The following is a 114,348-nucleotide window of genomic DNA, read 5'->3' on the forward strand; positions in this document are numbered from 1 at the left end:
CAGCCGGATTGACTGCGCACCAGGGCTGTTAATTTATGCACAGGTAAAAATCTAAGATTCCACCCGAATCCCCGCACACATACCGGGCACGGCAAGCACACCCAAACGACAGACAATAAAAAAGCCGGCAGAGCCGGCTTCTTCATTTCCATCATGGCTGCATCATCATGATACGGACATGGCAACGACTTACTGCTTCGTCGCCACCGTCACCGTATTCTCATGGATACCCCCGCCCAGTGCCTTGTACAGATCAATCGCATTGTTCAAGCGCAACTGCCGCGCCTGAATCAAGGCCTGCTGCGCCGAGAACAGATCACGCTGCGCATCCAGCTGATCCAGCGAAGACGCAATGCCGTTCTTGAAGCGCAGGTCGGTCAGTTTCAAGCGTTCCTGCTGGGCCGCCAGGAAAGCCTCCTGTGCCTTGACCTGATCCTCCAGCGAACCACGCGCCACCAGCGCATCAGCCACTTCGCGGAAGGCAGTCTGGATGGTTTTCTCGTAAGTCACCACGGCCTTGTTCTTGCGTACTTCGGCCAGATCCAGGTTGGCGCTGTTGCGTCCGAAGTCGAAAATTGGCAGAGACAGCGAGGGACCAAAGCTCCACGCGCCCGAACCTGACTCGAACAAGCCTCCCAGCGTGCTGCTGGCACTGCCGAAGCTGCCAGTGAGCGAAATGCGCGGGAAGAAGGCCGCGCGTGCCGCGCCGATGTTGGCGTTGGCTGCCAGCAGACTCTGCTCGGCCGAACGGATGTCCGGACGATTGATCAACAGGTCCGACGGCAGACCCGCCGGAATATCGGTGACGATCTTCTCATCCGACAGCAACTGCGCAGGCGGCAGATCCCCTACCTTCTTGCCCACCAGCAGTGTCAGCGCATTCTCGGCCTGCGCACGCTGGCGCTCCAGCTGAGCCTTGGCCACCCGGGCCGACTCGACCAGCGTCTGCGTCAGACGGAAGTCCAGCGCAGAACTGGCGCCCACGTCGAAGCGCCGCTTTGCCAGGTCGAGATCGGTCTCGCGCGACTTCAGGGTGTCATTGGCCAGCTGCAGCTGTTCTGCATAGGAGCGCTCGGACAGATACGCCTGTGCCACCTGTGCCACCAAACTGATCTGTGCCGACTTCTGGGCCTCCTCCGTGGAGAGATAAGTCGCCAGCGCCGCATCCTTCAGGTTGCGTACGCGGCCGAAGAAGTCCAGCTCGTAGGCTGGCACCGCCAGGCCGACCTGATAGCTGTTGCTGATGAACGGCTGCCCCGTCAGCGACTGACTGGCCGCAGTACGCGCGCGCGCAGCGCTGCCAGTGACGTTCAGGTTGGGCAGCAGATCAGCGCGGGCGATCTGATACTGCGCACGCGCTTCCTCGATGTTGAGCACGGCCGTGCGCAGGTCACGGTTGTTCTCCAGCGCAGCGGCGATCAGTTGCTGCAGACGCTGGTCCGGGAAGAACTGGCGCCAGCCCAGATTGACAGCCTGCAGCTCGGCACGGCCTGCTGCATCGGCCGGATAGGCCGCTTCCACCGGCGCTTGCGGACGGTCATAAGTGGGGGCCAGCGAGCAGCCCCCCAGTACGCCGGCCACCATCAGCGCTGCGCATAATTGCAGCAGGCGAGGCGAGCGCGGCAACGACAGATTGGTCATTGTCATTCTCCACTATCAATCTTGGGCGAGTGGTCGGCGTCAAACTTGCGCTGACGCTCGCTGCCCTTGAAAATCTTGCGCACGACCACGAAGAAGATCGGCACCAGGAACACTGCCAGCACGGTGGCGGTAATCATGCCGCCCATCACGCCGGTACCAATGGCGCGCTGGCTGGCAGAACCGGCACCGGAGGCGATGGCCAGCGGCAACACGCCAAGAATGAAGGCCAGCGAGGTCATGATGATGGGACGGAAGCGCAGGTGTACCGCTTCCAGCGTCGCTTCGATCAGGCCCTTGCCTTGCGCTTGCAGATCCTTGGCGAACTCGATGATCAGAATCGCGTTCTTGGCCGACAGACCCACCACTGCAATCATCCCCACCTTGAAGTAAACGTCGTTGGGCATGGCGCGCAGCGTCACCCCAAGCAGCGCACCCAGGATACCCAGCGGCACCACCAGCATCACCGCCAGCGGAATCGAGGTGCTTTCATACAAGGCGGCCAGCACCAGGAACACCGCGATCAGCGACAGCGCATACAGGGCAGGGGCCTGGTTGCCGGAGGTCTTTTCTTCCAGCGACTGGCCGGTCCATTCGAAACCGAAGCCCGGCGGCAGCTTGGTCACGAAGGATTCCATCTCGGCCATGGCTTCACCGGTACTGCGGCCAGGGGCTGCACCGCCGGCGATCTTCATGGCCGGATAGCCGTTGTAGCGGATCAGCTGCACCGGACCATTGATCCACTTCGCGGTCACGAAGGCCGAGAAGGGCACCATGCCGCCATTGGCGTTGCGGGCGTACAAGTTGGTCAGATCTTCAGGTTGCAGGCGGCGATTGGCATCGGCCTGCACGATCACGCGCTGCTGACGGCCCTGGTTGGGGAAATCGTTCACATAGGCCGAACCCAGCGCCGTGGAGAGCACGCTGTTGATCGTCGAGAACGGTACGCCCAGCGCATTGGCCTTGTCGCGGTCGATGTCCAGTTGCAGCTGCGGCGCATCTTCCAGACCTTCCGGACGCACCCCGGCCAGCACCTTGCTCTGGGCCGCCATGCCCAGGATCTGGTTGCGGGCCTGCACCAGTGCAGCGTGACCCAGACCGGCGCGGTCCTGCAGACGGAAGGTGAAGCCGGTCGCATTGCCCAGTTCCGGAATCGGCGGCGGGTTCAGCGGGAAGACGATCGCATCCTTGATCCGCGAGAAGGTGCCGAATGCCTTGTGAGCAATCGCATCAGCCGATTGCGACTTGTCGCGCTCGGACCAGTCCTTCAGCGGAGTAAACACCAGTGCCGCGTTCTGGCCATTACCGGAGAACGAGTAACCCAGCACCGCAATGGCATGCTCCACCGCCGGATCCTTGAGATAGTACTGCTCGATCTGCTTGACCACCTCGGTAGTACGCGCGGTACTCGCGCCCGGCGGCAGCTGCACGTTGGTGATGATGTAGCCCTGGTCTTCGTTGGGCAGGAAGGATGCCGGCAGGCGCACATACAGCAGGCCCACGCACGCCACGATGACCACGTAGACGATCATGTAGCGCCCGGCCTTGCCCAGCATGCGAGCGATCAAGCCCTGGTAGCCATTGGCGGTGGTGTTGAACTTGCGGTTGAACCAGCCGAAGAAGCCCTTCTTCTCGTGGTGATGCCCCTTTTCCACCGGCTTGAGGATGGTCGCGCACAGCGCCGGCGTGAGCGTGAAGGCCATCAGCACCGAGAACACCATCGAGGCCACCATCGACAGCGAGAACTGGCGATAGATCGCCCCCACCGCGCCACCGAAGAAGGCCATCGGGATGAACACTGCGATGAGCACCAGGGTGATACCGATCAGCGCGCCGCTGATCTGACCCATGGCCTTGCGGGTGGCGTCGGCAGGCGAGAGACCTTCCTCGCTCATGATGCGTTCGACGTTCTCCACCACCACGATGGCGTCATCGACCAGGATACCGATGGCCAGCACCATGCCGAACATGGTCAGCACGTTGATCGAGAAGCCGAACAGCAGCAGCGTGGCAAAGGTCCCCAACAGCGCCACCGGCACCACGATGGTCGGGATGATGGTGTAGCGGATGTTCTGCAAGAACAGGAACATCACCAGGAACACCAGCACGATGGCTTCGATCAGGGTCTTGACCACTTCCTCGATCGAGATCTTGACGAACTTGGAAGTGTCGTACGGGATGGTGTATTTCACGCCCGCCGGGAAGTACTTGGACAGCTCTTCCATCTTCTTGTGCACGGCCGTGGCAGTACCCAGCGCATTGGCAGTGGGCGAGAGCTGCACGCCGATGAAGGAGGACGGCTTGCCATCCAGGCGACCGGACGTGTCATAGCTCTGGCCACCGACTTCGATGCGGGCCACATCGCGCAGGCGTACGCTGGAGCCATCGGCATTGGCGCGCAGCACGATGTTGCCGAACTGCTCGGGCGAGGTCAGCTGACCGTTCACCACCACGGTGGCGGCGATCTGCTGGGTGCCCGGGCTGGGCAAGGCGCCCAGGGTACCGCCGGCCACCAGTGCGTTCTGTGCCTGGATGGCCGCCGTTACGTCGGCCGGAGTCAGGCTCAGGCCGATCAGCTTGTTCGGGTCGATCCAGATGCGCATGGCGCGTTCGGTACCGAACAGCTGCGCCTGACCGACACCGGGCACGCGCTTGATTTCGTTCAGGACATTGCGCGACAGATAGTCACCCAGCGCCACCGGATCAAGCTTGCCATCGGTGGAAGACAAACCGATGAAGAGCAGGAAGTTGGAACGCGACTTGGTCACCTGCACGCCCTGTTGCGTCACGGCCGCCGGCAGGCGGGCCTCGACGCGCTTCAAGCGGTTCTGCACATCCACCGCCGCCAGGTCCGGATTGGTTTCCGGCGAGAAGGTGATGGTGATCTGCACCTGGCCGTTGGCCTGGCTTTGCGACTCGATGTATTGCAGGCCGTCGGCGCCGTTCATTTCCTGTTCGATCAGGCTGGTCACCGAATCGTCCAGGGTCTGTGCGGTTGCACCCGGATAGGTGGCCGTGACCACAATGGTCGGCGGCGCAATGTTGGGGTACTGGGATACCGGCAAGCCGGTGATGGCCAGCGCACCGGCCAGCATGATGAAGATCGCTAGCACCCACGCAAATACGGGGCGATCAATAAAGAACTTTCCCATCTGCAGCCTCTTAGTTAGCTTTCGGTTGGGCACTCGCGTCCTGCTTGGCCGGCTGGCCGGCAGCAGCGGCGGGAGCGCCCGCGGGACTCCATTGGACCGGCTTGACGGTGGCGCCCGGGCGGACCTTCTGCAGACCCTCCACGATCACGCGATCACCTTCCTTCAAGCCATCGAGAATCTGCCAGTTGTTGCCGCGTGCGCCGCCGGTCTTGACCGGACGCGGTTCGACCTTGTTCTCGGCATTGACCACCATCACGATCGAACCGCCGGCGTCGCGCATCACAGCCTGTTGCGGCACCAGCAGAGCCTGCTCATCGACAGCCTGCTCGATCTTGGTCCGCACATAGGTCCCCGGCAGCAGCAGGCGCTTGGGATTGGGGAATTCGGCGCGCAGCGAGACCGAACCGGTGCTTTCATCCACACTCACATCGGAGAACAGCAGCTTGCCCGGCTGGTCGTAGGGCTGGCCGTTTTCCAGCACCAGGGTCACGCTGGCCTTGTTGTCGCCGACCTTCTTCAACTGGCCGGCCGCCATGGCCTGCTGCAGCCTCAACAGATCGGCGCTGGACTGGGTCACGTTGACATAGATCGGATCGAGCTGCTGCACCAGGGCCAGCTGGGTGGCATCCCCCTGGCCCACCAGGGCGCCCTCGGTCACCAGCGCGCGGCCGATACGGCCGGAGATGGGCGAGGTCACGGTGGCATAGCCCAGGTTCAGGCTGGCCGTCTGCACGGCCGCCTTGCCGGCGGCCACGTCGGCTTCGGCCTGCTTCTGGGCCGCCACGGCGTTGTCATATTCTTGCTTGGAGACGGCATTGACTTCCACCAGCGGCTTGTAGCGCTGCGCGGTCAGCGAAGTCTGGGTCAGGTTGGCCTGGGCGCGTGCCAGCGTGGCCTGTGCGCTTTCCAGGCTGGCCTTGTACTGGGCCGGATCGATCTTGAAGAGCACCTGGCCTGCCTTGACCTCGCTGCCTTCCTTGAAGACGCGCTTTTGCACGATGCCCGCCACCCGTGCGCGTACCTGCGCCACGCGGAAGGCTTCCACCCGGCCCGGCAGTTCATTGGTGATGGCCACGCGCTGCGGGGTGATGGTCACCACCGAGACTTCGGCCGGCGGCATCGGGCCGCCTTGCGCGGCGGGTTTCTGTCCGCAGGCAACCAGCGCGGCGGCAACGGCGACGGTCATGGTGAGGCGCGTGAAACGACTGACTGAGCTCATAGATATCTCGCACGAAAGTAAAGTTGAAGCCGCCAGGGCGGCGATGAAACGAATGCCGTAGAACCGGTCACGACGATGATGCTGACCCTGTCATCCACAGTCGGAGGGGATGGATGTTCCAGGGCGCAGGTTGTTGCAATGCAAAAGATCCCCACCGGCCTCGCGGCCAGGGTGATGAATTTTTTTGCACTTGATGAACGGCAGGGACTTGAAGCGGATGCTATTATACATACATCCATGAATGTATGTATTTCTTCTCAACATCACATTAATTTAACAAAATTGTTCGAGACGGCGTAGCAAAATATGAGCGATACCTTGCATTTCCGTGCGAAAGGGACTCAGATGCCGTCTTCGCTGCCGAGAACCTGAGCTCTTCCCTCTGCACAGCGGGTGTTGCCGCGCTGCCAGGAAGACGAAACAGAGGCCCTGATATTGTGCATGAATCTCACTTATTTCTTCATGACCATTGCTGCGCACATGAAGCCTTTGACGAATATGCGTCCGCGCCGGATGATGTGCATTTGCAACATGCGCATGGGATGGCGGGCCTGATGGGCGGCGTCATCGTTCTTTCTGCCGGAGCTTGCTGACATGGCCCGATCGACCAAGGAAGAAGCGCTGGAAACCCGTTCCCGCATCCTTGATGCGGCCGAGCAGGTGTTTCATGAGCGCGGCGTCTCCCAGACCTCGCTGGCCGACGTGGCCAAGGCGGCCGAGGTCACGCGCGGGGCCATCTACTGGCATTTCAAGAACAAGAGCGATCTGTTCGACGCCATGTGCGAGCGCGTGCGCCTGCCCATGGAAGCGGTACTGGAGGAGAACGCCAGCCCGCAGGTCGCAGATCCGCTGGGCCAGTTCCTGCGCAGCGGTGTCTATGTGCTGACCATGGCTGCGACGGACGAGCGCTGCCGGCGCGTGTTCGACATCATCTTCAACAAGTGCGAATTCGCCGACGCCCACGACCCCATCCTCATCCGCCAGCGCGAATGCCATGTGGATGGGCTGTTGCGACTGGAGCAGATCCTGCTCAACGCGGTTGCGCGCGGTCAGCTTCCGGTCACGCTGGATATCCGCCTGGCCTGCCTGGCGGCGCATGCCACCTTCAGTGGCTTGCTCACCGACTGGTTCTTTTCGCCGGACAGCTTCGACCTGGTCAAGGACGGCGAACGCATCCTGGCGGCCTCGCTCCATACCCTCAAGACCGCGCCGTCCCTGCAGAAGGTGCAGCCGGACTGAATCCCTCAAGACCCGGGCGGTTCTCAGGCGATATGAAGTAAAAAGCAAAAAAACAGGGAAAATCAGGCAGGCCGGAGAACCCGGCCCCCGTCTGGTCGGCCTGCGCCATGTGCATGACGCCCGCCGGCCAGAGTGCGATATGAAGCGATAGACCGGATCAGTAGGTCGGCATCGCGGGGTCGACCTCATTGGCCCAGGCATGTACGCCGCCGCTCAGGTTGATCACCCTGGTAAAGCCCTGGCGCTCCAGGAAGGCCGCCACCTGCATGCTGCGTCCGCCGTGATGGCAGATGCAGACCACCGGCTGCTCTTCATCGAGCTCCGAGAAGCGGCCGGGAATGGTGTTCATCGGGACCAGCTGCGAACCGGTGATGTGGCAGGTCTGGTGTTCCCAGGGCTCGCGCACATCCAGCAGCAGGGGCGTGGGGCGATCCGGATCGTTGATCCAGGCCGCCAGTTCCGGGGCAGAGATATGCTCCATGATGCTTTCCTGTCTCGGCCTGCCGGCTCAGAACGTGAAGTGGGACGGCGTAATCGCTGCATGCAGCGGCTTGGCCAGGGTTTCCACGATATTGACGGTCTCGAAGGCGTGTTCCGAGGTGCGGGTAATCAGTTGCAGTTCCATCACCGGGGCCGAGCCGACGATGGCCAGCAGGCGGCCACCGATCTTGAGCTGCTTGCCGAAGGCTTCCGGCAGCACCGGCAGCGAGCCGGAGATGACGATGACGTCGTATTCAGCTGCCTTGCCGTCGGCACCGGTCCAGCCCTGCGCGCCATTGCCCAGTTGCACGTCCACATTGGCCAGGCCGTAGTCGGCCAGGTTCTGCTCGGCCAGGGCCTTCAGTTCGGGGGAAATTTCCACGGTCGTCACGTGACGGGCCTTGTGGGCCAGCAGGGCCGCCATGTAGCCCGAGCCTGCGCCGATTTCCAGCACGTATTCGTGCTTCTTCACATTGGCTTCCTGCAGGATGCGCGCTTCGATCTTGGGAGCCAGCATGTTTTCACCACCCGGCAGCGGGATCTCGGTGTCGAAGAAAGCCAGGCTGCGATAGGCGGCCGGGACGAATTCTTCTCGCTTGACGACCATCAGCAGGTCCAGCACATCCTGCGCCAGCACGTTCCAGGGGCGGATTTGCTGCTCGATCATGTTGAAGCGGGCTTGTTCGATATTCATGGCGGTGGCTCGATTAATCAATTGCGACGGAAAGGCAGCATTTTAGCAAACACCGCCGCCCTAATCAGCCCATCTGTGGGGGAATAAGCCCAGCGGCCGGCTTGTGTTGCGGGTTTTCCTCAATGCAATGCGAGCGTGTCAGGCTGGCATCAGGTGTTCAGTCCATTCAGGCAGAGGTCGATCATGCTCTGCAGGTAGGCTTGCGGATCGATGGGATCGGCCGCGCAGGGTGCGAGTGAGCGTTCCCATAGCATCAGCATGATGAGGGGGGCGATGATGACCTTCTTCATCGCCTGGGCATCGATGCGGCGAAATTCCCCGCGCGCCATGCCGCGTTCGAGCACGCGTACCACCGTGGCGTCGCCGCGGGCGGTGATCTCGTCATGGTAGAAGCGCGCCAGCTCGGGGAAGTTGCCGGATTCGGCCACCATCAGCTTGGCAATACCCATCACGCCGGAGTGCGAGGCGGCCTGCCACCAGTGCATGATGAGCTCGCGCAGCAGTTCGCCGCTGCTGCCGGCATGGCCCTCGATGCGCGCCTCGGCCTGGTCCAGCAGGGGCAGCATGTTGGTACGCACCACCGACTTGAAGAGGCTTTCCTTGCCGTCGAAGTAGAGATAGAGCGTGCCCTTGGAGACGCCCGCGCGGGCCGCCACGTCTTCCAGGCGGGTGGCGGCATAGCCGCGTTCGACGAACAACTCCAGAGCCGCCGCCAGCAACTCCTGGGGGCGGTCCTGCTTGCGTCGTTCCCAACGCGGTTCTTTGGCCGATGCTGACATGAGAAACAAGATTACCGGGACGGGGCACTGTAAGTGGCAAATCGCGCCGGCGTCAAGCGAGCAGCGCAAGCCCTCCACGCATGCCGCAGAGAGCACGATGCACTACAATGCAGTCCCCGCGTACCACCGGCCACCAGGAAAGCCCATGAACTGCCGAGACGCATGCGGCGCCTGCTGCATCGCCCCCTCCATCACCAGCCCGATTCCCGGCATGCCGCATGGCAAGCCGGCCAATGTGCCCTGTGTGCAACTGGGGGAGGACATGCGCTGCAAGATCTTCGGCCAGCCGGAGCGTCCGGCCTTCTGCGCCGGCTTGCAGCCTTCGCCGGAGATGTGTGGGCAGAACCGCAGCCAGGCCATTACCTGGCTCAGTGAACTGGAGACGCTGACCTCGCCGGGCAGCAAGGCTGGCCGGCGACCGGAAGAGGACGCCCGAGGCGGCAGGACGCCGCTCTAGAAGGCTTCCTCGCGCCGCCGTCGCGCTTCTTCGCGAATATCCTCGATGAGCCGCCGGGTATCCACCTTTTCCTTGAGGTGGGCGGCATGGGCTTCACGGCTGATGGGAGCGATGGTGGTCAGCTCCTTCAGATCGGCAGTACTTTCTTCGTGTCGATGATGCACCGCTGCTCCTGAATCGATAAAAGGGAGGGAGGAACCCTGCCTTTGTACCACGGATCGGCATCATCTGGCGAGTTTGGCATCAAATGAGCGCTGATACGGGGCCGATGTGTCCTGATCCGGGTCCCGGCGAAAGATCCCGCTCCTGCCCCGCAGGGGACGGGATGAATGAAAAGTCAGCTTCGTGCGAATGGCTGACAGGAAAACGCGAGTTTTGTCACCCTGCTAAGGTAAAATCCGCTTTTGTTGCAGCGCACCGAGTGCACTTTCTGCATACAGGTGAGGTCCAAAGGCCGCTTGATGGCAACGCAAACCGTCCTGCCCGGGTTTGGGCGGCCCCGTGACCGTGCTTGACGGTTGCCGGCCACCCAAAAACGGGAGATTGCTTCACCCGTTTGCGTATCCAGGCGCCCGGAGGGCCGAATTGGCGGGCTTTCGGGCCCGGTAGCAGCAATTTCCTTCATTTCCCTTCAACCCCACCACCACAGCCACTCACAGCACCCGTATGGACACTCTCCTCGCGCTCAAGGCGCTCATCATGGGCATCGTCGAAGGCCTGACCGAATTCCTGCCCATTTCCTCCACCGGCCACCTGATCCTGACCAACAGCCTGTTGCAGTTCACGGGTCCCGAATTTTCCAAGGACAAGGCCGACGTCTTCGAGATCGTCATCCAGGCCGGCGCCATCCTGGCGGTGTGCTGGGAGTACCGTGCGCGCATCGCTGCCGTGTTGACCGGCTTGTTCACCGACCGCAAGGCGCAGCGCCTGGTGATCAACCTGATCATCGCCTTTCTGCCGGCGGCCATCCTGGGCCTGCTGTTCAGTCGCCGCATCAAGGAAATGCTGTTCAACCCGGTCTCGGTGGCGATCGCCTTCATCGTCGGCGGCCTCATCATCCTGTGGGTGGAGCGTCGCAACAAGGACCGCATGAGCATGGCCTCGGCCCGCGTCGAAACGGTAGACGACATGACCGCCCTGGACGCCCTCAAGGTCGGCATCGCCCAGGCCTTCGCCCTGATCCCCGGTACCAGCCGCTCGGGCGCCACCATCATCGGCGGCATGATGTTCGGCCTGTCGCGCAAGGCGGCCACCGAGTTTTCGTTCTTCCTGGCCATCCCCACGCTCTTCGCCGCCACCCTCTATTCGCTCTACAAGGAACGCGCCCTGCTGTCGGCCGCCGACGTGCCGCTGTTCACCGTGGGCACCGTGGCCGCCTTCGTCTCGGCCTTCCTGTGCGTGCGCTGGTTGTTGCGCTACATCAGCTCGCACGATTTCACCATCTTCGCCTGGTATCGCATCGTCTTCGGCATCATCGTCCTGGTGACTGCCTATACCGGCGTGGTCGCCTGGGTGGAGTGATCCACCGGCGCCTGACATCGCACAGCGCATGCCTGTGCGGGCGTCAGGCGCCTGTCAGCCAGCGCCCCGGCGGGCGCGGTACACTGCAGCACCCGTGGCCGGCCTTGCTGCCGGCACCGGTTCACAACATTCTTTTCGCCAACTCCCTTCAGAGCACACCCCATGGCCAACGTCTGCAGCGCCGGGCTTGATATCGGCTTTGCCTCCCTCAGTTACGCGCAGATCGGTTTTCTCGGCATCGTCCAGGGCATCACCGAACTGCTCCCCATTTCCTCGACCGCCCACATGCGCGTGGTACCGGCCTTCCTGGGCTGGCATGATCCGGGCTCGGCCTTTTCCGCCGCCATGCAGCTGGCGGCGCTGGCCGCCGTGATCAGCTACTTCCGGCGCGATGTGACGGCGGTGACCGGTGGCAGCCTGGCTGCCTGGCGTCGCCGCGATTTCACCGATCCCATGTTCAGGCTGGCCGTGGCCATTCTCCTGGCCACCATTCCCATCGGCATTGCCGGACTGGCCTTGTCGCACGTGCTCAACGCCTGCGGCTCGCCGCTGCGCAGCCTCTCCGTGATCGGCTGGTCCTGCATCGTCATGGCGGTGCTGCTGGCGATCTCGGAACTGGTCTGCCGCCATCGCCGCAGTGTCGACCAGATGCGCCTGCGCGATGCCATGATCGTCGGGCTGGCACAGGTCGGTGCGCTCATCCCGGGGGTCTCGCGTTCCGGCTCCACGCTCACCGCCGCGCTGTTCCTGAATTTCCGTCGCGAGGAAGCCGCGCGCTTTTCCTTCCTGCTGGGTTTGCCTGCCATCGCGCTGGCTGGCTTGAAAGAGCTGGCCGTGCTGCTGCATGCGCATATCCCGCTGCAAGCCTGGGGCGTGCTGCTGTTCGGCCTGGTCGTGGCAAGTGTCTCGGCTTTTGTCGCCATCTGGGGCTTGATGAAATTCCTGGAGCGTTTCTCGACATGGCCCTTCATCGTCTATCGAGCTGCGCTGGGTGTTTTCCTGTTGTTGGCGGTGTCACGGGGCTGGCTGCAATAAAATAGCGCCTTTGCTACGCAGCAGCTTCAGGTTTCTCCATGGTCGATTTCGATTCCCTGCCTCCCGGCGCCACCCAGCAGGAACGTGCACTGCACGTGCTGGAAACGGTGTTCGGCTACTCGTCCTTTCGCGGTCATCAGGGCGAGATCGTCCAGCACGTCGCCGGTGGCGGGGATGCCTTGGTGCTCATGCCCACCGGCGGCGGCAAATCGCTCTGCTACCAGGTCCCGGCGTTGCTGCGCGCGGGCACGGGCGTGGTGGTCTCGCCGCTGATCGCGCTGATGCAGGACCAGGTCGATGCCTTGGCCGAAGTCGGGGTGCGCGCCGCCTTCCTCAATTCCACCCAGAGTTTCGACGAAGCCCTGCAAATCGAGCGGCGCCTGCGTCAGGGGGATCTGGATCTGCTCTATGTCGCCCCAGAACGCCTCATGACGCCGCGCTGTCTGGAGTTGCTGGAGTCGGCCCGCATCTCGCTGTTCGCCATCGATGAAGCGCACTGCGTCTCGCAATGGGGCCATGATTTCCGTCCGGAATACATCAAGCTCTCCATCCTGCACGAGCGCTTCCCGCAGGTGCCGCGCATCGCGCTGACGGCCACCGCCGACCAGCAGACCCGCGAAGAAATCATCCACCGCCTGCAACTGGAAGATGCGCGCCAGTTCGTTTCCTCCTTCGACCGTCCCAACATCCGTTACCAGATCGTCGAGAAGGCCAACGGCCGCAAGCAGTTGCTGGACTTCATCAAGAGCGAACATCCGGACGATGCCGGCATCGTCTACTGTCTCTCGCGCAAGAAGGTCGAGGAGACTGCCGAGTTCCTGCGCGGCGAGGGCCTCAATGCGCTGGCCTATCACGCCGGCATGGACTATGCGCTGCGCACCAGGAACCAGGCGCGCTTTCTGCGCGAAGACAAGATCGTGATGGTGGCCACCATCGCCTTCGGCATGGGCATCGACAAGCCCGACGTGCGCTTCGTCTGCCACCTCGACCTGCCCAAGAGCGTGGAAGGCTATTACCAGGAAACCGGACGCGCCGGCCGCGACGGCCTGCCTGCCGACGCCTGGATGGCCTATGGCCTGCAGGATGTGGTGCAGCAGCGCCGCATGATCGACGAATCCGAAGCCGACGAAACCTTCAAGCGCGTGCTCGGCACCAAGCTCGACGCCATGCTGTCTCTGTGCGAGACCTTGCACTGCCGGCGCGTGCACCTGCTGGATTATTTTGGCGAGCAATCCAGCCCCTGCGGCAATTGCGATACCTGCCTCACGCCACCGGTTTCCTTCGATGCCACGGTCGAGGTGCAGAAGCTGCTCTCTACCGTCTACCGCGTCGAGCAGCGCTTTGCGCCCGGCCATGTGATCGAGGTGCTGCGCGGCATCGATGGCGAACGCGTCAAGCAGTGGCGTCACGACCAGCTTTCCGTCTTTGGTGTCGGCAGTGATCGCGGCGAGGCTGAATGGCGTGCCATCCTGCGCCAGGTGATCGCCCTGGGTCTGCTGACCGTGGACGCCGAGAACTACAGCGCCCTGAAGCTCACCGAAGCCGCCCGCCCGGTACTGCGCGGCGAGCAGCAGGTGCAGTTGCGCCGCTACCGCAAGCCGGAGAAGGCCAAGCGCAGCTCGCAGCGCTCCGGCTTCGTCGAGACCAACCTCAGCAGCGAAGAACAGGCGCTCTTCGAGAAGCTGCGCTGGTGGCGCGTGGAGACGGCGCGCGAACACAACGTGCCGGCCTACGTCATCTTCCACGATGCCACCATGCGCGAGATCGCCAAGGCGCGGCCGCAGTCGCTGGATGCGCTGCGCCACGTCACCGGCGTGGGTGAGAAGAAACTGGAGACCTATGGCGCCCAGATCATCGCCCTGATTGCCGACATGGAGTCGGCCGGCACCTGATCGGACGCCGTTCGATCATCGTCAATTCTCTTCATTTCCTTGCCTGACTGCATTATCGCCGTGGCGTCCTGACGGGCGTTTGCGGCCTGCGTTGCAGGTGCAACACAGCTTTCCTTCATAAAGCACTTTTACCGGCCATTTCGTGAGCTTGCAGCGGCTGCCTGGCGATATCATCGACGACGGGGAATCGAGTTCAACACCAACGAAGGTGAGCCGGGGGGGCCGCATGAAACTCAATGATCTGAAGATAGGCGTACGTCTGGGCATGCTGTCGGCGCTGTTGCTGGCGGCCATCGCCTTTGTCGGTGTACGCGGCGTGATGGTGCTCGGCGAAGTCTACGGGCAGGGCGCACAGGCCATGGAAACCGGCGCGCTCATCGAGCAGGCGGTGGACGCCGCCCGCAGTGCGCAGGTGCAATTCAAGATTCAGGTGCAGGAGTGGAAAAATACCTTGCTGCGCGGCAAGGACCCTGCGGCCTTCACCAAGTATCGTCAGGCTTTCATCGATGAAAGCGCCGCCACCCAGAAGCAGCTCAGTTCCCTCGAAGCGCTGATGCCGCGCATCGGCATGGATGCAGGGACAGTCCGCAAGGCCAGGCAAGCCCACGCCGAGCTGCTTGATCGCTACCTGGAGGCCCTCAAGCTCTACGCCTCCGACGATCCGGCCGCGGTCGGGCGGGTGGATGCGCAGGTCAAGGGGGTTGACCGGCTACCGACCAAGATGATCGACGACATCGTCACGGCGGTCCTCGAACAGAGCCGCAAGAAGCGCGACGCTGTCAATGCCGACAGTCTCTCCGACTTTCAGCAGGCGCGTGTGCTGTTGCTGCTTTCGATCAGCCTGTCGCTGCTGCTGGGCCTGGCCATCACCTGGACACTGGTGCGCAGCATCGTGCGTCCGCTTGGCGAAGCGGTGCAGATTGCGCAGACGGTAGCCGCGGGCGATCTGCGTTCACAGGTCGTCATTCGCGGCAAGGACGAGACCGCGCAGCTGTTGCGCTCGCTCAAGGAGATGAACGACAACCTGGCCGGCATTGTCTCCGAAGTACGCGGCGGCACCGGTGCCATCACGGTGGCGGCTACCCAGATTGCCAGCGGCAACCGTGACCTCTCCGAGCGCACCGAAGAGCAGGCGGGCTCGCTCGAAGAGACCGCGGCCTCGATGGAAGAGATCACCTCTACCGTGCAGAAGAATGCCGAGAACACCCATGAGGCTCATCAACTGGCGGACCAGGCCTCGGGGGTGGCGCGCAAGGGGGGCGAGATGGTGGGGGCGGTGGTCCAGACCATGCAGGCCATCGAGGAGAGTTCTCATCGCATCGTCGAGATCATCAGCGTCATTGATGGCATTGCCTTCCAGACCAACATTCTGGCGCTCAATGCGGCGGTGGAGGCCGCGCGTGCAGGGGAGCAGGGCCGCGGGTTTGCCGTGGTGGCCTCGGAAGTGCGCAGCCTGGCCCAGCGCAGTGCCACGGCGGCGGGTGAGATCAAGGCACTGATCGATGATTCGGTCGACAAGATCAATGCCGGGTCGGCGCTGGTCAATGGCGCGGGCGGCACCATGGACGAGATCATCAGCGCCATCCACAAGGTGGCTGCCATCATGGATGACATCAATGTCGCCAACCGCGAGCAGAGCGCCGGCATCGATGAAGTCAACAAGGCCGTGGTGCAGATGGACGGTGTCACGCAGCAGAATGCGGCGCTGGTGGAAGAAGCGGCGGCAGCAGCAGAAAGCCTGCAGTTCCAGGCGGAGTCGCTGTCGCGCGCGGTGGCGGTCTTCAAGCTCCAGTGAAGCCATCGCAAACAATGGCAATGGCAATGGCCATGGAAACAAAAACAGAAATAAAAATGGCATGCCTTGGTGGCATGCCATTGAAGCGCATTTTTGCGGGTCTTCTGCTGGTCCTCTGCTGAACTTCGGGTGATCACTCCAGGTGATCGCTTTTGATCATCCCCGGAGGGATTCCTGTCGGTGATCACTTTTGCTCATCATCTGCTGCATGCACGTTCGAGAGTTTCAATCGTGCATGCGGCGCAGGTATTCAGGCGCGCTTTTCGAACACCAGATCCCACACGCCATGACCCAGGCGCAGGCCGCGGTTTTCGAACTTGGTGGTATCGCGGTAATGCGGACGCGGGACGTAGCCGGACGGATCGGTCGCGGTATTTTTCAGGGTCGGTTCGGCCGACAGGACTTCGAGCATCTGGATGGCATATTCTTCCCAGTCGGTGGCGCAGTGGAGATAGCCACCGGGGGCCAGGCGGGTGCTGATCAGTTGCACCAGGGGCGACTGGATCAGGCGGCGCTTGTTGTGGCGCGCCTTGTGCCAGGGATCGGGGAAGAACACATGCACGCCGGCCAGGGACTCGGGGGCGATCATGTTGGTGAGCACTTCGACGGCATCGTGCTGGATGATGCGGACGTTTTCCAGCTGGCCTTCGCCGATCAGCTTGAGGTAGCTGCCCACGCCGGGGGTATGGACTTCGACGCCGATGAAGTTTTTCTCGGGCATCAGGGCCGAGATCTTGGCGCTGGTTTCGCCCATGCCGAAGCCGATTTCGAGGATGGTCGGTGCCTGGCGTGCGAAGGTGGCATCCAGGTCCAGCGGGGCCTTGTCGTAGGGGACGAGGAAGCGCGGTCCGAGTTCTTCCAGTGCGCGTCCTTGCGCGACCGACACGCGCCCGGCGCGGGTGACGAAACTGCGGATGCGGCGCTCGCTGGGATCGTAGAACAGCGGCTTGCCGGATTTGTTTTCAGACATGGATGACTCGAAGCAATTGAGGCGCGGCCCGCACAGTCGCGCCGGTCAGGGACGGGCGAAGAGGGCCGCAGGGAAGCGATCTGGAGCGGGTGAAGGGGATCGAACCCTCGTCTTAAGCTTGGGAAGCTTCTGCTCTACCATTGAGCTACACCCGCGAGAGCCGGTATTTTACGCGGGATTCTATTGCGCGGGCAAACCTTGGTGCGGTCAGATTGGCTTGTTGATCCTGAGCCAATTCCGTTGCGCAATTTATTTATCCTGCTCCTTGGTCTCACGCGCCTTCCTGGCTTTGGCATATTGCTCGGACATTTTGCGCCATTGATTCAATTGCCGGAAATAAGTCCTCTTGATACCCACCTCGGAGAGTGGACGGATACCACGGACCGGACCGACGGGAGGGACGCGACGTTCGCTCATGATGTGTGGCTCCTGCCAGGGTTTGTTGGCCCTGATGATGATCTTGTTTTCGAAACGGCCTGGTATTTCCTTCTTCACGCCTGCCCAAGCTCATCCAACAGAATCTCGATGCGCTCCTTGCCGCGCCCGGTATTCTTGCGCTTGAGCCGTATCGTTCCCACTTCGGCAGTGGTGCGTGGGTGCGTACCGCCGCAGGCCATGCGCGCAAATCCTTCCACTTCCCAGTAACGCCGCCCGGCCGCTTCGTCGCTGAAGGCCGTGACGATGGGCCGGTCCGCCGCCACCAGTTGCCGCGCCGCCGCCTCGATGGCCGGGAACAGCGGGGCCAGGCTGGTTTCGCTGGCGAAGTCCACGCGCGCCTTGTCCACGGCAATATGCGCGCCGATGCGTTCGATGCCGGGACGCATCTGGTAGACCAGCTGCAACACCATCTCGGCCGCGAAGTGCAGGCGCATCAGGCGATAGCGCCGCGCCCAGTCGATCTGCAGGCGAACCGCATCGCCGACCTGAAGTCCATGGCCCGATGGCAGCGTGTAGACGATGTCTTGCTCGCGCTTCTCCGCCTGCAGCACGGGATGGCCGCCCAGCGTACCGACGTCACTCTCCTGCCCACCGGAAAAAGCGAAAAAGATCGTCTGCGCCACTTGGACCCGGTCCCCATCAACGGCGCTGATCATCGTATCGAGTTCGGTCTGGTAGGGAGCGGACCAGAAAATTTTGCAAGTCATGATCGGGAGCACATGGCAACAGTTGATCGGTACGGCACATCGGCGCAAGTGTGTCACGCGCGAGACGCCAAACACAGGTGCACAAATTCTACGCTGAAAGCGGACTCACGCTTCGCATCACGGGATTCAGGCAGGCTGCGGGTCAAGCAGGTCTTCAATGGCCGCAATATCCACCGCATCCCGCTGCTCCGCCCTCAGCAGTTCATCGGCATAACTGCGCCACAAGCCACTGTGCAGGAAGTAGCGGAACAGTTCCGTATCCAGATGCTGCTCCCGGCACATCCTGGCCATGATGCGCAGCGATTCCGACAAGGTCTTGGCCGGCTTGTAAGGACGGTCCGCTGCGGTCAGCGCTTCGAAGACGTCGGCCAGCGCCATCACCCTGTCCTGCAAGGGCAGTTCGGCTGCGCGCAGGCGGCGCGGATAACCGCTGCCATCCATCTTCTCGTGATGATTGGCAGCGGTATCGGGCACGCTCTTGAGCGAGTCCGGCCACGGCAGGCGCTTCAACATCACCAGCGTCTGCACGATGTGGTTGTTGATGGCGAAGCGGTCTTCCTCGGTCAGCGTGCCGCGCCGTACCGTCAGGTTGTGCAGCTCGCCCATGTTCTGCCGGACCTGCGGCAAGCGCATGTCGAAGCCCAGAGTATTGCGCGGATCGCCCCGTTCAACCGGCGGGCGGTGCCCCTCTTCCCAGGCCACCTCGTGCTCGGGACGATCGGCCAGCAACTGCTCGGTGCAGGGAAGCACCTGCTGCACCTGAGCGCCACGCGCGGCGGCGAGCCGCCGGCTCTCTTCGTCAGCCAGACCCAGGCTGTCATCGAAATGACGCTGCCAGGTCTGCGTGGCGATCTGGCGCAGGCGTGCGATGGCCTCGTCCGACATGGCCTCGCCGCCAACATTGCACTGCGCGACAAAGGCAAAATCCTCGCGCAACTGCTGTCGGCGCTGTTGCAGCTGCACGCGCCAGGCTTCGGCCTGGGCCGGGGGCAGGGTGGTGTAGAGCTCGCGCAGCAGATCCAGTTCGGCATCACGCCACAGAACCTCGAAGCGCATGCGCACTTCATGGATGCGGTTGTGGATCACTTCCAGCTTGGTGGCCTTGTCCACGATGTGCTCGGGACTGGTGACCTTGCCGCAGTCGTGCAGCAGCGCGGCCAGCTGGAAGGCATAGCGCTGGTCTTCGTCGAGCCGGAAGTCGGCATAGCGGCCCTGGTCTTCCTGCGCCAGCCGGTCCACCAACTGGATGGCCAGGTGCGGTACCCGCTCGCAGTGGCCACCGGTGTAGGGACTCTTCGCATCGATGGCATCGGCCATGAGACGGATCAGGGACTCCAGCAGCGCCTTTTGTGCGGCGATCAGCTGACGTGTCTCGATGGCCACGGCCAGCATGCCCGAAAGACGCCGCGCAAAGGCCAGGAAGCGCGGATCCTCGTGGGCGCTGTCATGGGCGTGCATGAGCACCAGCAGACCTTCAAGCGAGCCATCGCGGCCACGCAGATCCAGCTCCACCCGCAGGCGGCCATCCTCGGTCTCGCGTGCTTCAAGTGCACAAGCGGCCCCGGCAGCCTCTGCGCCCTGCTCGTCATAAGCCATGCTGTCGGCCAGGCCGCATTGCTGGCCATAGGCCGCAGCCCGCTGCATCTGGCTGCCCTCGCGCTGCCACAGATAGACCGCGCCACCGTCGCAGCGCGTGGCCTGCACGAACTTCTCCAGCACCTGCTGCAGCATTTCTTCGACATGCGTCTCGGTACTGAGGATGGCGCTGATGTCGAGGAAGGCTTCTACCGTCAGACTCACGTGGTCCACCATGTCGGTGAGCATGTTGATCTCGCGCAGGGTGCTGCGACGCCGGTTCTGGATGCGGAAGTCGAAGCGCGACATGCGTCCGGCCCGCAGGGCGAGTCGCTCCATGCTGCGGCCGATGGCGCGTCCGGCCCACCACCCCAATGGCAGGAAGGCCAGCACCACCAGAAAGGCCACCAGTACCAGGGTCTTGCGATTGCGGTCGAGCTGGCCCAGCAGCTCGTCGCCGGGGGCCGCAATGAGCAGCTTGAGGGCATGGCCGTCGATGACATTGAAGGGCAATGACAGACCCAGCCACTCCCGTCCGCCCACGCTGTAGAGCGTGCTGGTCTGGCCATCCCGTGCGCGCTCGGCCAGGTGCGACAGGCTCGGTACATCCAGCTCCGGCAGGCCCCGGAAACGGAAGTGCTCGCCGTCCTGCTCCAGTACGCGCGCCATGTCGCTGTAGGCGATCACGCGCTGGTTCTCGTCCACCAGCGCCAGCTCACTGTGGGGCGTCAGGCGCAGGTTGCCCAGACTGGCGGCGAGGTCATCGAGTGTCATGTCGATGGCCACCACGGCATCGGTGTTGCGGGCACGCTGCGACAGGCTGATACCGATCTGGCGCGTGGTGAAAAATACGTAAGGGGCGGAGATGGAGGGGATCAGCGAACGGTCCGCCGTGGCGTACCAGGGGCGCGTGCGCGGGTCGAAGCGATAGCCGGCCTCGTCGCGCAGGCTCAGCAGTTTCAGTTCGGCGTCGTAGAAGCGGTATTGCCCGTGCTGCGCACCGTGGGCATCGTGCACGATGGTCTGCACGAGGAAAGCCGATGCAGTCGGCGCGGAGAAGAAAGCGCGCTGCTCCGCACCCCGCAGCGAGCGCACCAGCAGGAAGTCGCCATTGGGATAGCCCACGTAGACCGCCGACACCAGCGGATTGGCAACCAGGTCGATGGAGAAGGCCGCGATGCGCGTGAGGCGCTCATCAAGCCGGGTGGATTCGGTGATCGGATCGAAGGCCAGCTGGCGCAGCGTGGCCACGGCAGGGTCGATGATGCGTCGCGAGCGCTCGGTCATGATGCGCCCGGCATCCTCGGCGGAACGCTCGGCCATGTCCAGCAGCACCTGGCGTGCCCCCCACCAGCCTACTGAGACCAGCACCACCGCCAGCAGGACCATGCCCGCCATCACCAGTGCGGAAATGCCGAAGCGCACCGGCAGACCAGGCACGGTGGCGTCGTCATCAGAGGGATCAAACAAGGGGCGTTCGGGAAGGGGCATCGAGCACGCAGTGACTGGGTGACATGCAGCGGAACCCGCGATGCCATCGGCGCCGCCCACCCACCGGCGCACAACGGGACACGGCCTCTTTTATCTCCGCGTCAATATACCGGAATTACGTTGGGCCAGCAAAAAGCGGTCACGCGGCGTCTGCGGGCGTGGCCCGGTGGCGGCGACACGCCGGACATGCCGACAGAAAAACCACACATTTATCAACAGATCACGGCACGTTGTAGCAATTGGTGTACAATACGACTTGTACTTGCATCAAGTTGTATTCTTGTTGGTTCCAATTCCGCCTGACTGTCGTTCCCTCCTCGGTCGTTCTGTTTTCTTTCCTTCGGTTTCAGTTCTTGGTTTCAAGTGCCTTCCAGGCAGATGCCTTCATTCGTCCCAAACTTTCCAGAGGAAACAAACATGAGCACTCAAACCGGCGTAGTCAAATGGTTCAACGATGCCAAGGGCTTCGGCTTCATCACTCCTGATGCCGGCGGTGCCGACGTCTTCGCGCACTTCCAGGACATCCAGTCCAACGGCTTCCGCAGCCTGTCGGAAAACCAGCGCGTGTCCTTCGACCGCGGTGTCGGCCCCAAGGGTGAAAAGGCTACCAACATCAAGGTCATCTAAGACCGCGATTTTCGCGCAAGCGAAGCAGGATATCCCCGCTGTCCGCGCCTGAACGTCCCCGGAATTCCATACGCTCCAGGGACCAGGCCGGCAGACTCCGCAGCCCTTTCATGTCGGCGCGAATTCTTTCGCAGACGCTCACTTGGCAGATAGCCAGGGAGGGTCGGTTCCGAAGGAGAGGGCAGCGCAGGGCGTCGCCCTTGCCAGAGACTCCCCTGTGGCCGTGCAGATAGTGCGGGCAGGTGAACTTTGACGGCAGGGGCGCGTCGATCACGGCGCAAGCCGTGTAGCAAATAGTTAATTAATCGCTCGTAGAAGCGTGACACCGGACCGCACCAACGGCGGCTTCCGGTCCACAACACATGGGCCTGCTCGCACTCACAGATTGAGTGGGAGCAGGCCCACTACCTGGATTGCGACCGCACCGGCCAGATAGACCGGGCAGGGCACTCTCGCAGCACCTGGCAGATCGCCAGGGTCATGAGGGAATCCAGCGTTAATCAATGAACGGCCCATCTGGTTTCAGATGGGCTTTTTGCGTTCTGGAACCGGATAAACGATATAAATGATTTAATCCGCCTGCACCTGCGCGCCATCCAGCAGCTGCAAAGCCTGCGCCACCACCGCCTCCGGCGTGATCCCGAAATGCCGGTACAGCACATCGGCCGGTCCCGGTGCGCCGAATCCCGTCATGCCGACGAAACCACCGCGCTCCCCCAGGTAGCGATCCCAGCCAAAGCGCAGCGCCGCCTCTATCCCCACGCGCACCGTATCACTGCCCAGCACGGCGTGACGATAGTGGCTGTCCTGCTGGTCGAACAATTCCCAGCATGGCAGTGAGACCACCGCCGTAGCCACGCCACGGGCTTCGAGCAGATCGCGCGCAGCGCAGGCGATGGCGACCTCCGAGCCAGTGGCCAGCAAGGTGACCTGGCGCGCCCCGCATTGCGCCTCTGCCAGCACATAGCCGCCGCGCGCACTCAGATTGCTCACCTCGAAACGCTTGCGTACCGGCGGCAAGCTTTGTCGAGCCAACACCATGCTCACCGGCCCGCTCCGGTGCTGCATGGCGACTTCCCAGCATTCCACCACCTCGCTGGCATCGGCCGGACGCATCACCAGCATGTTGGGCATGGCGCGCAGCGCGGCGAGGATTTCCACCGGCTGATGTGTCGGCCCGTTCTTGCCGATGCCAATGGAGTCATGGCTGAACACGAACTTGACCGGCAAGCCCATCAACGCGGCCATGCGCATGGCCGGGCGTTCGTAATCCGAGAAGGCCAGATAGGTCACGGCCAGCGGGATCACGCCGCCATGCGCGGCCATGCCATTGGCCATCGCGCCCATCACATGTTCACGCACCCCGCAATGCACGTAGGCACCGCTGCGGTCGGCGGCAGTAAAGGCGTTGAGCGAACCCTTGTGCGCGGTCGGTGCTTCGAGATCGGCGCAGCCGACCATGCGTTCCGGGATCACTTCGGCCAGCAACTGGTTGAGGGCGGCCGAGATCAGGATGCCGCCTTGCGCCTGCGCGGGCTCATGCGCGGTGCGTTTGAATTGCAGCAACACGTCCTGCCATCGGTCGGGCAAGTCACCGCGCAGGAGGCGTTCGAATTCGGCGCGTTGTGTCGCCGGTAGGGCCTGCAGACGCCGCTGCCAGGCCGCATGTTCATCGCGATGGCGCTGACCGAATCCGCGCCACGGCGAGAGGATCTCCGGTGGAATCTCGAAGGGCGCATGCGGCCATTGCAGCAGCGCGCGTGCGGCCTGGGCATCCTCCGGATACAGGCGGGCACTGTGACCGCCGCGCTGGCCCTGCACGCGCGGGATACCACGTCCGATGACGGTACGGCAGGCGATCATCGAAGGCCGGTCCGAGGCGTGTGCGGCATCCAGTGCGCGCGAGACGGCATCGATATCGTGCCCGTCCACTTCCACCACATGCCAGCCCGCCACGCGGAAGCGCTCGGCCACGTTCTCGCTGATGGAGAGCTCGGTGGCGCCATCGTCGGTGATCTGGTTGTCGTCCCACAGCAGGGTGAGCTTGGACAGACGCAGGTGACCGGCCAGCGAAATCATTTCCTGGCCGATGCCTTCCTGCAGGCAGCCGTCGCCGACGAAGGCATAGGTGCGATGGTTGACGATGTCGTCGCCGAAACGCGCATTCAGATAAGCCTCGGCCACGGCCATGCCCAAGGCATTGGCGATGCCCTGGCCGAGCGGACCGGTGGTGACTTCGATGCCCAGATGCGGCGCGTATTCCGGATGGCCGGCGCAGTGCGAGCCGAACTCGCGGAAGTTGCGCAGTTCCTCCAGCGTGATGTGTTCGTAACCGGTGAGGTAGAGCAGGCTGTAGAGCAGCATCGAGCCGTGACCATTGGAGAGCACCACGCGGTCGCGGTCAGGCCAGGTCGGGTCGTCCGCATGAAAGCGCAGATGGCGCGCATACAGGGCCGTGGCGATCTCGGCCATGCCCAGCGGAACGCCCTGGTGGCCCTCGGTGGCACGCACGATGGCATCGATGGACAGGAAGCGGATGGCATGCGCCAGCGGCTGCAGGGGATGTGGGGTCATGACAGCAAGGCGCGCCGACCCGGTGGCGGGGCGGTGCGTCAGTCTCCGTTGTAATGGTGGAGGCTTATTCTTGGCGCGCAGTGCACATGCAGGCAAGCGATGAAAATTCAGGCTTGGCTGAATTGGCTTCAACTAGACGAAATCGTTCCGCTCTCTTCGCGCAACCACTGCAGGAACAGCACCACCTCAGGCCGCGACTTGTTGCGCGCCGGACAGACCGCGAAGTGTTGCGTGATCTCCAGTGTCATGCCCTCGGCAAACACCGGCTGCAGGCGAGTGCTGGCCAGATGGCCGGCACCGAAGGCGTTGCTCTCGAAGACCACGCCCAATCCCTGTACCGCCGCTTCGATGCTCATCATGGCGCGGTCGAAGCGCAGTGCGATGCGTTCCGGGCGCAGGTCCGGTGCGTGGCGGGCAAACCATTCCGGCCATTGCAGCAGACTGCCGCGCGACTGGATCAGCGGTGCCCGCACCAGGTCTTCCGGTGTCTCGATGCGGTGACGTGCGAGGAAGTCCGGGCTGGCCATCGGAATCACCTGCTCCGACAGCACCGGTTCGATTTCCAGATCCGGCCAGTGCGGCACGCCACAGCGGATATCCAGGTCCACCTGTCCGATCTCGAAATCGGATATTTCCGGCGAGGCCGACAAGCCGAAGGCAATCTCCGGATGGCGCTGCGTGAAGCGGCCGATGCGCGGCATCAGCCAGAGGCTGGCAAAGCTGGGACTGGAGTGGATCTGTAGCGAATTCTCCACGCCATGCCGCAGATCGTCGGTGGCCGAATTGATCGCACCGAGCGCACCGGCCACCCGGTTGAGATAGCTCTGCCCTGCCGGCGTGAGTTCCACCCCCTTGGTGGAGCGCTCGAACAGACGCAGCCCCAGCAGCTTTTCCAGTCGCGCGACCTGGTGGCTGATGGCCGAGGGCGTCAGGTGCAGTTCGGCAGCGGCAAGGTTGAAACTCTTCCTGCGCGCGATCGCCTCGAAGGCCATCAGGGAGGTCAATGGAGGAATCATGGTGTCTCGGTTTTTTGCTCTTGTGAAGGATTCTGCTGCGCTACAGCATGCACCGGCGTGGGCGTGCGGCCGATTTTAGCGCATCGATGCGGCAGATGAAGCTTCGTCACATTTCCATGACAAAGCATCACTTGTCGGCGTCGGATGAAAGTTCGAAGATCGCCGCCAGAACAACAGGCAGACACCCATCCACGGGCGCCATGGCAGCGCAAGCCGCCGGTCGGCGAGGTGGCGCAGGTCTTCGCTGTTGCTCGTTCGCATGCCACTTTCAGGAGACCACACCATGCTGCTCAAGAACAAAGTCGCCGTCATCACCGGCGGCGCCGGCCTCAACGGCCTGGGATTTTCCACCGCGCGCCTGATGGCCGCACAAGGCGCACGCGTCGTCATCCTCGATCTGGAACGCGCCGAGCCCTCGACGGCAGCGGCTCGCCTGGGCGAGGGTCATCTGGGCCTGGTGGCCGACGTCACCGACAAGGCGTCCTGCGAGGCGGCGGCGCAGGTCGTGCTGCAGCAGTTCGGTCGCATCGATATCCTGGTCAACAATGCCGGCATCACCCAGCCGGCCAGGTTTCTCGACATCAGCGGCAAGGACTACGACCGTATCCTCGACGTCAGCCTGCGCGGCACGCTCTACATGTCACAGGCCGTATTGCCGGCCATGCGCGCGCAGCAGAGCGGTTCCATCGTGTGCATCTCCTCGGTGTCGGCCCAGCGCGGTGGCGGTATTCTGGGCGGTCCGCACTATTCGGCGGCCAAGGCCGGGGTACTGGGGCTGGCGCGCGCCATGGCGCGCGAGTTCGGACCGGAAGGCATCCGCGTCAATTGCGTCACGCCAGGTCTCATCTCGACCGACATCAACAAGGACATCCTGAGCGCGGAGAAAAAGGCCGAGATCGCCCAGACCATTCCCCTGGGCCGCCTGGGCGGGCCGGAGGATGTGGGCGGCGTATGCGTGTTCCTGGCCAGCGACCTGTCGCAGTACTGCACCGGCATCACGCTGGACGTCAACGGCGGCATGCTGATCCATTGAGTTGTTCTGGCGCCGGCGTAGCGGCCGGCGCGGCTTCATCGATTCCCACCATGAGTTCTAAAAAAACGACAGGAGACAGAAGATGAAAGACGAGATCGCATCCAAGAAATTCCACCGCCGCCAGGTATTGAAGGCGAGCGCCGTGGCCGCTGCATTGCCGCTGTTTTCCATTCTCACGCGGCCGGCCAGTGCGGCCGAGTTTACTTATAAATTCGCCACCGGCCAGGACCCGTCCCACCCGGTCAACAAACGCGCCCAGGAAGCCATCGACCGCATCCGCAATGCCACCAACGGACGCATGGAGATCAAGCTGTTTCCGGCCAACCAGCTGGGGTCGGATACCGACCTGATGTCGCAGATCCGCAATGGCGGCGTGGAGTTCTTCAATCAGGCCAACACGGTGCTCTCCACCCTGGTGCCGGCAGCCGGCATCGTCAATACCGGCTTTGCCTTCCAGGATTACGCCGCCGTCTGGAAAGCCATGGATGGCGCCCTGGGGGCCCATGTGCGCGCACAGATCGAGAAGGTCGGCCTGTTGGCCATGTCCAAGCCCTGGGATAATGGTTTTCGCGAGATCACCACCTCGACCAGGCCGATCAGGAGTGCTGCCGACGTCAAGGGCCTGAAGCTGCGCGTGCCGGCGGCACCGATGCTGACCTCGCTGTTTTCGGCGCTGGGCGCGAGCCCCACACCGATCAACTTCAACGAGGTCTATTCCTCGCTGCAAACCAAGCTGGTGGAAGGGCAGGAAAATCCCCTGGCCATCATCAGCACTGCGCGCCTGTACGAAGTACAGAAATTCTGCACGCTGTCCAATCACGTATGGGATGCCTACTGGATCCTGGGTAATCGTCGCGCCTTTGAAAGGCTGCCCAAGGACATCCAGGAAATCGTGCGCCGTGAACTCGACCAGGCCGCTACCGATGAGCGTGCCGACATCGCCACCTTCTCCGGCATGGCGCGCAATGACCTGGCGGGCAAGGGTTTGCAGATCATCGAGGCCGACAAGGATTCGTTCAAGCAGGCGCTGGCGCAGGCCAACTTCTACAAGGACATGCGTGCCAAGTTCGGCGAGGACGCCTGGAAACTGCTGGAAGGCAGCGTAGGGGCGCTGGGCTGAAATGAAAAAGGCCGGACGATGGTCCGGCCGCTCGTATCGCGCTCAGCGCGGCCCGCCACCGTGGCCGCCATCGCCCCAGCCGCCGCGTGGCCCACCTCCGCCGCCCGGTCCCGGCCCGCAGAACCAGGGGGCGCAGACGCAGCCACCCAGTGTGGTCAGCAGCAGTGCTGCTGCCAGCAGTGTCGTCAATCGTTTCATGGTCAACCTCATGCAAAGAAAAGGAAAGAGATGCAGTGAGGCAGCATTGAACACCGACAGTTTGCTAAGCGCAGTCAGGCAATTGCAACAAAGGATGTCGACACCTTTCGCACAGGCTCAGTCAACACCGTGCACGTGTTCCTTGTTCATGTGCGCAGCTCCCGGTGAAAACGGATGGCCAGCAGAGAGGCTTCGGGCTGCGGTCAGTCGCAAAGCGGGGATGATTGCATGGCGCCATTGCTGCGCCATGCTGCTGTACTCAGGATCAGGCCGAGGTATCGATGATGTTGCCAATGGCCTTGATGCCCGAACTCACGCTGTCGGCCACCGAGTGGGCGGCCGAGGAAACGGCATCGACCGTGGTGTCGTAGGCGCTCTCGATGTCATCACCGACTTCGGAGGCGACATTCTTGATCGGCTGGATGATGGTGTTGTAGAAGCTGCTGTTGCTGGAGGAGACCGAAGATACGCTCATGTGAAACTCCCTTGTAGTAGGTAGGCAGCCGGCATCCCCCTCTGGTGAGGGAGATGCGGACAGGAGTTCATCATAGGCAAGCGCGCCGCCCCTGCAAAGGTGCGGACGGCCCTGCAACGGGTAAAGAAATGCAATGCCTTGTAAAGCGGTGTTGGCATGTCGTTGCAGCGACATGCCCTGCCCACTTACTGCGCCAGCGCCAGGGTCGATTCCTTCTGGCGTGTCGCGGTGGCGGCTGACGCAGCAGCCGGCGAGCGCGGGCTGCCGTAGCTGATCTTGAATACCGAGACCGCCTGGCTCAGCTTGATGGACTGGTCGCGCAGGTTTTCGGCGGCTGCGGCCGCCTGCTCCACCAGGGCGGCATTCTGCTGCGTGGTTTCATCGATGGCATTGACGGCCTGGTTGAGCTGCTCGATGCCGCCGCTCTGTTCGTTGCTGGCCACCGTGATCTCGGCCATGGTCACCGCCATGTTTTCCACCGCGCCCCCGAGGTCGCCCATGGCTTGCGCGGTTTCGCGCACCAGCTGGTTGCCGCTTTCGACCTTGGCGCGCGAGTCGTCGATGAGACCCTTGATGTCCTTGGCCGCGGCGGCCGAACGTTGCGCCAGGGTCCGTACTTCGGATGCCACCACCGCAAAGCCGCGCCCTTGCTCGCCGGCGCGGGCGGCTTCGACGGCGGCGTTGAGCGCCAGGATGTTGGTCTGGAAGGAGATGCCGTCGATGAGTCCGATGATGTCCACGATCTTGTGCGAAGCGGCGTCGATCTCCTGCATGGTCTTGCCCATGCGTTGCACCGACTGGCTGCCGCGCTGGGCGATGGCCGAGGCCGATTGCGCCTGGCGGTCGGCGTTGGCGGCCGAGTCGGCATTCTGGCGCACGGTGGCGGCGAACTGCTCGACACTGGAGGCCGTCTCCTCCAGCGCCGAGGCCTGCGATTCGGTGCGGCCCGAGAGGTCCATGTTGCCGCTGGCGATCTCGCCGGTGGAGATGGTCATGGATTCGACGTTGCGGCGTACGTCACCGATGATGGCGCGCAGGTTCACGTTGAGCTGTTGCAGGGCTTGCAGCAGCAGTCCCATATCGCCGCGTGCATCGGTATCGATATGCAGATCGAGGTCGCCACCGGCCAGGCCATGGACAGCCTTGATGGCGCGTTGCAAGGGCGCCACGACGCTCGCATGCAGCACCGCCCACGATCCCAGCAGCAGGACGGTGCCAGCCAGCGTGCCCAGCCAGACCGCATACGGGCTGCCCCCGGCTGATTGCAAGGCACTGCCGGCCACGGCACCACCGAGAATGAACATGAGCGTCAGTACGCTCATGAGCCAACCCAGTCGCCTGGCCAGCGACAGATCACGCAGCCCCTGCAGCCAGCCGATCAAGCCGGTGCGCGCCACTGCGCCGCGACGGATGCGCAGGCCGCGCGCCTGGCCGGCGACGAAGCGGCGATAGGCGCTCTCGGCAGCCTGCACCTGTTCCCGTGTGGGGCGCGTACGCACCGACATGTAGCCGACCGCGCGGCCGTTCTCGCGCACCGGGGTGACGTTGGCCTGGACCCAGTAGTAGTCGCCGTTCTTGCAGCGGTTCTTGACCAGTCCGTTCCAGGGCAGTCCTTCCTTGAGGGTGGCCCACATGTCGGCGAAGGCTTCGCGCGGCATCTCGGGATGGCGCACGATGTTCTGCGGTGCCCCGATGAGCTCCTCTTCGTCGAAACCGCTGATGTCCACGAAGTAGGGATTGACGTAGGTGATGTTGCCCTGCAGGTCGGTCTTGGAGACGATGGACTTGCCATCCTCCAACAAGCGTTCATTGGTGGTGATCGGTAGATTTGTGCGCATGCTTGCCCCCCATTGCCCTGACCGGTCCTGACGTTGCGGGATCACGGTCCTGCCGCTGTTATAGAAAGCCGTCGCACTTCTTCCCCAAGCGCGACGACCCTGGTGTAAAGGCGTTCTGTGGCCTTTCCGCTTCTCATGCAGGCTGCCAGCCTGTGTCCGGCCTGGTCGGCGCAACGCGGAAACCACGATCATCAGAATCTAAACCCAGGTCCGCGCTTTCAATCCTTTAAACAGGCAGACCTTTCCATGGGTGCATCAGAAACAGGGGCAGCAGAGGCTTTGATGGGTGGAAACTGTTTCCACCCGTCATCGTCATCGTCACCGGCAGGCCGGGGCGCAGATCATTGGCGCGGCTGTACCTGAAACAGCACGCCCTGCGGGACCACTTCTACCGAGAGCAACTGGTCGGCCACCACTTCAGTCATGCGCTGGCCGGGATTGTCCAGGGCGACCGTGGTGAGTCGGGTAATCAGGGGCAGCAGCTTGTCTTGTCCACCGGAGATGAAGCTGCGCGCGGCACTGGTCGCACAGATCAGGAATTCGTCACGGGCGCCGGGGACCTTGTTGGTCATCATCACGCCGACGTTGCGCAGCTCGCCCTTCTTGTTGAGCGTACCGATGAGCGTGGTCTGGGCCGGCCCCACGTGGGTATCGAGCACATATTCGTACTGGCCCGGATGCAGGCGCGCCGCATCGAGCATGTAGAGACGGGCCATGTGCTCGGGCTCTTCCACGTTCATGTCCTTGAGTACGTCGGCCAGGCGCTTGTTGAAGCGATCGGAGAATTGCCTGGGGGTGACGCCCAGCGTGGTCTGCGCCGCTTCATGGGCGGCCAGTTCGTCGTCGATATGACGATCACAGCCCGTGGCCAGGATCACGGTGGTCAGCAGGGCGCAGGACAGAAGACGCAGCGGGGAACGGAGAAGTGTCAGCATGTTCGTCAGAATGTGGCGTGTTTCCTCGAACCCATTTCATCAACAGGCGTGAGATGGATTGAGGCATTGTGCATCATTGCCGCTACCTCCAACCTGTCGCAGATCAAGCGTGCAGGCCGGTTTGTGTGGGTTGGTGATAAAGTACCTGGCCGACAACAAGGCAATACTACAACATCCGATCCGACGCCAAGCCCATGACAGACTCTCCCTCCGGCCCGCTTCCTCCTGCGGGCGCCCCGTCCGATCTGCACGAACTGCGCGAGCTCATCCGCCGTTTTTCCGGCGAACGTGACTGGCTGCGCTTCCACACGCCCAAGAACCTGGCCATGGCCCTGTCGGTGGAGGTGGCCGAGCTGATGGAACATTTCCAGTGGCTGCCCACCGGCGCCGACCATGAACTGGACGATGCCGCGCGCACGGGCATCCGTCATGAAATGGCCGATGTGCTGGTCTATCTCATCCAGCTGGCCGACCACACCGGGGTGGATCTGCGCAGCGCAGTGCTGGAGAAGATGGAACTGAATCGCCGCAAGTACCCGGTCGAGCTGGCTCGTGGCAATGCGCGCAAATACAGTGCCCTGGCCAGCCCGGCCGATGATGCCGATGAAGGCGCGCCCGATGCCCCGACTCGCACCTGAGGCTGGCCTCTTCCTTGCTTGCCCACTTCCCACGTTCGCTGCCCGGAGCCTGCCTTGACCAACTGGAATGACGGTTACGTCGTCGACATCGCCTATACCTACGGCTACTACCCCGGCATGAATCCGGCACGCCTGCCCTTGGCCTTCGCCTTCCACGGCCTGCAGGCGCCGGCCATCCAGACTGCCTGCGAACTGGGCTTCGGCCAGGGGCTGTCGACCAACTTCCACGCTGCGGCGTCCACCACGCGCTGGTGGGGCAATGATTTCAATCCCTTGCAGGCCGCCTTCGCCCGGGAGCTGGCGGCCGCCAGCGGCAGCGGCGCGCAGCTGGAGGACTCCAGCTTCTCGCACTTCTGTCGTCGCGACGATCTGCCGGATTTCGATTTCATCGCCCTGCACGGTATCTGGAGCTGGGTGTCCGAAGACAACCGCTCCATCATTCTGGATTTCATCGACCGCAAGCTCAAACCGGGCGGGGTGCTCTACCTGAGCTACAACACCCAGCCGGGCTGGTCGGCTTTCATGCCGCTGCGCGACCTGCTGGTGCAGCACACGCAACTGGCCGGCAACGAGGAACGCGGCCTGCCTACCGCGGACCGCATCGAGGCTGCGCTGGCCTTCGCGACGCGTCTGTTCGAGACCGACCCGGTCTACGCCCAGGCCAACCCCTTCATGCGGGACCGGCTCAAGCTGCTGTTGCAGCAGCCGCGCAGTTACCTGGCGCACGAGTACTTCAACCGTGACTGGCATGCCGAAGCGTTTGCCGAGATCCATCGTCGCTTCTCGCCGGCGGGTTTGCAGTTTGCCTGTCCGGCGCACTACATCGACCATCTCGACATGGCCAACCTGACGCCCGCGCAGCGCCAGTGCCTGGCCGGGATCGACGACCCGGTGCTGTACCAGAGCACGCGCGATTTCATGGTCAACCAGACTTTCCGCCGCGATTACTGGGTCCGTGGCGCCCAGGTGCAGGACGAGCGCCAGCGTGTGCAGGCCCTGGCGCTGCAAAGCGTGGTACTGCTGACCGAACCGGACAAGGTGCCGCTGACGATCCAGAACGTGGCCTCCGAGATCACGCTCAACCGCCTGATCTACGAGCCCATCCTGCAGGCGCTCTCGGACTACCGGCCGCATACTCTGGTGGACCTGGCGGCCTCGCTGGCGCATCGCAATCTGAATCTGGCGCAGGTGATCGACTCGGCCCTCATGCTCATCGGTACCGGCCACGCCGCACCGCTGCCTCCCGAGCCCGACGCCGCCACCCAGGCCCAGATCGCGCGCCGCACGGCCGACCTCAATGCCTATCTGCTGCAACGCGCGGCGCTGGTGCTGCCGGACAGCCAGGAGGGCGACATCAGCCACCTGGTCAGCCCGCTGACCGGAGGCGGCGTGAAGGTGGACCGGGTCGAGCAGTTGTTCCTGCTGGCGCGTGAAGTCTGCGGCGATGACGTCGAAGCCTGGCCCGCGCAGGCCTGGCGGCATATCGCCGCGCAGGGCAAGCGGCTGGTACGCGATGGCGTGCGGCTGGAAGCCGAGGATGAGAACCTGGCCGAACTGGCCACCCAGGCGCGACTGTTTGCACGGACCCGGCTCCCCCTGCTGCGGGCCTTGCAGGTGGCCTGATCCGGCGCGCAATGCGCGTTGCATCGCAGCGCACTAGCCTGTAGCATTCCGCGTGGCCGTATTGTCGGCCTGCACGGCCGCATCTGCCGCATCTGCCTTGTCTGCCATCGAGGCGCCGAAGCTCTCTTTAAGGAAAGTCGGTTTCCAGCTTATGTCCCTGTCCCGCAAACTCCAAACACGCCTGACCCTGGCCGGCACCGCTGCCGCGCTGCTGACAGCCATCGTGCTCACCGCCATGGCCCTCAATGGCAGTACCCAGGGCCTGGCCGTCGCCGCCGTGCTGCTGGTGCTCGTATCGGCGCTGCTGTCCTGGGGGCTGGCGCGGCAGTTGCTGCAACCGTTGTCCGAGCTGGAAGCTGGCATGCAGCAGCTGCAGGATGAGCACAAGCAATTGGTGGAGCAACGTGACGATGCCCGCACCCACCTGGAAGAAATGGAAAAGACTCTGGCCCGCGTGGGTCTGGAGGATGCGCTCACGGGCCTGGCCAACCGACGCCAGTTCGAGCGCGGACTGCTGGAAGAATTCAACCGTGCGGCCCGTACCAGTCTGTCGCTGGCCATCATCATGATCGACATCGATCTCTTCGACGAGTACAACGCCAGCTATGGCCGCATGGCCGGTGACAAGGTACTGCGCCGCGTCGGCAGCGCCATCCGTGATACCAACGTGCGCCCGGAGGATCTGCTGGCGCGCTTCGGTACCCAGGAGATCGCCGTGCTGCTGCCCGGCTCGCGCCTGGAAGGCGCGCTGATCGTGGCCGAGCGCATCCGCACGTCGATCGAGCAACTCAACATCGAGCACAGCGCCAGTCCTACCGGCCGCGTGACCATCAGCATCGGCATTGCTGCCGTGGCACCGCAGCGCCAGGTGGACGAACCCGATACCGTGCTGCGCGAATCGGAACAGGCGCTGGCGCTGGCCAAGGCGTCGGGCCGCGACTGCATTCGTACCAGCGAAGATCTCGTGAAGGCGTCGATAGCGTAGCCACCCCCAGGACCCAATGACAATGCCGCGCGATGGTTGCCCACCGCGCGGCATTTTTCATGGGGCTGGCCCAGCTCGGAGTCAGGGTTGCTCGGGCCCTGGGACCAGGAATTTGGATTTGGCGCAATACATCTTGGCGTTGGTGTCGTTGTAGACGATCTTGCTGCCGGCCTGCGACTGTCGCACCGGATAGGCCGAGTCATCCTCGGGCGTGAAGCGGATGCCCAGCGCCGCCTTGATGGCATCGCTCAGCTTGACCGGCGTGGTCTTGAAGTAGGCGCCGATGAAATCAGCCTGGCTGTTGCTGTCATTGACCAGGAAATCGGTGGGCTGCATGCCCCACAGCGAGACATTGGAGGCCTTGAACCAGTAGGCACCGCCCTCGGTCTTGTAGGGCGGGCCGAAGGCGGCGACCAGGTAATCGAAGAAATACTTGCTGTTGAGCTGGTTCAGGCACAGCAGGGCATTGCCGACTTCGATGCCGAAGCTGGGCTGCGGCGCGGCCTGAGCCGCCGGTGCTGCAGCCATGGCACCGGCCAGCGTGAGCACCAGCGCAGACACGCGCGGACGCAGGCAGGTGCACAGGCGAGATACGATCTTCAAGCGAACTCCCGGAAATTGCCGTCTTGGCATGTTGTCGGTACGGCGCGCAGGGCGGGCCGGGGAGTCGATTGTAGGGGGCTTTCGTGATTTTTTCCAAGCGGCACCGTATTTTTGCGGTGTCAAGGCGGCAGGTGGAGTCAGGCGGGTGGGGTGGACGGTGTGTCCGTGCCTGTCGAGGCCGCAGAGGAGGCGCGCGCCTGGCGCCGCATGGCGCGCACGAAGTCTGGCAGGCGGCGACCATTGCGGTCCGGATAGTGGCCGTGTTCGCTCATCTGTTGCACCCGGTCCAGGCGGAAGGAGCGGAAGTCCTCGCGCCGCTCGCACCAGGCCGCCAGCAGCCAGGTACCGCCAAAGAAGGCCAGCGCCAGTGGCCATACCACGCGTTGACTGCTGCGCTGCTGGGCATCGGTGTAATGCAGCAGCAGCTTGTGGCGGCTGTTGATGGCCTGGCGGATGGCTTCCAGCCGCTCACCCTGGCTGCCATCATCCTGCATGGCCGGAGCAAAGAGCGGCGTGGCCTCGACGAAATCGCGCTTTTCCCTGGGCAGGGCCAGCACCACCTTGGCCAGCGCCGATGCGGCCGCAGCCCCCAGTTGCGGGCCGCCCCAGGCCTGCACCATGCGCATGCCGATCACCAGTGCATCGATTTCATCGCTGTTGAACATCAGCGGCGGCAGGTCATAGCCCGGCTTGATGCGATAGCCGACCCCGGCTTCGCCATCCACCGGCACACCTGAGAGCGACAGGTCGCGGATGTCGCGATAGACCGTGCGTTCCGACACCGACAGCCACTGCGCCAGCTGACGCGCCGTGGTGAGACGGCGTCCGCGCAGGTATTGGGTGATCTGGAACAGGCGATCGGCTCGACGCATGACTGGCAGAGAAAAAAAGATGCGCGCCATTCTGGCACGCATGCTCCTGGCCCGCCACGAACTTCGATGCTGCTGTGCAAGATGCGGGCGTGAGGTTCAGCGGGCGCGCCACAGCATTCAGTGCATGGCGTGCAGGGCCAGGCGATTGCCTTCGCTGTCGATGAACTGGGCGATATAGCCGATATCGTTGGGCAGTTGGAAACGCTGCATGGTGACTTCGCCACCGGCGGCCTCGACGCGATCCAGGACGGCCTGGATGGAAGGGCCTGCATCGAGATAGATCAGCGTGCCCTGACGGGTCGGCTCCAGCCAGCCGGGTGAGGTCAGGCAGCCGACGGACTGGCCATCGTCACGCACGAAGATGGCCATCGGTCCTTCTTCCGACAGTTGTTCCTGGCGCAGCGTGGTGGCAAAGACGGCTTCGTAGAAGCGGGTGGCGCGCTGCAGGTCCTTGGTGGCGATCTCGAACCAGTTGACTTGGGTTTGCATGATGTTCTTCCTTTTCTTGTCAGGGGAGCGTTGTGCATGCCGGTTGGCATGTAGCGCATCATGCGTGAGGGCTACTGACACCGTTCTGTCAGTAGCCCTCGCGCCCTGAGGAAGAAACCTTCACGCATCAGCGCGTCGCCGTGGCCGGGACGCCCTCCGGCTGCGCGGTCTGACCGATTTGTTCACTATCGTGCCGGGCCGCATAGCGCCGCGCCAGCACTGCGCACAGCATCAGCTGCATCTGGTGGAACAGCATGATCGGCAGCAGCACCACGGCCGCACCGCTGCCGGCAAACAGCACCGAAGCGATGGGAATGCCCGAGGCCAGCGACTTCTTGGAGCCGCAGAAGACCAGCACGATTTCATCACCACGCGGCATCTTCAGGGCGCGGGCGCCATAGGTGGTTGCCAGCAGCACGGTCCCCAGCAGCACGGCATTGACCAGCACCAGCAAGGCCAGCTGCGCGGGCGGAAACAGGTGCCACACGCCCTGCGCCACGGCCACGCTGAAGGCGGCATAGACCGACAGCAGAATGCCGCCACGATCAACCACGTTGACGATGACCTTGTGGCGATTGATCCAGGCGCCGATCCAGGGCCGCATCAGGTTGCCCAGCACGAAGGGCAGCAGCAGCTGCAGCAGGATGCTCAGCACCTGCGTCATGCCATTGGCCTGGTGGTGACGATGCAGCAGCAGCGTCACCAGCAACGGCGTGATGACGATGCCCAGCAGGTTGGAGGCGGTGGCGCCGCAGATCGCCGCCGGCACGTTGCCGCGAGCGATCGAGGTAAAACCGATGGAAGATTGCACCGTGGAGGAGAGCGTACAGACAAACAGCACACCCATCCACAGCTGCGGCGTCAGCAGGTCGGGCACGGCGCTCCTGAGGGCCAGGCCCAGCAGGGGAAACAGCAGGAAGGTGGAGGCCAGCGTGAGCAGATGCAGGCGTGGCTGCTTCAGCCCCGACAGCGCCGCCTCCCGCGAGAGCTTGGCGCCGTGCAGGAAGAACAGCAGCGAGATGGCCGCATTGCTGGCGATGTGCATGAAATGCTCGAAGCCGCCGGCGGCCGGGAACAAGGTGGCCAGCAGCACGGTGCCGATGAGCAACTGGGTGAAGCGGTCAGGGAGGAAGCGGTTCATGGCGCGCTCGCGAAGAAAATGGAAGGAAATTGCCCGGGTTTGCCCTCATCATAGGAAAGTGCACGGCTATCGGGAACCCCTCTGATCACGTTGACTGTCATCGGAAAATCCGATGATAATGGCCGCATGCTCAATCCGCTCTGGCTCCAGACCTTTGCCACGGCTGCCACGGCTTCCAGCTTCACCGAGGCCGGGCGCCAGCTTGGCCTGACGCAATCCACCGTGAGCGACCATATCCGTCGCCTGGAAGAAAGTCTGGGGCGACGCCTGTTCGTGCGCGACACGCATTCCTTGGCGCTGACCGCCGATGGCGAGAGCCTGCTGGTGCATGCGCGCCTGATCCTGCAGGCCCATGCGCGGGCCGAAGCGCAGTTCAGTGCCCCGCGCCTGCGCGGCCGGGTCCGCTTCGGCACCTCCGACGACCTTGCCATGGGCCCGCTGCCGGACATGCTGGCGGCCTTTCGCAGCCAGCATCCGGAAGTCGAACTGGAAATCACCATCGGCCTCACCAGCGATCTGTATGCCGCGCTGGAGCAAGGCAAGCTGGACCTGCTGGTCGGCAAGCGCCGCGCGGGCGAGTCACGCGGACACAGCATGTTTTCCACCCCCATGCAGTGGCTTACGCGCCCCGATACGCTGGTCGATCTGAGCGAACCCTTGCCGCTGATCCTGCTGCCCGAGCCCAGCATCACCCGCGCGGCCACCTTGCAGGCGCTGGGCAAGTCGGGTCATCACTGGCGCATTGTCTGCACCAGTGGCAGTCATGCCGGCTGCATGGCGGCTGCGCGCGGCGGGCTGGGTCTGGCAGCCCTGCCGCAGCACCTGGGCTCACGCGACCTGGTGGAACCCTTGAATCACGCGGCCCTGCCGCGCCTGCCGGATGTGGAATATGTGGCCCTGACCGCGCGGCGCCTGTCGCGCCCGGCCGATACGCTCTACCAGATCCTCATGGCCAGCCGCCTGAGTCGTGGCTGAACAGCTTGTCCGGGGCGGGTTTCAGGTCGTCTCGACAATCAGGGCGGGGTCCGCCAGTGAACGGATGCGCCGGTCCACGAAGTAGCCACCGGCTTCCACGTAGCGCAGATAATGGCGCCCGCATTGCGTGCAGCGGGCGACGTTGCAGCGGTTGCAGGGATACCAGGCCGGTGCGATGGGCGCCTCAGGCGAGGCATAGCGCGTGCCGTGCGGATGGTATTCGGTGAAGGTCGGTTCGTCGTAGGGGTCGGTGATGAGCGTGGCCACGTCCACCAGCTGGGTTTCCGGCAAGGACAGCGGCAGGCTGATCCAGCCGCGGCTGTCGGCTGTGCGGCAATTGCAGGGCGTGGTGATGGCCGCACTCTCGGTAGCCAGGGCGCGCAATTGCGCCAGGTCTGGATGGGGAAGCAGGTCTTGCATGGGAGCAATGGATCAGTGGTAAAGCCTGATGTCCTGTGGATAAACGCAGTGCCAATGCGAGAAACGATTTATCCACAGGCTGGCGAAAACAAGAAAACCGGGCAAACCTACTTTTTCGGGTTGTAGCGGATATCGCCTTCAAACAGCTGTGCCGTACCGCCTCCCAGGTCGGATTGCACCGGCCACACCTCATGTCCGATGCGCAACTCGGTTCCTTCGTAGACTGCCTTGGCCACGATGATGCGAGCGTCTTCCGCGGCCACCATGCCTTCCTTCATCTGGCTCACTTCTTCCAGCAGCACCTTGACCTCGTAGGCCAGCGCCTTGCGCTTGTCGCTGGTCTCATGGAGGATTTCCGGCGTGGCCTTCTCGGGGTTGAGCTTGTAGTAGCTCTGTTGCTTGATGGTACGGTCCAGCTCGGCCACCTTGCGCGTGTATTCCTGTTCCTTGATGGCGATCTTCTCTTCCAGATACGGATCGAGACCGACCTGGATGCGCGTATGCGTGGTGGTCGAGGCGCCGATCACGTTGGCACGAATGAGGTTGGTGGCTTCCACGCGCCCGCCGATGATGTGGCCGGTGCGCGGATTGCCCTTGCCCACCGTGATCTCGTTGCCGGCCAGCAGTTCGCAATGGCGGGCATTGCCCAGCACCAGAATATCTTCGGCAGCTTCGATGTGGGCGCTCTCGGCGAACATCACCTGCACCGATTTTTGTGAACTGATGCGCGAGGCAATGGCGGTGGTCCCGGCCTGCGCGGTCACGCCTTCGCTGTGGCCGATCACGCCGCCCTTGACGGTGACGCTGCCGCCGGCCACGATCTCGGCCGCTTCCACGGTACCGTTGATCACCACGTCGCCACCCACGTGCATCTTCATGCCCGTGAGCACGTCGCCCGAGACCTTGACCGTGCCTTCAAAGCTCAGGTTGCCGGTGGAGAGGTCGACGTTTTCCACATCCAGCACCGGATTGACCTTCACGCCATTCTTGATGACCGTGGGCTGGCCCGGCACGATGGCCACCAGCAGATTGGGGTCGTCCTCGCTGGGCTCGGCACCGATACATTCCTTGGAGAAGGGGGCGTCGGCAATCGGCCGCGCCGGTACCTTGCCGCCGCGGATGTCGATGCCGTCCTGGCCCGGTACGGGCGGAATGCGGCGCATCAGCGCATCGCCCACCTTGACCAGCAGGATATGGCCCATGTCGGCGTAGGAGACCACGGCATCTTCGTCAATGTCGGCCAGCTCCTCTTCCTTTTCTTCCAGCAGGCTCTCGAAACGAGCCGGCTCGGCCGGCGTGGGCATGAGACCCTGGGCCACTACCAGCTTGTTGCAGAAACCGGCCGACAGCGCGCCGCGCAATTGCTCGTGCAGGATGCCGTAGGTGATCCCGGCCGCGCGGATGGCGTTGACCACTTCCACGCTCTTGGCGCGGCCACCATAGGGCGGCACCAGGGTCAGCGAGGCCGTCATCAGGTCATCGGCCACCTCCAGCGAGAACTCGCCATCGCGCCGTTCGGCGATGACCTGCGTGACTGCCTCCTTGGCATCTTCTGCCTTGCGCACGAAGGCGTTGAGGATCGAATCCTGGAAAAACAGCTTGGTCAGACCATGATCGGTCATGGACTGTTTCAGGAAGGCCAGCGTGAGCGGCGGGAAGCCCGGCGTGGGCTGCCACGTTGCGCTCAGTTCGCCGCTGGCCCGGTCGAACGCAAACGACAGCGGTTGCGGAGTTGCTTGGTTCATGCTGTTCCTCGATGTGATGCTGCACCGGGTCTGCTGCGGATCCCCTGCGGGTGATGGCGGCCGCGATATCGTCTTGTGCAATGGAGGCGTGCGCCCTCAAGGCGCCATCCATACGTGCCGGGTCGGCATCCTGCCGGCGGCAGTCCCCCTGACGCAATACAGTTGACATTGTAATGTGGCAAGATGATCCAGTAATTTGTTCGATAGCACAAGTTTTGCCAATTTTGGCTCTAGATTAGGCTCTTATCGTTGGTTTTATGTTAAGTACCCAAATAGAAGACTTCAAGGGGGAAGATCCTCGCGACGACGCCTTGAGTGCGGCACGTTATCGTGCCGGGCGTGCCAGTACGCTGGTGAGCATCGTGGTCAACATCGCGCTGGTGATGCTGCAGGTCACGGCGGGCGTGTTTTCCGGTTCGCAGGCGCTCATTGCGGACGGCATCCATTCGCTGTCCGATCTTATTTCCGACTTCGTGGTGCTGCTGGCCGGGCACCACAGCCGCAAGCAGGCCGACGACGATCATCAATATGGTCACCAGCGTTACGAAACGGCGGCCTCGCTGGCACTCGGTGCGCTGCTGCTGGCCGTGGGTCTGGGCATGCTGGTATCGGCGGCGCAGAAGATCCAGCATTACGGCCACACCCCGCCGGTACATGTGGCCGCCTTGTGGGTGGCACTGGCGGCCTTGCTGGCCAAGGAACTGCTGTTTCGCTACATGCTGCGCATCGCCGAGCGCGTGCGTTCGAGCATGCTGGTGGCCAATGCCTGGCATGCGCGTTCGGATGCGGCCTCGTCGCTGGTGGTGGCCTTGGGCATCGTCGGCAGCCTGGCCGGTTTCACCTTGCTTGATCCGGTGGCGGCGGCGGTCGTGGGTTTGATGGTGGTGCGCACCGGCTGGGGATTTTTCTGGAGCGCGCTGCATGACCTGATGGACCGTGCCGTCTCGGCCGAGGAAGCCGAGGCCATCCGCGCCACCATCCTCGCCACGCCCGGCGTGCAGGGGCTGCATGATCTGCGTACGCGGCGCATGGGTGATCTGACACTGGTGGACGTGCATCTGGAAATCGATGGCGCCCTCACCGTCACCGAGGGCCATGCCATTGCCATCGATGCGCGCCGGCGGGTGCTGGCGGCGCATCATGTGCTGGATGTGATGACGCATGTGGATCCGGTGGAGCAGGGGGCAGCGCACTGATCGTCACAATGACTGCGTGGCAATACACTGTGTAGCGTGGAGCACTACATTGTGACGAACTCTGCACGACGACTTGTCGGGCACGGCCGTCTTCGTTTAGAATCCGGGCTTCTCTTTGGGGAGTAGCCAGCTTCCGGGTCATCCGGAAGAGCCCGTGTCAACATTCTCGGCAGCATCGATGCCGTGGCGCGGGTAGCCATCCAGGTAGGCGAGACCATAGACGTATCCTGCGGCCAGGCTGGGCGCGCAGGCACGTCCATGGACTTCGCCCGGCCAAGGAACCCCGTTCATGAATTTCCCCGCTCTCGTCCTTCTCGCGCTCGCGATGTCCACTGACGCCTTTGCGGCAGCCATCGGCAAGGGTGCCGCCATGCAGAAACCACGCTTGCTGCAGGCGCTGCGTATCGGTCTGCTGTTCGGCGTGATCGAAGCCATCACTCCGCTCATCGGCTGGTTTGCCGGTTCCGTGGCCACCAAGTGGGTTGCCGAATGGGACCACTGGATCGCCTTCGTACTGCTGCTGGTGCTGGGCGCGCGCATGATCCGCGAAGGTCTGAGCGAGGATGATGAGCAAGACGAGGCCGATGTCACCCCGCAGAAGCAATCCGTGGTCATGCTGGCGCTCACCGCTGTGGCGACCAGCATCGACGCCATGGCCGTGGGCGTGGGCCTGGCCTTCATCGACGTCAACATCCTGGAAGCCTCATTGCTGATCGGCCTGGCCACCACCACCATGGTCACCATCGGCGTGATGGTCGGCCGCGTGCTGGGCCATCTGATCGGCAAGCGTGCCGAGATTGTCGGGGGTGTGGTTCTCATCGGCGTGGGCGCAGCGATTCTCTACGAGCACATGAGCCGCGCGGGCGCCTGAGTTCAGGCCCGGCGCAGTCGTGCTGCGCGCTCGGCACAGTATCCGGTGGCCATCAGGCGAAAGGCCGTCACCGCCGGATTGTCCTGGTCCGCGCGCCACGCCATGCTCATCTCGGCACGCGGCACCTCCCCGGCCAGTGGCCGGAACTCCACCCGATCGTAATGGAAACGCTGTGCCGAGGCAGGCAGGATGCCAACGCCCAGGCCGGCGCGTACCAGTGAGAGGATGGTATGGCTCTGGTCGATGTACTGGGTGAAATCCGGTTTGACGTCCGCCGCGCCCAGCATGGCCATGATGCGTTCGTAAAAGTACTTGCCATGCGTGGGGGAGTGCATGATGAAGGGCTGACCATCGAGCTGGGTGGTGGCGATGCGTTCATGCAGCGCCAGCGCATGCCCCTGGGGCATGGCCAGCACCAGCGGTTCCTCATCGACCAGCTGCAACTCCAGCGGCTGGCGCGACGATACCGGGCGCAGGAAGCCGATATCGATGGTGTTGGCGCTAAAGGCTTCCAGCTGCGCCACCGAAATCAGTTCGAACAGCACCACATCGATCTCGGGCAGGCTCTTGCGCGCCTGCATGAGCAACTCCGGGATCAGCTCGTAGCCGGCCGCGCCCGTGAAGCCTACGCGCACGCGCCCGGTCTTGCCCTGGCTGGCGCGGCGTACCGTGCTCTCGGCCTGTTCCGACAATTGCAGCAGGCGCGACGCGTCGGCCAGGAACACCCGGCCTTCGGTGGTGAGCCGCACCGTGCGCCCCACCCGTTCGAACAACTGCACACCCAGCCGGTGTTCCAGCAGGTGGATCTGGCGTGACAGAGGCGGCTGGGTCATGTTCAGCAACGCCGCCGCACGACGGAAATTGAGTTCGGTCGCAGCGACCACGAAACAACGGACTTGAGCCAGATCGAGCATGAGGATGTGCCGGTAAGGGGAGCGCCTGCATTATAGGCATGGCCGCTCCCCGCTGCGGCCGTGGTCGGATTCAGGTGGTCAGGCTACCTTCGGGACGCTGTCCTGCCAGCCCTTGGGCCAGACTGGCCAGCACCATCTCGCCCATGGCCGTGCGCGATTCCACGGTGGCGCTGGCGCGATGCGCCTGCAACACCACCTGGTCCATCTGCAGCAGGGCCGGCGGCACGTTGGGTTCGTCCACGAACACATCCAGCCCCGCACCGGCAATGACGCCACGTTGCAGGGCATCCACCAGATCCTCTTCCACCACCAGCTTGCCGCGCGCGATATTGATGAGAATGCCTTCGCGTCCCAGCGCATCCAGGACGGCGGCGTTGATGATGCCCTGCGCCTTGTCGGCGGCAGCGGCCAGCACCAGTACATCGCTCTGGCGCGCCAGCTGCAGCAATGCCGGTTGGAACGTGTAGGGCAGGTCGTCCATGGCGCGCAGGTCGGTGTAGGCGATGGGGCAGCCAAAGGCCGCTGCGCGCTGGGCGATGGCACGGCCGACCTTGCCCATTCCGACGATGCCCACGCGCTTGCCGCTGAGGCGACGCGAGAGGGGAATCGCCGTCGGCGAAGGATGGCGCACCCAGTCACCGCGCTGCACGAAGGCGTGACCCGGACAGATCTGCCGACTCACCGCCAGCATCAGGCCCAGCGCCAGATCGGCCACGTCCTCGGTCAGTGCACCGAAGGTGCCGGTGACCGGCAAGCCCTTGCTGCGCGCATGGTTCAGATCCACTGCATCGGTCCCTACGCCATTGACGGCCACGACCTTCAAGGCCGGCAGGCGATCCATGAGGGCGTTGCTGATACCGGTATGGCCGCCGGTGATGACCCCTTCGATGACGGCCCCGTGGCGTGCGATGTAGGCTTCCTTGTCCTCCTGCTCGAACAGGCGGTGCATGTGATAGAGATTCTCCAGCTTGTCATTGATGGCCGGAACCAGGATGGGATTGAGCTGCAGTACGTGGCGTTTCATGGGAGAACTCCTTCTCGTTCGATGGCAATGCGGGGCGATGATGCGGGCATTCCACCAGCACGTCCAATCCGAAAAGGCTATCAATTGATTCAGGAAATGGCACCTGATCGGGTATCAATATCGATTCAATCTGCACATCACCTGATAGCCAGAAAAGATTGGACGCCACGCAGGGGCACGGCCATGATTCCCGGCGTCGGCCTGCAAGACACGCAAGGTCGCCATCAACGTCGGGCGCCAACAGATCCCTTTGCGGGACGCACAACAAAGCCCGCCACCTGCACTGGAGACAAGCATGAACCTGGGATCACACCGGAGGCAGCGCGCGCTGCCCTCCTGACACGGGCGCATCGCCACGCCGTTGCCGCCAACCATAACGATAACCACGAGACACGCCACCAAGGGAGTTCGACGATGAATCCTGTCGACGCCGCCGACCCCGTCGGCCGCCATAGTTCCACCGCCTCCTCTGCAATTGCTGCCCCTGCGGCCAGCCGTTTGTCAGAGCAGAAACCCACCCGCTACCGTTGGGTGGTGATGGGCCTGATCTTCCTGATCTGGGCCATTGCCTGCGCCGATCGCGCCAATTTCGGCATCGCCCTGCCGTACATGAAAAAGGAGTACGGCATCTCCAACACCGAGGCCGGACTGATCGTGAGTCTGTTTTCGTTTGCCTATGGTCTGGTGCAGATTCCGGTCGGGTTGATGTACAAGCGCCTGAGTGCCAAGACCACCGGCATGCTGTTTTCCGTCTTCATGTTGCTGACCTCGTTGTTTACCGGGCTCATGGGCACGACTTCCTCGGTGCTGCTGTTGCAGCTCTACCGTGTCGGTCTCGGTTTGTCGGAAGGGCCACTGGGCATTGGCTGTACCAACGTCATCAATCGCTGGTTCCCGCCGGAGGAAAAGGGGACCGCCACCGGACTGTGGATTGCGGCCTCCAAGCTGGGTCCGCTGATCGTGCCGACGGTGTGCATCATCGTCATCCAGCTCTGGGGCTGGCGCGAAATCTTTTACGTGTTTGCGGTGCCGGGCATCTTCCTGGCCATTCTGTGGTTCTTCCTGGTGACCAATTCGCCCGCCGAAAACCGTTTCTGCAATGAGGCCGAGCGCCGTTACATCACCCAGGAGCTGTCGGCCGGTGCGGGCAGCGCCGGCACTGTTGCGGGGCAGGGTGCGCAGGTGGCACCGATGCCATGGCTGGACGGCATCAACCGTACCCGTCGTGTGCCGCGCCTGGAGACCTTGCGCCAGGTCTTCACGTCCTGGAACGTGATCGGCGTGGCTCTCGGCTATGGCTGCATGATCGGCATCAGCAATATCTTCATGTCGTGGATCCCGACCTATCTGGTCACGGTCAAGGGATTTGCTTCGGTGAAGATGGGTTTCCTTGCCTCGGCACCGTTCATCGGTGCGGTCGCGGGCAACATGCTGGGGGGCGTGATCTCGGACCGCCTGCTGGGTGGCCGCCGCAAGCCCATGATGCTGCTGGGCGCGCTGGGTACCGCCGTGATGACGCTCATGCTGGTGGATGCGCCCGACAGCGTGCTCTATCTCGGCGCCATGCTGATGTTGTCGGGCCTGATGCTGGGGATCGGCTTTGCCGGTTATTCGGCCTATCCCATGGGCCTGGCCACCAAGTCCACCTACCCGACCGCGTTCGGCATCGTCAATTCGCTGGGCCAGATCGGTGGCGCCTGTGCACCCCTGGCCGTGGGAATGCTGCTGGACCGCTATGACTGGAGCAGTGTCTTCCTTTACATGGTCGGCACTTCGCTGCTGTGCCTGGTGCTGCTGTTGAGCGTAGTGGAGCCGATCACGGTACGCAAGGCGGGGGACGAAGCCTGAGCGCGCAGTGCATGGAGAAAGCGACTGGCCCGCGTTGTTGCGGGCCTTTCTGTTGCTGACGAGGAATATTTGTGCCGATGCCTATTAATATCTGTTGGATATTAATACGCATCGAATTATATATTGGACAAACACTCTCCTCGGAGGCACTCTTGTGCTCCCTTTTTCCCTAAGCAGCCCTGAGGAGACACCCATCATGCCGACCTATCGTTCCTATACCACTACCCAAGGCCGCAACATGGCCGGCGCGCGTGCGCTGTGGCGTGCCACCGGCATGAAGGATGGCGATTTCACCAAGCCCATCATCGCGGTCGTGAACTCCTTCACCCAGTTCGTGCCGGGTCACGTGCACCTGAAGGACCTGGGCCAGCTGGTGGCGCGCGAGATCGAGGCGGCTGGCGGCGTGGCCAAGGAATTCAACACCATCGCCGTGGATGACGGCATCGCCATGGGCCACGACGGCATGCTGTACTCGCTGCCCTCGCGCGACCTGATTGCCGATTCGGTCGAATACATGGTCAACGCCCACTGCGCCGACGCCATGGTCTGCATCTCCAATTGCGACAAGATCACCCCGGGCATGCTCATGGCCGCCATGCGCCTGAACATCCCCGTGGTCTTCGTCTCCGGTGGTCCGATGGAGGCCGGCAAGGTCATCAAGACCGTCAACACCGACAAGAAGGTCATCAAGCTGGACCTGGTCGACGCCATGATCCAGGCCGGCGACAAGAACATCTCGGATGCCGACGTGGCCGAAGTGGAGCGCTCGGCCTGTCCGACCTGCGGTTCCTGCTCGGGCATGTTCACCGCCAACTCGATGAACTGCCTGACCGAAGTGCTGGGCCTGTCGCTGCCGGGCAATGGCACCATCGTCGCCACCCACGCCGACCGCAAGGAACTGTTCCTGCGCGCCGGCCGCCTGATCGTCGAACTGGCCAAGCGCCACTATGAACAGGATGACTACAGCATCCTTCCGCGCAACATCTGCACCAAGGAAACCTGGGAAAACGCCATGACCCTGGACGTCTCCATGGGCGGCTCCACCAACACCGTGCTGCACCTCCTGGCCGCAGCCCACGAAGCCAAGGTGGAATTCACCATGGCCGACATCGACCGCATTTCGCGCCGTGTTCCCTGCCTGTGCAAGGTCGCGCCGATGACCAACAAGTACCACATCGAAGACGTGCACCGCGCCGGTGGCATCATCTCCATCCTCGGTGAGTTGGCCCGTGCCGGCCTGCTGGACACTTCGCGTCCGACCGTGCACAGCAAGACCCTGGGTGAAGCCATCGAGAAATTCGACATCCGCGTCACCAGCGATCCGGCCGTGCACAAGCTGTTCCGCGCCGCCCCCGGTGGTGTGCCGACGCAAGTGGCCTTCTCGCAGGAAGAGCGTTTTGAAGACAGCGACCTGGATCGTGCCAACGGCTGCATCCGTGATCGCGAACACGCCTATTCTCAAGATGGCGGCCTGGCGGTCCTGTACGGCAACATCGCCGAGAAGGGCTGCATCGTCAAGACCGCAGGCGTGGATGAAAGCATCCTGAAGTTCTCCGGCACCGCACGTGTCTTCGAGAGCCAGGACGCCGCCGTCGAAGGCATCCTGGGCGACAAGGTCAAGGCCGGCGACGTGGTCATCGTGCGCTACGAAGGTCCCAAGGGCGGCCCCGGCATGCAGGAAATGCTGTACCCGACTTCGTACATCAAGTCCAAGGGTCTCGGCAAGGCTTGCGCGCTGTTCACCGATGGTCGTTTCTCCGGTGGTTCCTCCGGCCTGGTGATTGGCCATGCTTCGCCGGAAGCGGCTGAAGGCGGCGCCATCGGTCTGGTGGAAGAGGGCGACATGATCGACATCGACATCCCCAACCGCAGCATCAACCTGCGTATTTCCGGTGAAGAACTGGCCAAGCGTCGCGCCGACATGGAAGCCCGTGGCGATGCCGCGTGGCAGCCGGGCAACCGCCAGCGCGTGGTTTCGCAGGCACTGCAGGCTTATGCCGCGCTGACCACCTCGGCCGATCGTGGTGCCGTGCGTGATCTGTCGCAGTTGAAGCGCTGATCGTACGTGGCCGTCGCCGGTCACCGCTGCCAAAAAAATCGCCCGGTGCAAGCCGGGCGATTTTTTTTTGCTGCGTCTGGCCAGGCTCAGACCTTGATTGCCGGCCGCATGTGCGTAGACGCAAATGCCAGCCCTTCCTCGAAGGACGACAGCACCATGTCCACCTGTTCCTTCACGGTCGCGGCCTCGACTTCCTCGTTGAAGAAGGACGGACGAATCGTTACCAGCAGCGCATGCGGCAGGTTCTCGCGCAGGTCGCGTACTACCCCCATCCAGGCGTCCAGTTTCTCTCGCACCGGATAGACAAGGAACACGATGGACACCAGTTCGGCCTTGCTGGTATCGGGCGGTCCTTCCTCGGGCTGGTCCAGCGTGATGCTGCGGGCATCAATGCCGGTCACGCGCAACGCATGCACCAGCAGTTCGGAGAGCAGGTCATCGCGCTCATGGCGCAAGCCACCGCACAGCACCACCGACCCTTGCGGCACATCCAGCGAACCCTGCCAGCGTCCCAGCCGCGCCTGGCGCAGTTCACGCAGATGCGCACCGACGCTGCTGTTGAGCAGAGGTACCTCGCGGCGCCGACGCAGGCTGCGCGGCGCGCCGGGACTTTGCGTGAGCACTTCGGTCAACTGCGAGACCGCATGCAGCAGACGCTCCTGCTGCGCTCCTTCGATGCGACCATGGCGCAAATCCAGCGCCGCCAGGGCCAGGCCGGGCAGCAGGATCTGGTCGCAGTACTTGGCAAAGCTCTGCTTCTGCAGATGCGTGCGGGCATCGCGGATGATGGCGTCCGATTCACCGGCCAGGGCACGCTGGTAGAAACGCTCGGCGTGTGTCATGTCGGGCGCCTCGCCCAGCAGGATGGTGATCGGTTCCAGGGCCGACACATGGCGCCCGGCCACCACCAGGCACAGCGTCAGCGGAGTGGAGAGCAGCAGGCCGATGGGCCCCCACAGCGTGCCCCAGAACAGCGCCGAGACGATCACCGCCAGCGGCGAGAGGCCCGAGCTGTGACCATACACGCGCGGTTCGATGAAATTGGCCACGATCACTTCCAGCCCCACATAGAACGCCAGGAAAGACAGCGCCAGCCACCAGCCCGGATCGATGGCGGCGATGAAGATCGAGATCATCAGGCCCGAGGCCAGTGCACCCAGGTAGGGGACGAAGCGCAGCACCCCGGCCAGCGCGCCCCAGAGCACCGCATGCGGTACGCCCCCGGCGGCCAGCACCGCACCCATGATGAGGCCGAACACCAGGTTGACCAGGAACTGTGAAAAGAAGAAACGCGATACGCCCTCTGCCGCATCGCCCAGTGCCTGCATGGTGCGGCTCATCTCGGTCAGCCCGGCCAGGCGGATCAGGCGTTCGCGCAGGGATTCCTGTTCCAGCAGGATGAACACCAGCAAGACCAGCACGATGCCGGCCTGGCCGATCGGTCCCCAGGCCAGCGCAAAGAGGCGCCGCAAGGCCCCGCGCACCGACATGCGGGTATCGGTTTCGGGCGCGGCGGCGGCTGCTGCTGCAGCGGCGGCACGACTGTTCTTCTTGCCGCTGCGCGCGCTCTCCGGCAGCGGCTGCGGGATCACCGCGCTCAGTTCGGCCTCCAGCCGGGCGAAGGGACGCTCGGTCATGGCACGCACGCTTTCTACCTTGTCCTGGATGGCTTCGCGGTATTGCGGCAGATCGCTGGTTACGCTCACCAGCTGGAAGGTCAGCACCACCGCCAGTGCCACCAGGCAGCCGCCCACCAGCAGCACCGATACCATGGCGGCGGCAGCCCGGTTCAGGCCCAGGGCGGCGAGCTTCCTCACCAGCGGCAGGATGATCAGGCTGGCAATGCCGGCCACTGCCAGCGGGGCCAGGATGTCGCGGCCGAAGTAGAGCATGCCCAGTACCACGGCCGCCCCCAGGAGGGTGGTGGAATTCAGGCGCGAGAAGGCGGAAGTCTTGAGGTTTTGCATGGAGAGGATGAGGGCAGGAAGGCGGGCCGGTCAGCGATGCAGCGCGAGTATAGCCCTTGCCCTTGCAGTGCGCGCATCGCGCCTTGACGTTTTCTGCACCATGCCCCGCAACATCAGGTGCAGCGAGGCTTGCAGAGGGGGTGGTTCAGCGCGACACTTCATACAATTCCAGCGGCAGGCCATCCGGGTCGGCGAAGAAGGTGAAGCGCCGGCCCGTGTATTCATCCACGCGGATCTCTTCCACGACCACGCCACGGGCTTCCAATTCGGCCTTGCTGGCGGCGACGTCGGCGACCGCAAAGGACAGATGGCGCAGACCGCAGGCCTCGGGACGCGAAGGACGCGACGGTGGGGCGGGGAAGGAGAACAGTTCTATCTGCGTACCGTCGGGCAGGCCCAGGTCCAGTTTCCACGAGTCGCGTGCGTCGCGGTAATGTTCGGCAATCACGCGCAGGCCCAGCAGATCGACGTAGAACGCGCGGGAGGCCGCATAGTCGGAACAGATGAGGGCCACATGATGGATGCCTTGCAGCTGCATGGGATGCTTTCAGAAAGAGGGTTCAGCCGGGACGGCCCTTGGGGCCACGCTGCGCCAGCCCGGCGCAGACCGCGCGCACCTTGTCGCGCAGCCAGCGATGGGCCGGGTCCAGCTCCACGCGGGGATGCCACATCAGCGAGACGATGATGGGGTCGGTGGCCACCGGCAGTTCGAACAGATGGATGCCGGAGGCACTGCCATCCTTGCGCGGTGCCCCCGCCTGGGTCAGGAAGGAGTAGGGCACCATGGTCACCAGGTCGGAGCAACGCACCACCGCCAGCGCGCCCGGAAAGCTGGGCACGACTGCCACCACCTTGCGCACCAGGCCGCGCCCGGCCAGCGCGGCATCGATGGGGCCGTTGCGCTCGCCTCGTGGCGAGGCGCTCACATGCTCGTGGGCGCAATAGCGCTCGGCACTGACGCGGCGCAAGGCGGCCAATGGATGTCCGATGCGTACCGCACCCACGAAGCGATCACGAAACAGGGTTTGCAGACGCACCTCCGGTCCCATCTCGCTGGCCACGCCGATCTCGATGTCGGCACTGCCTTCGCGCAGTGGCAGCGGACTGCGCTCCACCTTGGGCGCGAAGCGCAGCCGCACCAGCGGGGCCTCTGCCGCCACGGCACTGATGAGTGCGGCACCGCAGGCTTCGATGAAGCCTTCATTGGCGCGCAGGGTGAAATCCCGCTCCAGCCGGGCCAGGTCCAGTTCCGGTACCGAGGGACGCAAGACCGATCGGGCTTCGTGCACCACATTGCGCACCCGTTCGCGCAGGGCTTCTGCGCAGGGAGTCAGCACCATCTGTCGTCCGGCCCGTACCAGCAACTGGTCGCCGGTGGCCTGGCGCAGGCGGGTCAGGGTGCGGCTCATGGCCGAGGCACTCAGGCCCAGGCGGCGCGCAGCCCCGGCCACGCTGGCTTCGGCGATGAGGGCATCGAGGGCGATCAGCAGGTTGAGGTCGGTATCGGGCATGACGGCATCCTAGCATGCGGTGGCAGACATGATTGGAGACATGGCGTTGCATGCAATGATCCAATGCAGGCCGTGCGTCTTCCGCCTTGTCTCGCGGCTGGCTATAGTGAAGACCTGATTCGATCTTCCCAAGCGATCTCCATGTCACTCTTTTCCGATCTGCCCGGCGACGAAGGCCTGCCGGGCGTACAGCGCCGCCGCGCCATGCTGGCCGTGATGACGGCCACCACCATGGCCGTCTTCGACGGCACCATCATCAACGTGGCCCTCCCGCAGATCAGCCAGGCCCTGCAGACCTCGGCCGCCGCCTCGGTATGGGTCGCCAATGCCTACCTGCTGGCTACGGCCATGACGCTGGCCGCCTTCGCCGCCTTGTCGTCGCGACTGGGCTTCCGCTCCCAGTTCACCGCGGGGCTGGCTGTCTTCACGCTGGCCTCGCTGGGCTGTGCATTGTCGCACTCGGTGGACCTGCTCATTGCCATGCGCGTGTTGCAGGGCCTGGGCGGTGCAGCCATGCTGAGCATTGCGCCGGCCATTCATCGCACCGTCTTTCCCAACCGCCTGCTGGGGCGCATCCTCGGCCTCAATGCCGTGCTGGTGGCGGCCAGTACCGCCATCGGTCCGGTACTGGGCGGCACCTTGCTGGCTGCGCTGGGCTGGGAATGGATCTTCCTCATCAACGTGCCGCTGGGCATCCTCGCCGTGCTGCTGTCGTGGAGCGCCATTCCGGAAACACGCAAGCCGGCGCAGGCGCCCTTCGACGTGGCCGGTGCGCTGTGGTCGGCGCTGGCCATGGGCGCCATCATCATGGCGGCCGATACCTGTGCGCGCTTTGCCGAACCGGGCCAGGGTACCCACGCCATGCTGGAGGCGGCAGCCTACGCCCTGGTGGCGCTGCTGGCCGGTACCGCCTTCGTGCGCGGCCAGCGCCGTGTACCGGAACCGCTGTTGCCGCTGGACATCTTTGCCAATGCACGTTTCTCGCTGGCCGCACTGACCTCGCTGGCGTCCTTCGTGGGGCAGGGCATCGCTTTCGTGGCCTTGCCCTTCCTGTTCCAGAACGGCTATGGATACACCGCCTTTGAATCGGCAGCACTGTTCACCCCGTGGCCGCTGGGTATCGTGCTGGTGGCGCCGCATGCAGGCAAGCTGGCCGACCGTCATTCTCCGGCGTTGCTGTCGAGCCTGGGCCTGGCGCTCTTTACGGTCGGGCTGGGCTTGCTGGCCTTGCTGCCCGATCACGCCCAGGCCTGGGACATCGGCTGGCGTGCACTGGTGTGCGGCATGGGCTTCGGTTTCTTCCAGAGCCCCAACAATCGCGAGATGCTCTCCAATGTCACCCGCGAGCGCAGTGGCAATGCCTCGGGCGTGCTGGCCATCATGCGTACCTTCGGCCAGTGCCTGGGCGCGGCCATGCTGGGCACGATCCTGGCGATCTACACCGCCGGTGCGGTGGCCCAAGGTGAGCTCAAGATGAGTGCGACGCAGGATGGCGAGGCGATCCGTCTTGCCCTGTGGGTCGCGGTCCTGGCCACCGCGCTGGCTACGGCAGTGAGCGCCAGCCGCCTGCGTCGCAAGGCGCAATCGCCCGCCTGATCTGCATTTGCGAGCCATGGTGCAGAAAACGTCAAGCTCCCTGGAACTCATCCTTGACTGAAATGTACCCAAATTGGTAACTTTTTAGTGAGCCCTTAAATCCTCGCTGATTCTCGCTTTGTCCCGGCAGGCGGGAGCATAGACTGCTTTTGCTTGCCGGCGTGCCGACTGCCACCCAGGGCGAATTACAAGCACAACAGCGTCCCGTTTCATCCTCCTCGCCCCACTCAAGCGTTCAGGTTTCGCAGTCCACCCTTGCAAGCTCCGTCCAACTCTCTCCGGCCTCATCCTGCATCGGCCGGGGGATACCACAAAAGGGGGCAATACCATGGGCAAGTTGAAAGTCGTGACCAGGCTGGCATTGGGCTTCGGCCTGATTCTCGTGTTTCTGTTGGGCATTTCCTTGCTGGGCATGGCGGGCATGTCGCGCATCAATGATGCCCTCAGCGACATCACCTCCGTCAACAATGCCGAAACCAGGCTGGTTGCCACCATGCGCAACGCACTGAGCCAGCGCGCCATCGCCATTCGCAACATTGCCCTGCTCGATGACCAGGAAGGCATGCGCGTAGAAGCGCAGACGCTGGCGCGCCAGGAAAAGATCTATGGCGATGCCTTGCTCGCGCTGGACAAGATGTTCAACACCGAAGCGGCCACCAGCGAGCGCGAGAAACAGTTGCTGGCCCAGATCAGGTCCGACGAGGCGGCCGCCGTGCCGTTGATGGCCAAGGCGCTGCAATTGGGGCTGGACAACCAGCCGGCCGATGCCGTCAAGGTGCTCATCACCGAAGTGCGGCCCAAGCAGCAGGCCTGGATCAAGTCGCTGACCGAACTGGCCGAATTCGAAGACCAGCTCAACGACGACGCTGCCGCCAGTGCCCGCAGCACCTATGCCTGGCTTCGTTCCATCATGCTCAGCGCGGTGGCGCTGGCCTTGCTCGCGGGCGTGGTCGCCTCGGCGATGATCGCGCGCAGCATCCTGCGCCAGCTCGGGGCCGAACCATCGGAAGCGCAGGCCGTCGCGCGCGAGATTGCCTCGGGCGATCTCACGGCCACGGTGCGTCTGCGCGAGGGCGACGGCGCCAGCCTCATGGCGTCGATCGAGCAGATGCGTTATCAGTTGAACGTAATTGCACACGGCATCAAGTCGGCGGCCGAGACGATTTCGGTGGCCAGTGGCCAGATTGCCCAGGGCAATTTCGACCTCTCGCAACGTACGGAAGAACAAGCGGCCTCGCTGGAGGAAACCGCCGCCAGCATGGAAGAGCTGACCACCACCGTGCGCCAGAACACCAGCCATGCCAGCGAAGCCTTGCGCCTCTCGGGCGGTGCGGCGCAGACGGCCGCCAGCGGCAGCGAAGCCTTTGATCGCGTGGTCTCGACCATGGACAAGATTTCGGCCAGTTCCGGCAAGATGGCCGACATCATCGGCGTGATCGAAGGCATCGCCTTCCAGACCAATATCCTCGCCTTGAATGCGGCTGTGGAAGCGGCCCGCGCCGGCGAGCAGGGGCGCGGCTTTGCGGTGGTGGCCTCGGAGGTGCGCTCGCTGGCACAACGCAGCGCCGTGGCGTCCAAGGAGATCAAGGATCTGATCGGTGAATCGATGGCACACGTGGGGGCGGGCTCGCAACTGGTGGCCAGCGCCGGTCAGCAGATGAGCGGCATCGTGGCTTCGGTGCAGCGCTTCGGCGAGATCATGAACGAGATTTCCACTGCCACCCAGGAGCAGGGCAGCGGTATCGAGCAGATCAATACCGCCATCGTGCAGATGGATCAGGTGACCCAGCAGAATGCAGCGCTGGTGGAACAGGCCAGTGCGGCGGCGCAGTCGCTGTCGCAGCAGGCCTCGGGTTTGCTGAAGGTGGTGTCGGTCTTCAAGATTCGCCAGGATGCCTCGACCATGACCGACAACGCACCCGCAAGCCCGACGGCACCGGCCTTGCAGAGCGCGCCGCTGGCGGCCCTGCACTGAGACCGATACCGAGAGAGCGAAGCGGCAGGGGGGCGGCACTCAGCCTTGGGGGCCGTCGTCCTCGTCCTCGTCCTTGGGCACGAACACCATGCCGCTCTTGGCGTTGTAATCCATGAGACCGGCATAGCGGCCCCAGGCGATCATGGTCTCGAAGGTCTTTTCAGGATTGTCATAGGGCAGGGCGCTGCCGATGTCCTTCAATACGCGCTCGGCCTCGATCTCCTCGGCCTCGCCCAGCACCGCCAGGATGATGTGGAAGATGCGCAGCTTGTAGACCTGCTCGGCAAAGATGGCGCGCTGTCCCTGGCGGTCGGCCGCCACGAAGCGGCGGCCGAGATCGGTCAGGTAGACCTCCTGCTTGGGGGTGTCCACCAGTTCCAGGATCTCTGCGGCCTTCACGGTCGCGATGGTCTCGCCGAATTCCTTGCCGATCTCGTCGGAGATGTCGTAGATGTTGTTCAACTCCGGTTCGTCGTTCAACAGGCTCATCAGGCCCAGGATCTGCCCCACCGGGATCAGCGGGATGGATTCCATGCGCTTGCGTCCGCGCGAGATCGGCTCACCCGGCACGTGCACTTCCGGCGGCAGGTCGGGCAGCGTCAGGGTGGTGATGGCTTCGTGGATGATGTTGACCAGACGTTGGAATTCCGGGCTCTTGGAGTCGCGCGGATAGGGTAGCGGGTTCTCCAGCACCAGACCCAGGCGACCCGGACGCGGGAACACCACGACGATGCGGGTGGCCATTTCCACCGCTTCCTCGATGTTGTGGGTAACCATGAAGATGGAGGTCAGGCCGCTGTCCGGTGCGCGCCACAGGCTGATGAGTTCCTGGCGCAGGTTTTCGGCGGTCAGCACGTCCAGGGCGCTGAAGGCTTCGTCCAGGCACAAGAGCTTGGGCTTGGAGACCAGCGCCCGTGCAATGCCCACGCGCTGGCGCATGCCGCCCGAGAGTTCGCGCGGATAGGCGCTATGGTAGTTGCCCAGGCCGATCAGTTCGATGGCGCGGTCGACCGCCGCGTCGCGTTCCTCGCGGGTCGGATTGTGCGACATCAGGCCTACGGCCACGTTCTGTTCCACGGTCAGCCAGGGATAGAGGGCGAAGGTCTGGAACACCACCGACGCATCACGATTGACACCATTGAGCTGTTTGCCGGCGGCCATGGTGTGGCCCGAGCTGGGTTCCACCAGGCCGGTCAGGCAGCGCAGGATGGTCGACTTGCCCGAGCCGGACTGGCCCAGCAGCGCCAGCAGTTCGCCTTCGTGGACGGCCAGGTCGATGTTGTCGAGCACCTTGAGCTCGTGGCCGCCGGCGGTATTGTAGGATTTGCTGACCGCGCACAGTTCGGCGACGGCAGGGCGTTGTTGCGAGGGTGTCATGGGTTGGCTCACGATCAATCGAGGCGGAAACGGCGTTCGGCGAAGGCATACAGGCGACGCCAGACAAACTTGTTCATCAGCACGACGAACATCGACATCACGCCGATGCTGGCGATGATGAGAGGCGTGTCACCGGACTTGGTGACTGCCGAAATATAGGCGCCCAGGCCATCGGCCTTGAGCGAGACATCCCCCCAACTGGCCAGCTCGGCCACGATGGAGGCGTTCCAGGCCCCCCCGGCGGCGGTACATGCACCGGTCACCCAGAACGGGAAGATGGCCGGCAGGATCAGCGTCTTCCACAGGTTCCAGCGTGACAGTCCGTACATGCGTGCGGCTTCCTTCAAGTCATTGGGAATGGCCATGGCGCCTGCGATCACGTTGAAGAGGATGTACCACTGCGTGCCCATGGCGATCAACAGGATGCTGCCCCAGTTCATGCTGACGTTGGCCGCGACGAACCAGCCCACCACCAGCGGGAAGGTCATGTTGACGGGGAAGGATGCGCCGATCTGCGCCAGCGGTTGCGCGAAGCGGGCGATGTGCGGCTTGGAGCCTATCCATACTCCCACCGGGGTCCAGATCAGGGTGGCGATGACGGTCATGGCCAGCACCCGCAGCATGGTCAGGAAGCCCAGCCAGACGATGTGACCGAACAGGCTCCAGCTCATCGCGCCGTGCAGCGCATCGATGGCCGCGACCAGTCCGCGCAGGGCTTCGAAGATCAGCAGGCCGCAGATCGCGCCGGTCAACACGCGTTTGGTCCAGCGTTGGCGGGTGATGCGCGCCGGCGTGAGCGCTGCCGAGGTGGCGGGACGATGACGCGCCAGCCAGTCACCCAGCGGCTGCCAGCATTTCTCATCGAGCCAGGTAAAGACGTAGGAACCGCGCAGCAGGTCATACACCCAAGAGGTCGGCGGCGAGCTCGATTCGGTCAGTTCGATCTTGAACTTGTCGGCCCAGGCCAGCAGTGGCCGCCACACCAGCTGGTCGCTCACCAGGATCAGCGCCAGCATGGCGATGACCGCCCACAGGGCTGCCGTATGGTCGCCCTGGGCGATGGACTGCGCCATGTAGGAACCCAGGCCGGGCAGCTTCAGGTCCTTGTTCATGACGCTGATGGCTTCGCTCTGCGCCACGAAGAACCAGCCGCCGCCGAAGGACATCATCGAGTTCCAGATCAGGCTGTGTGCCGATGCCGGCAGCTCCACGGTGCGAAAGCGCTGCCAGGCGGTCAGGCGATAGGTGGTAGCGGCTTCCTGCATGTCGGTCGGGATGGTGACCATGGAGTGATAGAAGCCGAAGGCCATGTTCCACACCTGGCCGGTGAAGATGGCGAAGATGGCCGCGCATTCCACGCCCATCAGGCTACCCGGGAACAGCGCCATGAAACCGGCCACGGTGGCCGAGAGGAAACCCAGCACCGGCACCGATTGCAGGATGTCCAGCGCAGGCAGGATGAGGGCGCGCGCACGGCGGCTCTTGGCGGCCAGGTAGCCGGTGCCGATGGCGAAGAAGAGCGAGAAAGCAAAGGCGATCCACATGCGCAGCAGGGTGCGGCCGGCGTAATAGGGGATCATGGCGGGCGAGCTGTCGACCTCCAGCTGGTCGGACGGGTCGAAGTGCACCAGCATGCCACGGCCGAAGTGCAGCGCGCTCCACAGCAGGCCGAACAGCACCGCCAGCACCAGCGCATCGATCCAGCCGAAGCCAGGCTTGACTTCTTCATAGGCCGTCAGTTGCGGCGAGGTGGTCTTCATTGTCATGGCGGCGAGGCTGGATGGCGGTGTTGGTGTTGGTCGCGGTGGTAGCGTTCGTGGCTGGGCAAGACGTGGTCAACGGCTTCAATCCGGTCGTGCGCGATCCCTGCCTGATGGATCAGTCGCCCCCCGGGACCGGCGGCGCCACTGTAGCAAGGAATTCTGACAGTTTCTTGACCACCTTCCCGGATGCCGACATTTGCTTGACTGCCTGACGCGACCGGGTGGACGCTTAACGCACGGACTGTCATCCCGGCTGACGCGAACCGTACGCGATCCGATGCGTCTCGCATGTCGATAGTAAAAAAAGCCGCCCTGCTCTCGCAGGACGGCTTTTCTCCCCGGACCGCCGGATCGTTTCAGGCGCGATGCTGCGGCCCTTCCTGCGTCGCTCTGCGTGGAATCATCGTCCACATCGTCAAGCCACTGAGCAACAGCAATCCCGCCAGGATATACAGCGCGATATCGATATTGCCGGTGCGCGTCTTGACCAGACCGATCAGCCAGGGGCTGACGATGCCGCTGGTGATGCCCACGCTGGAGATGAAGGCGATGCCCGGTGCGATGGTCTGGCTCGGGAGCAGTCCGGGCGGCAGCGACCAGAAGATCGGCAGGGCCGCAAAGATCAGCACCGCCGCCATCGACAGCAGTCCCAGCGAGACCGCAAAGCTGGAAGGATGCAGGGTCAGCGCGGCCAGCGCCAGCGCACCGCCGGTGGTGCACACCAGGAAGTGGCCGTGACGCTCGTTGCGGCGGTCCGAGCGGCGCGCGATCAGGATCAGGCCGATGGCGCCGATGGCGTTGGGGATGACCGTATAGAGCGAGACCTCGACCACATCCTTGATGCCGAAGTCGCGAATCATCAGTGGCATCCAGAAGTTCAGCGTGAGTGAGCCGCAGGTCAGCGCAAAGTAGATGAAGGCGAACAGGTAGGTCTGAGGATGCGACAGCGCCTGCCTGAGCGCCATCAGCGAATGCGGTCTCACATGATGGGTACGCAGCGCTTCCTGGTTTTGGCGGGTCTGCAGAAAACCGGCTTCTTGCGGGGTCAGCCACCTGGCCTGTGCCGGTCCGTCGGGCAGCAGGAAAATCACCAGCAGGCCCAGCACCACCGCTGGTGCACCTTCGATGGCAAACATCCACTGCCAGCCATACAGACCCATCACGCCAGCCATGTCACGCATGATCCAGCCCGAGACCAGTCCGCCCAATACCCCCGCCACCGCCACCCCGGCAAAGAAGATCGCCATCACCGCCGCGCGGCGCTGCGCCGGAAACCAGTAGCTGAGATAGAGCACGATGCCGGGGAAGAAACCGGCTTCGAATACGCCCAGCAGGAAGCGCAGGATGTAGAAGTGCGTGGCATCGTTGACTGCCATCATGCCCACCGATGCCAGCCCCCACAGCACCATGATGCGGGAAAAGGTGCGGCGTGCGCCAAAACGTGCCAGCAGCATGTTGCTGGGCACTTCGCACAGGACGTAGCCGACATAGAACACGGCCGCGCCCAGACCATACATGGCGTCGCTGAAGCCGAGATCCTGCTTCATCTGCAACTGGGCGAAGCCGATGTTGATACGGTCCAGGAAGGACACTACGTAACAGATGAAGAGAAAGGGAATGATGCGCAGCCAGACCTTGCGATAAATCGCGTCTTCGGCCGCCACGCCCAGATCGAGCGCGGAAGGGGCGGCCAGCGTGCCGGCGCCCTGGGATGGGGTCATCATGAATGTCTCCGTTGGATAGGCGCCTGTGGCGGCGCTCTTGTGGATGTCGAGGAAGGATGGATATGGCTCAGGCCGCTTCGGCCAGCGTCGCCGAGGCTGCCGGGGCCAGGCCGGCGCGGGCGCGCTGCATGGCCTCGATCAGCACGTCGTGGCCGCCGATGTGGTTGGCCAGCAGCAGGATCAGGCGGGCATTGAGGTCCTGGCTGGCGGCATCGTCCAGGCCGCGATGGATTTCGATGAGGGCTTCGTAGAAGTCATCGGGGTGCGTCAGATTGGGCGCGGTGTTGAGGCTCATGGTGTCTCCTTGTTGAAGGGGCGGGTGGTTTTGCGATGGGTTCAGGCGGCATCCAGTTCGGCCGTGGACAGGGTGTCGTGGCTGTGGCCGGTGGCGCGCTGCAGGGCGTGTTCCAGCGCCGACGCGTCTATCCCGCGCCAGCGGGCGCAGACGTGCTGGTCCGGACGGATCAGATAGCAGGTGTGCGGCTGGCCGTCATAGCGTTGTGCCACCAGGCCCTCGATGTCCTCCACCTGGACGGCGTCGGGGCCCAGGGTTGCCAGCACGGCACGGTCGGCGGCGGTGGTCGCGACGCCGCTGACAAACAGCAGGCGTAGCGGCACCCCGTTGTCGGTCAGTCGGGCCAGTGCCGGCAGCAGGACGGCGGGCAGGGCGGCAGCCGGGGCGAAGATCATGGCCACGAACTGGTCGCCCAGATGGGGTAGCAGCCAGCCCGGCATGGTGTCCATCGAGACAGGGGCATCGGTACAGGGGGCCCCGGCCTGCATGGCCCCCTGGAAAGGGGCACTGTCGCGGGTGCTCAAGGGGGAGTCGTGCAGGGTGGCGGGCAGTGACAGGCGGCCACTGTTGACCAGTCTGCGCGCGAACACATGCTCACGCGCCAGCCCCAGCACGGCATCGCGGAAGCGGCGGCTGACGGCGCTCTTGGGCGTGATGAAGTCGGTGGAGCGGGTGGAGTTGAGCAGGTTCTCGTCAGCGGCGTATTGGCGCTCGCTGGCGTAGCTGTCCAGCAGGCTTTCGGGCGCCTTGCCCTGCAGGACGAAGGCCAGCTTCCAGGCCAGGTTCTCGGCATCCTGCACGCCGCTGTTGGCACCGCGCGCACCGAAGGGCGAGACGCAGTGCGCGGCGTCGCCCACGAACAGGACGCGGCCATGACGGAAGCTGTCCATGCGCACACAGGAAAAGGTATAGACGCTCACCCATTCCAGGGTGAATTGCGCCTGCTTGCCCAGCAGCGCCTGCACGCGCGGGATCACGCGTTCGGGCGTTCTCTCCAGGACCGGATCGGCGTCCCAGCCGAGCTGGAAATCGATGCGCCAGACATCATCGGGCTGGCGATGCAGCAGCACCGACTGGTTGGGATGGAAGGGCGGATCGAACCAGAACCAGCGTTCGGCCGGGAAGGGCGCTTCCATCTTGACGTCGGCGATGAGGAAGCGGTCGCGGAAGGTGTGGCCCACACTTTCCAGTCCCATCATCCGACGCAGGGGGCTGCGCGAGCCATCGGCTGCCACCACGTAGCGCGCCTTGAGCTGGTAGCTGTCCTCCGGGGTTTCTACCGTCAGCACTTCGTGGTCGGCGTGATGCGCGATGGCGCTGACCCGGCTCTTCCAGCGCAGCTCGATGAGGTCATGGCTGCGCGCCTGTTCCAGCAGGTAGCCTTCCACGTAGTACTGCTGCAGGTTGATGAAGGCCGGCCGCGCGTGGCCACTTTCGGGCTGCAGGTCGAATTCGTAGATGGCCTCCTCGCGCAGGAACACCTTGCCGCGATGCCAGCCCACGCCCTTGTCCATCATGCGCTGGCCGCAACCGATGCGGTCGAAGATGTCCAGCGTGCGCTTGGCAAAGCAGATCGCCCGCGAGCCGGTGGAGAGCGTATCGTCGTCATCGACCAGCACGACGCGAATGCCCTGCCGGGCGAGGTCGATGGCGGTCACCAGCCCGACCGGGCCGGCGCCGACGACGACCACCGGATGCACGGCGGCGCCGGCGGGTCTGGTTTGCTCCGGGCAGGGCTGATAGCTGAAACGTTGCTGCTGATAATCAATGGCTGGGCTGGGGTTCATGGCCGGTCTCCTCGCTGTTCTTTTCTCTTCTGACTGCGGGCGCTTGCGGTGCGCTCAGGCTTGCAGTGCGGCCCACATTTCCTTGTCGCGTTCTGCCGTCCAGATGCGCGGATGGGTGATGCCGGAGGCCTCGTCATAGGCCCGCGTGACATCGAAGGGCAGGCAGTGTTCATAGATGAAGACCTGGCCGAACCTGGGATCCATCAACTTGCGGGTGTGCGCCATGGCCTCCTTGAGCCCCATCTTGCCGGCCACGGCTTCGCGCCCCGCGCGCAGCAGGGTGGAGACGAAATCCCTGGTATAGGCGATGGCCTGCGTGACCTGCTCGCGCCCTTGCAGCGCCGGCCCGCGGCCGGGGACCAGGGCTTCCGGTTGCAGGGCCGCCAGGGCATCGAGCGTGGCCGGCCAGGGTTCCAGCTGGGCATCGCCGCAGTAGCAGGCGGCGTCGTATTCCACCAGATCGCCCGAGAACAGCACCTTCTGACCGGGGATCCACACCACCGTATCGCCCTTGGTGTGACCGGGGCCGAGATGGGCGATCTTCACTTCCAGCTGACCCATGAAGATCGTCATTTCCTTCTCGAAGACCATGGTCGGCCAGGTCAGGCCGGGCACCGTTTCCACCCCGGCGAACAGGCGCGGGAAGCGCTCGATCTCGGACTTCATGTCGGCCTCGCCACGCTCGACGATCATCTCGTAGGTGCCGCGACTGGCGATGACCTGCTCGCCGCCTTCCTTGAAATAGGCCGAGGCGCCCAGCACGCGCACGGCGTGGTAGTGCGTCAGCACCACGTACTTGATGGGCAGGTCGGTCACGCTGCGGATGCGCGCGATCAGGTCCTGCGCCATGGCCGGGGTGGCGGTGGTGTCGATGACCATCACGCTGTCGTCGCCGATGATGACGCCGGAGTTGGGATCGCCCTCGGCGGTGTACGCGTAGGCGTTTTCCGAGATGCGTTCAAAGGTGATCTTCTTGGCGTCGAGATCCGCCTGGGATGCAAAAGCCTTGGCCATGTCTGCCTCGTTCTGGTTCGTTGGGTGGGGACGCGGCTGGACATGGCGTGTGCCATCGGGGGAGTCTCCGTCCAACCCGTCTTGGATCAATGCGGGTCAAATCTTGTTGTTGTTGCCTGCGGCAAGCAGGTTGATCGCATCTTAGTCAGCGCGTTTTGATTAGTCAATAGCAAATACGCTTGTCAGAAGTTAATTGACGTTTTCTGCACCATGACGTGGAGGATGTCTTGCCGGACGGGAGTTGGATTAGAATCCAGGGTCTCGTATCGCAGGGCAGCCGGACGCGCAGCAATGCTTGTCGCTGCCATTGCCCGTCATCAGAAACCTTGGAATCATCGGATGAGCGCATCCCCCGTCAAGACACAACGCGGCATCCAGAGCGTGGAAGTGGCCGGGCGCCTGTTGCAGGCGCTGGCCCAGGCGCGCCAGCCGTTGCCGCTGGTGGCGCTGGCGGCTGCGGCCGAATTGTCCTCGGCGCAAGCCCATACCTACCTGGTGAGTCTGCTCAGGCTGGGCCTGATCAAACGCACCCCCGGCGAGGGCTACTATGAATCCGGCCCGCTGGCCCTGCGTTTGGGCATGGCGCGGCTTGCCCGGGAACCGGCCTATCGCCAGGCCTTGCCGCAGGTCCGTCAACTGAGCCAGGAGACCGGCCTGAGCGTGGCGGTCACCCTGCCCACGCCGGCCGGCCCGACCATCGTGCATTACGCCCATGCCGGCAAGCCACTGCACGTGAACCTGCATGTGGGCACCGTCATGGCCCTCTCGGAAACCGCCACCGGACGCACCTACTGCGCCTTTACCCCACATGCCGACTGGCAGGCTCTGTGGGAGGTGCAGCATCCCGCCCAGCCGAAGGGCCGGCTCAAGCATGTCCAGCAAGAACTCGATGCCATCCGCAAGCGCGGTATGGAGCGCGCGGTCGACCTGCCCAGTCCGGGCGTGAGCAGTCTGTGCATGCCCTTGCTGGATGCACGGCAGCAGTTGCTGCTGCTGGTGACCGTGATCGGGCCCAGTGGTGTCATCGATACCGGCTGGCGCGGCGTGGTGGCGCGCCAGTTGCGCAGCTGCATCGAGGCCATCGCGGCCACGCTGGCGGCTGCAGAACAGACCGACGAGGAAGGGGAGTTTGTCCCATGAAGAGTACGCCGCACGCCTTGACCACGGTGGAGAGCGATCAGGAAGGTGAGCGCAGTCAGCGCGGTATCCAGTCGCTCGACAGCACCGGCGCCCTGCTCGATGCCTTGCTGGAAGCCGGACGGCCGCTCCCGCTGGGCGACCTGGCCAGACTGGCCGGGATGCCGGCAGCCAAGGCCTTTCCGCACCTGGTGAGTCTGCAGAAGATCGGCTTGCTGGCGCGCGATGCCCAGGGCAGTTTCTTCCCCGGTACGCTTTCGCTGGAACTGGGGCTGGCGGCCCTGCAGCGACTCTCACCCCTGCGTGAGGCTGAGGCCGAGGTGGCTCCGCTGGCCCAGGCCACGGGCCTTTCGGTGGCGCTGGCCGTGGTCGGGCCGCTGGGCCCGACGGTAGTGCGGCTGGAGGAATCTTCGCGACCGCAGCACGTAAGCCTGCGCATCGGTACGGTGCTGTCGATGGTACATACCGCCATTGGACGTGTGTGTGCCGCACACCTGCCATCAGACATGCTGGCCGGTGCGCTGGCCATGGATGCGATCCGCATGGAAGGCGCCCATCCCGACAGCGTCTGCCATGCCGATGGCAACCTGCGCCACGACTACGCCGAACGGCTGCGCCAGATCCGCCTGCAGGCCATGGACCAGGCGCTGGGGCGACCGGTGCCGGGGATCCATACCCTGGCTGCGCCAGTATTCAATCACGCCGGACAACTGGCGCTGGTGATGGCCGTCATGGGCAGCAGCGGCAGCTTTGATACGGCCATCGAGGGTGAGGTGGCACAGCTGCTGCGGGCGGCAGCCCATACCGTGTCATGGCGCCTGGGCGCCTTCGAACAGGCTGCGCCGATGGCGCCCGAATAGGCGTTAGGATCGTATATATCGTTTATATAATTTATATTGTTGATTTTTTTTCATTCTGACATGGTGCGGCTATCCAGGATCTCCTGGACGCGCCGCGCCAGCGTGTCCATCTTGAACGGCTTGGTCAGCAGCTGCATGCCGCAGGGGAGATGCCCGTTGCCGAAGGCGGCGTTTTCGGCATAGCCGGTAATGAAGAGCACTTGCAGCTGTGGCCGCGTCGCCCGGGCTGCATCGGCCACCTGGCGACCGTTGAGCCCGCCAGGCAGTCCTACATCGGTAATGAGCAGGTCGATACGGGCAGCCGAATGCAGGATGCGCAGCGCCGCAGGGCCATCGTCGGCCTGCAGGGTGGTATAGCCGGCCTCGTTGAGCACCTCCGCCGCCAGCAGGCGGATCGGGGCTTCATCGTCAACCACCAGGACCACTTCACCACTGCCGGACGCTGCGGGGGCGTCGGTGAGTTCGGCTTCCTCGGTGGGGATCTCATCCTGATGGCGCGGCAGGTAGATGGAGACCGTACTGCCCTGGCCGACTTCCGAATACAACCGCACCTGCCCGCCTGATTGGCGCGCGAAGCCGTACACCATGGACAGGCCCAAGCCGGTGCCTTCACCGAGGGGCTTGGTGGTGAAGAAGGGATCGAAGGCCCGCGCCAGCACGTCTGGCGGCATGCCCGTGCCGTTGTCGGTGACCGAGACGCAGACATACTGACCCGGTGCCAGGTCGCGCTCCTGCGCCCATGTACCCTCGAGCCACTTGTTGGCGGTCTCGATGGTCAGACGTCCGCCCTCGGGCATGGCATCGCGAGCATTGATGCACAGGTTCAGCAGGGCGCTTTCCAGTTGCGGTCCGTCCACGAAGGTCGGCCACAGGGCAACTGCCGTGACCACTTCCAGCGAGATGGACGGACCGATGGTGCGGCGGATCAGTTCTTCCATGCCGCCAATGAGGGCGTTGACGCTGGTGGCGCGCGGTGCCAGGGTCTGCCGTCGCGCAAAGGCCAGTAGCCGCTGCGTGAGCGAAGCCGCGCGTTGCGCGCTGCGCGCGGCCAGGTCGATGTAGCGGAACAACTCGTCGCCGCGTCCCTGCACCAGCCGCACCCGCATCAGGTCCAGGCTGCCGGTGATGCCTCCCAGCAGGTTGTTGAAGTCATGTGCCAGGCCGCCTGTCAACTGGCCGATGGCCTCGATCTTCTGTGAATGGCGCAAGGCTTCCTCGGTGGCCATCAGTTCTCTGGTGCGGGCGCTGACTTCCGCTTCCAGCGATTCATTGATCTCGCGTAGTCGTGCTTCGCTGGCGGCCAGCGCCTGCTGGTTGCGGATACGCTCGAAGGCGGCACGGGTCTGCTGGCTGACTTCACGCACCAGGTTCAGTTCGTTGTCGGTCCAGGTGCGCGGCACATTGCTGCTCACGTGCACAATGCCCACCAGTTCGCCCCCTTCAATGAGTGGCACATCCATGTAGGACGCCATGCCGCAGGCCAGGTGCTCCTCTTTCAGAGCGGCCGCGCGCGCATCGCTGGCGACATCGCCGACCAATACCACGCTACGGCTACGCCAGGCCTGCGCCAGTCGCCGTTCATCATGCAGGGCCAGGGCAGCGACGGTGCCGTCTTCCGGATGGAACGTCCACTGGCCCAGCTCGTCGACCTGCTGCGCAGGTCCCAGCGACTTGTAGCTGACCCAGCGTGCCGTCAGGGCCTCGCCGATGACGTGGGCCGCTGCGCTGGCGATGGCGCCCAGCGATTCGGCTGCGCGGATCGCCTCGGCCAGGCGGAACAGGGCGTGCTGGCGCGCCTCACTGTTCTTGCGCTCGGTGACGTCGCGGGTAGACCCGGCCACCGCCTCGACTTCGCCATCCGGACCCAGCACCGGGAAGAGGATGTAGTCATAGATGCGCCGACCGAAGGTCCCGTTGAAGGGTACATCGCCGCGCACGGGGCGCTTGGTGGCGCGCACCTGTTCGATCTCGCGGCTGTGCATCTCGGCGTGCCAGGGCTCGTAGCCAAGTTCCAGGCAGTTCTTGCCGATGGCCTCATCCCAGGTCTTGCCCCACATCTGCAGCAAGACGCGGTTGGCGTAGGTGAACCGGTGATGGAGATCCCAGGCGTAGGCCAGGTCGGGAGTCGTGGAAAGGAATGTTTCGTAGAAGCGCCGACGTTGTTCGGATTCGCGTGTCAGGCGCGCCAGTTCGGCGATGGCTTGCTTCTGTACATGGATGTCGGTGGAGGTGCCATACCAGTGCAGGACTTGTCGCCCCCCTGCATCCAGTTGCGGTTTGGCGCGTGTGAGGAACCAGCGGTATTGCCCGTGAGCATCGCCGATGCGGTGCTCAATGGCCAACTCCTGGCAGGCGCTACGTGCTTCCTGCCAGGCCTGCAGGGTGTGCGACTGGTCCTCGGGGTGGATGTGGCGCGCGATCATGGCCTCCAGGTTGCCTAGCCCTTCGGGAGTGATCTCGCCGGTATGTTGGCGCCATTGGTCATTGATGAATTCGAGGCTGCCGTCGGCATCGGCTATCCAGACGATCTGGGCAATGGCGCTGGTCATCAGGCGAAAGCGCGTCTGGCTTTCGTGCAACATGTGGTCGATCCGCTGCTGCCGCTCTGGCAAGGGTGGGTGCAGGTCGGCCCGCAGGCTGACCGCAAGGCCGTGCGCCTGCCGACAGCAGATGACCTCATAGGGTCGCGCCTGTCCGGCCGGCGTATGTAAGCAGTGGCGGCTGTGGCCATCTTCGAGCGTGGCACGCAGGCAGGTTTCAAGATCACCGCCCGTCAGCGTCGGCCAGGCTTGCCAGAGGATGGCACCGAGTAGCCCGGCAGCGCCGCGCGAGGAGTCCGTCGGGGGTGGTGATGCCTCCAGCAGCGTGCGCGCTGCATCATCGATATAAACCAGGCGCCACTGTGCATCCACCGCAAAGTAGGCGGCGGGGAGGACGGCAGGGACGATGGCAACGGCGGATCCGGCGGCAGGCCACAAGGGATCGGCACGAGGGAAAAGCTCGGACATGGCGTACCTTGATTTCTGGTTACGCCCGATTGTAGATGAGCGTCTGTGAGGATGCTGTAGGACAAGCGCCCGTTTTGCGGCAGCCAACGGAAAAAGACCTGCGCAAGTTCCTCCCCGGCAATTGCTCGCCAGGGCCGGCTGAACGATGCGTTCCGGCTGTCTCCCTGGCGTCGCGCCATTACCCGGAAAGCGGGTTTACATCGGGCTTTTCCTGACTTTGCAGCAGCCCCGGCGCCCCTATAATCAATGCCCGGATGACAAATGGTTGCTTGGCTGATGCCCAGCCCTCATGACGCCCTGGTCGCGGCGTACAAGTTGAAAAGGCATAGAGCAAAGGATGTCTGCTTCCTCATTGATGAACATGGTGCGCGCCTACTGGCGTGTCCATTACGATCAGCCCGAGCTGCTGATTGCGCAGTACCGCGCGTTCTCCGGCAAGATGCCGATGATGTATCTGATCCTGCTGATCAACAGCTGGGCACTGGCGCATACCTACTACCCGCTGGCCCCGCACTGGCTGACGCTGTATTTCCCGGCCGCGCTGACGGTCCTGTGCGTGACGCGCTTGAGTTTCTGGTGGCGCGGGCGCCACGTGGACCCGACCCCCGGCATGGCCGCCAGGGCGCTCAAGCGTACCAATTTCCTGGCAGCACCCATTGCGCTCAGTTTCTCGCTGTGGTCGGTGCTGATGTTTCCTTATGGCGACAGTTATGCCCAGGCCCATGTGGCGTTCTACATGGGCATCACCGTCATCTGCTGCATCTTCTGCCTGATGTACCTGCGCTCGGCGGCACTGTCGGTTGCGTTGATCGTCAATGGCATCTTCACGGTCTTCTTCCTCGGCACGCATATTCCGACCTTCGTGGCCGCTGCCATGAACGTGGTACTGGTGACCATCGGCATGCTGGCCATCGTCAACAGCCATTACAACGATTTCACCCGGCTCATTGATGCGCAGGTCAGGACGGCGCTCCTGGGCAATGAGAACCTGCGTCTGGCCAACCTCGATTCGCTCACGCAGATTCCCAATCGCCGCAAGTTCTTCGCCCAGCTCAACGAGATATGTACACGTGCCACCGCCAACGGGCAGCGCTTTGCCGTCGCCATTCTTGACCTCGATGGTTTCAAGGCCGTCAATGATCTGTATGGTCATACCCACGGTGACCAGCTGCTGGTGGAAGTGGGCCAGCGTCTGACAGCAGTGTGCCTGGACGAGCGCTTCCATCTGGCGCGCCTGGGTGGCGACGAGTTTGCCATCATCATCGATGCCGGCCTCAGCGATGAGGCCCTGACCGGTTTCGGGGATCGCATCTGCGCTGCGCTGCGCCGCCCCTTCGTGCTCTACAAGGCGACGGTGCAAATCGCTGCCTCGGTGGGCGTGGCCACCTTCCCCGACATGGCGGTTGATGCGAGTTCGCTTTATGAACATGCCGACTATGCGCTGTATCAGGGCAAGCGCGAACGGCGCGGTACCGTCACGCTCTTTTCGGAGCAGGACAAGGCGCAGATCCAGCGCAACGCCAACATCGAGCAGGCCTTGCGGCTGGCCGACTTTGATCGCGAACTGTCGGTATTCTTCCAGCCCATCGTAAGTCTGGAGGATGGCCGACCGATCGCCTTCGAAGCCCTGGCGCGCTGGCACAGCGCGGTCAAGGGCGTGGTGGCGCCGGTCGAATTCATTCCCGCTGCCGAGCGCATGGGCATCATCAACCCGTTGAGCGTGATCCTGCTGAAGAAAGCCCTGCAGGCCGCAGTCACCTGGCCGTCCGCGATCCGCCTGTCGTTCAATCTCTCGGCCAACGACATCAACACCAGCGAAGGCATGGAACAGATCGTGCAGGTGATCGCCAGCTCGGGGTTTTGTCCTGCGCGGCTGGATCTGGAAATCACCGAGACGGCCGTGTTGCAGGATCTGGAGAAATCACGCCAGCTGCTCAGTGCCGTGCGCAAGCTCGGCTGCGGTATCACGCTCGATGACTTCGGAACCGGTTATGCCAGCCTGAGCCACCTGCATGCCTTGCCGCTGACGCGCATCAAGATCGACAAGAGTTTCGTCGCCGACATCGAACACAACGAGGTCAGCCACAAGATCGTGAAGTCATTGCTGGCGCTCACGCATGACATGCAGCTGACCTGCGTGGTGGAGGGCGTGGAAACATCCGCGCATCTGCAGAGCCTGCGCGAGCTCGGAGCGCTCTATGGCCAGGGCTACCTGTTCTCGGTACCGCTGGCGGCCGGCCAGGTCCAGCCCTGGATCGAGAACCGGTCGGCTACCACACCTCAGCGCGGCTGACGCGCTGCGTTGGGGCGATCACGGCATGATGGTCCGTGCCGGATTCGCCCGCCATCATGGCGTCGGCAGGGTGCCGACAAGGCGTCTGAGGATCAGGGCTGTTTGGCCTTGCGGTTCATCTCCGGATCGGCCGAGCCGATTTCCGCCCCCGTCAACGGTTCGCCATCCTGGGCCGAAGCGGTACGCGCGGCCATCTGGTCCAGCATGGCCTGTTCCTCCGCGCTCAGCTCGACGCTTGCCTGACCGTCGCCCCCGTCGACCGGTGTCAGGGCATCGGCGCCATCCAGACGCTCCCACTGCTTGCCGTCATTCCACGGGCCGCTCTGTTCGCCGACGCCCTGCGAGAGATTGACGTAGACCTTGGAGAGGCGCGGATCGCCAGGCAGCTTTCCCGGGGGGAAGTTGGGATGGATGGCATAGAGCGCTTTTTCGAACGATTTCTGGTGTGCGATCTCGCGCGTCATCAGGAAGCCCAGCGCTTCTTTCACGCCCGGATCATCGGTCAGATTGATGAGCCGCTCATAGACGATCTTGGCGCGTGCTTCTGCGGCGATGTTGGAGCGCAGGTCGGCGGTCGGTTCGCCGATGGTATCGATGTAGGCGGCGCTCCATGGGACCCCCGCCGAATTGACCAGTGGCGCGCCGGCCCCATAGAGCACTTGCGTGATGTGGCTGTCGTTGCCGGCGCCGGTGATCTCCTTGTAGAGCATCCCTTCTTCTTCCACGCCTTCGGCCAGCTTTCCCTTGGCGCCCTTGTTGAGCATGACCACGATGTGGCCGATCACTTCGAGATGGCTTAGTTCTTCGGTGGCGATATCGAAGAGCATGTCCTTGCGGCCGGGATCATCCTCGGCAATGGCCTGGGTGAAGTAGCGGCAGGCAGCGGCCAGTTCGCCTTGCGGGCCGCCGAATTGTTCCAGCATCAGGTTGGCCAGCCCGGGATTGGGGCCGGCGACGCGTACCGTGTATTGCAGGCGCTTGTTGTGAGCGAACATGTCGGTCTCCTTGTCGAGGTCGGGGAATTGATGGGCAGGGCTGCCGAACGTAATCGCCTTCACCGCCTGGCAAAGAGCGGACACGTACAACAGAAACTTCATCCTAGGCGGCCGGTGCTCAGCCATACCATCGGCATGTGCGGAAGACATGCGGTGATCGGTGACGACGAAACGTGTCGGAGATCCTTAGCGCGGCAGCAGGCCGGCGTCGGACGACCACGGGTTCGAGATTCAGTGTTAGTCCGATGCAGCACCGGCAGGCGCGTCGCTAGACTTGTCGACTTGCATCGCCCTGCTGTTTGTCGGCGTCCGTCGCTGGCCTATGCTGATCCTCCCCTTCAGGCAAGGACACCATGCTCAAGAAAGTCGAGCCCGCATTGAATACCGCATCGAACTCTCCTGCCAGACCCGGGCAGTCCCCCGCCGACGTGCCCGCTGCGATTCGGCTGAGCTGGCCGATGGTTGCCGGTGGCGTGATGCTGCTGGCCGTGCTGATCGGCTGGTGGAGCGCCCAGGATGAGCGTATCTGGCGCGCCTATTGCGGCGGCATGGCTGCTGCGGCGGCAACGGCGGTGGGCACCTTGCCGCTGTTCTTTTCGCGCCGCTTCTCGCCGCGCATGGCGGATTGCTGCACCGGTTTCGGCGCGGGCGTGATGCTGGCGGCCTCGGTGTTCTCGCTCATCTTGCCCGCCCTGCACAGTCTGGAGCAGGCCGGGGCCGGCAAGCAGATGGCCAGCCTCATCGCCGGTGCCAGCGTGCTATCCGGTGCGTTGCTGGTGCTGGCCCTGCAGCGCGCGGGACGAGGGCATGACGATCTTGCGCGCCAGGCAGCGTTGCGCCGCGTGTGGCTGTTCGTGCTCACCGTCGGGCTGCACAACCTGCCGGAAGGGCTGGCGGTGGGCGTAGCGTACGGGGGTATCGCGCCGGAGCAGGCCACCGTGCTGACCTTGGGTATCGCCTTGCAGGACATTCCCGAAGGGATGATCGTGGCCACCGCCTTGCGGGGCATCGGCTATTCGCGCGCCGATGCGATCGGCTGCGGCATTCTCTCGGGGCTGGTGGAACCGCTGGCGGCAGTGGCGGGTGCAACGCTGGTATCGCTGTCGGCGACGATGCTGCCATGGGCGCTGGGCGGCGCGGCCGGCGCCATGCTGTTCGTGCTGGCCCATGAAGTGATTCCGGATCCGCATCGCCGCTGCGACGCGCTGGCGGCGAGTTGCTGTCTCATCATCGGCTTTGTGCTGATGATGGTGATGGATACGGCCCTTTCATGAGGAGCAGAGCATGAAACGGCCCGTCTTTGCCGACGATTCGACCTTCTCACCGTCAACGCTGACCTATGTCGAATTATGGCGTGGTGCTGATCTGCTCATCAGGAAAGCAGGGGAGGAGCAGTCCGGTTCACGCTGGGTCTACCTGTCGGTACTGATGATGCTGTCGTTCTGTCTGGAGGCCTATCTCAACTACGCCGGCCCGCTGCTGTTCGGCGCCAACTGGAACGAGGGGAGCCAGGCGCATGGCGCACAGGATGCCAGGGCCAAGCTGCGGCTGGTGTGTGCCGCCTGCGGCGTGGAACCCGATGTGCCTCACAAGTACCGTACCGTGGCCCTTACGCTGCTGGAACTGCGTTGCAGCCTGGGGCGAGCTACCCAAGTGCGGTTGCAGCCGCCGGGCGAGCCGACGGCACGACGCGCGCAGGCTTCCACCAGTGCGAACGATCCCGATGACCTTGCCCTCGATCCGGCCTGGAGCCCGTATTGCGAGCGCAGTGTGGTGCTCGATTACCGGATGCAGTTGCGCAGTCTGCTGGCCCGGCTGCATGCCCGCTTGCCACAGCAGGGACGCAGTGCGCTGTCGATCTGAGCGCATGCGGGCAAGGTCGCGTCTCTGCCGTTGCGACACGCAACTTTTTCATCTCTAAAGGAGACCTCCATGTTCAAGCAAATTTTCCGACGCACCCTGCAAGCCGCCGCCTCCGGCAGCTTGCTGATGCTGGTCATGCACGCTGTACCGGCCCAGGCCGATGAGCCTACCCTGAGCATTCTCGAGCCCAAGTCCGGGCAGACCGTAACCAGTCCCTTCCGTGTGCGCCTGGCTGCGCATTCCATGACCACCCGCCCGGCTGGCAAGCTGGTCGAGGGTACCGGGCATCATCATGTGCTCATCAATCACGGTGCCGTGGGCAAGGGAGATGTCATACCGCACGACGATACGCACATCCACCTGGACAATGGCCAGACCGAAACCATGCTCTCGCTGCCCCCCGGAAAATACAAGCTCACGGCGCAGTTTGCCGATGGCGAGCACCGCTCTTACGGGCACATGATGGCGCACGGCATCAACATCACCGTGAAATAGACGAGGAAAGCGAGCCAGGGAAGGTGACGGGCCGTCAATGACGAGCTCCGCGATCGATCCAGGCTCATCCTGAACTGCTCACGTTGATGTAGCCGAGGGAGCACAGGGCAACAAAAAAGGGCCCCGCAGGGCCCTCTGACTTCAGCGTTGCACTACCGGTTAACGGCTGTTGCTCTGGTTGCCGCCGTTGTGGCTGTTCTGACCGCCCTTGCGGCCGGCTTCACGCGCTTCGTCGGAGCTGAACTCGTGCGCAGTACCCTTCTCGTGAGCGGCCTTGCCGCCCTGGCTGGCGATCTCGCGCTGCTTGTTTTCATCCATCGAAGCGAAGCCGCGGTTGCTGGTCGAGCCTTGGTTCTGGTTTGCCATGATGTATCTCCTTGGTTCATGAGGGGTGGAAAAATTCCGCAGGGCTTTATCTTCCCTACGAGTCCTCATCTTAGACAGACCGCACGGTGGCGACCATCAGCGTCTTTCTCTTCAAGGGGGCGGTGCCTGCTGTCAGTCATGCCAGCGTCCCTGAAGAAGAGTCTGTCGATGAAGGTGCATCGATTCATCTGGCGCGCTGTCGCTCCATCATGAGCGTGATGGCAGAGGATCGCGGACGCGAGGAACCTGCAGCAGGCAAAGTACTCCATGGCTTGTTCAACACTACGCATGCGCATTGCCGCGCTTGGCCGCCACTCTGACGGGCAGCCGGCGAGACAGGCATCACCGGGACATGACAATGAAGAAGAAACAAGCGCTGATCGAGGGAGTGAACCGGCTCAAGGCCTCGCATGAACAGGCGGCCGCGATCCTGCAGGGGATCGTGCATGACGCGGTGCGGGTGAGCAAGGGCGGTGAAGGACTGCCCGAGCGGCGCGACTTGCGTCGTTACCGTCGGGCCATCAAGGAGTTGAAACTGCAGTGCCTGCAGGTGGAGATGGTGTTGGCCGAATTCGATCGTGAACAATGATCGCTACCGTTGGTCCTGGCGGCCCGGTGGGCCGGCCAGGGCGATCTATACTTGCGCCCCTGGCTGCAAGCGGGCTTGCGTGTCATAGCTGCGGGCTGTTCTCGCGCATGTCCTGCTCGGAATAATTGTCGCCTTCCGGCTTGTTGCGTGAGGCCGGCTTGTCGCTGTCGCCGGGTGCGTATTGCCGGCCATGGGCCAACATGTCACGCTCGCTGGTGCCATTGCGCTGGTTGCCTTTCGTCTGGAGGTCTTGCGGGCCGGAGGTGTCGGCGGGGTGAGTATGTCGGTTCAGTGCGTCGGTCATGGTGTTCTCCTGATCGTGGTCAATGAAATGAGCGTGAAATGAGCGGGCTGCGGCAACACACGGCCGTGGCGCCGTCCATATCGGATGCTAATGCTGCCGCCATGGCGTGTATGTCGGCCAGTGCCGCGCATGCAGGTGGCCAACACTGACAGTATGACGCGAGCGGCGGTCGCGGCCAGCCTGCTGGCAGTCGATTGCGCGCACGCTCATCAAGCGGCGCTGACGCCTCCGACAGTCGCCGCCCACAGGGCCAGGCGAGACACGCTGATGTTCGCGGCGCGGCGGGACGGTGAGTGTGCCGGGCGTGTATGCCGTGTTCATCCACGGCTTCCTGTTCGGCGACATCTTCGAGAAGGGGCTGACCATCAAGACAGGCCAGACCCATGTGCAGCATTACATGCCGGAGCTGCTGACCAGTATCGAGGATGGCTGGCTGCGCCCGGAAGCCATCATCACGCATCGCCTGCCCCTGGACCAAGCGGCCGAAGGCTATCGGATCTTCAACGAGAAGCGCGAGAATTGTCGCAAGGTGGTGCTCACTACGTGACGCGCTGACATTCTTCTCCCCATGTAAGCGATCACTTGGCCGAGCGCCAGCGATCTGCCAACTACTCGCATTGGCGTCATCAGCATGTCATAACGTGATGGAAACGAGACACGTCCGCAAGTTTCATTTGCTGGTAAGACCTTTGTGTGAGTAAATACTGCAAAAATTATGAAATATGCGAATAAAACATCGCGATGTTTCGTGATTATTTGCATATTTTTCATATTTTTATCGCAAACGTGATCCGGGAAAGTGAATGAAGGCTTTGTCAAACATGAAGATCGGCGTGAAGCTGAGCTTGGGGTTCGCCAGTCTGCTGGTGATGATGCTCGTACTGGTCGGGGTGGCCATGGTGGGGATCAATGCCTTGCGCGCCTCGATCACGCGTGCCAACGAAGAACAGAACGAAAGCCTGAAACCGCTCTACGAGGCGCGCGAAGCGCTGGATCAGACCGGTCTGGCCGCACGCAATGCGTACGTCTTCCTGAGCGACGCCGATGCGCAATCCGAACTGAAGATCCTCGACCAGAAGAAGGCGCTCTATCTCAAGCTGTTGCAGAAGCTGGAACCGCGCCTGGCCGGCATCCCGCAGTTCGCCATCGTGCGCACCGGCTTGCTGCAGATGGCTGATGAACTCAAGCGTCCGCGTCAATATCGCGAGAGCGGGGCGATGGAGGCGTATCGCGATTTCCTTGTCAATGATTGCAGTCCCTTGCGGCGCAAGATCGTGGGCGACATCAACCTGCTCATCGAGCAGATCGATGCACAAAGTACGGCAGCAGGCGCGCAGGTCGAGCGCTCGGCGACCGACGCTCTGCGTTTCATCGCCATGCTGGCGGCGGTGGCGATCCTGATTGCGGTGGGGGTGGCCCTCACCATTACGCGCGGACTGTTGCGTCAGCTCGGCGGTGAACCGGCCTATGCGATGGCCATCGCGCAGCGCATTGCGCATGGCGACCTGGCCGTGGAGGTCGTCACCCGAACCAACGACCGGAGCAGCCTGCTGCATGCGCTGGGCATGATGCGCGACAGCCTGGCTGCCATCGTCGGCCAGGTACGTCAGGGAACCGATGCGATCGAACGTGCGGCCACTGAAATCGCCTCGGGCAACACGGACCTCTCCGGCCGCACGGAACGTCAGGCCAGCTCGCTGGAGGAAACCGCCAGTGCCATGGAGCAGATCACCTCGGCCGTGCGACAGAGTGCGGCCAACGCGGTACAGGCCAATGAACTGGCGGCCTCGGCCTCGGATATCGCGGTCAGGGGTGGCGACATGATGGGCAATGTCGTGGCGACGATGGAAGACATCCATCAATCCTCGGTCAAGATCGTGGATATCATCAGCGTGATTGATGGCATCGCTTTCCAGACCAACATCCTGGCGCTCAATGCCGCCGTCGAGGCGGCTCGGGCGGGCGAGGGCGGACGCGGCTTTGCGGTGGTGGCCTCGGAGGTGCGTACCCTGGCCCAGCGCAGCGCCTCGGCGGCCAAGGAAATCAAGGAACTGATCGGCGCCTCGGTGGCCAAGGTCGATAGTGGCAGCGACCAGGTCAAGGATGCCGGCCGGACCATGGAAGAGATCGTCGCCAGCGTGCGCAAGGTGACTGAGGTGATCGCCGAGATCAGTCTGTCCAGCCGCGAACAGAGCGAGGGTATCGAGCAGGTCAACGATGCCATCGGTCACATGGATGAAGCGACCCAGCAGAATTCGGCACTGGTGGAACAGGCCGCTGCGGCAGCAGAGGCGCTGACCTCGCAGGCCGGTGCCCTGGCGCGCCTGGTTTCCACCTTCAAGCTGGCGCCGAGCGGGCGTACGGCGCACGTGGCGGGTTGATTCGTGCTTCTTGAAAATACCGGCCACGCCTACTGTGCAGCCCCGGCCGCCTTGCCGGACGATGAAGATGCACGCTTGGCGGCGTTGCAGGGATATTGCGTACTCGATACGCTGCCCGACAAGTCCTGTGACCAGATCACCGAACTGGCGCGCACGCTCTTTGGCGTGGAGATCGCCCTGATCTCGCTGGTGGACGAGGACAGGCAGTGGTTCAAGTCCCGTGCCGGTCTGTCGGCGCAGGAGACTCCGCGCTCGATGTCCTTCTGCGCCCATGCCATTCTGGCGCGCGGCAGCCTGGTGGTGCTCGATACGCATCAGGATGGGCGCTTTCGCAACAACCCGCTGGTGACTGCTGCACCGCGCATCCGCTTCTACGCAGGCGCGCTGCTGAGATCGTCGCAAGGTCATGCGCTGGGTACGCTCTGTCTGATCGATCCGCGTCCCCGCGAGCACTTCGGGCCGGCCGAGATGGCCAGGCTGGAGCAACTGGCCTGCATGGTCATGGAGCGGCTCGAACAGCTGCGCAACCGGGGCTATACCGACCATGTGACGGGTTTGCCCAATCGCGCCCGGCTCATGGAAGTGCTGCGCGCACGGGCGCATGTAAAGGGCGATGCCGGCTTGCCGTGCGCAGCGCTGGGCGTGGACATCTGTTCACGTGAATATCTGTTCGACATGGTCAAGGCACTCGGCTGGGATTATGCCGAGTCCTTCCTCGTGCAGGTCAGTCGTGCCTTGTGCGAAGCGCTGGACTACCAGCCGGTCTATCGTGTGACCACGACCACCTTCGTCTTCCTCCACGAAGGAACTGCCGCGCAGCGACAGGAGCACATCGCCAACGTGCGTCAACAGTTCGTCCAGGCGCTGGAAATCCACGGCATTCCGCATCAGCTCGACATCGCCATCGGCGTACTGCCGGCGGTAGATGACATTGCCGGCAGCGACGTCGTACGCTCGCTGCTGACCGTCATCGACGTGGGTCGCGAGGAGGGCATCTGTCCGCGTCAGTTCGAATCGGTACATGCGGAAAACCAGCGCAATGCGTTCTGGTTGCTGTCGGCGCTGCCGATGGCCTTCAACTCTTCCGATGAACTGAGCCTGCATTACCAGCCCAAGGTGCGCTTGCGCGACAGCAGTTGCGTGGGGGTGGAAGCACTGATCCGCTGGCATCACCCTGTCCTGGGCAACATCTCGCCCGCGATCTTCATCGCGCTGGCCGAGAAGACGGCGCAAATTCGCCAGATCACGGCCTGGGTCGTGCGCCATGCGGTGGCGCAGGCGGCCGCATGGCATGCGCGCGGCCATCGGGTGCCCATTGCCATCAATACCTCGGCGCGCGATTTCGAGTCCGACGACATCCTGCGCCTGCTGGCCGCCCAGCTGAAGCAGCATGCGGTCCCGCCGGGTCTGATTGAAATCGAATTCACCGAAAGCGCCATGGCCAGCAACCCTGCAGTGGTGCGCCAGCGCGTGCAGGCCATCCGCGAGCTGGGCGTGAAGGTGGCCATCGATGACTTCGGCAGCGGCTTCAGCAATCTGTCCTACCTGAAGAGCATTCCGGCTGACATCATGAAGATCGATCGTTCCTTCATCAGCAGACTGGTCGAAAACGAGGCCGATCAGGTGATCGTGCCTTCCATCATCCATCTGGCCCATCAGCTGGGGTTCAGCGTCGTGGCCGAAGGTGTGGAGAGCGAGCAAACCGCCAGAATCCTGCATCACCTGGGCTGTGACTTCGCCCAGGGTTATGCGATTGCGCGACCGATGCCGGCAGAGGAACTGGAGGAGTGGCTGGGGATGGTGCGATGAGCAGCGACTGCTTCTTGAGCTTGCGCGTAAGCGCCTGCACGCTGCTCAGGGTGGAGAAGTCACTGGCGTTTCGATTCCAGCAGTTGCAGCGACAGGATGTCGGTCGCCAGGGCTGCGAGTTCTTCCAGCGCCTGTCGTTCGTGGGCGCGCAAGATGCGCGGTTCGGTGTCGATCACGCACAGCGAGCCAAAGGCACGGTCCTGGTACATCAGGCGGATGCCGGCATAGAAGCGGATGAAGGGTACGCCCGTGACCATCGGGTTATTGACGAAGCGGGGATCCTTGGTGGCATCGGAGACGGTGAAGATTTCCTCCTGCATCACGGCGTAATTGCAGAAGGCCCACGAGCGCGGCGTGGAGCTGATGTTCAGGCCATGTGCCGCACGGAAGATCTGCAGCTCCGAGGTCAGGAAAGTGACCAGGGCAATGGGCACGTCCAGCAGTTCGCTGGCGAGCCATGTCAGGCGATGAAAGCGGGCCTCGGAATGTGTGTCTTCCATTGTCTGTTCAACAAAGCGCGCACGTTCTGGCTCGTTCGGGCTGACCGGATAAGGAACCTCGATCTGTGGCCCAGCGTGACCGGCAGTGGGCTCGGGTTGTTTCACTTCACGATGGCCAAGCAAGGTCATGACCGAGCTCAGCCGGGTGCGCCGATGGCCGCCCGGCGTTTTCCAGGAGGCCAGCATGCCGCTCTCCATCCACATCTGGGCGGTCGTGATCGATACCCCCAGCAGTCGGGCAGCTTCTCGCGAAGTCATCGCCGGGTCCCCGGGGGGCATCTCGTTGTCATCAGATGGTACTGCACGACCCATTTGATTGATCCTTGTAAAAGTATAGCTGTGCGGTGAGTGAATTTGTATATTTCACATATTTAATATTTTTTCGCATGGCAGAAATGCAACGAATCGTAGATTCTTTAATATCTTTCACTTTCCGGAGCATATGCTGTGGGCAAAATATGAAATAAACAAAGCTTCATACTGTAGTCAGGGGAGCTTACGTATTCCTTGTCATTACCGGATTCTCGCTCTGCGGGAATTCGTGGGTGTGCGCTATCTTGCAGGGATGTCCTTGCCAAGCGGGCATTGTAGTGCGCATTGCGAAAAGATGTCGGACAAGCGCCCGCGTTTTGTCCGGAAGCTGACCTGCGTCAAGCCTTGGAGGCCGGCAGGCTGGTTGGAGTGGGGAAGAGAGGGCAACGCTGTGGAAAAAACGGGAGAAGCCATGGGGGTGCAAGAGCAGTCCTCCTCGATTTCTCATGAGATGAAAATCCGAATCGGGGGTACCACCTATCTGATTGAAAGCCGCGCCTCGGGCGGGCCTGACGAACATCGGCTGTATGCCTATCGCGTCTGGTGCGATGGCGAATTGGTGAAGGATTGGACCGAGGGCAACATGGCCGACTTTTTCGGCAAGCTGCCCCCGGCTCACGTGCAATAGAACGCAACTGCTCCGGCGCATCCTCCGCGCCGGAACGCTGTCCCGCCTTCTCATCCCCCCGAGAAGGCGTTTGCCCTGCTCCGCGAGGAGCGGGGCTTTTTTTCGCCCGCGCCCCGGGCCGGGAATGGAAATGTATGAGCAAATTTCATTGGTAAATGAGATCAAATCATTTTTATTCATGGATTGGGCAGCATAGAATTCGCCCGGTACATTGACCGCATCGAGTCCGCCGCGCTGTCGGCAGACACGACTTCAGCACAGGGGCGCAGAAACATCATGAGCAAGGACTTCGCATTTGCCATCAAGAGCATTTGTTTCGACGAGGATTATCATCCCGCCGACAACACGCGCATCACCACCAACTTCGCCAACCTGGCCAGGGGCGCGCAGCGTCAGGAGAACCTGCGCAACACCTTCCGCATGATCAACAACCGTTTCAATGCACTGGCCCACTGGGATAATCCCAAGGCCGACCGTTATGCCGTGGCATTGGAGATCATCTCGGTGGAAATGGGCCTGGCAGGACAGGATACCGGCCAGGCACTGCCATTGATCGAGGTGCTCAAGACCAACATCCTCGATCACCGGACCGGTGAACGCATCGAAGGGATCGTTGGCAACAATTTTTCTTCTTACGTGCGCGACTACGATTTCAGCGTCGTCTTGCTGGAGCACACGAAGCAGCAGCCAAGCTTCAGCGTGCCGGAGAATTTCGGCGAACTGCATGGCAGGCTGTTCAAACAATTCGTCCAATCGGAGGCCTACCGGGCGCACTTCAGCAAGCCGCCCGTGATCTGCCTGAGCGTGGCCAGCAGCAAGACCTATCACCGTACCGAAAATGTGCATCCGGTACTGGGCGTGGAGTATCTCCAGAACGAAAGCTCACTGACCGATGCTTACTTCGCCAAGATGGGCCTGAAGGTCCGCTACTTCATGCCGCCCGACAGTGCCGCTCCGCTGGCCTTCTACTTCAGCGGCGACCTCCTGCGCGACTACTCGAATCTGGAGCTGATCGGCACCATCAGCACGATGGAGACCTTCCAGAAGATCTATCGCCCGGAAATCTACAACGCCAATTCCGCCGCCGGAAAGACCTATCGCCCCAGTCTGCAGCATGAGGACTATTCCCTCACGCGCATCGTCTATGACCGCGAGGAGCGCAGTCGTCTGGCGCTCCAGCAGGGACGCTTTGCCGAGGAGCACTTCATCAAGCCGTATCGCAGCGTGCTCGAACAGTGGTCGTCTGCTTGCACCCATTGATCTCTCCACCCACAAGGTTCTCCATCGTGAAAAAACTATTGCCCACCTCCACCGCCGGCAGCCTGCCCAAGCCCGTCTGGCTGGCCGAGCCCGAGACTCTCTGGTCCCCCTGGAAGCTGCAGGGGGATGAACTGCTGGAAGCCAAGCGCGATGCGTTGCGCCTGTCGTTGCAGCAACAGCGACGGGCGGGCATCGATATCGTCAGTGATGGCGAGCAGACGCGTCAGCATTTCGTGACCACCTTCATCGAGCATCTTGACGGGGTGGATTTTGCCAGGCGCGAGACGGTGCGCATCCGCAATCGCTACGATGCCAGCGTGCCGACGGTGGTCGGTGCGGTCTCGCGCCAGAAGCCGGTGTTCGTCGACGATGCGCGCTTCCTGCGCAGCCAGACCCGGCAGCCGATCAAGTGGGCCCTGCCCGGACCGATGACCATGATTGATACTCTCTACGACAGCCACTACAAGAGTCGCGAGAAGCTGGCCTGGGAATTCGCCACGATCCTCAACCAGGAAGCGCGCGAATTGGAGGCGGCAGGGGTGGACATCATCCAGTTCGATGAACCGGCCTTCAATGTCTTCTTCGATGAGGTCAACGACTGGGGCGTGGCCACGCTGGAGCGGGCCATTGAGGGGCTCAAGTGCGAGACCGCCGTGCACATCTGCTATGGCTACGGCATCAAGGCCAACACGGACTGGAAGAAGACACTGGGTTCGCAGTGGCGACAGTATGAGGAGACCTTCCCCAAATTGCAGGCATCGGGCATCGGCATCGTCTCCCTGGAATGCCACAACGCGCGCGTTCCCATGGATCTGATCGGACTCATTGCCGGCAAGAAGGTGATGGTGGGAGCCATCGATGTGGCCAATCACACCATCGAAACGCCTGAGGAAGTCGCGGCCACCCTGCGCCAGGCATTGCAGTTCGTGGCGGCGGACAAGCTCTATCCCTGTACCAATTGCGGGATGGCGCCGCTGCCCAGGGAGGTAGCGGCCGGCAAGCTCGATGCCTTGTGCGCGGGGGCGGAGATTGTGCGCCGGGAGCTGGGGGCTTGATTATCTTGCCCACGCTCTGAACGTCGACGTGGGCATTCGTCGTGACCACGATCTGCAACAGCGGTGAAGCACCGACGATCATCGACTGTCAGCAGTACCCCCCAGCCACGAGCAGTTGGTCAAGCTGATCCGGGATGCCGGTCTCGCGGTGCGCGAAGCCCTGCGTCAAAAGGCAGGTCCCTGACGGATTGATATGGCGAGCCAAGAGAATGCGCCGCGGACCTGTCCGGGCGCATGAATCAGACTGTCCTGCGGGCTCGAAGTCCGTCAGCGTTTGCCGCAATCAACGGACTTCATCTGCATTGCCTCACCGGACTTACCAGCTGGTCTCCCTCTCCGCGGTCGAAGAAATCTTGTGAATGGCCAGATCCGCGCCTTCAAATTCCTGTTCCGGATCAAGACGAATCCCCACCATTTTCTTCAGCAAGCCATAGACGATCCAGCCTCCTGCCGCCGCAATGGCAATGCCCATAAGGCTGCCGATGAGCTGCGACATGAACGACACACCGCCCCTTCCGCCCAGGGCCTGCAAGCCGAAGATGCCGGCTGCGAGTCCGCCCCACAGACCGCACAGCCCGTGCAGCGGCCATACGCCCAGTACATCGTCGATCTTCCACTTGTTCTGCGTGCGGGTGAACATCCATACGAAAATCGCGCCTGCAATGCCACCCGTGACCAGCGCGCCCAGCGGGTGCATCAGGTCCGAGCCAGCGCATACCGCTACCAGTCCGGCCAGCGGACCGTTGTAGGCAAAACCGGGATCGTTGCGACCCATCATCAGGGCCACCAGCGTACCCCCGGCCATGGCCATGAGCGAATTCATCGCGACCAGGCCATTCATCTTGTCCAGCGTCTGCGCGCTCATCACGTTGAAGCCGAACCAGCCCACCGTCAGGATCCATGCACCCAGGGCCAGGAAGGGTATGTTGGAGGGGGGATGCGCCGCCACCGCACCTTCCTTGCTGTAACGGCCACGCCGCGCACCCAGCAGCAGCACCGCAGGCAGGGCGATCCAGCCGCCTACGGCGTGGACCACGATGGAACCGGCGAAGTCATGGAACTGCGCTCCGAAGGTCGCCGCCAGCCAGGCTTGCACACCCAGGTGCTGGTTCCAGGCAATGCCCTCGAAGAAGGGATAGACCACACCCACCAGCACGGCCGTGGCCACCAGCTGCGGATTGAACTTGGAACGCTCGGCAATGCCGCCCGAGATGATGGCCGGAATGGCCGCCGCAAAGGTCAGCAGGAAAAAGAACTTCACCAGCTCGAAACCACTGCGCTGGGCCAGCGTCTCGGCTCCCGCAAAGAAGCTCACGCCATAGGCCACGTAGTAGCCGATGAAGAAGTAGACGATGGTCGAGACCGCAAAGTCCGCCAGGATCTTCACCAGAGCATTGACTTGGTTCTTCTTGCGTACCGTCCCCAGCTCAAGGAAGGCAAAGCCGGCGTGCATCGCCAGAATCATGATCGCCCCCAGCAGGATGAAGAGGGCGTCTGCGCCGTTTTTGTGATCGTCCACCAGAAAATCTCCCAAAAAGTGTGCGAGAAAATGCTTGAAAGCCAGGACCAAAGCAATTTCCGTTCCATTTTGGTGAGAAATTCTCAGGCCGTTGATTTTAAAAGACTTTTATGGTGCATCATGATCTTGTTAGTGAATGCTGCGCACGAACTTCGTGCATTTCGAGGATGGGCCGAGGAGGCGAGCTGCATTTTGGTGCGATGGCCCAATGGTCTAGGCCTCCCCGGATGGGAGCGCCGTTTTTTCAGTCGGCCAGTGTGCCGATGAACCCCTCGATCTGTTGCGCGACCGCCTCCGGATCCTCCAGCAAAGACAGGTGGCCCACGCCAGGCAGGATGTGCAGTCGGGCGTGGGGCAGACGCGGCAGCAGCTCCGCCTGCAATGTCGTGACCCGGTCGACCTGATCGTGCTCGCCCGCGATGACCAGCGTAGGGACATTGATGGTGGCCACGGCGGTCGTGATGTCTTCGGCCATCGCCACATTGGGCCAGGCGCGCTTGGCCTGTGGTGCAGCCCGCAGGCTGTCCTCGATGACCTGCTCGCGCGGTGCGTCGCTCAGGGGGCTGGCCGTGAGCACATGGTCGAGGACGAATTCGACCGATTCTCTGGATTGATAGGCGCCTGCGAGCATCGCGCGCTGATCTTCGGAAAGCAGCATGGGCGACGGCGGCGAGGGCGCGATCAGGATCAGCCCTTGCAGCCCGTGTGGTCGCCGCGAGGCCATCAGCTGCGCGACCTTGCCACCCATGGAGTGTCCGACCAGGACGTAGCGCTGCAGCCCCAGCGCCGCGATGACACCCTCGGCATCAGCGGCAAGATCGGCAATCCCGTAGCCCTCGGCTGGCGCATCGGACTGGCCCCAGCCGCGATGGTCGGTGGCGATGATGCGGTAGCGCTGCGCCAGTTTGCCGGCCACTGCATCCCAGGTCCGCGACGAACCGCCGTAGTAGTGCAGCAACACCAGCGCCAGCTCGCCACTGCCTTGTTGCGCCACATGGATGCGCGTTCCGTTTGTTTGGATGTGCATTTCTCTGCTCCTTTTGTGATGGGGTCCTGCAATGTTAGATTCGATTTCATGAATTTATAATTGCTTAACTATTAGTGACAGTCGAAACCAAAATGATCGAATAAGGAAAGAGAATGGATCAGCTGATGAGCCTCAATGTCTTCGTGGCGGCGGTAGAGGAGGGCAGTTTTGCCGGCGCCGGGCGGCGCTTGCACCTGTCGCCCGCCATGGCCGGCAAGTACGTCAGCCACATGGAGGCCCGCTTGAGTGCCCGCCTGTTTCAGCGGACGACTCGACGCCTGAGTCTCACGGAGGTGGGGCGGACATACTACGAACGCAGCCGGCAGATTCTCGGTGCGCTGGACGAGGCCAACCGCGAAGCGACGGCCGCGCAAGGCAGCGCGCGCGGCCTGCTGCGCGTGGCGGTGCCGGTCACCTTTGGTGCCCTGCATCTGGGTGCGGTGGTGGCGCGCTATGTGGCGCACCATCCCGAGGTCAACGTGGAGGTCTTGCTGGGAGACCGCTACATCGATCTGCTCGATGCGGGGGTGGATGTGGCGATCCGGATCGGACAGCTCGATGATCCGGCGCTGGTGACGCGTCGTCTGGCCTCCTGCCCTATGGTGGTATGCGCTTCGGCCGGTTTTGTCGAACGGCATGGCCTGCCGCGTACACCCGAGGACCTGCAGCAGCTGCCGCGTCTGGCCTTCAGCGAAGCGGTGTCCGCCGGGGACTGGACCTTCACGGATGACTCGGGGCGCTCATATCGCATCGACGGCCCCTGCCGGGTCGTGGCCAACAACATGCAGATGTTGCTGGCGTGCGCGCTGGCGGGGGCGGGTGTGGCCTACGGGCCGGCCTTCGTGTTTGGTGAGGACATACGGCAGGGGCGCTTGCTTGCCCTGCTCCCCGATTACGCTACCACTGCATTGACCATGCAGGCGGTTTATCCCGGCGCGCGGGGAATTCCGATCAAAGTGCGCCGCTTCGTCGACTATCTTGCCGAGGACTTCGGCAGTCATCCTCCGTGGGAGCCGCAGGAAACGCCGCGTACCTAGGGCCCGCCTAGTGCGATGACACGAACAGCGCAGCAGGATCCGGCGCGGGAAGCGCGTAGGCGGTCTTCATTCTGGTGACCTCCTGCACGGGTGTCATGCCAAACAATCGCTTGAATTCACGGCTGAACTGGGATGCGCTTTCGTAGCCGACGGTGGCGCTGGCTGCGGCTACCGTCAGGCCGTTGCGCAACATCAGCAGACGCGCCTGATGCAGGCGCGTGGACTTGAGATACTGCATGGGCGAGGTGGCGGTGACCGCCTTGAAGTGCGCATGAAAGGATGGCGGACTCATCCCGGCTTCTTGTGCCAGCTGTTCCACGTCCAGCTTGTCCGCGTAGGCGGCATGGATCTTCCGGATGGCGCGAGCTACCTTTGCGTACTGTCCGTCATTGCGCAATGCGGCTCGCATGGAGGCGCCCTGTTCGCCGCTGAGTACCCGCAGGTAGATCTCCTTGACCAGCGAGCGGCCCAGTATGCGGGCCTCCATCGGAATGCACATGGCCTCCAGCAGGCGCAGGACGGAGGCCGACATCCTCTCGTCCATCCGGGTAGCGAACATGGTTTGCGGAATGGCGCGCACATCGGTCTGGTCCATCTGCAAGAGCACTTCGGCCAGCAGCTGGAAGTCCAGCCGGAAGTAGATCGCCAGCAGTGGCGCCTTCGCGCTGGCATCGGTTTGCATCGTGAATGGCACCGGCACGGAGACGGCCAGATAGTGGCGGGCATCATAGAGATAGGTCTTCCCGCCCAGATAGCCGCGCTTTCTTCCCTGCACGACCACGACGATGCCCGGCTCGTAGAGCACCGGTGTTTCACGCAGGCGGCGATTGGAACGCAGCAGGCGCACATCCGGCAGCAGCGATAGGTTGTAGCCCTCTTCAGGCGCGAGCTGCATGAGCAGGTCCACCATGCGCTGGTGCACACCCGAGGTCAAAGCTTGAGATGTCTTCATGCGTCCCGTCATCGTCAATTGATAGGTTTAGGCAAACATTGAATGCCAACCGACATGGTGCAGTCAAGTGCAACTGCCTATCATTGAAGCCGTCGCCTTCCCGGGTGATGAACCGGTTTGGTTCGTCAGGAAGGCGGTTTCATGGGAGATGTGGCGATGGTCATGCAGAAGTCCGACAAATTGAATTTTCTGATTACGGGTGTCAGCTCAGGTTTTGGACGTGCGCTGTCCCATGCGGCCTTGCAGGCGGGACATACAGTAATAGGCACAGTGCGCAACGAGGAGGCGCGAGCGGTCTTCGAGCACCTCGCACCGGGGCGGGCGACGGCAGTGGTGCTCGATGTCACCGATTTTCCTTCCATTGACAGTGTCATCGGCAGCGCGACCGAGCGCCTTGGTCCTGTCGACGTCCTGGTCAACAATGCCGGCTACGGTCATGAAGGGGCGCTGGAAGAGTCTTCGCTGGAGCAGATGCGGCATCAGTTCGACGTCAATGTCTTCGGCGCCGTCGCCATGATCAAGGCCGTGCTGCCGGCCATGCGGACGCGGCGACGCGGCCATGTCATCAACATCACCTCCATGGGTGGATTCATTACCATGCCGGGCATCGCCTACTACTGTGGCAGCAAGTTTGCTCTGGAAGGTATTTCAGAGACCCTGGCCAAGGAAGTGGCTGACTTCGGCATCAAGGTCACGGCGGTAGCGCCAGGCTCGTTCCGCACCGACTGGGCAGGTCGCTCCATGGTCCGTTCGCCGCGCAGCCTCTCCGACTATGATGCAGTGATCGATCCGATCCGCGCTGCGCGTCAGGCCAAGAGCGGTCACCAGCTCGGCGATCCGGCGAAGGCGGCGCAGGTGATCCTGGCCTTGGCCGGCGATGTCAACGCCCCGGAGCATCTCCTGCTGGGCAGCGATGCAGTCAGGCTGGTGCGGGAAAAGCTGACGAAGATGAATCAGGAGATCGACGCATGGGAACAGGTCTCCGTCTCCACCGACTTCCCGTAAATGCCCTTGCGTGACAGGTCCACCGAAGAACATCACTGCGCGGAGGGGGCGTATATTTTCGAGCGACTGACTGCATTTCAGCTGCGGTCAGGATTGGTCATCATGGTTTCATTGGACGGTCATATTGGATTGCTAGATTGCAGCTCCCCCCGTGTATCCCTCACCCTCACAGGAGCCGCCATGCCAGACCAATACCCGCCAGCCGACCACAGCCGTCGCCGCTTCCTGCGCGACAGCGCACTGACCACGGTGGCCGCCGCCACCACCTTGAGCGCCCCGGCCGCCTTTTCCGCCGCACCGGCCATCATCACCTCCGAACGCCTGCGCCCGCAATTGCCCGGCGGCGTCATGAGCGGCGATGTCACGCGTGACAGTGCCATGCTCTGGGCGCGTACCGATCGCAATGCGCGCCTGCTGGTCGAGTATTCCACCCGCGAGAACTTCAGCAATCCCGTGCGCATCGTCGGCCCTACCGCGCTGGCACGCGAGGACTACACCGCGCGCGTGGACCTGCGTGGCCTGCCGGCCGGAGAGCGCGTCTACTATCGCGTGCGCTTCCAGGACCTGCAGCATGAATCGGCCCTGAGCGAAACGCTGACCGGCAGCCTCATGCTGCCTGCCTCTGCACAGGGCCAGGCGCGCGACATCACCTTCGCCTTCTCGGGCGATGAAGCCGGGCAGGGCTGGGGCATCAATGAGCAGTGGGGCGGTTATCGCGTTTATGAAAGCATGCGCCGTTTCCGCCCGGATTTCTTCATCCACTCGGGCGACCAGATCTATGCCGATGGCCCCATCCAGGCCGAAGTGAAGCTGGAGGACGGAACGCTGTGGCGCAACGTGGTGACCGAAGCCAAGTCCAGGGTCGCGCAGACGCTGGACGACTATCGCGGCAACTTTGCCTACAACATGCTGGACGCCAACAAGCGCCGCTTCGCCGCCGAGGTGCCCTTCCTGGTGCAGTGGGATGACCACGAGGTGCGCAACAACTGGTATCCCGGCCAGGTGATCGGTGCGGCCGAAAAGCGCTACGACGAACGCAACATCGACGTGCTGGCGGCCCGCGCGCGCCAGGCCATGTTCGAACACAATCCCTTCCGCATCGACAGCGCCGATCCCTTCCGCATCTATCGCGCCTTCAACCACGGTCCGCTGCTGGAGGTGTTCATGCTGGACGAGCGCAGCTATCGCGGTCGCAATACTCCCAACCGCCAGAAGGGCGGCCATGACGCTGACTTCCTCGGTCCCGGGCAGATGCGCTGGATCAAGCAGGCGCTGCTGCGTTCGCGCTCGACCTGGAAGCTCATCGCCAGCGACATGCCGCTCTCCATCGTGGTCCCCGATCTGAATGCCGATGTCCCCAAGGGGACTTTCGAGGCCTGGGCCAATGCCGACCATGGCAAGCCCTCCGGACGCGAGCTGGAGGTGGCCGAACTGCTGCGCTTCATCAAGCAGCATGACATCAAGAACGTGGTATGGGTGACAGCGGATGTACATTACGCCTCGGCCACGCACTACGCACCGGAGCGCGCCCAGTTCACCGACTTCAAACCGTTCTGGGAATTCGTCGGCGGCCCGATCAATGCGGGTACCTTCGGACCAGGCGAGATCGATCGCACCTTCGGTCCGGACGTGCGCTTCGTCAGCGTCCCGGCTGACATGAAGCAGAACCGCTCACCGGTTGAACTGTTGCAGTTCTTCGGGATCGGCAAGATCGATGCGAGGAGCAAGACCCTGACAGTCACCCTGCACAACACCGACGGCAAGGAAATCTACAAGGTGGAATTGCCGCCCGAGGCCTGATCGCCTGCGGGCAGTGCAGGGAGTGAGGCCAGAAACGGACCGGACTCAGCCCGGTCCGGCAAGCTTGCGCGAGATGTTCGCGCAGGCTTGCAGCAATGGTGTCACATACGCCTGCTGCGCATCGGGCAGGCGGCGATAGAGCGGAATGCTCACGCTCACGCACGCCACCGGCACGCCATCGGCACCGACGATGGCGGCACCGTAACAAAAAATCTGGGCTTCGTTCTCTTCGCGATCTTCGGCATAGCCGCGCGTGCGGGTCTCTTCGACATCGGCACGCAGGGCCTCCAGCGTGGTGTGCGTGTTGGCCGTGAAGGCTTGCAGATGCAGCGCGCGCATCAGGCGTTCGCGCTGCGCTTGTTCCAGTGCGGCCAGGTAGGCTTTGCCCACTGAACTCGAATACAAGGTCACGCGCGTACCGATGCGCGAATCCATGCGCACGGCTTGCGGGCTTTCCAGTTTCTCGATGTAGACCATGCTGTGGTCGCTGGGCACGGCCAGGTGCACGGTCTCGCGCGTGATGTCGCGCAGCTGGCGCAACGGCTCGATGGCCGTGGTGCGGATGTCGCTGCGGTCCCAGGCGCGGCTGGCCAGATGGATCAGGCGCGGCCCGACTTCATATTGCTTGCTGCGCGGGTTCTCCACCACCATGCCCTCGGCCATGAGCGCGCCGAGGATGCGATAGACCGTGGGGCGCGGATAGCCCGACAGCGCAGCCAGCTGCGCGATGGAGAGCGGCGCTTCCTGGTCGGCGATCAGCTGCAGTACCGCCATGAACTTGGAGAAGGCGGCCGTGCCTGCAATCTTGTTGGCGTCGTCGGGTTGTTGGTCTTGGTCGGGCATGAGCGGTGCAGGAAACGGTACGGGGATCGGACCAGGAGACGGACCACATGCTGGTACGGAATGGGTTGCCGGATTCGGGCCAGATTATAGCCGAGCCCGTTTGCAAAAAATCCCGCGCCGTCTGGAGCCGGCGCGGGCAAATGGCATTGCACGTGAAAGCGTTGCGGTGGTGTCAGGCCACCAGATAGCCGCCATCGACCGGCACGATGGCGCCGGTCATGAAGGAGGCCGCGGGTGAACACAGGAAAGCAACCACCTGGCCGATGTCTTCCGGCTTGCCCCAGCGCCCCAGCGGTGTGCGCGCCAGGATTGGCCCGGCGCGTACGGGATCGTCCTGCAGGGCCTGGGTGAGCGGGGTGGCGATCCAGCCCGGCGCCACTGCATTGACGCGGATGCCGTCGGCCGCATAGGCAATGGCCAGCGACTTGGTCAGCTGCGCCACGCCGCCCTTGCTGGCGCTGTAGCCCGGCACCAGTCCGCCGCCGAAGAAGCTGAGCATGGAGGCAGTATTGACGATGCAGCCCCCGGACTGCTTGAGCAGTTCGCGGCTGGCAGCACAGACGCGCATGGTGCCGGTGAGGTTGACCGCGATGACCTGCTCGAAGACCTCGGTCTCCAGCTCTTCCCCGCGCTTGATGATGCCGGCGCAGTTGACCACGATATCGAGTTGCGTGAGGCCGGCGAGCACCGCGCGCACGCTGTCTTCGCTGGCCACGTTCATCTCCGCCAGGGTGATGCCGCTGCCCTCGAATGGCTCATGCGCCAAGGGCGGCAGGCCGGCAGCAATGACGCGTGCACCCAGTGCGGCGAGCTGGCGTGCGACGGCCGCGCCTATGCCTTGGGTGCCGCCGGTGACAAGGGCGGTCTTGCCCCGGAGCAGGTCGGGAATGAAGCTCATGAAGGTTCCTTCTTGTGAGTGGCAGGAGACTGGCTGGATGCCGCTACCCAAGGGCGGCGGCATCGGGTCAGGCTACTGACGAGTGAAGTTTTGCCTCAGGCGGCGTGTGCCTCGATCGGCTTGTCCACCACGAACATGTAGACCAGTGCGGCGGCGAAGGCCACGGCGGCACTGATCAGGAGGGCATTGACGAAGGAGTGGGTCTGGTCCACCACCACGCCCGTGATGACCGGTGCCAGCGAGCCGCCGAGATAGCCGCCGAAGTTCTGCATGCTGCCCAGCGAAGCCACCAGGCGGCGCGGAATGGCTACCGACACCAGCGCCCAGGCGCCACCGGAAGCCATGTTCACGAAGGCCATGGCCAGCGAGATGTAGACGATGGCCATGGTGGTGCTGGGTGTATAGGCGGCCGGAATGGTGAAGGCGCCGGCGCCGATCAAGCCCGCGCAGATCGGCCACTTGCGGCTGCGGATGGCAGGCATGCCGCGCTTCATCAGGCCATCGGCAATGTAGCCCGATGAGAGCATGCCGAGCGTGCCGAAGATGTAGGGAATCACCACCACCCAGCCGGTGCGCGCGATGGAGAGATGGCGTTCATGTTCCAGGTAGGCGGGCAGCCAGGTGAGGTACAGCCACACCATGTAGATCACGCCCATGAAGCCGAACAGCATGCCCCAGGTAGTGCGATAGGTGAAGAGGCTCTTCCATTCTGACCAGCTCAGTTTGGCATTGGCGTTGGGCTCGTTGTCATGGTCGTCGGCCAGGTACAGCACCTCGGAGGGCGTGAGCTGGACTTCGTTGCGATTGCGGTAAAACAGGTACCAGCCCACCGACACCGCGATACCCATCACGCCCATGATGACGAACATCATGCGCCAGCCGAAGGAGAGCATCAGGATCGTGAGGATGGGCGGCGCCAGCGCCGGACCGATGGTGGAGGAGGCCACGAAAATGCCGGTCGGCCCGCCGCGCTCGCGCATGGCAAACCATTCCGAGACCACCTTGGCACCGGCCGGGAATTGCGGTGCCTCACCCAGGCCGAGGAACACCCGCGCCACCAGGAACTGCTGCAGGCTGCTCACGAAGCCGCCCGCCAGCTGTGCCACCGACCACACGAACATGCCCGCCCCCAGCATCACGCGTGCGCCGAACTTGTCGAGCATGGCGCCGATGGGCAATTGCGAGAAGGCATAGGCCAGCGAGAAGGCCGACAGCAACAGGCCCATCTGCGAGGCCGACAGGTTGAGTTCCTGGCTCACCGAGTGATTGGCGATGGACAGCGTGCTGCGGTCGAGGTAGTTGACGATGCCTGCCAGCATCAGGAAGCTCAGTGCGACTACCTGTATGCGTTTGAGCCGGGGGCTCTTTTCCTTTTGGACTTCCATGGGTTACGTCTCCAGTGTGAATGATGTGCTGCCATTGGCGTGCTTCGTACCGGCTACGTCTGTCGCGCAGCTCGCTGTCGATGACATGGCCGAAGCTTCTTGCAAGGATGCGATCCTGAGGACGTTGTGGAGTCCGTCCCCGCGTGTTGCTCTTCCGGCGCTGCCTGGGCTGCTTCTGCCTGCCCCGGCATGCGATCCTTGCTTGCCCGGATGATTCGTGTGGCCGAGCGGCAAGCCGCTCAGTAGGTCGCGCGCCCGCCCGAGAGATCGAACACGGCGCCGGTGTTGAAGCTGCAGGACCCGGAGCACAGCCATGCGCACATGTCGGCGACCTCATCGACCGTGCCCAGGCGACGCATGGGGCTCTTGGCGATCATGGTCTGCACATGCTCCGGCGACATCTGCTCCAGCAGTGCGGTCTTCACGGCGGCCGGTGCAATGGCGTTGACCAGCACGCCGGTCTCGGCCAGCTCCTTGCCCAAGGACTTGGTCAGCGCCAGGACGCCTGCCTTGGCGGCGCTGTAGGCCGAGGCATTTGGCGTGCCTTCCTTGCCGGCCAGCGAGGCGATGTTGACGATGCGTCCGCGCCCGGCTGCGCGCATGGCCGGCGTCACACTGCGGCAGGCATGGAAGACGCCCAGCAGGTTGACCTGCACGATGCGATGCCATTGGGTAACGTCGTACTCGTCCAGCGGCACGGTAGGGCCGGCGTAACCGGCGTTGTTGATGAGGAAATCGATGCGCCCGGTGTCGGCCAGCAGTCGCTGTGCGGCCTGCATGACCGCAGCGGCATCGGTGATGTCGAGGATTTCTTGCCGATAGGGCGAGGCAGCGTCGTGCTGCTGGTCCCAGACGACGACCTGCGCGCCCCCTGCGGCCAGACGTGCGCCGATGGCCGCGCCGATGCCGCCGTGGCCGCCGGTGACTACGGCCACGCAGTCGCCAAAGTCATGGGAGGCGCGGGAATAAGTCATTTCGTGCATCCTCAGCGTACGAAGCGATTGACGTAGTCGCTACCCAGTCCAACCGCTTCATAGTGCTTGCGGCACATGTCGAGCTTGGTGAAGACGTCCTCATAGCCTTCGAACTTGCCCCAGGGGTCGCAATAGAACATCACGCCGGTGATGTGGAAGTAGGTGATCATCTCTTCCACGTCTTCAGGCACGTAGAGGGTGTGGGTCTCGCCAGGCGGCTCGAAGACATAGCTGCCCTGTTCGGCGATCCATTCGTGTTCCAGATAGCGCCAGCGGCCTTTGAGCACCATGCCATGCACCGGTGCCGGATGACGGTGGCGCGAGAGCACGCCGGACTTGCGCACGCGCAGCAGGTTGGTCCAGTAGCCCTGCGAGACATTGAGGCACAGCGGACGGAACCACACGTTCTCCGCCTGCGGCACCCAGATGCGTTCGTCCTCCGGCACGGCCGGATTGACCACGATCTCCAGCGGCGCTTCCTTCGGGTTGGGGAGCTGGTAGGGCTTCATCTTCAGATCGGCGGGCATGGGGGTGTCAAGGGTCGTCATGGGGTCTCCTGTCGTTGTTCTGCTGAATTTGCGTTCTGTCCGCTATATGGACAATGCGTTCGCTATATGGTCAATGTCGGCTATAGAAGACGATGTGTCAATGGCGGGTCAGGGCAGGTTGGGGCGGCACGAAAGCGAGCTTGGCGTCGGTTTTCCGGTGTTTCGGCAAGCGTGCGAAGCCGAGCGCACACGGCACAAGGCGAGCCGGCAAGCTTTGGTGAGGATGCGTGAAAATTATGCGTGGCTGCCGTTCAAGCCAGCCTGCGGGAGAAGGCGGTCGCACCGCGAGAATGCCCGCTGTGCTACCAGTGCGGTATCGGGCGATCCGCCGATCAGTGGGCGTCCGGTGCGGACCAGTGCACCTGGGAGAACGCTTCGGAAAGAAAGTCCAGCATCGCGCGCACCTTGGCCGGCAGGTGGGCGCGGCTGGGGTAGACCGCATAGATGCCCAGGTCCGGCACGGTGTAGTCGGGGAGCAGGGGAACCAGCTGCCCGCTGCGCAGGTACTGGTCGATCATGAAGGTTGGCTGGCGTGTGATGCCGATGCCGCCCAGGGCCGCCTGCACGCAGCTGTCCCCATTGTTGACGTGCATGCGGGCATGGATACGCACGCTCACCGGACCTTCCGGGCCGCTGAACTGCCATTCGTCCTTGCCCTGGTTGTAGCTGTAGCTGATGATCTGGTGCTGTGCCAGCTCGTGCGGATGATGCGGCGTGCCGTGTTTCTCCAGGTAGGCGGGTGAGGCGCAGATGGGCAGGCTGGTGCTGGTTAGCTTGCGATGGATCAGCGTGGAATCGGCCAGCCTGGCGATGCGGATCGCCAGATCATAGCCCTCGTCGATGATGTCGACGATGCGGTCCGACAAGGTAATGTCCAGCTCCACTTCCGGATGCCGGTCCAGGAACATCGGCCATAGCGGTGCCAGGTGCAGGATGCCGAAGGTGACCGGGGCATTGATGCGCAACAGCCCGACGGGCTTGGCGCTGCCTGCCGAGAGCAGGTCATCGGCTTCTTCCAGGGCGGTCACGATCTGCTTGCAGCGCTCCAGGTAGAGACTGCCTGCCTCGGTGAGCGAAAGCCGGCGCGTGGTTCGCTGCATCAGGCGTGACCCGAGGCGTGCCTCCAGTTCCAGTACCGTGCGCGAAACCGCCGCCTTGGAGATGCCCAGTGCATCGGCGGCCTTGACGAAGCTGCCGAGCTCGGCCACGGCGATGAAGCATTCGATTTCGCGCAGTTTGTTCAAATCGTCTTTCCCCGTAATGGCGCCGCGCTGGCGCCATCGGGAAGACGGGGCTCAGGCAGCGGCCGGTAGTTGTGCCAGCAGGCGGGAGCCGGTGCCGAAGGCGAAGGCGTCCATGCGCAGGCTATGATACGTGGAACCGCTGTCCAGGTGAACCAGTCGTGTCCAGTCATCGGCCGCGCCCATGGCGAAGAACAGGCTCAGCAGATGTTCGTCGGTGGGATGGCTGCGCACCGCATGCGGGGCCGTAGTCCGGTAGCCAAACAGAGCCTGCAGATCACCGGCCTGCATGCGTTCGAGGAACCAGTGCAGGAATTCCACCGTATGCGGCGCGTCGCCGCCATCGGCCTCTGTACGACGCAGTTCGCGCAGGTTGTGCGTGAAGCTGCCCGAGCCGATCAGCAGGATGCCTTCGCTGGCCAGCGGCGCCAGCAGGCGACCAACCTGGTAGTGATACTCGGGCGGTTGCTGGGATTGCAGCGACAGCTGGATCACCGGCACATCGGCTTGCGGATAGAGGTAGCGCAGCGGCACCCAGGCCCCGTGATCGAGCCCCCAGCCGCCATCGGTATTGGCTGGCAGTCCGCCCTCGCGCAGGCGTTGCGCCACGTGCTCGGCCAGGGCCGGTGCGCCTGGGGCCGGGTAATCCAGTTCATAGAGCGCCTGCGGGAAACCGCCGAAATCATGGATCACGCGCGGCTTGCTCTGGTTGCCCACGCGCGGGGTAAAGGTCTCCCAGTGCGGCGACACCATCACGATGCCGCGCGGACGTGGCAGCGTCGCACCGATACTGGCCAGCAGCGGTCCCGTGCGACCCGGTTCGACGGCCAGCATGGGCGAGCCGTGCGAGACGAACAGCGAGGGCAGAGGGAGGCTATCGGTGGTGCGGCCTGTGGTGGACACGGTGGTCATGATGATTTCCTTGGAATCCCGGTAAAGGATATAAAACATTTATAGCATTTGGCTTTTTGCTGCCGTGATGCCTGGTTGCTTAGTTGCATTGATGAACCAAGCCGGGCACAGGCCCGGCGTTGATCGATGCGTGCTGCCCATGTTGCCATCGATGGCGCATCAGCGCTGCGTTTCGCGCTTCAGGGCAAAGGCCCCGTCACCCAGCAGGAACACGGCGATCAGGCCGACGATCCAGAGTGCCAGGTATTCCCAGCCGCCCTTGGGGTTGGTAAAGAAGAAGCCGGCCTTGCCATGCACCAGCACGATTGCGCCCAGCAGGTCTGCTGCCAGCGGCAGGGCCAGCCAGCGGCCATAGTAGCCCAGCACCAGCGCGATGCCGCCGATGACTTCCAGTGCCATCACCGGATAGGCGAACCAGCCCGGCACGCCCAGCGAGGCAAAAAAGCCGGCCGTGCCAGCCGGAGTGAAGACGAAGAGTTTCAGGCCGGCGTGGACCAGGAAGAAAATGCCCATGGTGACGCGCAGCAGGAAGGCGGCGTAGTCGGCACGGGTGTTGACGGTAACGGTGGTCATGATGATCCCGGAAAGTGTGGAGTGGATGAAGGATGGCCGGCCTTGCGCCTTTTTCTGCCTGCGCAATCGGCAGCGGCCACGTCCACACTGTAGGGAAGAATGCGAGCCGGATAAACCGGCTGCGGCGGGATGGATCGTCTTGAAGAAGTTGACAATCCATCCGCGCCGGAGAGGATCAGTCTTCGCCGTCGCGCGGGACCGGCTTGGCTTCCTCGCGGCGGTTGTAGCCGGCCACCATGTCGAAGCGGAACAGGCGGCATTCCAAGGCGCCGTTGAAGAACGGCGTCTTGCGGGCTTCCTTCAGGCGCATCAGCTTGGGCAGGCCCAGGTCGGCCGAGAACAGGAAGACGCTCCAGCCGGCAAAGCGTTGCTTCAAGGTAGTGGAGAAGGCGCTGAAGAACTGCGCGAACAATTCCTCGGTCGGCAAGGCGCGGTCGCCGCGCACGCCGATACGCTCACCGTAAGGCGGATTGGAGAGGATGATGCCGACCAGCGGCTTGCCCTCGGTATCGACCGGCGGCTTGATTTCCTGTGCTTCGATCTGCTTCAGCGGTACCTCGAAGTGCACGCCGGCGCGCACCAGGTTCTTGCGCGTCAGTTCCACCATGTCGCCGGAGATGTCGCTGCCGAAGAGCGTGGGCGTGGTCGGAATCGGATGGGGTTTGAAATCGCCCTTGATGGCGAACCAGGCATCGGCATCGAAGTTGCTGAACTTCTCGAAGGCGAAGCGGCGGCGTGCGCCCGGCGGCACGCCGGCGATGATCTGCGCGGCCTCGGCCAGGATGGTGCCGGAACCGCACATGGGATCGAAGAGTGGCACGCCCGGCTTCCAGCCTGCGGTGCGCAAGAGGCCCGCCGCCAGGTTTTCGCGCAGTGGCGCGTCACCGGTTTCTTCGCGCCAGCCGCGCTTGAAGAGCGCCTCGCCGGAGGTGTCGAGATAGACCGTGAAATTGTGGGCATCGACGAAACCGGCGATGCGCATGTCAGGCGTGCGGGTGTTGACCGAGGGGCGCAGCTTGAACTGGTCGAGGAAGCGATCGCAGATCGCATCCTTGATCTTGAGGGTGCTGAACTCCAGGCTGCGCAGCGGCGATTTCACGGCGGTCAGGTCCACGCGGATGGTGTGCGAGACCTTGAACCAGTCTTCCCAGGCTTGTGCGAGGGTGAGGTCGTAGATGTCATTCTCGTTCTTGTAGGAACCATGGCCCATGCGCAGCAGCACACGGCTGGCGATGCGCGAGTGCAGGTTCATCTGGTAGGCCGCCAGCAGCGTGCCGGAGCAATGCACGCCACCGGGCACCTGGTTGTGCACCTTGAGGTTGGCGGCGGGGCCGGCGTGCTGGGCGATCTCGTTGAGTTCCTCGGCCAGGGCCGCTTCCAGGCCGCGCGGGCAGGGGCAGAAATAAGAGTAATGGGTGTCGGGGGATTGCATGGGAGTACCTTTTGTCCGTTGGAAAACAAAGTATCAAAAATGGAAAAAGCCGGAGTGCGCTGCTTGTAGCGCACTCCGGCGTCATTGTACGCTGCTCGCTCAGCCCTTCGCGAAGGCGCGCTCGACGAAGTCGAGGCGGTCCTGGCCCCAGTAGCCTTCACCCTGGTAGAGGTACCACGGTGCGCCGAAGACGCTGGCGGCATTGGCTTCATCGGTGAAGCGGTCGAACTCGGCTTGCACGCTGGCCGTTTCAGCCGACTTCAGCAGGGCGGCGCCGTCGTGTTCCAGGGTATTGGCGATGGCCACCAGGGTGTCTTGATCGGCGATGTTCTTTTGCTCTTCCCACACCGCGCGCATGATGGCACCGGTCATGCGCAGCGCGGCCGCGGTACCGTGTGCCAGCTGGGTGGCGATGATCAGGCGCGAGGCATTGTCGCTGTTGACCGGGAAATAGGTCGGTTGCAGGATCATGGGCTTGCCGAGGAATTCGCTCCAGCGTGCCAGTTCCTTCAAACGATAGGCCTGGCGCTGCGGTGCGCGCTTGGCCAGCGGCAGGCCGCCGGAGACACCGAAGATCCTGGACAGATCGAAGGGTTTGGGAAGGATTTGCACCTGGTATTTTTCCGCCAGGGCGACGAAACGATCGTGGCCCAGATAGGCGAAGGGCGAATGCGGCGCGAAGAAGTACTCACAGACTTTGCTCATGACCGGCTCCGGAAGGATGGGTGTGGAATGACGCGGATGACGACAGAAAAATGCAGAACGATTGCTTGGATCAGAATGGCTTGACCACGACCAGGATCACGATGGCCAGCATCAGCAGCACCGGCACTTCGTTGAACCAGCGATACCAGACGTGGCTGCGCACGTTCTTGCCGTGTTCGAATTTCTTGAGCAGCGAGCCGCAGGCGTGCTGGTAGCCGATGACCAGCACCACCAGGAACAGCTTGGCATGCAGCCAGCCATTGCCCGGCCCTTTCCAGAATGACCAGGTGATGGCCAGCAGCCACACGCCCAGCACCAGTGCCACCAGCGAGATCATGCCGGTGAAGCGGTACAGGCGGCGCGCCATGCCCAGCAGGCGTTCGCGCGCGACCAGGTCGGTTTCCTGGGCCAGGTTCACGAAGATGCGCGGCAGGTAGAACAGGCCGGCGAACCAGGAAGCGATGAAGACGATGTGCAGGGCTTTGATCCAGAGCATGGCGGTCCTTGTGGTTGGCGTAAGAGATTACTGGCGTACCTGTCCCTGGCCCAGCACCACGTATTTCAGCGAGGTCAGTCCTTCCAGTCCGACCGGGCCGCGTGCATGCAGTTTGTCGTTGGAGATGCCAATCTCCGCCCCCAGGCCGTATTCGAAGCCATCGGCAAAGCGGGTCGAGGCATTGACCATGACTGAGGCCGAATCCACCTCGCGCAGGAAACGCATGGCGCGCGTGTAGTCCTCGGTGACGATGCTGTCGGTGTGCTGCGAAGAGTGACGGTTGATGTGCTCAATGGCCTCATCCATGTCGGCCACCACCTTCACGGCCAGGATGGGCGCCAGGTATTCGGTGTCCCAATCCTCTTCGGTGGCCGCCTTGAGCAGCGGATACCCGGCCAGGATCTCGGCAGCTTCGGTATCGCAGCGCAGTTCCACTTCCTTGACGCGATACAACTCGGACAGCGGCGGGAGGATGGCGGCGGCAATGTTGCGCGCGACCAGCAGGGTTTCCATGGTGTTGCAGGTGCCGTAGCGATGGCACTTGGCATTGAAGGCCACATCCAGCGCCTTGCGGCTGTCGGCGCGGTCGTCGATGTAGACGTGGCAGATGCCGTCGAGGTGCTTGATCATCGGTACCTTGGCTTCCTTCATCAGGCGCTCGATCAAGCCCTTGCCACCACGCGGGACGATCACGTCCACGTACTCCTGCATGGTGATGAGCGCGCCCACGGCGGCGCGGTCGGTAGTCTCCACCACCTGCACCGCTTCTTCCGGCAGACCGGCACCGGCCAGGCCTTCCTTGACCAGCCTGGCCAGCGCCTGGTTGCAATGGATGGCTTCGGAACCGCCGCGCAGGATGGTGGCGTTGCCGCTCTTGATGCACAGGCCGGCAGCATCCACGGTGACGTTGGGACGGGCTTCGTAGATGATGCCGATCACGCCCAGCGGTACGCGCATCTGGCCGACCTGGATGCCGGTGGGGCGGTACTTCATGTTGCTGATCTCACCGATGGGGTCGGGCAGGGACGCAATCTGCTCCAGACCCTCGGCCATGGTGGCGATGGCCTTGTCCGACAAGGTCAGGCGGTCCAGCATGGCCTCGGCCAGGCCATTGGCGCGCGCTGCGTCGAGGTCCAGCGCATTGGCCGCGCGCAGGGCGTCAGCCTCGCGACGGATGGCGGCGGCGATCAGCAGCAGCGCCTGGTTCTTGGCGGCGGTATCGGCGCGCGCCATGGCGCGCGAGGCGGCACGGGCCTGCTGGCCGATGCGGTTCATGTAGAGATCGATGTTTTCCATAGGGTTTTCTCCGGGGCGCGCTGCGCGTCGGGTTCAATGCGGGTGATGTCAGTGTCCGCGTGCCAGTTTCAGTCCCAGCTGCAGCAAGGCGTCCCACGGGTCGCCGGCAAAGCTGCGGGCGCGCAGGCCCTTGACCATCCGGTCCACCAGGGCGGCTTCCTGCAGGGCCTGTTCCAGCGCGCCCAGGCTGATGCGGCGCAGGGCCGGTTCCATCAGGCGTTCGCGCGGGCCCCAGATGCGGTATTCCTTCAACAGTGCCCCCACCGGCTTGCCCTGGGCCATGCCGGACTTGAGCTTGAGCAGGGTGCGGATTTCTTCGGTGACGGCCCACAGCACCAGCGGCAGGGCCTCGCCTTCGCCCTTGAGGCCCTCCATCATGCGCGTCAGGCGCGCAATGTCGCCGGAGAGCATGGCTTCGTTGAGCTTGAAGACATCGTAACGTGCCACGTTGAGCACCGCATCCTGCACCTGGTCGAAACCGAGCTGGCCGGGCGGATGCAGCAGGGCCAGCTTCTGGATCTCCTGGTGTGCGGCCAGCAGGTTGCCTTCCACGCGGTCGGCGATGAAGTCCAGGCAGGCCCGGTCTGCGCTCTGCTGCTGGGCGGCCAGCCGGTTGCCGATCCAGCCCGGCAACTGGGCGCGTTCCACCAGCGGGATGTCGATGTAGACCGCCGCCTGTTGCAGCGCGCCGACCCAGGCCGCCTTCTGCGTGGCCCAGTCCAGCTTGGGCAGGCTGATGATGGTGAGATTGTCGGGCGACAGATTGGCCGCGTAATCCTGCAGCGCCTGGCCGCCATCCTTGCCGGGCTTGCCGGTGGGGATGCGCAGCTCGATGAGCTTCTTGTCGCCGAACAGCGATTGCGACTGGTTCGCCGCCAGCAGTTCGCCCCACTTGAAGCTGCGCTCCACCACCAGCACCTCGCGCTCGGTATAACCGTTGGCGCGGGCGCTGCGGCGGATCTTGTCAGCCGCTTCCAGGGCCAGCAGGTGCTCGTCACTGGCGATCACATAGAGTGAGGCCAGCGATTTGCCGAGATGGGCGTCCAGGGAGTCGTGGCGCAGCTGCATGGTGATCCCGTGCGCCGGTCAGGAATCCGCACCGGCCGCAGCCTTCTCGTTGCGGATGGCCGTCTTGGAGGCCGACAGGCGTCGCAGGATCTGCTGCACCAGGTCGGACTGCATGTCGCGGTAGAGCAGGGCTTCTTCGGCCTGCTTGGCCAGTTCCTGGTTCTCGTCATAGGTGATGACGCGACGCAGGGTGATGGCCGTGGGAGGGATCACGAGCACGCCCTTGGCATCGGTGACCGAGAAGGTGAAGCGCTGGAACAGCGCGTATTCACGCACGCGGCCATCGGTGTTCAAGGTCAGTACCTGGCGGTCGCGGGTATCGGTCAGCACCTTCAGGTTGGCTTCAGCCTCCTTGGGTTCGCTCACCACCCTGGCACCGCTGGCCTCGATGTTGCGCTTGAGTTCCACCCCGACCACCGAGTTGGGCGTGAAGCCCAGGTAGATGGTCTTGAAGGGCAGGTCGGCGGCGCCGCGCAGATGGAAACCGCAGGCCGTGAGCATCACGGCCGCGGCCACCAGCAGCAGCCATTGCGAGAAACGCTTGATTTGGACTTGAGCGTGCATGGAGTTCCGTCGTTGAGGTTGGGCCGGATCAGGCAACGATGTTGACCAGCTTGCCCGGCACCACGATCACCTTCTTCGGTGCGCCGGTCAGGAATTTCTTGACGTCTTCATTGGCCAGCGCAGCCGCTTCGATGGCGGCCTTGTCGGCATCCTTGGGGACGGTGACTTCACCGCGCAGCTTGCCGTTGACCTGCACCACCAGCTTCAGCTCGCTCTGCTCCAGCGCCGCCGCATCGACCTGCGGCCAGGCCGCATCGAGGATGTCGCCCTGTGCCTTGGCATAGCCCAGTTCCTGCCACAGCACATGGGTGATGTGCGGGGCCACCGGATTCAAGACGCGCAGGAAGATCGAGAAGCATTCGGCAATCACCGCATCACCCGCGGCGCCGGCAGCCGGCTTGGCCGCTTCGAGCGTGTTGAGCATCTTCATGCAGGCCGAAACCACAGTGTTGTACTGAATGCGCTTGAAGTCGTTGTCGGCTTGCTGCAGGACCTTGTGCACTTCGCGGCGCAGGGTCTTCAGGCCATCATCGAGCTGGGCTGCATCGACCGCACCGGCAGCGGTGATGCGCGCGGCGTTGTTGTAGCCGAAGGCCCACACGCGGCGCAGGAAGCGGTTGGCGCCTTCGACGCCGGCACCGGACCATTCCAGGGTCTGTTCCGGTGGCGAGGCAAACATGGTGAACAGGCGGGCCGTGTCGGCACCGTACTGGTCGATCTGCGCTTGCGGGTCGATGCCGTTGTTCTTGGACTTGGACATCTTCTCGGTGCCGCCGATCATCACCGGCTGGCCGTCTTCCTTCAACACGGCCGAGACCGGACGGCCCTTGTCGTCGAAGGACAGGTCGACGTCGGCCGGGTTGTACCAGGTCTTCTTGCCAGCAGCGTCTTCGCGATAGTAGGTCTCGTTCAAGACCATGCCTTGCGTCAACAGGTTGGTGAAGGGCTCATCGAACTTGACCAGGCCGAAGTCGCGCATGACCTTGGTCCAGAAGCGCGCATACAGCAGGTGCAGCACGGCGTGTTCGATGCCGCCGATGTACTGGTCCATGGGCATCCAGTAATCGTTGCGGGAGTCCACCATCGCATCGTTGCTGCCCGGCGAGGTATAGCGCATGTAGTACCAGGACGAATCCACGAAGGTGTCCATGGTGTCGGTTTCGCGACGGGCCGGCTTGCCGCAGCAGGGGCAGTCGACCTTGAGGAATTGCTCATGCTTGTTGAGCGGATTGCCGCTGCCGTCGGGCACGCAGTCTTCCGGCAGCACCACCGGCAGGTCTTTCTCGGGCACGGGGACATCGCCGCAATCCGGGCAGTGGATGATGGGGATGGGGGTGCCCCAGTAGCGCTGGCGCGAGATGCCCCAGTCGCGCAGGCGGAAAGTCACCTTCTTCTCGCCCAGACCCTGCGCGGCCAGATCGGCGGCCACTGCATCGACGGCGGCCTGATAGCCCAGGCCATCGTACTTGCCCGAAGCGATGGTCTTGCCGGCTTCCTTGTCGCCATACCACTCTTCCCAAGCCTCGGTGGAGTAGGTCTTGCCTTCCACGGCGATGACCTGCTTGATCGGCAGATCGTACTTGCGGGCGAAGGCAAAGTCGCGCTCGTCATGCGCCGGCACGCCCATCACGGCGCCGTCGCCGTAGGTGATGAGCACATAGTTGCCGACCCAGACTTCGACCTGCTCACCGGTCAGCGGATGGGTCACGTACAGGCCCGTGGGCATGCCCTTCTTTTCCATCGTCGCCATGTCGGCTTCGATGACGCTGCCTTGCTTGCACTCGGCGATGAAGGCTTGCAGGGCCGGATTGCTTTCTGCGGCGAGCGTGGCCAGCGGGTGTTCCGGGGCGACGGCGCAGAAGGTCACGCCCATGATGGTGTCGGCGCGGGTGGTGAAGACGAAGAGCTTGCCGTCGTTGATGAGCTGGCCGTCCGCGCCCTTGATCTGGTGCGGGAAGGCAAAGCGCACGCCGGTGGACTTGCCGATCCAGTTGGCCTGCATCAGGCGTACGCGCTCGGGCCAGCCGGGCAGCTTGGTTTCGACGTGTTCCAGCAGTTCGTCGGCGTAGTCGGTGATCTTGGCGTAGTACATCGGGATCTCGCGCTTTTCGATCACGGCACCCGAGCGCCAGCCGCGGCCATCGATGACCTGTTCGTTGGCCAGCACGGTCTGGTCGATCGGATCCCAGTTCACGGTCCCGGTCTTCTTGTAGATGATGCCCTTCTCCAGCATCTTCAGGAACATCCACTGGTTCCACTTGTAGTACTCGGGACGGCAGGCCGTCATCTCGCGCGACCAGTCGATGGCCAGGCCCATGGACTGCATCTGCGACTTCATATATTCAATATTGGAATAAGTCCACTGCGCCGGCGGCACGCCATTGGCCATGGCGGCGTTTTCGGCGGGCATGCCGAAGGCATCCCAGCCCATGGGCATCAGGACGTTGTAACCGTTCATGCGCAGGTAGCGATACATCACATCATTGATGGTGTAGTTGCGCACGTGGCCCATGTGCAGCTTGCCGGAGGGATAGGGCAGCATCGAGCAGGCGTAGAACTTCTTCTTGTCGCGACCTTCCTTGTCGCGGGCGTTTTCGACGGTCTTGTAGGCGTCGATGGCGTTCCAGTGCTGCTGTGCGGACTGTTCGACTTCGGCTGGGCTGTATTTATCTTGCATGACGGGCTGATACGGATGGAATTCGGTTGGGAGGGGATTGCAATTCGAAACCCTGCATTATACCGGCTCGCCGCCCCGGCGCGGCATTCCGGCCCGCCTTGGCCGACCGTCGACCCGCCTGCCCGAAAAAAAACCCGCCTCGGTAAAGAGGCGGGCCAAGACCCCTGTGCCTGAGCAGTGTGGCAACAGGGATAGCAGCTACACGGTTCCCGCCTACGAGGGGGCGACGGACTGGGTCGGTGTTGCTGGCCAGCATGGGAGCTGGCATGGCGTATGAAACCATCGACAGCCGCCGAGTGGTGTGTTCTCGAAAGTATTCTTGTTAATTCTCGAAAAATTGTGAAAAAGCAATTTTTTATTCGGGTTGGGGAGAATTTGGCCGCGTCGCTTGTCCTTCAATTGAAAGTCTCCCGGACCAGGCAGTTATGAATTTTTCGTTCACATCTCGTAGGCGTTGGTGGTCATGAGGGCGTAACAATCGGGCGGCATCATGAAATCGTTTTCATTTGCCCCGGAAACCCCCGTGCGTCCGTCCATCAAACAAGTTGCCCATCTGGCTGGCGTCTCCATTGCCACCGTCTCGCGCCTGCTCAACAAGCCAGGCTCGGTCAGTGCGGAAACCGCCGAGAAGATCCATCGCAGCATCGCCGAGCTGGGCTTTCGTCCCAATTTCACCGGGCGCAACCTGCGCGCCGGCAATTCGCGCACGGTCGGGGTGGTGGTGCCGACCCTGTCCAACACGGTCTTCGCCCAGTGCCTGCAAGGTATCGAGCTGGCAGCGCGGGCGCTGGACTATTCGGTCATGTTCACCACCACCGAGTACCTGCCGGAAGAGGAATCGGCCGCAGTCGAACTGCTGCTCGGGCATCGCGTCGATGGCGTGATCCTGACGGTGGCCGATGCCGGCGCCAATGCCACGCTGGACCTGCTGGAACGCGAACGCATTCCCTTCGTGCTGGCCTACAACCAACTGGCCGCCACCGGTGCGGCCAGCCACCGCGCTTCAGTTTCGGTAGACAACCGCGTCGCTGCCTGCGATGCCGTCAGCCACCTGATCGCGCTGGGGCATCGCCGCATCCAGATGCTCTCGGGGCGCTTCAATGCCTCCGATCGCGCCATGCAGCGCCATAGCGGCTATCTCGATGCCATGCAGGCCGCAGGTCTCACGCCGCTGCCGGCCATCGAGGTCGAGCGCCATACGCTCACGGCCGCCACCGACTATCAGCAGATGATGGCCGATCCGCTGCACCGTCCCACGGCCCTGTTCTGTTCCAACGACCTGCTGGCCCTGAGTGCCATGCGCGACCTGCGCGCGCTGGGCTTGCAGGTGCCGGGCGATATCTCGGTGATGGGTTTCGACGGCATTCCCGTGGGGGCCCTCATCGAGCCGGTGCTGGCCAGCGTGGTTCAACCTTCGGAGCAGATTGGCGATGTCGCCCTGCGCACCCTGGTCGAGGCCATCGAGCGTGCGGTGCCTGCGGCGGCCGTGGCTGCCGCCGGGGAGGGTCCCGCCATCAGCACTGCCGCCACCGACGCCGTGCGCCACATCCTCCCGCACGTCCTGCGCGCGGGCGGGTCGGTGGCGCCGCCTGCACCGCTTTCGTCGTGATGTATCCGCAATGGCTCATTCGTTGTCCCCTCGTTGTTCAACCTCTAGGAAAGGATCTGACATGTTCCTGAAACGTGTTATTCAAACTGCTGCCGGCGCGCTGTTGCTGTCGGCTTCCCTGGCTGCATCGGCCCAGACCGCGATCTGCTACAACTGTCCGCCCGAGTGGGCCGACTGGGCCGCGCAGATCAAGGCCATCAAGGACAAGACCGGCATCACCGTGCCGCCCGACAACAAGAACAGCGGCCAGGCCCTGGCCCAGCTGACCGCCGAGAAAGCCAGCCCGGTGGCTGATTTCACCTACCTGGGCGTGTCCTTCGGCATCGAAGCGAAGAAAAAGGACCTGGTGGCCGCCTACAAGCCGGCGCACTGGGATGACATTCCCAACGGACTGAAGGATCCTGACGGTTACTGGGTCACCATCCACTCCGGCACCCTGGGCATCATGGTCAACGTCGATGCCTTGAAGGGCAAGCCCGTGCCCAAGTCCTGGGCCGACCTGCAGAAGCCCGAATACAAGGGCCTGATCGGCTACCTCGATCCGGCCTCGGCCTTCGTCGGTTATGTCGGCGCGGTGGCCATCAACCAGGCCATGGGCGGCACGCTGGACGATTTCTCGCCGGCCATCACCTACTTCAAGAACCTGCAGAAGAACCAGCCCATCGTCCCCAAGCAGACCTCCTACGCGCGTCTGATCTCGGGCGAGATCCCCATCCTGCTGGGCTATGACTTCGACGCCTATCGTGCCAAGTACAAGGACCACGCCAACGTCGCCTTCGTGATCCCCACCGAAGGGACCGTCACCGTGCCCTACGTGGTCTCGCTGGTGAAGAACGGACCGCACCAGGCCGACGCCAAGAAGGTGCTGGACTTCCTGCTGTCCGACCAGGGCCAGGCCATCTGGGCCAATGCCTACCTGCGTCCGGTGCGTGCCTCGGCCATGTCCAAGGAAGCTCAAGCGCGCTTCCTGCCGGCTGCTGAATACGCCCGTGCCAAGTCGGTGGACTACGGCAAGATGGCCGAAGCCCAGCGCAAGTTCGGCGAGCGTTATCTGGCCGAAGTGCGTTAAATGCAGAGTGCAGGAGCAAGCATGAAAAGCATGATCCCCTCCGTCTCCGGTGCGCGCCCTCGGACCGCAGGCAACGGCGTGTGGCTGTGGTTCGCCCTGCCCGGGTTGACGATCTTCTGCGCCTTCTGGCTGCTGCCCATGGTGCGGCTGGTCGGCGTGGGCGCCTCGGGACCGGAGGGGGCGATGGCCTATCTGGCGGTGCTGACCAACCGTCATTACTTCACCAGCCTGGTCTCCACGCTGTTGTTGTCGGCGGTGGTGACGGCGGCCACGCTGGCCATCTCGGTGTTCGTGGGCTTGTTCCTGCAACGCAATCGCTTTCCCGGCCAGTCGCTGTTGCTGGCCATGCTGACCTTCCCGCTGGCGTTTCCCGGCGTGGTGGTCGGCTTCATGGTCATCATGCTGGCCGGGCGCCAGGGTCTGATCGGTTCACTGACCAACTGGCTCTTCGGTGAATCGTTGGTGTTTGCGTATTCGCTGGCGGGGCTGTTTCTGGGGTATCTGTATTTCTCGATTCCTCGTGTGATCCTGACCGTGGTGGCCGCCGCCGAAAAGCTCGACCCGTCGCTGGAAGAAGCGGCGCGCTCGCTGGGCGCCAGGCCCTGGCAGGTGCTGCTGCACGTGGTGCTGCCGGCACTGCTGCCGGCGCTGATCTCGTCGGGTGCGATCTGTTTTGCCACCAGCGTCGGTGCCTTCGGGACGGCCTTCACGCTGGCGGCCAATATCGATGTACTGCCCATGACCATCTACAACGAATTTACCGGCTACGCCAACTTTGCCACGGCCGCTTCGCTGTCCATCGTGCTGGGGCTGTTCACCTGGGCCGTGCTGGCGCTGGCGCGTTCGCTCACCGGCAGCGGCGTTGCGGCGGCGGCATAAGGAAGAGGCCATGCAGAATCGTTTCCGTTTTTATCTTCAACTGGCCTTCACGCTGCTGGTCTGCGCCTTCCTGGTGGTGCCGGTGGTGCTGTCGATGCTGGCCGGTGTGACCGAGAATTTCTTCGTCGGTTTGTCCAGCGGGCTCACGCTGCGCTGGGTAGCCCAGGTGTGGGACATGTACCAGCCCACCATCTGGCGCTCGCTCATCATCGCGCTGGCCTGCCTGGCGGTGACGCTGGTGGCGGGTGTGCCGCTGGCCTACATGCTGGCGCGCTATCGCGGTGGTCACAGTCGCCTGGCGCGCATCATCGAAGAATTGCTGATGATGCCGGTGGCCGTGCCCGGGCTGGCCACTGCGCTGGCGCTGATCATGGCCTATGGTCAGCTGCGCGAGTTCCGCGCCAGCATCTTCTTCATCCTGGTCGGCCATGTCATCTTCACGCTGCCCTTCATGGTGCGGCCGGTGCTGGCGGTGATGCAGTCCTCGCAGCTGGCGCAACTGGAAGAAGCCGCCGCCAGCCTCGGTGCCGGGCGCCTGCGTCGCTTCTTCGGCATCGTCATTCCCAATGCGGCCTCGGGCATTCTGGCCGGGGCGCTCATGGTCGTGACGCTGTCCATCGGCGAATTCAACATCACCTGGATGCTGCACACGCCGCTGACCCAGACTCTGCCGGTGGGTCTGGCCGATGCTTACGCATCGATGCGGCTGGAGGTGGGATCGGCCTATACGCTGATCTTCTTTTTCATGATCATTCCGCTCCTGATCGGCATGCAGTGGGCGACCCAGGCAACACGCAAGAAAGTCAGTCTATGAAGCCCAAGCAAGAAGCCGTTTCCATCCGCCTGCAGCAATGCGCCAAGTCCTTCTCCAACGGTACGCGCGCGCTGCAGCCGCTGGACCTTGATATCCATCCCGGTGAAACCCTGGTTCTGCTGGGGCCCTCGGGCTGCGGCAAGACCACCACGCTGCGCATGATCGCGGGGCTGGAGTTTCCCGATATGGGCGGGCAAGTCTTCTTCGGTGACGAAGACGTGACTGCCTTGCCGATTGAAAAGCGCGGTGTGGGCATGGTGTTCCAGAACTATGCGCTGTTTCCCAACATGAGCGTGGGCGAGAACATCGCCTATGGCATGAAGATCCGCAAGATCCCCGCCGGCGAACGCGCCGAGCAGGTGGAACGCCTGTTGGACATGGTGCATCTGCAGGGCCTGTCGCATCGCCGCGTGGACCAGCTCTCGGGCGGCCAGAAGCAGCGCGTGGCATTGGCGCGCGCACTGGCCATGGAGCCGCGCGTGCTGCTGCTGGACGAACCGCTGACCGCTCTGGACGCCAAGCTGCGCGAAGCCGTGCGCAGCGATCTCAACAAGCTGCTGCGCGGTCTGGGCATCACCGCCATCTACGTCACCCACGATCAGGGCGAGGCCATGGCGCTGGGAGACCGCATCGTGGTCATGGAACGTGGCAGGATCTCGCAGATCGGCACGCCGCGTGAAATCTACTATCATCCGGCCAATGACTTCGTGGCCGATTTCATCGGCGCGATGAATCGCGTGCAAGGTATCGTTTCAGGAGATAGATTGTTGTTGCCCAGCGGAAGCCTGCCGCTGCTGGAGCAGCTCGATGCGGCACAACAAGGGCAGCAGGCCTGCGCGTTGTTCCGTCCCGAAGATGTCGAGGTAGTGGATGTCACCGAAGCCGATGCCCAGTGCGTGCGCGGCAAGTTGCTCAACATCTTTTTCCTCGGCGACCGCAGCCGTTTTGAAATCGAGATCGGCACCGAGCGTCCCGTCATCGCAGAGACCAGCCGCCGTGGCTGGTGGGAGGCCGGGCAGCAGATCGCCATTCGCGTGCCCGCCGAGGCACTGGTGAAACTGGCGCCGCGCGCCGAGAAGGAGAGCGCATGATCCTGGGTCAGATTTCCGACCTGCACATCAAGACCGATGGCAAGAAATCCTATCGCGTGGTGGATACCGCCGAGGCCTTGCGTCGCTGCGTGCGGCAGGTCAATGCACTGAAGCAGAAGCCGGATGTGCTGGTCATCACCGGCGATCTGGTGGACTTTGGCAAGCCCGCCGAATATGCCTGCCTGCGTCAATTGCTGGCACCGCTGACCATGCCCTACTACCTGTTGCCGGGCAACCATGACGAGCGCCGTGCGCTGCGTACCGCGTTTGCCGACCATGCCTACCTGCAGCAGGGGGGCGAGCGCATCGAGTATGTGATCGAGCAGTATCCGGTGCGCATCATTGCGCTCGATACCGTGATCCCGCGTGCCAGCGGTGGCGAACTGGCTGCCTCCAGCCTGCTGTGGCTGGATGAGGTGCTGGCGCAGCAGCCGCAGCGTCCGACCGTGATTGCCATGCACCACCCGCCCTTTACCACCGGCATCGGACACATGGATGACATGGGGCTGGTCAATCCGCAGGCGCTCGAAGCGGTGGTACGCAAGCATCCGCAGGTCGAGCGCATCCTGTGCGGGCACCTGCATCGCTCCATCCAGCGCCGCTTTGGCGGGACGCTGGCGACGACTTGTCCGGGGGTGTCGCATCAGGTGCAACTGGATCTGGATGCACAGGCACCGTCCTGCTTCGTGATGGAGCCGCCGGGTTTCCAGTTGCACTGGTGGGATGCGGCGGCGGGAAGTCTGGTCAGCCATACGGCCTTCATCGGGGAATTCGATGGGCCGTATCCGTTTTATGATGGGGATGAGTTGATCGATTGATCTGTGCAATAGATCAATCGGGGCCGCCGCAGCGATGGCGGCGATGAATGGAAGTAGGGGATATCACTTCCAGACCAGCGCAATCACCGGCGGCTCGCCATAATCCTCGCAACGGTCATTGATGGCCGTGCAGCAGAATTCCACATCTTCCACCAGATCTGGCAGGCGCTGGTGCAGGTCGGCGCTGTGGCTGATCTCGATGGTCAGCACTTCCTTGGGTTTGAGCCTGAACTTGCACATGCCGTCGTCATCGCGCAGATAGGACAGGCAATCGACCCAGGCATCCATGCTGCGGCCATAGAAATCCGGGAAGCCGAAGGCTTGCGCGCTTTCGGTGTGGAAGCTCTCCCAGTCGGTGATGCGGTCGCCCGCCAGTTGTACGGTGGCCATGCCTGCTCTCTTTCAGTTTGCTTTCTTCTCGCGCTTGCCGCCGTCCTTGGGATCGGTGACGAAGCCCAGCTTGGTCAGCCCCGCACCCTGCGCGGCTGACATCACTTCGGCGATCATTTCATAACGGGTCGACTTGTCGGCGCGCAACTGCAGCTCGGGCTGCGGCTTCTTGGCCGCAGCCGTGGCCAGGCGCGCATCCATGTCCTCTGCGCTGACCGGCTGGTCGTCCCAGTACAGCTTGCCGGCGGCATCGATGCCCAGGGTGATGGTCTCCGGTTTTTCCGGGGCCGGGCTGGACTGCGCGGTGGGCAGGTCCAGCTTCAGGGCGTGGGTGAACATGGGCGCGGTGATGATGAAGATCACCAGCAGCACCAGCATCACGTCCACCATCGGGGTGACGTTGATGTCGGCCATCGGGCCCGAGTTGTGGTTGTCGTTGAATCCGCCGAAACTCATGATGGACTCCTCTCGAAGGTCGTGTCGAAGAAATTATTTGCGCATGCCGCCGACGCGCTCGCCGGTGGTCAGGTACGCATGCAGGTCGTGCGCGAAGCCATCCAGTTCGGCCAGCACCACGCGATTGATGCGGGTGAAGGCGTTGTAGGCCAGCACGGCGGGGATGGCCACCAACAGGCCCAGCGCGGTCATGATCAGCGCCTCGCCCACGGGGCCGGCCACCTTGTCGATCTGCACCGTGCCGCTGGCCGAGACCGCCACCAGCGCATGATAGATACCCCAGACGGTGCCAAACAGACCGACGAAGGGGGCCGTGGAGCCGACCGAGGCCAGCAGGGTGAGGCCGCGTTCCAGGCGCGCCGAGACCCGGTTGATTTCGCGACGCAGGGTGCGCGTGATCAGTTCACCCGGATCGGTGGCGGCGTTGAGCGATGGCGTACCTTGCTGGCGGGTGCCGATGTCGGCGGCTTCGGCGGCGCGTTCGGCCATGGGGGTGTAGATCAGTTCGCTGTCCACGCGCTGCATGGCGGCGGTGGCATCGGCCAGGGTCGGTGCCTGCCAGAACTGTTCCAGCGCATTGCTGCCACGGCGGATGCGCCAGGCGGCCCAGGCCTTGGAGAGGATGTAGAACCAGCTGGCGATCGACATGAGCAACAGCAGATAGGCCACCGAGTGGGAAACGGCATCGCCTTGCGCCCAGTAGTGGGCAAATCCAATGTTCTGTTCCATGGTAGGTGCTTTCGGGAAAGACGCCGCGCTTGCGGCAGGGAGTCAATGACGGTGAAGTCCGGGGCAGTCGCTTGGAGCGGCCGGCCCCAAAAAAATTCGCTGCCGGACCTGGTGGGGCGCGGCAGCGTCGGGCATTTCCTGTTGTGGCGGGCCAGGCTTACTTGAAGCCCAGCACATCCTGCATGTCATACAGGCCGGTCTCTTTGTCGGCCAGGAAGCGCGCGGCGCGCAGGCTGCCCATGGCGTACGAGACGCGGCTGGACGACTTGTGCGAAATCTCGATGCGCTCGCCGATGCCGGCAAACAGCACCGTGTGATCGCCAATGATGTCGCCGCCGCGCACGGTGGCAAAGCCGATGGAGGACGGATCGCGTTC

103 protein-coding genes and 1 tRNA gene (1 of these 104 only partly in view) are annotated in these 114,348 nt (G+C 63.3%); 41 read left to right on the top strand and 63 right to left on the bottom strand.

The window, feature by feature from the left end:
- Positions 1-189: 189 nt before the first annotated feature.
- Genes HWE01_RS16955 through HWE01_RS16965 form a run of 3 tightly spaced genes read right to left on the bottom strand, consistent with a single transcriptional unit; the run spans position 190 to position 6,009 of the window.
- Positions 190-1,641, bottom strand: coding sequence for an efflux transporter outer membrane subunit (locus HWE01_RS16955; protein ID WP_283817520.1), 1,452 nt, complete (start codon positions 1,639-1,641; stop codon positions 190-192).
- 2 nt (positions 1,642-1,643) lie between these two features.
- Positions 1,644-4,790 (bottom strand): efflux RND transporter permease subunit, encoded by a 3,147-nt coding sequence (locus tag HWE01_RS16960; protein WP_034349630.1) that lies wholly within the window; start codon positions 4,788-4,790, stop codon positions 1,644-1,646.
- A 10-nt stretch (positions 4,791-4,800) separates the two neighbouring features.
- Positions 4,801-6,009: an efflux RND transporter periplasmic adaptor subunit gene (locus HWE01_RS16965; protein ID WP_008325245.1), complete on the bottom strand. Its 1,209-nt coding sequence runs from the start codon at positions 6,007-6,009 to the stop codon at positions 4,801-4,803.
- A gap of 594 nt (positions 6,010-6,603) precedes the next feature.
- Between HWE01_RS16965 and HWE01_RS16970 the strand changes: the two genes are divergently transcribed.
- Positions 6,604-7,248, top strand: coding sequence for a TetR family transcriptional regulator (locus HWE01_RS16970; RefSeq protein WP_175344298.1), 645 nt, complete (start codon positions 6,604-6,606; stop codon positions 7,246-7,248).
- Positions 7,249-7,405: 157 nt separating this feature from the next.
- On the opposite strand, the gene HWE01_RS16975 is transcribed toward HWE01_RS16970, so the two are convergent.
- The 3 genes from HWE01_RS16975 to HWE01_RS16985 form a co-directional block, all read right to left on the bottom strand.
- Positions 7,406-7,729: a rhodanese-like domain-containing protein gene (locus tag HWE01_RS16975; protein ID WP_175344297.1), complete on the bottom strand. Its 324-nt coding sequence runs from the start codon at positions 7,727-7,729 to the stop codon at positions 7,406-7,408.
- Between the two features lie 27 nt (positions 7,730-7,756).
- Entirely contained in the window at positions 7,757-8,422 is a 666-nt protein-coding gene (locus tag HWE01_RS16980) for a protein-L-isoaspartate O-methyltransferase family protein (RefSeq protein WP_241822390.1), read from the bottom strand.
- A 149-nt stretch (positions 8,423-8,571) separates the two neighbouring features.
- The gene (locus HWE01_RS16985) at positions 8,572-9,201 is read right to left on the bottom strand and encodes a TetR/AcrR family transcriptional regulator (RefSeq protein WP_175344296.1); all 630 of its coding nucleotides are present in this window, start codon (positions 9,199-9,201) and stop codon (positions 8,572-8,574) included.
- Between the two features lie 145 nt (positions 9,202-9,346).
- Here HWE01_RS16985 and HWE01_RS16990 point away from each other — a divergent pair, with 145 nt between their 5' ends.
- Positions 9,347-9,658, top strand: a complete 312-nt coding sequence (locus HWE01_RS16990) for a YkgJ family cysteine cluster protein (protein ID WP_241822391.1) — start codon at positions 9,347-9,349, stop codon at positions 9,656-9,658.
- On the opposite strand, the gene HWE01_RS16995 is transcribed toward HWE01_RS16990, so the two are convergent.
- Complete coding sequence (locus HWE01_RS16995) at positions 9,655-9,822, bottom strand: hypothetical protein (protein ID WP_008325257.1); 168 nt, start codon at positions 9,820-9,822, stop codon at positions 9,655-9,657. The two genes, HWE01_RS16990 and HWE01_RS16995, sit on opposite strands and share 4 nt — an antisense overlap.
- 502 nt (positions 9,823-10,324) lie before the next feature.
- On the opposite strand from HWE01_RS16995, the gene HWE01_RS17000 reads away from it, so the two are divergent.
- From HWE01_RS17000 to HWE01_RS17015, 4 genes are all read left to right on the top strand, one after another.
- Positions 10,325-11,179, top strand: a complete 855-nt coding sequence (locus HWE01_RS17000; RefSeq protein WP_008325258.1) for an undecaprenyl-diphosphate phosphatase — start codon at positions 10,325-10,327, stop codon at positions 11,177-11,179.
- A 162-nt stretch (positions 11,180-11,341) separates the two neighbouring features.
- Positions 11,342-12,214, top strand: coding sequence for an undecaprenyl-diphosphate phosphatase (locus HWE01_RS17005; protein WP_008325259.1), 873 nt, complete (start codon positions 11,342-11,344; stop codon positions 12,212-12,214).
- Positions 12,215-12,252: 38 nt separating this feature from the next.
- Positions 12,253-14,106, top strand: coding sequence for a DNA helicase RecQ (recQ, locus tag HWE01_RS17010; RefSeq protein WP_241822392.1), 1,854 nt, complete (start codon positions 12,253-12,255; stop codon positions 14,104-14,106).
- Between the two features lie 226 nt (positions 14,107-14,332).
- Positions 14,333-15,901, top strand: a complete 1,569-nt coding sequence (locus HWE01_RS17015) for a methyl-accepting chemotaxis protein (protein ID WP_241822393.1) — start codon at positions 14,333-14,335, stop codon at positions 15,899-15,901.
- Positions 15,902-16,151: 250 nt separating this feature from the next.
- Here the strand turns inward: HWE01_RS17015 and trmB are convergent, their stop codons facing one another.
- The 5 genes from trmB to HWE01_RS17040 all read right to left on the bottom strand — a co-directional run bounded on the left by trmB (position 16,152) and on the right by HWE01_RS17040 (position 21,082).
- A complete protein-coding gene (gene trmB / locus HWE01_RS17020; protein WP_008325264.1) occupies positions 16,152-16,871 on the bottom strand; it encodes a tRNA (guanosine(46)-N7)-methyltransferase TrmB in 720 nt (239 codons plus the stop codon).
- Between the two features lie 81 nt (positions 16,872-16,952).
- Positions 16,953-17,026, bottom strand: a tRNA-Gly gene (locus HWE01_RS17025).
- 94 nt (positions 17,027-17,120) lie between these two features.
- Complete coding sequence (locus HWE01_RS17030) at positions 17,121-17,288, bottom strand: hypothetical protein (RefSeq protein ID WP_175344293.1); 168 nt, start codon at positions 17,286-17,288, stop codon at positions 17,121-17,123.
- 74 nt (positions 17,289-17,362) lie between these two features.
- Positions 17,363-18,016 (bottom strand): alanyl-tRNA editing protein, encoded by a 654-nt coding sequence (locus tag HWE01_RS17035; RefSeq protein ID WP_008325268.1) that lies wholly within the window; start codon positions 18,014-18,016, stop codon positions 17,363-17,365.
- Positions 18,017-18,142: 126 nt separating this feature from the next.
- Entirely contained in the window at positions 18,143-21,082 is a 2,940-nt protein-coding gene (locus tag HWE01_RS17040; protein WP_241822394.1) for an HD domain-containing phosphohydrolase, read from the bottom strand.
- A gap of 417 nt (positions 21,083-21,499) precedes the next feature.
- On the opposite strand from HWE01_RS17040, the gene HWE01_RS17045 reads away from it, so the two are divergent.
- The gene (locus HWE01_RS17045) at positions 21,500-21,709 is read left to right on the top strand and encodes a cold-shock protein (protein WP_006461922.1); all 210 of its coding nucleotides are present in this window, start codon (positions 21,500-21,502) and stop codon (positions 21,707-21,709) included.
- Between the two features lie 570 nt (positions 21,710-22,279).
- Here HWE01_RS17045 and HWE01_RS17050 read toward each other — a convergent pair.
- Together HWE01_RS17050 and HWE01_RS17055 are read right to left on the bottom strand one after the other, a co-directional pair.
- On the bottom strand, positions 22,280-24,325 hold the full coding sequence (locus HWE01_RS17050) for a transketolase family protein (protein WP_502798452.1): 2,046 nt from the start codon (positions 24,323-24,325) through the stop codon (positions 22,280-22,282).
- An 86-nt stretch (positions 24,326-24,411) separates the two neighbouring features.
- Complete coding sequence (locus tag HWE01_RS17055; protein WP_241822395.1) at positions 24,412-25,299, bottom strand: LysR substrate-binding domain-containing protein; 888 nt, start codon at positions 25,297-25,299, stop codon at positions 24,412-24,414.
- A 283-nt stretch (positions 25,300-25,582) separates the two neighbouring features.
- Here HWE01_RS17055 and HWE01_RS17060 point away from each other — a divergent pair, with 283 nt between their 5' ends.
- Both HWE01_RS17060 and HWE01_RS17065 read left to right on the top strand, forming a co-directional pair.
- Positions 25,583-26,332, top strand: coding sequence for an SDR family NAD(P)-dependent oxidoreductase (locus HWE01_RS17060; protein WP_008325277.1), 750 nt, complete (start codon positions 25,583-25,585; stop codon positions 26,330-26,332).
- A gap of 82 nt (positions 26,333-26,414) precedes the next feature.
- Positions 26,415-27,452: a TRAP transporter substrate-binding protein gene (locus HWE01_RS17065; protein ID WP_241822396.1), complete on the top strand. Its 1,038-nt coding sequence runs from the start codon at positions 26,415-26,417 to the stop codon at positions 27,450-27,452.
- A gap of 42 nt (positions 27,453-27,494) precedes the next feature.
- Here HWE01_RS17065 and HWE01_RS17070 read toward each other — a convergent pair whose 3' ends face one another.
- The 4 genes from HWE01_RS17070 to HWE01_RS17085 form a co-directional block, all read right to left on the bottom strand.
- The gene (locus tag HWE01_RS17070; RefSeq protein WP_008325281.1) at positions 27,495-27,650 is read right to left on the bottom strand and encodes a hypothetical protein; all 156 of its coding nucleotides are present in this window, start codon (positions 27,648-27,650) and stop codon (positions 27,495-27,497) included.
- Between the two features lie 265 nt (positions 27,651-27,915).
- Positions 27,916-28,125 carry a hypothetical protein gene (locus HWE01_RS17075; RefSeq protein ID WP_008325282.1) on the bottom strand — a complete coding sequence of 70 codons (210 nt, stop codon included), beginning with the start codon at positions 28,123-28,125 and terminating at the stop codon, positions 27,916-27,918.
- 185 nt (positions 28,126-28,310) lie between these two features.
- The gene (locus tag HWE01_RS17080; protein WP_241822397.1) at positions 28,311-29,963 is read right to left on the bottom strand and encodes a methyl-accepting chemotaxis protein; all 1,653 of its coding nucleotides are present in this window, start codon (positions 29,961-29,963) and stop codon (positions 28,311-28,313) included.
- Positions 29,964-30,304: 341 nt separating this feature from the next.
- Positions 30,305-30,898: an attG domain containing protein gene (locus tag HWE01_RS17085; RefSeq protein WP_241822398.1), complete on the bottom strand. Its 594-nt coding sequence runs from the start codon at positions 30,896-30,898 to the stop codon at positions 30,305-30,307.
- Positions 30,899-31,092: 194 nt separating this feature from the next.
- Between HWE01_RS17085 and HWE01_RS17090 the strand changes: the two genes are divergently transcribed.
- The 3 genes from HWE01_RS17090 (at position 31,093) to HWE01_RS17100 (ending at position 34,144) form a co-directional block, all read left to right on the top strand.
- Positions 31,093-31,536 carry a nucleotide pyrophosphohydrolase gene (locus HWE01_RS17090; RefSeq protein ID WP_175344284.1) on the top strand — a complete coding sequence of 148 codons (444 nt, stop codon included), beginning with the start codon at positions 31,093-31,095 and terminating at the stop codon, positions 31,534-31,536.
- Positions 31,537-31,590: 54 nt separating this feature from the next.
- Positions 31,591-33,159 (top strand): methyltransferase regulatory domain-containing protein, encoded by a 1,569-nt coding sequence (locus HWE01_RS17095; RefSeq protein WP_008325293.1) that lies wholly within the window; start codon positions 31,591-31,593, stop codon positions 33,157-33,159.
- 151 nt (positions 33,160-33,310) lie between these two features.
- Positions 33,311-34,144 carry a GGDEF domain-containing protein gene (locus HWE01_RS17100; RefSeq protein WP_008325294.1) on the top strand — a complete coding sequence of 278 codons (834 nt, stop codon included), beginning with the start codon at positions 33,311-33,313 and terminating at the stop codon, positions 34,142-34,144.
- A gap of 81 nt (positions 34,145-34,225) precedes the next feature.
- Here the strand turns inward: HWE01_RS17100 and HWE01_RS17105 are convergent, their stop codons facing one another.
- The 4 genes from HWE01_RS17105 to HWE01_RS17120 all read right to left on the bottom strand — a co-directional run bounded on the left by HWE01_RS17105 (position 34,226) and on the right by HWE01_RS17120 (position 37,249).
- Positions 34,226-34,747 (bottom strand): hypothetical protein, encoded by a 522-nt coding sequence (locus HWE01_RS17105; RefSeq protein ID WP_008325295.1) that lies wholly within the window; start codon positions 34,745-34,747, stop codon positions 34,226-34,228.
- 137 nt (positions 34,748-34,884) lie between these two features.
- Positions 34,885-35,619 (bottom strand): helix-turn-helix transcriptional regulator, encoded by a 735-nt coding sequence (locus tag HWE01_RS17110; RefSeq protein ID WP_241822399.1) that lies wholly within the window; start codon positions 35,617-35,619, stop codon positions 34,885-34,887.
- A gap of 117 nt (positions 35,620-35,736) precedes the next feature.
- Entirely contained in the window at positions 35,737-36,108 is a 372-nt protein-coding gene (locus HWE01_RS17115; RefSeq protein ID WP_175344281.1) for a VOC family protein, read from the bottom strand.
- Positions 36,109-36,235: 127 nt separating this feature from the next.
- A complete protein-coding gene (locus HWE01_RS17120; RefSeq protein WP_008325298.1) occupies positions 36,236-37,249 on the bottom strand; it encodes a bile acid:sodium symporter family protein in 1,014 nt (337 codons plus the stop codon).
- Between the two features lie 126 nt (positions 37,250-37,375).
- Between HWE01_RS17120 and HWE01_RS17125 the strand changes: the two genes are divergently transcribed.
- Entirely contained in the window at positions 37,376-38,224 is an 849-nt protein-coding gene (locus HWE01_RS17125) for a LysR family transcriptional regulator (RefSeq protein ID WP_008325300.1), read from the top strand.
- Between the two features lie 21 nt (positions 38,225-38,245).
- On the opposite strand, the gene HWE01_RS17130 is transcribed toward HWE01_RS17125, so the two are convergent.
- Together HWE01_RS17130 and HWE01_RS17135 are read right to left on the bottom strand one after the other, a co-directional pair.
- A complete protein-coding gene (locus tag HWE01_RS17130; RefSeq protein WP_008325302.1) occupies positions 38,246-38,644 on the bottom strand; it encodes a cytochrome c oxidase subunit Vb family protein in 399 nt (132 codons plus the stop codon).
- 107 nt (positions 38,645-38,751) lie between these two features.
- The gene (locus HWE01_RS17135; RefSeq protein WP_175344277.1) at positions 38,752-40,389 is read right to left on the bottom strand and encodes a flagellar assembly protein A; all 1,638 of its coding nucleotides are present in this window, start codon (positions 40,387-40,389) and stop codon (positions 38,752-38,754) included.
- A gap of 257 nt (positions 40,390-40,646) precedes the next feature.
- On the opposite strand from HWE01_RS17135, the gene HWE01_RS17140 reads away from it, so the two are divergent.
- A complete protein-coding gene (locus HWE01_RS17140; protein ID WP_008325306.1) occupies positions 40,647-41,585 on the top strand; it encodes a cation diffusion facilitator family transporter in 939 nt (312 codons plus the stop codon).
- 138 nt (positions 41,586-41,723) lie between these two features.
- Here HWE01_RS17140 and HWE01_RS17145 read toward each other — a convergent pair whose 3' ends face one another.
- Positions 41,724-41,876: a hypothetical protein gene (locus tag HWE01_RS17145; RefSeq protein ID WP_175344276.1), complete on the bottom strand. Its 153-nt coding sequence runs from the start codon at positions 41,874-41,876 to the stop codon at positions 41,724-41,726.
- Here HWE01_RS17145 and mntP point away from each other — a divergent pair.
- Positions 41,875-42,456: a manganese efflux pump MntP gene (gene mntP / locus HWE01_RS17150; RefSeq protein ID WP_008325308.1), complete on the top strand. Its 582-nt coding sequence runs from the start codon at positions 41,875-41,877 to the stop codon at positions 42,454-42,456. The two genes, HWE01_RS17145 and mntP, sit on opposite strands and share 2 nt — an antisense overlap.
- Positions 42,457-42,458: 2 nt before the next feature.
- Here mntP and HWE01_RS17155 read toward each other — a convergent pair whose 3' ends face one another.
- Complete coding sequence (locus HWE01_RS17155; RefSeq protein ID WP_008325310.1) at positions 42,459-43,370, bottom strand: LysR family transcriptional regulator; 912 nt, start codon at positions 43,368-43,370, stop codon at positions 42,459-42,461.
- A 70-nt stretch (positions 43,371-43,440) separates the two neighbouring features.
- Positions 43,441-44,394: a 2-hydroxyacid dehydrogenase gene (locus HWE01_RS17160; protein ID WP_008325312.1), complete on the bottom strand. Its 954-nt coding sequence runs from the start codon at positions 44,392-44,394 to the stop codon at positions 43,441-43,443.
- Positions 44,395-44,808: 414 nt separating this feature from the next.
- On the opposite strand from HWE01_RS17160, the gene HWE01_RS17165 reads away from it, so the two are divergent.
- On the top strand, positions 44,809-46,242 hold the full coding sequence (locus tag HWE01_RS17165) for an MFS transporter (protein WP_241822400.1): 1,434 nt from the start codon (positions 44,809-44,811) through the stop codon (positions 46,240-46,242).
- Positions 46,243-46,438: 196 nt separating this feature from the next.
- Positions 46,439-48,301: a dihydroxy-acid dehydratase gene (ilvD, locus tag HWE01_RS17170; RefSeq protein ID WP_008325316.1), complete on the top strand. Its 1,863-nt coding sequence runs from the start codon at positions 46,439-46,441 to the stop codon at positions 48,299-48,301.
- Between the two features lie 86 nt (positions 48,302-48,387).
- Here ilvD and HWE01_RS17175 read toward each other — a convergent pair whose 3' ends face one another.
- From HWE01_RS17175 to HWE01_RS17185, 3 genes are all read right to left on the bottom strand, one after another.
- A complete protein-coding gene (locus HWE01_RS17175; RefSeq protein ID WP_008325318.1) occupies positions 48,388-50,268 on the bottom strand; it encodes an AI-2E family transporter in 1,881 nt (626 codons plus the stop codon).
- A 145-nt stretch (positions 50,269-50,413) separates the two neighbouring features.
- A complete protein-coding gene (gene gloA2 / locus HWE01_RS17180; protein WP_175344270.1) occupies positions 50,414-50,806 on the bottom strand; it encodes an SMU1112c/YaeR family gloxylase I-like metalloprotein in 393 nt (130 codons plus the stop codon).
- 22 nt (positions 50,807-50,828) lie between these two features.
- Positions 50,829-51,779: a LysR family transcriptional regulator gene (locus HWE01_RS17185; protein WP_241822401.1), complete on the bottom strand. Its 951-nt coding sequence runs from the start codon at positions 51,777-51,779 to the stop codon at positions 50,829-50,831.
- 141 nt (positions 51,780-51,920) lie between these two features.
- Between HWE01_RS17185 and HWE01_RS17190 the strand changes: the two genes are divergently transcribed.
- Together HWE01_RS17190 and HWE01_RS17195 are read left to right on the top strand one after the other, a co-directional pair.
- A complete protein-coding gene (locus tag HWE01_RS17190; RefSeq protein ID WP_008325328.1) occupies positions 51,921-53,375 on the top strand; it encodes an MFS transporter in 1,455 nt (484 codons plus the stop codon).
- 328 nt (positions 53,376-53,703) lie between these two features.
- Positions 53,704-55,350: a methyl-accepting chemotaxis protein gene (locus HWE01_RS17195; RefSeq protein ID WP_008325330.1), complete on the top strand. Its 1,647-nt coding sequence runs from the start codon at positions 53,704-53,706 to the stop codon at positions 55,348-55,350.
- 39 nt (positions 55,351-55,389) lie between these two features.
- Here HWE01_RS17195 and HWE01_RS17200 read toward each other — a convergent pair whose 3' ends face one another.
- From HWE01_RS17200 to HWE01_RS17225, 6 genes are all read right to left on the bottom strand, one after another.
- Entirely contained in the window at positions 55,390-56,727 is a 1,338-nt protein-coding gene (locus tag HWE01_RS17200; protein WP_008325332.1) for an ABC transporter ATP-binding protein, read from the bottom strand.
- 14 nt (positions 56,728-56,741) lie between these two features.
- On the bottom strand, positions 56,742-58,487 hold the full coding sequence (locus HWE01_RS17205) for an ABC transporter permease (protein WP_008325334.1): 1,746 nt from the start codon (positions 58,485-58,487) through the stop codon (positions 56,742-56,744).
- Positions 58,488-58,846: 359 nt separating this feature from the next.
- Positions 58,847-60,214, bottom strand: coding sequence for an MFS transporter (locus HWE01_RS17210; protein ID WP_008325338.1), 1,368 nt, complete (start codon positions 60,212-60,214; stop codon positions 58,847-58,849).
- 67 nt (positions 60,215-60,281) lie between these two features.
- Positions 60,282-60,509, bottom strand: a complete 228-nt coding sequence (locus tag HWE01_RS17215) for a DUF2783 domain-containing protein (protein WP_008325340.1) — start codon at positions 60,507-60,509, stop codon at positions 60,282-60,284.
- Positions 60,510-60,550: 41 nt separating this feature from the next.
- Positions 60,551-62,296, bottom strand: coding sequence for an FAD-dependent oxidoreductase (locus tag HWE01_RS17220; RefSeq protein ID WP_008325342.1), 1,746 nt, complete (start codon positions 62,294-62,296; stop codon positions 60,551-60,553).
- Between the two features lie 54 nt (positions 62,297-62,350).
- Positions 62,351-63,310 carry an MBL fold metallo-hydrolase gene (locus tag HWE01_RS17225; RefSeq protein WP_008325343.1) on the bottom strand — a complete coding sequence of 320 codons (960 nt, stop codon included), beginning with the start codon at positions 63,308-63,310 and terminating at the stop codon, positions 62,351-62,353.
- Positions 63,311-63,649: 339 nt separating this feature from the next.
- Between HWE01_RS17225 and HWE01_RS17230 the strand changes: the two genes are divergently transcribed.
- Together HWE01_RS17230 and HWE01_RS17235 are read left to right on the top strand one after the other, a co-directional pair.
- Positions 63,650-64,450: an IclR family transcriptional regulator gene (locus HWE01_RS17230; RefSeq protein ID WP_241822402.1), complete on the top strand. Its 801-nt coding sequence runs from the start codon at positions 63,650-63,652 to the stop codon at positions 64,448-64,450.
- The gene (locus HWE01_RS17235; protein ID WP_241822403.1) at positions 64,447-65,307 is read left to right on the top strand and encodes an IclR family transcriptional regulator; all 861 of its coding nucleotides are present in this window, start codon (positions 64,447-64,449) and stop codon (positions 65,305-65,307) included. The genes HWE01_RS17230 and HWE01_RS17235 overlap by 4 nt, the downstream gene beginning before the upstream one ends.
- Positions 65,308-65,357: 50 nt before the next feature.
- Here HWE01_RS17235 and HWE01_RS17240 read toward each other — a convergent pair whose 3' ends face one another.
- Positions 65,358-68,315, bottom strand: a complete 2,958-nt coding sequence (locus HWE01_RS17240; protein ID WP_241822404.1) for a PAS domain-containing hybrid sensor histidine kinase/response regulator — start codon at positions 68,313-68,315, stop codon at positions 65,358-65,360.
- Between the two features lie 337 nt (positions 68,316-68,652).
- On the opposite strand from HWE01_RS17240, the gene HWE01_RS17245 reads away from it, so the two are divergent.
- Positions 68,653-70,608: a putative bifunctional diguanylate cyclase/phosphodiesterase gene (locus HWE01_RS17245; RefSeq protein ID WP_241822405.1), complete on the top strand. Its 1,956-nt coding sequence runs from the start codon at positions 68,653-68,655 to the stop codon at positions 70,606-70,608.
- 92 nt (positions 70,609-70,700) lie between these two features.
- Here HWE01_RS17245 and HWE01_RS17250 read toward each other — a convergent pair whose 3' ends face one another.
- Positions 70,701-71,603, bottom strand: a complete 903-nt coding sequence (locus HWE01_RS17250; protein ID WP_241822406.1) for a manganese catalase family protein — start codon at positions 71,601-71,603, stop codon at positions 70,701-70,703.
- Between the two features lie 353 nt (positions 71,604-71,956).
- On the opposite strand from HWE01_RS17250, the gene HWE01_RS17255 reads away from it, so the two are divergent.
- The 3 genes from HWE01_RS17255 (at position 71,957) to HWE01_RS17265 (ending at position 73,961) form a co-directional block, all read left to right on the top strand.
- Complete coding sequence (locus HWE01_RS17255) at positions 71,957-72,877, top strand: ZIP family metal transporter (protein ID WP_241822407.1); 921 nt, start codon at positions 71,957-71,959, stop codon at positions 72,875-72,877.
- Between the two features lie 10 nt (positions 72,878-72,887).
- Positions 72,888-73,466 (top strand): hypothetical protein, encoded by a 579-nt coding sequence (locus HWE01_RS17260; RefSeq protein WP_008325353.1) that lies wholly within the window; start codon positions 72,888-72,890, stop codon positions 73,464-73,466.
- Positions 73,467-73,535: 69 nt separating this feature from the next.
- Positions 73,536-73,961 carry a DUF4399 domain-containing protein gene (locus tag HWE01_RS17265; protein WP_008325355.1) on the top strand — a complete coding sequence of 142 codons (426 nt, stop codon included), beginning with the start codon at positions 73,536-73,538 and terminating at the stop codon, positions 73,959-73,961.
- 159 nt (positions 73,962-74,120) lie between these two features.
- Here HWE01_RS17265 and HWE01_RS17270 read toward each other — a convergent pair whose 3' ends face one another.
- The gene (locus HWE01_RS17270; protein ID WP_008325357.1) at positions 74,121-74,327 is read right to left on the bottom strand and encodes a KGG domain-containing protein; all 207 of its coding nucleotides are present in this window, start codon (positions 74,325-74,327) and stop codon (positions 74,121-74,123) included.
- A gap of 358 nt (positions 74,328-74,685) precedes the next feature.
- Here HWE01_RS17270 and HWE01_RS17275 point away from each other — a divergent pair, with 358 nt between their 5' ends.
- Positions 74,686-74,916: a hypothetical protein gene (locus HWE01_RS17275; RefSeq protein ID WP_034349639.1), complete on the top strand. Its 231-nt coding sequence runs from the start codon at positions 74,686-74,688 to the stop codon at positions 74,914-74,916.
- Between the two features lie 82 nt (positions 74,917-74,998).
- On the opposite strand, the gene HWE01_RS17280 is transcribed toward HWE01_RS17275, so the two are convergent.
- Positions 74,999-75,220 carry a hypothetical protein gene (locus HWE01_RS17280; protein ID WP_034349640.1) on the bottom strand — a complete coding sequence of 74 codons (222 nt, stop codon included), beginning with the start codon at positions 75,218-75,220 and terminating at the stop codon, positions 74,999-75,001.
- 289 nt (positions 75,221-75,509) lie between these two features.
- On the opposite strand from HWE01_RS17280, the gene HWE01_RS17285 reads away from it, so the two are divergent.
- The 3 genes from HWE01_RS17285 to HWE01_RS17295 all read left to right on the top strand — a co-directional run bounded on the left by HWE01_RS17285 (position 75,510) and on the right by HWE01_RS17295 (position 79,410).
- On the top strand, positions 75,510-75,767 hold the full coding sequence (locus HWE01_RS17285) for an MDR/zinc-dependent alcohol dehydrogenase-like family protein (RefSeq protein ID WP_241822408.1): 258 nt from the start codon (positions 75,510-75,512) through the stop codon (positions 75,765-75,767).
- A gap of 256 nt (positions 75,768-76,023) precedes the next feature.
- A complete protein-coding gene (locus tag HWE01_RS17290; protein ID WP_241822409.1) occupies positions 76,024-77,601 on the top strand; it encodes a methyl-accepting chemotaxis protein in 1,578 nt (525 codons plus the stop codon).
- A gap of 3 nt (positions 77,602-77,604) precedes the next feature.
- Positions 77,605-79,410 (top strand): putative bifunctional diguanylate cyclase/phosphodiesterase, encoded by a 1,806-nt coding sequence (locus tag HWE01_RS17295; RefSeq protein WP_241822410.1) that lies wholly within the window; start codon positions 77,605-77,607, stop codon positions 79,408-79,410.
- A 59-nt stretch (positions 79,411-79,469) separates the two neighbouring features.
- On the opposite strand, the gene HWE01_RS17300 is transcribed toward HWE01_RS17295, so the two are convergent.
- Positions 79,470-80,222, bottom strand: a complete 753-nt coding sequence (locus HWE01_RS17300) for a GAF domain-containing protein (protein ID WP_008325383.1) — start codon at positions 80,220-80,222, stop codon at positions 79,470-79,472.
- Positions 80,223-80,352: 130 nt separating this feature from the next.
- On the opposite strand from HWE01_RS17300, the gene HWE01_RS17305 reads away from it, so the two are divergent.
- The 3 genes from HWE01_RS17305 to HWE01_RS17315 all read left to right on the top strand — a co-directional run bounded on the left by HWE01_RS17305 (position 80,353) and on the right by HWE01_RS17315 (position 83,165).
- Complete coding sequence (locus HWE01_RS17305; protein ID WP_241822411.1) at positions 80,353-80,850, top strand: hypothetical protein; 498 nt, start codon at positions 80,353-80,355, stop codon at positions 80,848-80,850.
- Positions 80,851-81,126: 276 nt separating this feature from the next.
- Positions 81,127-82,110: a DUF1852 domain-containing protein gene (locus HWE01_RS17310; protein ID WP_241822412.1), complete on the top strand. Its 984-nt coding sequence runs from the start codon at positions 81,127-81,129 to the stop codon at positions 82,108-82,110.
- A 26-nt stretch (positions 82,111-82,136) separates the two neighbouring features.
- A complete protein-coding gene (locus HWE01_RS17315; RefSeq protein WP_241822413.1) occupies positions 82,137-83,165 on the top strand; it encodes a methionine synthase in 1,029 nt (342 codons plus the stop codon).
- A 316-nt stretch (positions 83,166-83,481) separates the two neighbouring features.
- Here the strand turns inward: HWE01_RS17315 and HWE01_RS17320 are convergent, their stop codons facing one another.
- Complete coding sequence (locus HWE01_RS17320) at positions 83,482-84,684, bottom strand: ammonium transporter (RefSeq protein WP_008325388.1); 1,203 nt, start codon at positions 84,682-84,684, stop codon at positions 83,482-83,484.
- 244 nt (positions 84,685-84,928) lie between these two features.
- Positions 84,929-85,711 (bottom strand): alpha/beta fold hydrolase, encoded by a 783-nt coding sequence (locus HWE01_RS17325; protein WP_241822414.1) that lies wholly within the window; start codon positions 85,709-85,711, stop codon positions 84,929-84,931.
- 113 nt (positions 85,712-85,824) lie between these two features.
- On the opposite strand from HWE01_RS17325, the gene HWE01_RS17330 reads away from it, so the two are divergent.
- Positions 85,825-86,748: a LysR family transcriptional regulator gene (locus tag HWE01_RS17330; protein WP_241822415.1), complete on the top strand. Its 924-nt coding sequence runs from the start codon at positions 85,825-85,827 to the stop codon at positions 86,746-86,748.
- A 7-nt stretch (positions 86,749-86,755) separates the two neighbouring features.
- On the opposite strand, the gene HWE01_RS17335 is transcribed toward HWE01_RS17330, so the two are convergent.
- Complete coding sequence (locus tag HWE01_RS17335) at positions 86,756-87,700, bottom strand: AraC family transcriptional regulator (RefSeq protein ID WP_241822416.1); 945 nt, start codon at positions 87,698-87,700, stop codon at positions 86,756-86,758.
- A 141-nt stretch (positions 87,701-87,841) separates the two neighbouring features.
- On the opposite strand from HWE01_RS17335, the gene HWE01_RS17340 reads away from it, so the two are divergent.
- Positions 87,842-88,705 (top strand): oxidoreductase, encoded by an 864-nt coding sequence (locus tag HWE01_RS17340; RefSeq protein ID WP_502798451.1) that lies wholly within the window; start codon positions 87,842-87,844, stop codon positions 88,703-88,705.
- 180 nt (positions 88,706-88,885) lie between these two features.
- Complete coding sequence (locus tag HWE01_RS17345) at positions 88,886-90,505, top strand: alkaline phosphatase D family protein (protein WP_241822418.1); 1,620 nt, start codon at positions 88,886-88,888, stop codon at positions 90,503-90,505.
- A gap of 45 nt (positions 90,506-90,550) precedes the next feature.
- Here the strand turns inward: HWE01_RS17345 and HWE01_RS17350 are convergent, their stop codons facing one another.
- From HWE01_RS17350 to leuS, 15 genes are all read right to left on the bottom strand, one after another.
- Positions 90,551-91,348 (bottom strand): IclR family transcriptional regulator, encoded by a 798-nt coding sequence (locus HWE01_RS17350; RefSeq protein WP_241822419.1) that lies wholly within the window; start codon positions 91,346-91,348, stop codon positions 90,551-90,553.
- Positions 91,349-91,520: 172 nt separating this feature from the next.
- A complete protein-coding gene (locus HWE01_RS17355) occupies positions 91,521-92,246 on the bottom strand; it encodes an SDR family NAD(P)-dependent oxidoreductase (RefSeq protein ID WP_241822420.1) in 726 nt (241 codons plus the stop codon).
- A gap of 95 nt (positions 92,247-92,341) precedes the next feature.
- Entirely contained in the window at positions 92,342-93,631 is a 1,290-nt protein-coding gene (locus HWE01_RS17360; protein WP_008325410.1) for an MFS transporter, read from the bottom strand.
- A 239-nt stretch (positions 93,632-93,870) separates the two neighbouring features.
- Positions 93,871-94,605: an SDR family NAD(P)-dependent oxidoreductase gene (locus HWE01_RS17365; RefSeq protein WP_175344248.1), complete on the bottom strand. Its 735-nt coding sequence runs from the start codon at positions 94,603-94,605 to the stop codon at positions 93,871-93,873.
- Between the two features lie 11 nt (positions 94,606-94,616).
- Positions 94,617-95,153, bottom strand: coding sequence for a 2,4'-dihydroxyacetophenone dioxygenase family protein (locus HWE01_RS17370; protein WP_008325415.1), 537 nt, complete (start codon positions 95,151-95,153; stop codon positions 94,617-94,619).
- Between the two features lie 332 nt (positions 95,154-95,485).
- Positions 95,486-96,397, bottom strand: coding sequence for a LysR family transcriptional regulator (locus tag HWE01_RS17375; RefSeq protein WP_008325420.1), 912 nt, complete (start codon positions 96,395-96,397; stop codon positions 95,486-95,488).
- Positions 96,398-96,448: 51 nt separating this feature from the next.
- Positions 96,449-97,306 (bottom strand): dioxygenase family protein, encoded by an 858-nt coding sequence (locus HWE01_RS17380; protein WP_241822421.1) that lies wholly within the window; start codon positions 97,304-97,306, stop codon positions 96,449-96,451.
- A gap of 159 nt (positions 97,307-97,465) precedes the next feature.
- Positions 97,466-97,879 (bottom strand): DoxX family protein, encoded by a 414-nt coding sequence (locus tag HWE01_RS17385; RefSeq protein WP_008325429.1) that lies wholly within the window; start codon positions 97,877-97,879, stop codon positions 97,466-97,468.
- Between the two features lie 175 nt (positions 97,880-98,054).
- Positions 98,055-99,311: a THUMP domain-containing class I SAM-dependent RNA methyltransferase gene (locus HWE01_RS17390; RefSeq protein ID WP_241822422.1), complete on the bottom strand. Its 1,257-nt coding sequence runs from the start codon at positions 99,309-99,311 to the stop codon at positions 98,055-98,057.
- Between the two features lie 99 nt (positions 99,312-99,410).
- Positions 99,411-100,016 carry a 2-hydroxychromene-2-carboxylate isomerase gene (locus HWE01_RS17395; RefSeq protein ID WP_241822423.1) on the bottom strand — a complete coding sequence of 202 codons (606 nt, stop codon included), beginning with the start codon at positions 100,014-100,016 and terminating at the stop codon, positions 99,411-99,413.
- 70 nt (positions 100,017-100,086) lie between these two features.
- Positions 100,087-100,512, bottom strand: a complete 426-nt coding sequence (locus tag HWE01_RS17400) for a CopD family protein (RefSeq protein ID WP_008325441.1) — start codon at positions 100,510-100,512, stop codon at positions 100,087-100,089.
- A gap of 27 nt (positions 100,513-100,539) precedes the next feature.
- Positions 100,540-101,808 carry a glutamate-5-semialdehyde dehydrogenase gene (locus tag HWE01_RS17405; RefSeq protein WP_241822424.1) on the bottom strand — a complete coding sequence of 423 codons (1,269 nt, stop codon included), beginning with the start codon at positions 101,806-101,808 and terminating at the stop codon, positions 100,540-100,542.
- A gap of 48 nt (positions 101,809-101,856) precedes the next feature.
- Complete coding sequence (holA, locus tag HWE01_RS17410) at positions 101,857-102,876, bottom strand: DNA polymerase III subunit delta (RefSeq protein ID WP_008325447.1); 1,020 nt, start codon at positions 102,874-102,876, stop codon at positions 101,857-101,859.
- An 18-nt stretch (positions 102,877-102,894) separates the two neighbouring features.
- Positions 102,895-103,440, bottom strand: coding sequence for an LPS-assembly lipoprotein LptE (locus HWE01_RS17415; RefSeq protein WP_008325454.1), 546 nt, complete (start codon positions 103,438-103,440; stop codon positions 102,895-102,897).
- A gap of 28 nt (positions 103,441-103,468) precedes the next feature.
- Positions 103,469-106,117 (bottom strand): leucine--tRNA ligase, encoded by a 2,649-nt coding sequence (gene leuS / locus HWE01_RS17420; protein WP_241822425.1) that lies wholly within the window; start codon positions 106,115-106,117, stop codon positions 103,469-103,471.
- Between the two features lie 523 nt (positions 106,118-106,640).
- On the opposite strand from leuS, the gene HWE01_RS17425 reads away from it, so the two are divergent.
- From HWE01_RS17425 to HWE01_RS17450, 6 genes are all read left to right on the top strand, one after another.
- Positions 106,641-107,726, top strand: a complete 1,086-nt coding sequence (locus HWE01_RS17425; RefSeq protein ID WP_241822437.1) for a LacI family DNA-binding transcriptional regulator — start codon at positions 106,641-106,643, stop codon at positions 107,724-107,726.
- Between the two features lie 61 nt (positions 107,727-107,787).
- Positions 107,788-108,795 (top strand): ABC transporter substrate-binding protein, encoded by a 1,008-nt coding sequence (locus HWE01_RS17430; RefSeq protein ID WP_008325461.1) that lies wholly within the window; start codon positions 107,788-107,790, stop codon positions 108,793-108,795.
- 21 nt (positions 108,796-108,816) lie between these two features.
- Positions 108,817-109,674 carry an ABC transporter permease gene (locus HWE01_RS17435; RefSeq protein ID WP_008325462.1) on the top strand — a complete coding sequence of 286 codons (858 nt, stop codon included), beginning with the start codon at positions 108,817-108,819 and terminating at the stop codon, positions 109,672-109,674.
- 10 nt (positions 109,675-109,684) lie between these two features.
- Complete coding sequence (locus HWE01_RS17440) at positions 109,685-110,488, top strand: ABC transporter permease (RefSeq protein ID WP_008325465.1); 804 nt, start codon at positions 109,685-109,687, stop codon at positions 110,486-110,488.
- Complete coding sequence (locus HWE01_RS17445; protein ID WP_008325467.1) at positions 110,485-111,579, top strand: ABC transporter ATP-binding protein; 1,095 nt, start codon at positions 110,485-110,487, stop codon at positions 111,577-111,579. The genes HWE01_RS17440 and HWE01_RS17445 overlap by 4 nt, the downstream gene beginning before the upstream one ends.
- Positions 111,576-112,397: a phosphodiesterase gene (locus HWE01_RS17450; RefSeq protein WP_241822426.1), complete on the top strand. Its 822-nt coding sequence runs from the start codon at positions 111,576-111,578 to the stop codon at positions 112,395-112,397. The genes HWE01_RS17445 and HWE01_RS17450 overlap by 4 nt, the downstream gene beginning before the upstream one ends.
- A gap of 63 nt (positions 112,398-112,460) precedes the next feature.
- On the opposite strand, the gene HWE01_RS17455 is transcribed toward HWE01_RS17450, so the two are convergent.
- The 4 genes from HWE01_RS17455 to dapB all read right to left on the bottom strand — a co-directional run.
- A complete protein-coding gene (locus HWE01_RS17455; RefSeq protein ID WP_008325472.1) occupies positions 112,461-112,787 on the bottom strand; it encodes a barstar family protein in 327 nt (108 codons plus the stop codon).
- A 12-nt stretch (positions 112,788-112,799) separates the two neighbouring features.
- Positions 112,800-113,243 carry an ExbD/TolR family protein gene (locus HWE01_RS17460; RefSeq protein WP_008325474.1) on the bottom strand — a complete coding sequence of 148 codons (444 nt, stop codon included), beginning with the start codon at positions 113,241-113,243 and terminating at the stop codon, positions 112,800-112,802.
- A gap of 33 nt (positions 113,244-113,276) precedes the next feature.
- Positions 113,277-113,972 carry a MotA/TolQ/ExbB proton channel family protein gene (locus HWE01_RS17465; RefSeq protein WP_008325475.1) on the bottom strand — a complete coding sequence of 232 codons (696 nt, stop codon included), beginning with the start codon at positions 113,970-113,972 and terminating at the stop codon, positions 113,277-113,279.
- A 157-nt stretch (positions 113,973-114,129) separates the two neighbouring features.
- A protein-coding gene (gene dapB / locus HWE01_RS17470; protein ID WP_008325477.1) for a 4-hydroxy-tetrahydrodipicolinate reductase crosses the window boundary here: on the bottom strand, positions 114,130-114,348 show its 3' end. It continues 588 nt past the right edge of the window; only the last 219 of its 807 coding nucleotides appear in the window; its start codon lies off the right edge, out of view; it ends in the stop codon at positions 114,130-114,132.

The sequence above is a fragment of the Herbaspirillum sp. C7C8 genome (assembly GCF_022627875.1).
GTDB lineage: Bacteria > Pseudomonadota > Gammaproteobacteria > Burkholderiales > Burkholderiaceae_D > Herbaspirillum.

Coding starts and splice junctions, on each gene's coding strand:
- HWE01_RS17465 (WP_008325475.1), bottom strand. CDS start 113,972: ATGGAACAGAACATTGGATTTGCCCACTACTGGGCGCAAGGCGATGCC.
- gloA2 (WP_175344270.1), bottom strand. CDS start 50,806: ATGCAGCTGCAAGGCATCCATCATGTGGCCCTCATCTGTTCCGACTAT.
- HWE01_RS17000 (WP_008325258.1), top strand. CDS start 10,325: ATGGACACTCTCCTCGCGCTCAAGGCGCTCATCATGGGCATCGTCGAA.
- HWE01_RS17400 (WP_008325441.1), bottom strand. CDS start 100,512: ATGCTCTGGATCAAAGCCCTGCACATCGTCTTCATCGCTTCCTGGTTC.
- HWE01_RS17185 (WP_241822401.1), bottom strand. CDS start 51,779: ATGCCCGATACCGACCTCAACCTGCTGATCGCCCTCGATGCCCTCATC.
- HWE01_RS17370 (WP_008325415.1), bottom strand. CDS start 95,153: ATGACGACCCTTGACACCCCCATGCCCGCCGATCTGAAGATGAAGCCC.
- HWE01_RS17405 (WP_241822424.1), bottom strand. CDS start 101,808: ATGGAAAACATCGATCTCTACATGAACCGCATCGGCCAGCAGGCCCGT.
- HWE01_RS17300 (WP_008325383.1), bottom strand. CDS start 80,222: ATGGGTCGTGCAGTACCATCTGATGACAACGAGATGCCCCCCGGGGAC.
- HWE01_RS17355 (WP_241822420.1), bottom strand. CDS start 92,246: ATGAGCTTCATTCCCGACCTGCTCCGGGGCAAGACCGCCCTTGTCACC.
- HWE01_RS17030 (WP_175344293.1), bottom strand. CDS start 17,288: ATGAGCGAACGTCGCGTCCCTCCCGTCGGTCCGGTCCGTGGTATCCGT.
- HWE01_RS17255 (WP_241822407.1), top strand. CDS start 71,957: ATGCTCAAGAAAGTCGAGCCCGCATTGAATACCGCATCGAACTCTCCT.
- HWE01_RS16975 (WP_175344297.1), bottom strand. CDS start 7,729: ATGGAGCATATCTCTGCCCCGGAACTGGCGGCCTGGATCAACGATCCG.
- HWE01_RS17415 (WP_008325454.1), bottom strand. CDS start 103,440: ATGCACGCTCAAGTCCAAATCAAGCGTTTCTCGCAATGGCTGCTGCTG.
- HWE01_RS17090 (WP_175344284.1), top strand. CDS start 31,093: ATGACAGACTCTCCCTCCGGCCCGCTTCCTCCTGCGGGCGCCCCGTCC.
- HWE01_RS17075 (WP_008325282.1), bottom strand. CDS start 28,125: ATGAGCGTATCTTCGGTCTCCTCCAGCAACAGCAGCTTCTACAACACC.
- leuS (WP_241822425.1), bottom strand. CDS start 106,117: ATGCAAGATAAATACAGCCCAGCCGAAGTCGAACAGTCCGCACAGCAG.
- HWE01_RS17085 (WP_241822398.1), bottom strand. CDS start 30,898: ATGCTGACACTTCTCCGTTCCCCGCTGCGTCTTCTGTCCTGCGCCCTG.
- HWE01_RS17225 (WP_008325343.1), bottom strand. CDS start 63,310: ATGGCCAAGGCTTTTGCATCCCAGGCGGATCTCGACGCCAAGAAGATC.
- HWE01_RS17275 (WP_034349639.1), top strand. CDS start 74,686: ATGAAGAAGAAACAAGCGCTGATCGAGGGAGTGAACCGGCTCAAGGCC.
- HWE01_RS17440 (WP_008325465.1), top strand. CDS start 109,685: ATGCAGAATCGTTTCCGTTTTTATCTTCAACTGGCCTTCACGCTGCTG.
- HWE01_RS17115 (WP_175344281.1), bottom strand. CDS start 36,108: ATGCAAACCCAAGTCAACTGGTTCGAGATCGCCACCAAGGACCTGCAG.
- HWE01_RS17060 (WP_008325277.1), top strand. CDS start 25,583: ATGCTGCTCAAGAACAAAGTCGCCGTCATCACCGGCGGCGCCGGCCTC.
- HWE01_RS17395 (WP_241822423.1), bottom strand. CDS start 100,016: ATGAGCAAAGTCTGTGAGTACTTCTTCGCGCCGCATTCGCCCTTCGCC.
- HWE01_RS17165 (WP_241822400.1), top strand. CDS start 44,809: ATGAATCCTGTCGACGCCGCCGACCCCGTCGGCCGCCATAGTTCCACC.
- HWE01_RS17220 (WP_008325342.1), bottom strand. CDS start 62,296: ATGAACCCCAGCCCAGCCATTGATTATCAGCAGCAACGTTTCAGCTAT.
- HWE01_RS17460 (WP_008325474.1), bottom strand. CDS start 113,243: ATGAGTTTCGGCGGATTCAACGACAACCACAACTCGGGCCCGATGGCC.
- HWE01_RS17385 (WP_008325429.1), bottom strand. CDS start 97,879: ATGACCACCGTTACCGTCAACACCCGTGCCGACTACGCCGCCTTCCTG.
- trmB (WP_008325264.1), bottom strand. CDS start 16,871: ATGTCTGAAAACAAATCCGGCAAGCCGCTGTTCTACGATCCCAGCGAG.
- HWE01_RS17310 (WP_241822412.1), top strand. CDS start 81,127: ATGAGCAAGGACTTCGCATTTGCCATCAAGAGCATTTGTTTCGACGAG.
- HWE01_RS17210 (WP_008325338.1), bottom strand. CDS start 60,214: ATGATGACCCCATCCCAGGGCGCCGGCACGCTGGCCGCCCCTTCCGCG.
- HWE01_RS17230 (WP_241822402.1), top strand. CDS start 63,650: ATGAGCGCATCCCCCGTCAAGACACAACGCGGCATCCAGAGCGTGGAA.
- HWE01_RS17455 (WP_008325472.1), bottom strand. CDS start 112,787: ATGGCCACCGTACAACTGGCGGGCGACCGCATCACCGACTGGGAGAGC.
- HWE01_RS17065 (WP_241822396.1), top strand. CDS start 26,415: ATGAAAGACGAGATCGCATCCAAGAAATTCCACCGCCGCCAGGTATTG.
- HWE01_RS17325 (WP_241822414.1), bottom strand. CDS start 85,711: ATGCACATCCAAACAAACGGAACGCGCATCCATGTGGCGCAACAAGGC.
- HWE01_RS17040 (WP_241822394.1), bottom strand. CDS start 21,082: ATGCCCCTTCCCGAACGCCCCTTGTTTGATCCCTCTGATGACGACGCC.
- HWE01_RS17140 (WP_008325306.1), top strand. CDS start 40,647: ATGTTAAGTACCCAAATAGAAGACTTCAAGGGGGAAGATCCTCGCGAC.
- HWE01_RS17270 (WP_008325357.1), bottom strand. CDS start 74,327: ATGGCAAACCAGAACCAAGGCTCGACCAGCAACCGCGGCTTCGCTTCG.
- HWE01_RS17350 (WP_241822419.1), bottom strand. CDS start 91,348: ATGCCCGACCAAGACCAACAACCCGACGACGCCAACAAGATTGCAGGC.
- HWE01_RS17205 (WP_008325334.1), bottom strand. CDS start 58,487: ATGAAGACCACCTCGCCGCAACTGACGGCCTATGAAGAAGTCAAGCCT.
- HWE01_RS17175 (WP_008325318.1), bottom strand. CDS start 50,268: ATGCAAAACCTCAAGACTTCCGCCTTCTCGCGCCTGAATTCCACCACC.
- HWE01_RS17130 (WP_008325302.1), bottom strand. CDS start 38,644: ATGCAAGACCTGCTTCCCCATCCAGACCTGGCGCAATTGCGCGCCCTG.
- ilvD (WP_008325316.1), top strand. CDS start 46,439: ATGCCGACCTATCGTTCCTATACCACTACCCAAGGCCGCAACATGGCC.
- HWE01_RS17305 (WP_241822411.1), top strand. CDS start 80,353: ATGCTGTGGGCAAAATATGAAATAAACAAAGCTTCATACTGTAGTCAG.
- HWE01_RS17330 (WP_241822415.1), top strand. CDS start 85,825: ATGGATCAGCTGATGAGCCTCAATGTCTTCGTGGCGGCGGTAGAGGAG.
- HWE01_RS17265 (WP_008325355.1), top strand. CDS start 73,536: ATGTTCAAGCAAATTTTCCGACGCACCCTGCAAGCCGCCGCCTCCGGC.
- HWE01_RS17450 (WP_241822426.1), top strand. CDS start 111,576: ATGATCCTGGGTCAGATTTCCGACCTGCACATCAAGACCGATGGCAAG.
- HWE01_RS17215 (WP_008325340.1), bottom strand. CDS start 60,509: ATGAGCCTCAACACCGCGCCCAATCTGACGCACCCCGATGACTTCTAC.
- HWE01_RS16990 (WP_241822391.1), top strand. CDS start 9,347: ATGAACTGCCGAGACGCATGCGGCGCCTGCTGCATCGCCCCCTCCATC.
- HWE01_RS17100 (WP_008325294.1), top strand. CDS start 33,311: ATGTCCCTGTCCCGCAAACTCCAAACACGCCTGACCCTGGCCGGCACC.
- HWE01_RS17240 (WP_241822404.1), bottom strand. CDS start 68,315: ATGTCCGAGCTTTTCCCTCGTGCCGATCCCTTGTGGCCTGCCGCCGGA.
- HWE01_RS17015 (WP_241822393.1), top strand. CDS start 14,333: ATGAAACTCAATGATCTGAAGATAGGCGTACGTCTGGGCATGCTGTCG.
- HWE01_RS17445 (WP_008325467.1), top strand. CDS start 110,485: ATGAAGCCCAAGCAAGAAGCCGTTTCCATCCGCCTGCAGCAATGCGCC.
- HWE01_RS17080 (WP_241822397.1), bottom strand. CDS start 29,963: ATGCGCACAAATCTACCGATCACCACCAATGAACGCTTGTTGGAGGAT.
- HWE01_RS17280 (WP_034349640.1), bottom strand. CDS start 75,220: ATGACCGACGCACTGAACCGACATACTCACCCCGCCGACACCTCCGGC.
- HWE01_RS17195 (WP_008325330.1), top strand. CDS start 53,704: ATGGGCAAGTTGAAAGTCGTGACCAGGCTGGCATTGGGCTTCGGCCTG.
- HWE01_RS17145 (WP_175344276.1), bottom strand. CDS start 41,876: ATGAACGGGGTTCCTTGGCCGGGCGAAGTCCATGGACGTGCCTGCGCG.
- HWE01_RS16965 (WP_008325245.1), bottom strand. CDS start 6,009: ATGAGCTCAGTCAGTCGTTTCACGCGCCTCACCATGACCGTCGCCGTT.
- HWE01_RS17390 (WP_241822422.1), bottom strand. CDS start 99,311: ATGCAATCCCCCGACACCCATTACTCTTATTTCTGCCCCTGCCCGCGC.
- HWE01_RS17340 (WP_502798451.1), top strand. CDS start 87,842: ATGGGAGATGTGGCGATGGTCATGCAGAAGTCCGACAAATTGAATTTT.
- HWE01_RS17235 (WP_241822403.1), top strand. CDS start 64,447: ATGAAGAGTACGCCGCACGCCTTGACCACGGTGGAGAGCGATCAGGAA.
- HWE01_RS17200 (WP_008325332.1), bottom strand. CDS start 56,727: ATGACACCCTCGCAACAACGCCCTGCCGTCGCCGAACTGTGCGCGGTC.
- HWE01_RS17135 (WP_175344277.1), bottom strand. CDS start 40,389: ATGAACCAAGCAACTCCGCAACCGCTGTCGTTTGCGTTCGACCGGGCC.
- HWE01_RS17335 (WP_241822416.1), bottom strand. CDS start 87,700: ATGAAGACATCTCAAGCTTTGACCTCGGGTGTGCACCAGCGCATGGTG.
- HWE01_RS17250 (WP_241822406.1), bottom strand. CDS start 71,603: ATGTTCGCTCACAACAAGCGCCTGCAATACACGGTACGCGTCGCCGGC.
- HWE01_RS16970 (WP_175344298.1), top strand. CDS start 6,604: ATGGCCCGATCGACCAAGGAAGAAGCGCTGGAAACCCGTTCCCGCATC.
- recQ (WP_241822392.1), top strand. CDS start 12,253: ATGGTCGATTTCGATTCCCTGCCTCCCGGCGCCACCCAGCAGGAACGT.
- HWE01_RS17365 (WP_175344248.1), bottom strand. CDS start 94,605: ATGACTTATTCCCGCGCCTCCCATGACTTTGGCGACTGCGTGGCCGTA.
- HWE01_RS16960 (WP_034349630.1), bottom strand. CDS start 4,790: ATGGGAAAGTTCTTTATTGATCGCCCCGTATTTGCGTGGGTGCTAGCG.
- HWE01_RS17345 (WP_241822418.1), top strand. CDS start 88,886: ATGCCAGACCAATACCCGCCAGCCGACCACAGCCGTCGCCGCTTCCTG.
- HWE01_RS17070 (WP_008325281.1), bottom strand. CDS start 27,650: ATGAAACGATTGACGACACTGCTGGCAGCAGCACTGCTGCTGACCACA.
- HWE01_RS17190 (WP_008325328.1), top strand. CDS start 51,921: ATGTCACTCTTTTCCGATCTGCCCGGCGACGAAGGCCTGCCGGGCGTA.
- HWE01_RS17380 (WP_241822421.1), bottom strand. CDS start 97,306: ATGACCACCGTGTCCACCACAGGCCGCACCACCGATAGCCTCCCTCTG.
- holA (WP_008325447.1), bottom strand. CDS start 102,876: ATGCAGCTGCGCCACGACTCCCTGGACGCCCATCTCGGCAAATCGCTG.
- HWE01_RS17055 (WP_241822395.1), bottom strand. CDS start 25,299: ATGATTCCTCCATTGACCTCCCTGATGGCCTTCGAGGCGATCGCGCGC.
- HWE01_RS17045 (WP_006461922.1), top strand. CDS start 21,500: ATGAGCACTCAAACCGGCGTAGTCAAATGGTTCAACGATGCCAAGGGC.
- HWE01_RS17005 (WP_008325259.1), top strand. CDS start 11,342: ATGGCCAACGTCTGCAGCGCCGGGCTTGATATCGGCTTTGCCTCCCTC.
- HWE01_RS16985 (WP_175344296.1), bottom strand. CDS start 9,201: ATGTCAGCATCGGCCAAAGAACCGCGTTGGGAACGACGCAAGCAGGAC.
- mntP (WP_008325308.1), top strand. CDS start 41,875: ATGAATTTCCCCGCTCTCGTCCTTCTCGCGCTCGCGATGTCCACTGAC.
- HWE01_RS17430 (WP_008325461.1), top strand. CDS start 107,788: ATGTTCCTGAAACGTGTTATTCAAACTGCTGCCGGCGCGCTGTTGCTG.
- HWE01_RS17260 (WP_008325353.1), top strand. CDS start 72,888: ATGAAACGGCCCGTCTTTGCCGACGATTCGACCTTCTCACCGTCAACG.
- HWE01_RS17360 (WP_008325410.1), bottom strand. CDS start 93,631: ATGGAAGTCCAAAAGGAAAAGAGCCCCCGGCTCAAACGCATACAGGTA.
- HWE01_RS16980 (WP_241822390.1), bottom strand. CDS start 8,422: ATGAATATCGAACAAGCCCGCTTCAACATGATCGAGCAGCAAATCCGC.
- HWE01_RS17120 (WP_008325298.1), bottom strand. CDS start 37,249: ATGAACCGCTTCCTCCCTGACCGCTTCACCCAGTTGCTCATCGGCACC.
- HWE01_RS17290 (WP_241822409.1), top strand. CDS start 76,024: ATGAAGGCTTTGTCAAACATGAAGATCGGCGTGAAGCTGAGCTTGGGG.
- HWE01_RS17155 (WP_008325310.1), bottom strand. CDS start 43,370: ATGCTCGATCTGGCTCAAGTCCGTTGTTTCGTGGTCGCTGCGACCGAA.
- HWE01_RS16955 (WP_283817520.1), bottom strand. CDS start 1,641: ATGACCAATCTGTCGTTGCCGCGCTCGCCTCGCCTGCTGCAATTATGC.
- HWE01_RS17245 (WP_241822405.1), top strand. CDS start 68,653: ATGTCTGCTTCCTCATTGATGAACATGGTGCGCGCCTACTGGCGTGTC.
- HWE01_RS17160 (WP_008325312.1), bottom strand. CDS start 44,394: ATGAAACGCCACGTACTGCAGCTCAATCCCATCCTGGTTCCGGCCATC.
- HWE01_RS17435 (WP_008325462.1), top strand. CDS start 108,817: ATGAAAAGCATGATCCCCTCCGTCTCCGGTGCGCGCCCTCGGACCGCA.
- HWE01_RS17110 (WP_241822399.1), bottom strand. CDS start 35,619: ATGCGTCGAGCCGATCGCCTGTTCCAGATCACCCAATACCTGCGCGGA.
- HWE01_RS17125 (WP_008325300.1), top strand. CDS start 37,376: ATGCTCAATCCGCTCTGGCTCCAGACCTTTGCCACGGCTGCCACGGCT.
- HWE01_RS17035 (WP_008325268.1), bottom strand. CDS start 18,016: ATGACTTGCAAAATTTTCTGGTCCGCTCCCTACCAGACCGAACTCGAT.